The sequence below is a fragment of the Alkalihalobacillus sp. MEB130 genome, assembly GCF_032335535.1.
Lineage (GTDB): Bacteria > Bacillota > Bacilli > Bacillales > Bacillaceae_D > Halalkalibacter.
Genome location: NZ_JAOANA010000005.1, coordinates 57672 through 173014, shown reverse-complemented (window position 1 = coordinate 173014; position 115343 = coordinate 57672). Strand labels below are relative to the sequence as shown.

At 38.3% G+C, this 115343-nt stretch carries 120 protein-coding genes and 1 riboswitch (2 of these 121 cut by a window edge); of the genes, 103 read left to right on the top strand and 17 right to left on the bottom strand.

The window, feature by feature from the left end; translation table 11 throughout:
* From N0O92_RS07425 to N0O92_RS07410, 4 genes are all read left to right on the top strand, one after another.
* Positions 1 to 506, top strand: partial view of a peptidoglycan DD-metalloendopeptidase family protein gene (locus tag N0O92_RS07425; RefSeq protein ID WP_315614033.1) — the 3' portion only. 415 nt of this gene lie to the left of the window's left edge; only the last 506 of its 921 coding nucleotides appear in the window; its start codon lies beyond the left edge, outside the window; its stop codon occupies positions 504 to 506.
* Positions 507 to 581: 75 nt separating this feature from the next.
* Positions 582 to 971, top strand: a complete 390-nt coding sequence (locus N0O92_RS07420; protein ID WP_315614032.1) for a hypothetical protein — start codon at positions 582 to 584, stop codon at positions 969 to 971.
* Positions 972 to 1249: 278 nt separating this feature from the next.
* Positions 1250 to 2305 (top strand): M14 family zinc carboxypeptidase, encoded by a 1056-nt coding sequence (locus N0O92_RS07415; RefSeq protein ID WP_315614031.1) that lies wholly within the window; start codon positions 1250 to 1252, stop codon positions 2303 to 2305.
* Between the two features lie 158 nt (positions 2306 to 2463).
* Entirely contained in the window at positions 2464 to 3198 is a 735-nt protein-coding gene (locus N0O92_RS07410) for a FadR/GntR family transcriptional regulator (RefSeq protein ID WP_315614029.1), read from the top strand.
* 62 nt (positions 3199 to 3260) lie between these two features.
* On the opposite strand, the gene N0O92_RS07405 is transcribed toward N0O92_RS07410, so the two are convergent.
* Positions 3261 to 3509 carry a ferredoxin gene (locus N0O92_RS07405; protein ID WP_315614028.1) on the bottom strand — a complete coding sequence of 83 codons (249 nt, stop codon included), beginning with the start codon at positions 3507 to 3509 and terminating at the stop codon, positions 3261 to 3263.
* A gap of 241 nt (positions 3510 to 3750) precedes the next feature.
* On the opposite strand from N0O92_RS07405, the gene N0O92_RS07400 reads away from it, so the two are divergent.
* From N0O92_RS07400 to N0O92_RS07380, 5 genes are all read left to right on the top strand, one after another.
* Complete coding sequence (locus N0O92_RS07400; protein WP_315614027.1) at positions 3751 to 4815, top strand: YpbB family protein; 1065 nt, start codon at positions 3751 to 3753, stop codon at positions 4813 to 4815.
* The gene (locus N0O92_RS07395; protein ID WP_315614026.1) at positions 4805 to 6331 is read left to right on the top strand and encodes a RecQ family ATP-dependent DNA helicase; all 1527 of its coding nucleotides are present in this window, start codon (positions 4805 to 4807) and stop codon (positions 6329 to 6331) included. Before N0O92_RS07400 ends, N0O92_RS07395 begins: the two co-directional genes overlap by 11 nt.
* Entirely contained in the window at positions 6315 to 6923 is a 609-nt protein-coding gene (locus N0O92_RS07390) for a CPBP family intramembrane glutamic endopeptidase (RefSeq protein WP_315614025.1), read from the top strand. The genes N0O92_RS07395 and N0O92_RS07390 overlap by 17 nt, the downstream gene beginning before the upstream one ends.
* On the top strand, positions 6916 to 7146 hold the full coding sequence (locus N0O92_RS07385) for a hypothetical protein (protein WP_315614024.1): 231 nt from the start codon (positions 6916 to 6918) through the stop codon (positions 7144 to 7146). Before N0O92_RS07390 ends, N0O92_RS07385 begins: the two co-directional genes overlap by 8 nt.
* Positions 7147 to 7215: 69 nt before the next feature.
* Positions 7216 to 7674 (top strand): DUF2663 family protein, encoded by a 459-nt coding sequence (locus tag N0O92_RS07380; RefSeq protein WP_315614023.1) that lies wholly within the window; start codon positions 7216 to 7218, stop codon positions 7672 to 7674.
* Between the two features lie 127 nt (positions 7675 to 7801).
* On the opposite strand, the gene N0O92_RS07375 is transcribed toward N0O92_RS07380, so the two are convergent.
* On the bottom strand, positions 7802 to 8029 hold the full coding sequence (locus tag N0O92_RS07375; RefSeq protein ID WP_315614022.1) for a hypothetical protein: 228 nt from the start codon (positions 8027 to 8029) through the stop codon (positions 7802 to 7804).
* Between the two features lie 539 nt (positions 8030 to 8568).
* Between N0O92_RS07375 and N0O92_RS07370 the strand changes: the two genes are divergently transcribed.
* The 7 genes from N0O92_RS07370 (at position 8569) to N0O92_RS07340 (ending at position 15442) form a co-directional block, all read left to right on the top strand.
* Entirely contained in the window at positions 8569 to 9780 is a 1212-nt protein-coding gene (locus N0O92_RS07370; protein WP_315614021.1) for a M20 family metallopeptidase, read from the top strand.
* Positions 9781 to 9916: 136 nt separating this feature from the next.
* A complete protein-coding gene (locus tag N0O92_RS07365) occupies positions 9917 to 10300 on the top strand; it encodes a hypothetical protein (protein ID WP_315614020.1) in 384 nt (127 codons plus the stop codon).
* A 59-nt stretch (positions 10301 to 10359) separates the two neighbouring features.
* A complete protein-coding gene (locus tag N0O92_RS07360; RefSeq protein ID WP_315614019.1) occupies positions 10360 to 11124 on the top strand; it encodes a metallophosphoesterase in 765 nt (254 codons plus the stop codon).
* Positions 11125 to 11309: 185 nt separating this feature from the next.
* Positions 11310 to 12218 carry a MerR family transcriptional regulator gene (locus tag N0O92_RS07355; RefSeq protein WP_315614018.1) on the top strand — a complete coding sequence of 303 codons (909 nt, stop codon included), beginning with the start codon at positions 11310 to 11312 and terminating at the stop codon, positions 12216 to 12218.
* A gap of 111 nt (positions 12219 to 12329) precedes the next feature.
* Positions 12330 to 12929, top strand: a complete 600-nt coding sequence (locus tag N0O92_RS07350) for a genetic competence negative regulator (protein ID WP_315614017.1) — start codon at positions 12330 to 12332, stop codon at positions 12927 to 12929.
* A gap of 166 nt (positions 12930 to 13095) precedes the next feature.
* Positions 13096 to 14358: a Glu/Leu/Phe/Val family dehydrogenase gene (locus N0O92_RS07345; RefSeq protein ID WP_315614016.1), complete on the top strand. Its 1263-nt coding sequence runs from the start codon at positions 13096 to 13098 to the stop codon at positions 14356 to 14358.
* Positions 14359 to 14479: 121 nt separating this feature from the next.
* Positions 14480 to 15442, top strand: a complete 963-nt coding sequence (locus tag N0O92_RS07340; RefSeq protein WP_315614015.1) for a YpdA family putative bacillithiol disulfide reductase — start codon at positions 14480 to 14482, stop codon at positions 15440 to 15442.
* Between the two features lie 68 nt (positions 15443 to 15510).
* Here N0O92_RS07340 and N0O92_RS07335 read toward each other — a convergent pair whose 3' ends face one another.
* Complete coding sequence (locus N0O92_RS07335; protein WP_315614014.1) at positions 15511 to 16479, bottom strand: asparaginase; 969 nt, start codon at positions 16477 to 16479, stop codon at positions 15511 to 15513.
* A gap of 95 nt (positions 16480 to 16574) precedes the next feature.
* On the opposite strand from N0O92_RS07335, the gene prsW reads away from it, so the two are divergent.
* The 11 genes from prsW (at position 16575) to rpsA (ending at position 30353) form a co-directional block, all read left to right on the top strand.
* The gene (gene prsW / locus N0O92_RS07330; RefSeq protein ID WP_315614013.1) at positions 16575 to 17222 is read left to right on the top strand and encodes a glutamic-type intramembrane protease PrsW; all 648 of its coding nucleotides are present in this window, start codon (positions 16575 to 16577) and stop codon (positions 17220 to 17222) included.
* Between the two features lie 43 nt (positions 17223 to 17265).
* The gene (locus N0O92_RS07325; RefSeq protein ID WP_315614012.1) at positions 17266 to 17427 is read left to right on the top strand and encodes a hypothetical protein; all 162 of its coding nucleotides are present in this window, start codon (positions 17266 to 17268) and stop codon (positions 17425 to 17427) included.
* Between the two features lie 126 nt (positions 17428 to 17553).
* A riboswitch (SAM riboswitch) is annotated at positions 17554 to 17656 on the top strand.
* Positions 17657 to 17742: 86 nt separating this feature from the next.
* The gene (locus tag N0O92_RS07320; protein WP_315614011.1) at positions 17743 to 18861 is read left to right on the top strand and encodes a methionine biosynthesis PLP-dependent protein; all 1119 of its coding nucleotides are present in this window, start codon (positions 17743 to 17745) and stop codon (positions 18859 to 18861) included.
* Positions 18858 to 20699: a bifunctional homocysteine S-methyltransferase/methylenetetrahydrofolate reductase gene (locus N0O92_RS07315; RefSeq protein WP_315614010.1), complete on the top strand. Its 1842-nt coding sequence runs from the start codon at positions 18858 to 18860 to the stop codon at positions 20697 to 20699. The genes N0O92_RS07320 and N0O92_RS07315 overlap by 4 nt, the downstream gene beginning before the upstream one ends.
* 33 nt (positions 20700 to 20732) lie before the next feature.
* Positions 20733 to 24185, top strand: a complete 3453-nt coding sequence (gene metH, locus N0O92_RS07310; RefSeq protein WP_315614009.1) for a methionine synthase — start codon at positions 20733 to 20735, stop codon at positions 24183 to 24185.
* Positions 24186 to 24452: 267 nt separating this feature from the next.
* A complete protein-coding gene (locus tag N0O92_RS07305) occupies positions 24453 to 25523 on the top strand; it encodes a cell wall hydrolase (RefSeq protein ID WP_396334476.1) in 1071 nt (356 codons plus the stop codon).
* A gap of 20 nt (positions 25524 to 25543) precedes the next feature.
* A complete protein-coding gene (ypeB, locus tag N0O92_RS07300; RefSeq protein ID WP_315614008.1) occupies positions 25544 to 26893 on the top strand; it encodes a germination protein YpeB in 1350 nt (449 codons plus the stop codon).
* Positions 26894 to 26982: 89 nt separating this feature from the next.
* Positions 26983 to 27654 carry a flagellar brake protein gene (locus tag N0O92_RS07295; RefSeq protein WP_315614007.1) on the top strand — a complete coding sequence of 224 codons (672 nt, stop codon included), beginning with the start codon at positions 26983 to 26985 and terminating at the stop codon, positions 27652 to 27654.
* 183 nt (positions 27655 to 27837) lie between these two features.
* Positions 27838 to 28512 (top strand): (d)CMP kinase, encoded by a 675-nt coding sequence (cmk, locus tag N0O92_RS07290; protein ID WP_315614006.1) that lies wholly within the window; start codon positions 27838 to 27840, stop codon positions 28510 to 28512.
* 1 nt (position 28513) lies between these two features.
* Positions 28514 to 29104, top strand: coding sequence for a lysophospholipid acyltransferase family protein (locus N0O92_RS07285; protein WP_315614005.1), 591 nt, complete (start codon positions 28514 to 28516; stop codon positions 29102 to 29104).
* Between the two features lie 91 nt (positions 29105 to 29195).
* A complete protein-coding gene (gene rpsA / locus N0O92_RS07280) occupies positions 29196 to 30353 on the top strand; it encodes a 30S ribosomal protein S1 (RefSeq protein ID WP_315614004.1) in 1158 nt (385 codons plus the stop codon).
* 59 nt (positions 30354 to 30412) lie between these two features.
* Here the strand turns inward: rpsA and N0O92_RS07275 are convergent, their stop codons facing one another.
* Positions 30413 to 30547, bottom strand: a complete 135-nt coding sequence (locus N0O92_RS07275; protein WP_315614003.1) for a YpzI family protein — start codon at positions 30545 to 30547, stop codon at positions 30413 to 30415.
* 127 nt (positions 30548 to 30674) lie between these two features.
* Between N0O92_RS07275 and N0O92_RS07270 the strand changes: the two genes are divergently transcribed.
* From N0O92_RS07270 to N0O92_RS07085, 38 genes are all read left to right on the top strand, one after another.
* Positions 30675 to 31289, top strand: coding sequence for a YphA family membrane protein (locus N0O92_RS07270; RefSeq protein ID WP_315614002.1), 615 nt, complete (start codon positions 30675 to 30677; stop codon positions 31287 to 31289).
* Between the two features lie 98 nt (positions 31290 to 31387).
* Positions 31388 to 32701 (top strand): ribosome biogenesis GTPase Der, encoded by a 1314-nt coding sequence (der, locus tag N0O92_RS07265; protein WP_315614001.1) that lies wholly within the window; start codon positions 31388 to 31390, stop codon positions 32699 to 32701.
* Positions 32702 to 32843: 142 nt separating this feature from the next.
* Positions 32844 to 33461 carry a glycerol-3-phosphate 1-O-acyltransferase PlsY gene (gene plsY / locus N0O92_RS07260; RefSeq protein ID WP_315614000.1) on the top strand — a complete coding sequence of 206 codons (618 nt, stop codon included), beginning with the start codon at positions 32844 to 32846 and terminating at the stop codon, positions 33459 to 33461.
* A gap of 21 nt (positions 33462 to 33482) precedes the next feature.
* Positions 33483 to 34511, top strand: coding sequence for an NAD(P)H-dependent glycerol-3-phosphate dehydrogenase (locus tag N0O92_RS07255; RefSeq protein ID WP_315613999.1), 1029 nt, complete (start codon positions 33483 to 33485; stop codon positions 34509 to 34511).
* Positions 34512 to 34603: 92 nt separating this feature from the next.
* Positions 34604 to 34870 (top strand): stage VI sporulation protein F, encoded by a 267-nt coding sequence (locus N0O92_RS07250; RefSeq protein ID WP_315613998.1) that lies wholly within the window; start codon positions 34604 to 34606, stop codon positions 34868 to 34870.
* A gap of 253 nt (positions 34871 to 35123) precedes the next feature.
* Positions 35124 to 35327, top strand: coding sequence for a DUF2768 domain-containing protein (locus tag N0O92_RS07245; protein WP_315613997.1), 204 nt, complete (start codon positions 35124 to 35126; stop codon positions 35325 to 35327).
* Positions 35328 to 35345: 18 nt separating this feature from the next.
* A complete protein-coding gene (locus N0O92_RS07240; protein ID WP_315613996.1) occupies positions 35346 to 36065 on the top strand; it encodes a hypothetical protein in 720 nt (239 codons plus the stop codon).
* A 232-nt stretch (positions 36066 to 36297) separates the two neighbouring features.
* Entirely contained in the window at positions 36298 to 37776 is a 1479-nt protein-coding gene (gene spoIVA, locus N0O92_RS07235) for a stage IV sporulation protein A (RefSeq protein WP_315613995.1), read from the top strand.
* A gap of 237 nt (positions 37777 to 38013) precedes the next feature.
* A complete protein-coding gene (mtrB, locus tag N0O92_RS07230; protein WP_315613994.1) occupies positions 38014 to 38235 on the top strand; it encodes a trp RNA-binding attenuation protein MtrB in 222 nt (73 codons plus the stop codon).
* Positions 38236 to 38340: 105 nt separating this feature from the next.
* On the top strand, positions 38341 to 39129 hold the full coding sequence (locus N0O92_RS07225) for a heptaprenyl diphosphate synthase component 1 (RefSeq protein WP_315613993.1): 789 nt from the start codon (positions 38341 to 38343) through the stop codon (positions 39127 to 39129).
* A gap of 5 nt (positions 39130 to 39134) precedes the next feature.
* Complete coding sequence (gene menG / locus N0O92_RS07220) at positions 39135 to 39848, top strand: demethylmenaquinone methyltransferase (protein WP_315613992.1); 714 nt, start codon at positions 39135 to 39137, stop codon at positions 39846 to 39848.
* 21 nt (positions 39849 to 39869) lie between these two features.
* Positions 39870 to 40733 (top strand): UbiA-like polyprenyltransferase, encoded by an 864-nt coding sequence (locus tag N0O92_RS07215; protein ID WP_315613991.1) that lies wholly within the window; start codon positions 39870 to 39872, stop codon positions 40731 to 40733.
* Between the two features lie 106 nt (positions 40734 to 40839).
* A complete protein-coding gene (locus N0O92_RS07210) occupies positions 40840 to 41688 on the top strand; it encodes a menaquinone biosynthetic enzyme MqnA/MqnD family protein (RefSeq protein WP_315613990.1) in 849 nt (282 codons plus the stop codon).
* Between the two features lie 51 nt (positions 41689 to 41739).
* On the top strand, positions 41740 to 42711 hold the full coding sequence (gene hepT, locus N0O92_RS07205) for a heptaprenyl diphosphate synthase component II (protein ID WP_315613989.1): 972 nt from the start codon (positions 41740 to 41742) through the stop codon (positions 42709 to 42711).
* A 189-nt stretch (positions 42712 to 42900) separates the two neighbouring features.
* On the top strand, positions 42901 to 43344 hold the full coding sequence (ndk, locus tag N0O92_RS07200) for a nucleoside-diphosphate kinase (protein WP_315613988.1): 444 nt from the start codon (positions 42901 to 42903) through the stop codon (positions 43342 to 43344).
* Positions 43345 to 43540: 196 nt separating this feature from the next.
* Positions 43541 to 44314: a CheR family methyltransferase gene (locus N0O92_RS07195; RefSeq protein ID WP_315613987.1), complete on the top strand. Its 774-nt coding sequence runs from the start codon at positions 43541 to 43543 to the stop codon at positions 44312 to 44314.
* Positions 44315 to 44487: 173 nt separating this feature from the next.
* Positions 44488 to 45660 carry a chorismate synthase gene (gene aroC / locus N0O92_RS07190; protein WP_315613986.1) on the top strand — a complete coding sequence of 391 codons (1173 nt, stop codon included), beginning with the start codon at positions 44488 to 44490 and terminating at the stop codon, positions 45658 to 45660.
* The gene (gene aroB, locus N0O92_RS07185; RefSeq protein ID WP_315613985.1) at positions 45660 to 46757 is read left to right on the top strand and encodes a 3-dehydroquinate synthase; all 1098 of its coding nucleotides are present in this window, start codon (positions 45660 to 45662) and stop codon (positions 46755 to 46757) included. The genes aroC and aroB overlap by 1 nt, the downstream gene beginning before the upstream one ends.
* Positions 46750 to 47121, top strand: a complete 372-nt coding sequence (gene aroH, locus N0O92_RS07180) for a chorismate mutase (RefSeq protein WP_315613984.1) — start codon at positions 46750 to 46752, stop codon at positions 47119 to 47121. The genes aroB and aroH overlap by 8 nt, the downstream gene beginning before the upstream one ends.
* A 293-nt stretch (positions 47122 to 47414) precedes the next feature.
* A complete protein-coding gene (gene trpE / locus N0O92_RS07175; protein WP_315613983.1) occupies positions 47415 to 48926 on the top strand; it encodes an anthranilate synthase component I in 1512 nt (503 codons plus the stop codon).
* Positions 48919 to 49938 (top strand): anthranilate phosphoribosyltransferase, encoded by a 1020-nt coding sequence (gene trpD / locus N0O92_RS07170; RefSeq protein ID WP_315613982.1) that lies wholly within the window; start codon positions 48919 to 48921, stop codon positions 49936 to 49938. Before trpE ends, trpD begins: the two co-directional genes overlap by 8 nt.
* A complete protein-coding gene (gene trpC / locus N0O92_RS07165) occupies positions 49931 to 50704 on the top strand; it encodes an indole-3-glycerol phosphate synthase TrpC (RefSeq protein WP_315613981.1) in 774 nt (257 codons plus the stop codon). Before trpD ends, trpC begins: the two co-directional genes overlap by 8 nt.
* Entirely contained in the window at positions 50688 to 51344 is a 657-nt protein-coding gene (locus N0O92_RS07160) for a phosphoribosylanthranilate isomerase (RefSeq protein WP_315613980.1), read from the top strand. The genes trpC and N0O92_RS07160 overlap by 17 nt, the downstream gene beginning before the upstream one ends.
* Positions 51322 to 52518, top strand: a complete 1197-nt coding sequence (gene trpB / locus N0O92_RS07155; protein ID WP_315613979.1) for a tryptophan synthase subunit beta — start codon at positions 51322 to 51324, stop codon at positions 52516 to 52518. The genes N0O92_RS07160 and trpB overlap by 23 nt, the downstream gene beginning before the upstream one ends.
* Positions 52515 to 53318 carry a tryptophan synthase subunit alpha gene (gene trpA, locus N0O92_RS07150; RefSeq protein ID WP_315613978.1) on the top strand — a complete coding sequence of 268 codons (804 nt, stop codon included), beginning with the start codon at positions 52515 to 52517 and terminating at the stop codon, positions 53316 to 53318. Before trpB ends, trpA begins: the two co-directional genes overlap by 4 nt.
* 44 nt (positions 53319 to 53362) lie before the next feature.
* The gene (gene hisC, locus N0O92_RS07145) at positions 53363 to 54463 is read left to right on the top strand and encodes a histidinol-phosphate transaminase (protein WP_315613977.1); all 1101 of its coding nucleotides are present in this window, start codon (positions 53363 to 53365) and stop codon (positions 54461 to 54463) included.
* A 183-nt stretch (positions 54464 to 54646) separates the two neighbouring features.
* Positions 54647 to 55744 (top strand): prephenate dehydrogenase, encoded by a 1098-nt coding sequence (locus N0O92_RS07140; protein WP_315613976.1) that lies wholly within the window; start codon positions 54647 to 54649, stop codon positions 55742 to 55744.
* A 228-nt stretch (positions 55745 to 55972) separates the two neighbouring features.
* Positions 55973 to 57265, top strand: a complete 1293-nt coding sequence (gene aroA, locus N0O92_RS07135) for a 3-phosphoshikimate 1-carboxyvinyltransferase (RefSeq protein WP_315613975.1) — start codon at positions 55973 to 55975, stop codon at positions 57263 to 57265.
* 316 nt (positions 57266 to 57581) lie between these two features.
* On the top strand, positions 57582 to 58535 hold the full coding sequence (locus N0O92_RS07130; RefSeq protein ID WP_315613974.1) for a hypothetical protein: 954 nt from the start codon (positions 57582 to 57584) through the stop codon (positions 58533 to 58535).
* Between the two features lie 118 nt (positions 58536 to 58653).
* Positions 58654 to 59907, top strand: coding sequence for a tetratricopeptide repeat protein (locus N0O92_RS07125; protein ID WP_315613973.1), 1254 nt, complete (start codon positions 58654 to 58656; stop codon positions 59905 to 59907).
* A gap of 105 nt (positions 59908 to 60012) precedes the next feature.
* On the top strand, positions 60013 to 60558 hold the full coding sequence (locus N0O92_RS07120) for a ReoY family proteolytic degradation factor (RefSeq protein WP_315613972.1): 546 nt from the start codon (positions 60013 to 60015) through the stop codon (positions 60556 to 60558).
* Between the two features lie 138 nt (positions 60559 to 60696).
* Complete coding sequence (locus N0O92_RS07115; RefSeq protein ID WP_315613971.1) at positions 60697 to 61158, top strand: YpiF family protein; 462 nt, start codon at positions 60697 to 60699, stop codon at positions 61156 to 61158.
* 294 nt (positions 61159 to 61452) lie between these two features.
* Positions 61453 to 61947 (top strand): Rieske (2Fe-2S) protein, encoded by a 495-nt coding sequence (locus N0O92_RS07110; protein WP_315613970.1) that lies wholly within the window; start codon positions 61453 to 61455, stop codon positions 61945 to 61947.
* Between the two features lie 15 nt (positions 61948 to 61962).
* Positions 61963 to 62634: a menaquinol-cytochrome c reductase cytochrome b subunit gene (gene qcrB, locus N0O92_RS07105; RefSeq protein ID WP_034628475.1), complete on the top strand. Its 672-nt coding sequence runs from the start codon at positions 61963 to 61965 to the stop codon at positions 62632 to 62634.
* Positions 62635 to 62689: 55 nt separating this feature from the next.
* Positions 62690 to 63472: a menaquinol-cytochrome c reductase cytochrome b/c subunit gene (locus N0O92_RS07100; protein WP_315613969.1), complete on the top strand. Its 783-nt coding sequence runs from the start codon at positions 62690 to 62692 to the stop codon at positions 63470 to 63472.
* Between the two features lie 70 nt (positions 63473 to 63542).
* Entirely contained in the window at positions 63543 to 64142 is a 600-nt protein-coding gene (lhaT, locus tag N0O92_RS07095; protein ID WP_315613968.1) for a lipoprotein heptaprenylglyceryl N-acetyltransferase LhaT, read from the top strand.
* Between the two features lie 73 nt (positions 64143 to 64215).
* Entirely contained in the window at positions 64216 to 65004 is a 789-nt protein-coding gene (gene ypjB / locus N0O92_RS07090; RefSeq protein WP_315613967.1) for a sporulation protein YpjB, read from the top strand.
* Between the two features lie 125 nt (positions 65005 to 65129).
* Positions 65130 to 65807 (top strand): zinc metallopeptidase, encoded by a 678-nt coding sequence (locus N0O92_RS07085; protein ID WP_315613966.1) that lies wholly within the window; start codon positions 65130 to 65132, stop codon positions 65805 to 65807.
* A 28-nt stretch (positions 65808 to 65835) separates the two neighbouring features.
* Here the strand turns inward: N0O92_RS07085 and N0O92_RS07080 are convergent, their stop codons facing one another.
* Positions 65836 to 66708 (bottom strand): YitT family protein, encoded by an 873-nt coding sequence (locus N0O92_RS07080; RefSeq protein WP_315613965.1) that lies wholly within the window; start codon positions 66706 to 66708, stop codon positions 65836 to 65838.
* A 255-nt stretch (positions 66709 to 66963) separates the two neighbouring features.
* On the opposite strand from N0O92_RS07080, the gene N0O92_RS07075 reads away from it, so the two are divergent.
* The 13 genes from N0O92_RS07075 to N0O92_RS07015 all read left to right on the top strand — a co-directional run bounded on the left by N0O92_RS07075 (position 66964) and on the right by N0O92_RS07015 (position 79644).
* Entirely contained in the window at positions 66964 to 67296 is a 333-nt protein-coding gene (locus N0O92_RS07075; protein ID WP_396334480.1) for a nucleotide pyrophosphohydrolase, read from the top strand.
* Positions 67289 to 68089: a 4-hydroxy-tetrahydrodipicolinate reductase gene (dapB, locus tag N0O92_RS07070; protein ID WP_315613963.1), complete on the top strand. Its 801-nt coding sequence runs from the start codon at positions 67289 to 67291 to the stop codon at positions 68087 to 68089. Before N0O92_RS07075 ends, dapB begins: the two co-directional genes overlap by 8 nt.
* 32 nt (positions 68090 to 68121) lie before the next feature.
* Positions 68122 to 68532, top strand: coding sequence for a methylglyoxal synthase (locus N0O92_RS07065; RefSeq protein WP_315613962.1), 411 nt, complete (start codon positions 68122 to 68124; stop codon positions 68530 to 68532).
* The gene (gene bshB1 / locus N0O92_RS07060) at positions 68525 to 69244 is read left to right on the top strand and encodes a bacillithiol biosynthesis deacetylase BshB1 (RefSeq protein ID WP_315613961.1); all 720 of its coding nucleotides are present in this window, start codon (positions 68525 to 68527) and stop codon (positions 69242 to 69244) included. The genes N0O92_RS07065 and bshB1 overlap by 8 nt, the downstream gene beginning before the upstream one ends.
* Positions 69241 to 70371 (top strand): N-acetyl-alpha-D-glucosaminyl L-malate synthase BshA, encoded by a 1131-nt coding sequence (bshA, locus tag N0O92_RS07055; protein ID WP_315613960.1) that lies wholly within the window; start codon positions 69241 to 69243, stop codon positions 70369 to 70371. Before bshB1 ends, bshA begins: the two co-directional genes overlap by 4 nt.
* A 20-nt stretch (positions 70372 to 70391) precedes the next feature.
* Complete coding sequence (locus N0O92_RS07050; protein ID WP_315613959.1) at positions 70392 to 71531, top strand: CCA tRNA nucleotidyltransferase; 1140 nt, start codon at positions 70392 to 70394, stop codon at positions 71529 to 71531.
* Positions 71528 to 72508 carry a biotin--[acetyl-CoA-carboxylase] ligase gene (locus tag N0O92_RS07045; RefSeq protein WP_315613958.1) on the top strand — a complete coding sequence of 327 codons (981 nt, stop codon included), beginning with the start codon at positions 71528 to 71530 and terminating at the stop codon, positions 72506 to 72508. Before N0O92_RS07050 ends, N0O92_RS07045 begins: the two co-directional genes overlap by 4 nt.
* A 272-nt stretch (positions 72509 to 72780) precedes the next feature.
* The gene (panB, locus tag N0O92_RS07040; RefSeq protein ID WP_315613957.1) at positions 72781 to 73620 is read left to right on the top strand and encodes a 3-methyl-2-oxobutanoate hydroxymethyltransferase; all 840 of its coding nucleotides are present in this window, start codon (positions 72781 to 72783) and stop codon (positions 73618 to 73620) included.
* Positions 73617 to 74471, top strand: coding sequence for a pantoate--beta-alanine ligase (gene panC, locus N0O92_RS07035; RefSeq protein ID WP_315613956.1), 855 nt, complete (start codon positions 73617 to 73619; stop codon positions 74469 to 74471). Before panB ends, panC begins: the two co-directional genes overlap by 4 nt.
* Entirely contained in the window at positions 74472 to 74855 is a 384-nt protein-coding gene (panD, locus tag N0O92_RS07030) for an aspartate 1-decarboxylase (RefSeq protein ID WP_315613955.1), read from the top strand.
* 61 nt (positions 74856 to 74916) lie between these two features.
* Positions 74917 to 75909 (top strand): tetratricopeptide repeat protein, encoded by a 993-nt coding sequence (locus tag N0O92_RS07025; RefSeq protein ID WP_315613954.1) that lies wholly within the window; start codon positions 74917 to 74919, stop codon positions 75907 to 75909.
* An 8-nt stretch (positions 75910 to 75917) separates the two neighbouring features.
* Positions 75918 to 78734, top strand: coding sequence for an ATP-dependent DNA helicase DinG (dinG, locus tag N0O92_RS07020; RefSeq protein ID WP_315613953.1), 2817 nt, complete (start codon positions 75918 to 75920; stop codon positions 78732 to 78734).
* 49 nt (positions 78735 to 78783) lie between these two features.
* Positions 78784 to 79644 carry a ComEC/Rec2 family competence protein gene (locus N0O92_RS07015; RefSeq protein ID WP_315613952.1) on the top strand — a complete coding sequence of 287 codons (861 nt, stop codon included), beginning with the start codon at positions 78784 to 78786 and terminating at the stop codon, positions 79642 to 79644.
* 164 nt (positions 79645 to 79808) lie between these two features.
* Here the strand turns inward: N0O92_RS07015 and N0O92_RS07010 are convergent, their stop codons facing one another.
* Positions 79809 to 79961 (bottom strand): hypothetical protein, encoded by a 153-nt coding sequence (locus N0O92_RS07010; RefSeq protein WP_315613951.1) that lies wholly within the window; start codon positions 79959 to 79961, stop codon positions 79809 to 79811.
* Between the two features lie 114 nt (positions 79962 to 80075).
* Between N0O92_RS07010 and N0O92_RS07005 the strand changes: the two genes are divergently transcribed.
* The 8 genes from N0O92_RS07005 (at position 80076) to N0O92_RS06970 (ending at position 89130) form a co-directional block, all read left to right on the top strand.
* A complete protein-coding gene (locus tag N0O92_RS07005; protein ID WP_315613950.1) occupies positions 80076 to 80246 on the top strand; it encodes a YpmA family protein in 171 nt (56 codons plus the stop codon).
* A gap of 9 nt (positions 80247 to 80255) precedes the next feature.
* Positions 80256 to 80738 (top strand): cell wall elongation regulator TseB-like domain-containing protein, encoded by a 483-nt coding sequence (locus N0O92_RS07000; protein ID WP_315613949.1) that lies wholly within the window; start codon positions 80256 to 80258, stop codon positions 80736 to 80738.
* Between the two features lie 72 nt (positions 80739 to 80810).
* Positions 80811 to 81995 carry a pyridoxal phosphate-dependent aminotransferase gene (locus N0O92_RS06995; RefSeq protein ID WP_315613948.1) on the top strand — a complete coding sequence of 395 codons (1185 nt, stop codon included), beginning with the start codon at positions 80811 to 80813 and terminating at the stop codon, positions 81993 to 81995.
* Positions 81996 to 82124: 129 nt separating this feature from the next.
* A complete protein-coding gene (asnS, locus tag N0O92_RS06990) occupies positions 82125 to 83417 on the top strand; it encodes an asparagine--tRNA ligase (protein ID WP_315613947.1) in 1293 nt (430 codons plus the stop codon).
* A gap of 139 nt (positions 83418 to 83556) precedes the next feature.
* Entirely contained in the window at positions 83557 to 84264 is a 708-nt protein-coding gene (locus N0O92_RS06985) for a DnaD domain-containing protein (protein WP_315613946.1), read from the top strand.
* 27 nt (positions 84265 to 84291) lie between these two features.
* Entirely contained in the window at positions 84292 to 84948 is a 657-nt protein-coding gene (gene nth / locus N0O92_RS06980; protein ID WP_315613945.1) for an endonuclease III, read from the top strand.
* Entirely contained in the window at positions 84945 to 85451 is a 507-nt protein-coding gene (locus N0O92_RS06975; RefSeq protein ID WP_315613944.1) for a YpoC family protein, read from the top strand. Before nth ends, N0O92_RS06975 begins: the two co-directional genes overlap by 4 nt.
* Positions 85452 to 85551: 100 nt before the next feature.
* Complete coding sequence (locus tag N0O92_RS06970; RefSeq protein WP_315613943.1) at positions 85552 to 89130, top strand: dynamin family protein; 3579 nt, start codon at positions 85552 to 85554, stop codon at positions 89128 to 89130.
* Positions 89131 to 89179: 49 nt separating this feature from the next.
* Here N0O92_RS06970 and N0O92_RS06965 read toward each other — a convergent pair whose 3' ends face one another.
* A complete protein-coding gene (locus N0O92_RS06965; protein WP_315613942.1) occupies positions 89180 to 91756 on the bottom strand; it encodes a PBP1A family penicillin-binding protein in 2577 nt (858 codons plus the stop codon).
* Between the two features lie 16 nt (positions 91757 to 91772).
* Positions 91773 to 92390 carry a Holliday junction resolvase RecU gene (gene recU / locus N0O92_RS06960; RefSeq protein ID WP_315613941.1) on the bottom strand — a complete coding sequence of 206 codons (618 nt, stop codon included), beginning with the start codon at positions 92388 to 92390 and terminating at the stop codon, positions 91773 to 91775.
* A 155-nt stretch (positions 92391 to 92545) separates the two neighbouring features.
* Here recU and N0O92_RS06955 point away from each other — a divergent pair, with 155 nt between their 5' ends.
* The gene (locus N0O92_RS06955; RefSeq protein ID WP_315613940.1) at positions 92546 to 93493 is read left to right on the top strand and encodes a DUF2515 family protein; all 948 of its coding nucleotides are present in this window, start codon (positions 92546 to 92548) and stop codon (positions 93491 to 93493) included.
* 137 nt (positions 93494 to 93630) lie between these two features.
* Here N0O92_RS06955 and N0O92_RS06950 read toward each other — a convergent pair whose 3' ends face one another.
* Positions 93631 to 93750 (bottom strand): spore protein, encoded by a 120-nt coding sequence (locus tag N0O92_RS06950; RefSeq protein ID WP_315613939.1) that lies wholly within the window; start codon positions 93748 to 93750, stop codon positions 93631 to 93633.
* A 227-nt stretch (positions 93751 to 93977) separates the two neighbouring features.
* Here N0O92_RS06950 and racA point away from each other — a divergent pair, with 227 nt between their 5' ends.
* Both racA and N0O92_RS06940 read left to right on the top strand, forming a co-directional pair.
* The gene (gene racA / locus N0O92_RS06945) at positions 93978 to 94523 is read left to right on the top strand and encodes a chromosome-anchoring protein RacA (protein WP_315613938.1); all 546 of its coding nucleotides are present in this window, start codon (positions 93978 to 93980) and stop codon (positions 94521 to 94523) included.
* Positions 94524 to 94609: 86 nt separating this feature from the next.
* The gene (locus N0O92_RS06940) at positions 94610 to 94987 is read left to right on the top strand and encodes a YppE family protein (RefSeq protein ID WP_315613937.1); all 378 of its coding nucleotides are present in this window, start codon (positions 94610 to 94612) and stop codon (positions 94985 to 94987) included.
* Positions 94988 to 95126: 139 nt separating this feature from the next.
* Here the strand turns inward: N0O92_RS06940 and N0O92_RS06935 are convergent, their stop codons facing one another.
* The gene (locus tag N0O92_RS06935; RefSeq protein ID WP_315613936.1) at positions 95127 to 95753 is read right to left on the bottom strand and encodes a trimeric intracellular cation channel family protein; all 627 of its coding nucleotides are present in this window, start codon (positions 95751 to 95753) and stop codon (positions 95127 to 95129) included.
* Between the two features lie 164 nt (positions 95754 to 95917).
* Positions 95918 to 96115 (bottom strand): hypothetical protein, encoded by a 198-nt coding sequence (locus N0O92_RS06930; protein ID WP_315613935.1) that lies wholly within the window; start codon positions 96113 to 96115, stop codon positions 95918 to 95920.
* Positions 96116 to 96367: 252 nt separating this feature from the next.
* On the opposite strand from N0O92_RS06930, the gene ilvA reads away from it, so the two are divergent.
* The 3 genes from ilvA to N0O92_RS06915 all read left to right on the top strand — a co-directional run bounded on the left by ilvA (position 96368) and on the right by N0O92_RS06915 (position 99443).
* Positions 96368 to 97615, top strand: coding sequence for a threonine ammonia-lyase IlvA (gene ilvA, locus N0O92_RS06925; RefSeq protein WP_315613934.1), 1248 nt, complete (start codon positions 96368 to 96370; stop codon positions 97613 to 97615).
* Positions 97616 to 97638: 23 nt separating this feature from the next.
* A complete protein-coding gene (locus tag N0O92_RS06920) occupies positions 97639 to 98550 on the top strand; it encodes a chemotaxis protein (protein ID WP_315613933.1) in 912 nt (303 codons plus the stop codon).
* A 260-nt stretch (positions 98551 to 98810) separates the two neighbouring features.
* A complete protein-coding gene (locus N0O92_RS06915) occupies positions 98811 to 99443 on the top strand; it encodes a YitT family protein (protein WP_315613932.1) in 633 nt (210 codons plus the stop codon).
* A 49-nt stretch (positions 99444 to 99492) separates the two neighbouring features.
* Here the strand turns inward: N0O92_RS06915 and N0O92_RS06910 are convergent, their stop codons facing one another.
* Positions 99493 to 100578 (bottom strand): C40 family peptidase, encoded by a 1086-nt coding sequence (locus N0O92_RS06910; protein ID WP_315613931.1) that lies wholly within the window; start codon positions 100576 to 100578, stop codon positions 99493 to 99495.
* A gap of 149 nt (positions 100579 to 100727) precedes the next feature.
* On the opposite strand from N0O92_RS06910, the gene N0O92_RS06905 reads away from it, so the two are divergent.
* From N0O92_RS06905 to N0O92_RS06880, 6 genes are all read left to right on the top strand, one after another.
* Positions 100728 to 101249 (top strand): type 1 glutamine amidotransferase domain-containing protein, encoded by a 522-nt coding sequence (locus N0O92_RS06905; protein ID WP_315613930.1) that lies wholly within the window; start codon positions 100728 to 100730, stop codon positions 101247 to 101249.
* A 20-nt stretch (positions 101250 to 101269) separates the two neighbouring features.
* Positions 101270 to 102193 carry a ribonuclease Z gene (gene rnz, locus N0O92_RS06900; protein WP_315613929.1) on the top strand — a complete coding sequence of 308 codons (924 nt, stop codon included), beginning with the start codon at positions 101270 to 101272 and terminating at the stop codon, positions 102191 to 102193.
* A gap of 52 nt (positions 102194 to 102245) precedes the next feature.
* Complete coding sequence (locus N0O92_RS06895) at positions 102246 to 102506, top strand: DUF2524 family protein (RefSeq protein ID WP_315613928.1); 261 nt, start codon at positions 102246 to 102248, stop codon at positions 102504 to 102506.
* 169 nt (positions 102507 to 102675) lie between these two features.
* Positions 102676 to 103020: a thioredoxin family protein gene (locus N0O92_RS06890; protein WP_315613927.1), complete on the top strand. Its 345-nt coding sequence runs from the start codon at positions 102676 to 102678 to the stop codon at positions 103018 to 103020.
* 16 nt (positions 103021 to 103036) lie between these two features.
* Positions 103037 to 103474 carry a BrxA/BrxB family bacilliredoxin gene (locus N0O92_RS06885; protein ID WP_315613926.1) on the top strand — a complete coding sequence of 146 codons (438 nt, stop codon included), beginning with the start codon at positions 103037 to 103039 and terminating at the stop codon, positions 103472 to 103474.
* A gap of 139 nt (positions 103475 to 103613) precedes the next feature.
* Positions 103614 to 104030 carry a TlpA disulfide reductase family protein gene (locus N0O92_RS06880; protein ID WP_315613925.1) on the top strand — a complete coding sequence of 139 codons (417 nt, stop codon included), beginning with the start codon at positions 103614 to 103616 and terminating at the stop codon, positions 104028 to 104030.
* Between the two features lie 11 nt (positions 104031 to 104041).
* Here the strand turns inward: N0O92_RS06880 and N0O92_RS06875 are convergent, their stop codons facing one another.
* Positions 104042 to 104764, bottom strand: coding sequence for a metallophosphoesterase family protein (locus N0O92_RS06875; protein WP_315613924.1), 723 nt, complete (start codon positions 104762 to 104764; stop codon positions 104042 to 104044).
* A 175-nt stretch (positions 104765 to 104939) separates the two neighbouring features.
* Between N0O92_RS06875 and N0O92_RS06870 the strand changes: the two genes are divergently transcribed.
* Genes N0O92_RS06870 through N0O92_RS06855 form a run of 4 tightly spaced genes read left to right on the top strand, consistent with a single transcriptional unit; the run spans position 104940 to position 108247 of the window.
* Entirely contained in the window at positions 104940 to 106067 is a 1128-nt protein-coding gene (locus N0O92_RS06870) for a conserved virulence factor C family protein (RefSeq protein ID WP_315613923.1), read from the top strand.
* A 12-nt stretch (positions 106068 to 106079) separates the two neighbouring features.
* The gene (locus tag N0O92_RS06865) at positions 106080 to 106298 is read left to right on the top strand and encodes a hypothetical protein (RefSeq protein WP_315613922.1); all 219 of its coding nucleotides are present in this window, start codon (positions 106080 to 106082) and stop codon (positions 106296 to 106298) included.
* Between the two features lie 25 nt (positions 106299 to 106323).
* Entirely contained in the window at positions 106324 to 106800 is a 477-nt protein-coding gene (locus N0O92_RS06860; RefSeq protein ID WP_315613921.1) for a PH domain-containing protein, read from the top strand.
* The gene (locus tag N0O92_RS06855; protein ID WP_315613920.1) at positions 106793 to 108247 is read left to right on the top strand and encodes a PH domain-containing protein; all 1455 of its coding nucleotides are present in this window, start codon (positions 106793 to 106795) and stop codon (positions 108245 to 108247) included. The genes N0O92_RS06860 and N0O92_RS06855 overlap by 8 nt, the downstream gene beginning before the upstream one ends.
* Before the next feature lie 80 nt (positions 108248 to 108327).
* On the opposite strand, the gene N0O92_RS06850 is transcribed toward N0O92_RS06855, so the two are convergent.
* The 4 genes from N0O92_RS06850 to N0O92_RS06835 form a co-directional block, all read right to left on the bottom strand.
* Complete coding sequence (locus N0O92_RS06850) at positions 108328 to 109314, bottom strand: DUF2777 family protein (RefSeq protein ID WP_315613919.1); 987 nt, start codon at positions 109312 to 109314, stop codon at positions 108328 to 108330.
* 161 nt (positions 109315 to 109475) lie between these two features.
* Positions 109476 to 110420: an MBL fold metallo-hydrolase gene (locus tag N0O92_RS06845; protein WP_315613918.1), complete on the bottom strand. Its 945-nt coding sequence runs from the start codon at positions 110418 to 110420 to the stop codon at positions 109476 to 109478.
* A gap of 103 nt (positions 110421 to 110523) precedes the next feature.
* Entirely contained in the window at positions 110524 to 111423 is a 900-nt protein-coding gene (locus tag N0O92_RS06840) for a hypothetical protein (RefSeq protein ID WP_315613917.1), read from the bottom strand.
* A gap of 18 nt (positions 111424 to 111441) precedes the next feature.
* Complete coding sequence (locus N0O92_RS06835; protein ID WP_315613916.1) at positions 111442 to 112440, bottom strand: toxic anion resistance protein; 999 nt, start codon at positions 112438 to 112440, stop codon at positions 111442 to 111444.
* Between the two features lie 718 nt (positions 112441 to 113158).
* Between N0O92_RS06835 and gltB the strand changes: the two genes are divergently transcribed.
* Positions 113159 to 115343, top strand: partial view of a glutamate synthase large subunit gene (gltB, locus tag N0O92_RS06830; protein ID WP_315614093.1) — the start only. 2411 nt of this gene lie beyond the right edge of the window; only the first 2185 of its 4596 coding nucleotides appear in the window; it begins with the start codon at positions 113159 to 113161; its stop codon lies beyond the right edge, outside the window.

Sequence of the window (115343 nt, the reverse complement as noted above, 5' to 3'; positions counted from 1 at the left end):
CGGGAAATCACCTTCATTTTGAAGTACATAACGGCAATTGGAATATCGAAAAATCAGAATCCATAGATCCATTTTTAGTGCTGTCACAAGAACCAGAGTATATGTATGCCTCTTTAGGTGAGGATTCTCCGTATGGACAAGATTGGAAACAGAGGGAAATTGTATCTGTTATGAGTCCTGAACGAGACGAAACTTTAATTCATAATCGGAGTAACGGAGAAACAATCGAAGTCACTGTTCAGGCAGGAGATACGTTATGGAGTCTAGCCTCAAAACTCGGTGTCTCGGTAAATGAGTTAAAAGAATGGAATGGCTTAACAGGTGATGTAATAAAAGTAGACGACGTTCTTGTAGTCGTTCAAATGGAAAACGTTCATATCATTCAGTCAGGTGAAACGTTAACATCCATTGCCACTAATTATGGAATAACGGCAAAAGAAATAATTGAGCAAAATCAATTAGAGTCTGACATGATTGTACCTGGACAAACAATCGTAATAAATTAGAGGACAAGTGTGTGAAAACCTTGTCGAATATGGTAAAATTAAGTCAAGTTATCATTGGTAAGGATGAAGAATGAAATGGGACTGCAACAAGTACGAGTCGACACAGAGCTATTTCAATGGCTTAACAAACAAACGGATTTAACTAGCTATCAAGTAGATCTAATTGATGGTTTTATCTTTATGCTAAAAAAGATAAATCAGCACGGTTCGATCCGGATGGTGAATGAAAAAGAACTCCATCCGCGTTTTTGGAAATGTCATGATCGGACTTTTGGGTATGGTTTAATGAGTCCAAAAAAGAAACAGAAGGTCGCACATCTTTATCAATTTTATGTTGATGTTGCATTTACAGAAGGCTTAGTAAAGCGGGAGAATGACCGGATAGTAATTACAGAAAAGGGTCTGTTTTATTTAGGAAAGAATGTAGATGAACAATTAGATCTTTTGTTCACCTATTTTTGGTAATATGAAAAATAATAGGGTGTCCTAGAGGAGAGTTTTTCCTTTTGGGACACCCTATTTTTAGCACTCAATACTATCTACAAAATGAATTCCATCATCTTGTTGCAAATAAATCATTTACATGATCGTCCATTAGTTAGCAGTCTAACTTTCGCCCACGACTGTTGAGTGAGTAGAATGGTCTTACTGGCAATAGTAGATAAGGAAGAGAGAAAAATAAATTCTTGTTGTATGGATGGTGCCTTCCACTCATATATATGAACAGAGGAGGGTGAGGAGACATGAAGCATATTATACAAAAAGGTGAAACATTGAATAAACTAGCTCATCAATATAAACTAAGGCCGTTTGATTTGCTTTTATTTAATCCCCATATTTATTCTTCAAATAGTTATTTAACCCCTGGAATGAAACTGCATATCCCCACCATTCAAAGAGAAGCGGAAATGATGAATGTTGATTACATTACTCATACGGAATTCTCTCAGAACGATGTAGAGAAGATGATACCGTTTGTAAAAGAACTAGGTGTAAAAGTGGATATTATCGGGTATTCTGTTTTGAATCAGCCTATTTATTCTTTTAAAATAGGTACCGGTCCTAAAGAAGTTTTCTATTCTGGAGGTTGGCATGCAAATGAATGGCATACGAGTAAATTTTTGATGCATTACATAAGGGAATTAGCTATATGTCACAAACAAGGAAAAAAGTGGCACGGTTATGAAGTGAAAGATATCTTATCAGAAGTCACTCTTTTTGTTGTTCCATTAGTAAACCCTGATGGAGTTGATTTAGTACTTCAAGGAGTTTATCGTGATCATCCGTTTGAAAAAGAAGTTCTAGAGATTAATAAAGGAATGAGACGATTTGAGCATTGGTCGAGTAATATACGTGGAGTTGACCTTAATCATCAATGGCCAGCGAGGTGGGAGGAAGAGGCTAAAGGAAGTCCACAAATCCCTTGGGCACGCCATTATAGTGGGAGCGGTCCATTAACAGAACCTGAAGCTCAAGCGATTCATCGCTTAACAGTACGTCATTCCTTTTCCTATGTCCTAGCTTTTCACTCCCAAGGTCAGGTGATTTATTGGGGCTATCGAGGACTTGAACCGAAAGAGAGTGAAGAAATGGTCAAACGCCTATCTCTTGTTAGCTCCTATACGCCGGTTCATACTGCTGAAAGTGATGGAGGGTATAAGGATTGGTTCATTCAAGAAACAGGTCGTGCAGGTTTTACTATTGAGGTTGGTGTCGGAACAAACCCGTTGCCACCGGAAGCTTTTTCTGAAATCTGGTCTAACAATTGTTTACTTGCACTTGAAGGACTCATTCTCTAACGTATATGTTTATTGCCAAACCCTCAAAAGGACGGTACAATTTGTCTAAAGAGACAATGGGAGCGCTTTACAGTGACCGTTAATGATTTAATTTAGATACGAAAAGGATCATCTTAATTATTTTATGTAAATAAGAATGATGTTTTGGGGGTAGAACGATGGCAATTGAACAAGTGCGACCTAAAAAAATATATGAAATTGTTGCAGAACAATTAACAGAAATGATCCGAAGTGGGGAAGTTATGCCCGGAGAGCGATTATCTTCTGTGCAGCAACTTGCAGAAGACTTTAATGTAGGCCGTTCAGCTATTCGTGAAGCACTAAGTGCATTAAAAGCAGTTGGACTTGTCGAGATTAAACAAGGCGAAGGGACGTTTGTAAAAAAAATAGATCATGATTTGGTTAGCAATGTAATTCCATCTGTTGAATTTATGAAACAGGAAGATATACAGCAACTATTTGAAATTAGAAAGATCGTTGAAACGGGAGCGGCTTCTTTGGCAGCAAAGAACCGGAGTCAAGAAGACCTACAAAAGATGAAGCTTATTCTTGAAGAAATGCTACGTGCTGAAGGGGATGGAGAAATTGGTGAAAAAGCCGATGTTGAATTTCATATGGCCATTGTCCGATCAACGAAAAATGATATGCTACTTAAATTATTAGAAACGGTATCTGATACGATGCAAGTCTTAATGCGTGAAGCTCGAAGATTATTTTTGTTTTCGGAAAGCGAAAAAATGAAGCAACTATATGATGAGCATATCATTATTTTTGAAGCAATTCAGAATAACGATTCCCAACAAGCATATGAAGCGATGATGACACATATTGTTGGTGTAGAGAAAGCAGTATTCCAAAAGGTGACAACGAAAACTAAATCAGATCATTTATAGACGAAAAGCCTGCTAAGAGTGATCTCTTTGCAGGCTTCATTTCAAACCAAACTTCCCTTTTACTATTCAAACTTTAGGGCATCTCCATCGAACGATTCGTCTGCAACTTTAATGGAGTCTGTTGGGCACCCTTCTTGTGCGTCAATCATATCTTCTTCTAGTTCCTCAGGAATTACAGCAGTCCCTTTGTTATCATCTAGAATTACAAATGCAATTCCCTCATCATCATAATCATAAATATCTGGAGCAGCGGCGCCACAAGCTCCGCATGCAATACAGGTATCTTTATCAACAATTGTGTACTTTGCCATCTTAAAACCCTCCAATTTATTACCATTCGATCATTATTACGAACAGAATTTTAACAAAAAAATGTGATTTTCTACTGATTTATTGTAAAACGGATTGCCAAACTTTTCAACCAATTTTGTTTCAAATTATTTTTCTCTTTCAATATGCTCGTCTTATTTATTTGCTCATTCGATACTTTTCAGCCGCTTTGTTCACTGGAATTTGTTACAATAACTATATAGTGCAAGGTGGTGGATTAACATGGAAACATTAACAATTAGACAAGCAATTATAGCAACAGTTATAGCAACTATCCAAACAGATAGAACGATATACGGTATTTACCATTTATTAAAAGGGAAAAAATCAGCACAAACGATCCAAGATGGCGCTTTTTTTGGAGTTTTTTCTTATTTTGGACTTTTTCCTAAATTAGAACGTAGTGACTTTGAGAACGATATATCACATCTTATTTCAAACCATTTGGCAATAAAAATAGAAGAAGATCGGGTGAAGTTAACTGATTATGGTCAAAAAGAGTTACATCACTTTCAAACTAGAAACCATTATGTTAATGATTTACGCGGATGGGAGTACCAGTCATATGCAGAAGAAGTTTGGTTACGTCTATCCTTGTTTATTCAAGTTATAAGTAATCTTTCAGTAGGAGAAAGGAGTTTTTTTCCTATTACTCACCAAACAAAGATTCAACAATGGGTAAAACAGCATCTTCCGAAGGTAGAGGATATGAATAAGGTAAGCAAACAAATCCATGTTGAATTAGAACGTTTTTTGTCTACATGTTCAAACGTACAAGCTGCGATTTTTGTTCATCAGTTAAGCGGAAGAGGAAAAATTGGGTTAACGAGACAACAAATTGCGGAACAATTACATAGTACCGTTGAAGCGGTTACGGTTATTCAACTTTCAACAATTCATCGTTTTATTTTAACAATGGAGAGAACAGAGGCATTCCCATACTTATCCATATTTGTAGAAGGTCTGAAACCTGCATTTGTATTAACGGAATCAGCTAAACAAACATTTCTTCTCTTGGAAAAAGGGCATACGATTGAAGAGATAAGTGACATGAGAAAATTAAAAAAGAATACGATTGAAGACCATGTAGTAGAGGTAGCAATTCAGAACCCTAATTTTTCAATCCGCCCTTTTGTAAGTGAGGAGGAAGAGAACTTAATATTACACCTTGCAGAAACTCTTCAAACATCTCGTTTACGAACGATAAAAGAACAAATTCCAAAAGAAGTTGAATATTTTATGATTCGATTAGTGTTAGCGAGAAAGAAGGTAGAGAATGGAACTTGAATATGAATTACAAAAGCACTTTGGGTATCCTGAATTTCGAACTGGGCAAAAAGAAGTCATTACAGCTTTAGTAGCTGGGCAAGATGTAGTAGCAATGCTCCCAACAGGAACGGGGAAATCCATTTGTTATCAACTTCCAGCTCTCCTGTCAGAAGGTACAGCTCTAATAGTATCTCCACTATTGTCATTAATGGAAGACCAAGTACAACAACTTCGAAGTGAAGGAATTAAGTCAGTAGTTGCGATTAATAGTTTTATGCAAAAAAACGAACGAAGAAACGTGTTCCGTGATTTGCATAAGTATAAATTAATTTATATTTCACCCGAAATGTTACAAATTCCATTCGTTCAAGAACGTTTATCCAAAATGAAAATTTCTTATTTTATCGTTGATGAAGCTCACTGTATTTCTCAATGGGGGCACGATTTTAGACCGGATTATTTACGGTTAGGCAACGTAAAGCAAGTGCTTGGAAACCCACCTTGCTTGGCTATTACAGCAACAGCCACGAAATCAGTTCAGAAGGACATAAGCAATCGCTTAGTAATGGATCAGCCTCGTTATCTAATCTATTCAGTTGATCGTCCTTCGATCTCATATAGAGTGGAAATATGTGAGACACATGGACAAAAAATGGAACGTGTCGAACAGATTGTTCAATCAATAGCGGGTCCAGGGATGATTTATTTTTCAAGCCGGATGTGGGCAGAAAATGTTGCAGCCTGGTTAAAACAAAAGGATGTAGGAAGAGTCGCTTTTTATCACGGAGGACTTACGACAGAAGATCGACTGTTAATTCAACAACAATTTATGAATGGACAAATTGATGTCATTTGTTGTACTAGTGCGTTTGGAATGGGCATTAATAAAAAGGATATACGATTTGTTCTTCATTTTCATTACCCCGTGGATATGGAGTCCTATGTACAAGAAATTGGTCGAGCAGCAAGAGACGGAAAGCCAAGTGTAGCCATTTTATTGTATTGTGAAGAAGATAGTGGATTAAATAGGCTGCTATTAGAAGGAGACCGATTGACGGATGAGCAATTAAGAGAGTTGTTACAACAAGTAAGACATGTACCAAAATGGACAAATGAAGTGGAAAGAAAGTTGCAGCTACGTATTGGCTGTAGCGACATATCTTGGAGAACAATACGCTATCAATTAGACATAAGAGGAATTCTTGAAGGGGAGCGAGTTAGATCTTTTTCAGTAGACTCTCTTTTTGCGAGTATAAGGGATGAGGAAGACGTTAGGTTGCAAAGCAAAAGAATTAAACTAGAGATGTTTCTACGGTGGATACGAACGACTTCTTGTCGGAGAGAATTGCTTTTAGATTATTTTTCAGAAAAAGTAGAAAAAACTCCAGAAAGTTGCTGTGACAATTGTGGGTCTTCACTTGAGTTATTTGAAAAGAAAGACTATAGGACGTTATCCGCAAATGTACAATCATGGAAAGAGATACTAGAAGATATACTTGGACAGGGTGTAAGCAACGATGAAAAAACAGAGTGAAGTTGTAGCTGAATTAACAGATCATGAACTAAAGCTAAATGTGTATGGAACTCAAGGAATCATGATTATTTTAGCGGGAGTTTTTGGCTTTTTCGTCTTTGACCGTTGGGAAGAGTTCACAGCGCTATTTCAATTTAACATTAACGTAATTCTGCTATTAGGTGGTACAGTTGCCATTTTCATCGTACTTATTGATTTGGTTCTAGAAAAAATGTTGCCACCATCATGGTTGGATGATGGTGGAATTAATGAGCGAGTTTTTAGGGAATTATCTTTACTTGAGTTAACGGTTCTCTGTTTTGTTGTCGCTGTTGCAGAAGAATTGTTATTTCGTGCTGTTTTACAAACGGCCTTTGGTTTAGTGATTGCCAGTACTATTTTTGCCGTTATACATTTTCGGTATCTGCATAAGCCTATCCTTTTTATCAATGTATGGTTAGTTAGTTTTCTTTTGGGTGCTTTATTTTATTGGACTGGCAATGTATTAGTAACTATTTTTGCTCATTTTATGATTGATTTTTTATTAGGTTTAGTGATAAGACATCGATACGTAACGAAAAATAGCGGACGGGAGAGTAATATGTATGACTAAAGATGGGAGAAAATATGATCAAGCAGATCAATTACGTGAGCAGATGGAAACGTTAGAGCCAGAAAATCAAATACAGAAATCATTACCTCCTAGAAGTCAAATTCATCGAAGAACTAGAAAAAAGAAAAAAGTAATACCTTTTTCGTTCCCTCTTATACGTGTGTTACTCTTATTGTTTTTTGTAATAATTATTGCTGCATTAACTTCGCCGTACTGGCTTTAACGACTTGTATATTTTCATTCTAAAACATGTCCTACCTTCATATAGTTCTACTATGGAGGAGGTGGTTGAATGAAGCTGTTTAAAGAATGGAATGTACACAAATATTATGGACCAGAAATAGTGAAAATAATGCTCGAGGAATTGGTTTCAAGGAAAGAAAAATTTGAGAAAATGGAAAAAGCAAAGATGCGTTGGTCTTTCTTTGCTATGGGGTGTGCTGCGTTGTTTCTATTGTTTGGCTCAAGAGCAATTACGAGTCAACAAGTATCTCTTAATACGAATATATTAAGTGCGGTAATTGGACATCCTGCGGTTTTTCTTCTAATGATCCTCCTTTCCATTGGCTTTATTCAATTACGGTATTTTGTGAAAAAAGCAAAGAAAGCAGAAAAGGAATTCGATGAATTGAGAGAAGAAATGATTGATCGGAGCTCTGAGTTATGGGAGAAGGATTCTGATTGGAAAGCACGAGAAGCCCTATATTCTTATATAAAAAAAGAGCATGATATTAATCTTTATCATAAATAAAAGGGGGTTCCAATTTCGAATTTTCCCTTTTGGAACCCCCCTAAAGATATGAGCGAAATGGCAAACTTTAGATTTGAAAGCCGTTTTAAAGTGAATTCTCATATTTCATTTTATTTACTCCGTTCCACTATGCTTCTAAAGGCAAGGCAGGCTTTCCGAAAAATAAGTAAGTTGTTCGGCAAAACTCATAATCGCGAATTTGAATTCTTTCTTCATCAAACCCTTTTATTTGACCAAATGCAAGGGTTTTTCCTTGTTTTGAACAGAAGACTTCTACAGGAATTCCCAGACGGTGATTCAGTTCAAGGTCTTGGTTGGTAACGAGCGATTTGTTTGTTAACTTCGTTAAAATCAAGATGATCACTCCTAGTTGATAATTTTATTTTAAAATGTAAGCGTTTCCTTTTTGCTCTTTCTTTCAGTATAGGGTAAATTTATGTAATTTTCAATTAATTTGTATGTTTTTCTAACAGTTTATAAAGGGGAAAATAAACGGTAGAAGAACGACGATCCAAGTCAAGTTTAAAAGCTTTTACATTTTAAATTGTCTTGATTTTGTCACATTGTTGTTTTTCACCTTTTTCAAATTTATGCTACTATTTATATAGTGTAAATGTGAGAAATGTACTTGAAAATGAGGAGTGGAGCGTAATGACAGCAGTACAATTAGTGGCAATTTTAAGTATTGGTTTATTGGCAATGGCTTCCGCTGTAGCTATGGCAATTTATATGTTGAAAGTATCGGAGCATTCTGAATAAGTTTACCTGTGGGAGACTCATTTGAGTCTCTTTTTTTGTGAAGAAATAGTAAGAATATTTCTAACAAACTTCTATGTAACTATTTTCTTTTAGGGGGACGAAAGGTACAATATAACAATAAAGGAGGGGTGTTCGTTGATAGATAAAATGTTAACTAGATTAGAAGCGTTATATCCAGAGATGGTTGAACTGCGACGAACGTTACATGCGGAACCTGAATTATCTTTTGAAGAGGTCAAAACCCCCACTATGATAGCCGATTATTTAGAACAATTAGGGGTTATGGTGAAACGAAACGTAGGTGGGCGTGGAGTTGTAGGCTACATACAAGGTGGAAAACCTGGGAAAACCGTTGCATTACGTGCAGACTTTGACGCACTTCCAATTCAAGAAGAAACAGGTCTCCCTTTTTCATCCAATCATCCAGGCATCATGCATGCTTGTGGTCATGATGGTCATACTGCAACGTTGCTTGTTCTTGCAAAAGTATTAATGGAGTATCGTGATCAGCTTGAAGGGACTGTAGTACTCATTCATCAATTTGCAGAAGAGTTGGCGCCAGGCGGAGCAATTGAGATGATTAAAGACGGTTGTTTAGATGGGATCGATGCTATTTATGGTACTCATTTATGGTCAACGATGCCACTTGGGCAAGTTGGCTATCGTCAAGGTCCCATTATGGCTGCGGCTGATCGTTTTGAAATAGAGGTTGCTGGTCGTGGGGGGCACGGGGCAAGCCCCCATGAAACAGTCGATTCAATTGCTGTGGCAGCCAGTATTGTGACTCAACTTCAGCACATTGTCAGTCGCAATGTTGATCCATTGAAATCAGCGGTTGTAAGTGTCGGGTCGTTCCATGCGGGAGGGGCATTTAATGTAATAGCCGATAAAGCAACGATTGTCGGCACAGTGAGAACGTTTGATCCGGTTGTTCAGGAATTCATTATAGAACGAATGGAACAAGTGGTTAAAGGTATGTGTGAAGCAATGGGAGCTTCCTATTCTTTCAATTATAAGAAAGGCTATCCAGCTGTAATAAATGATTCAAAAGAGACGAATTACTTTGTTCAGGCCGCAAGAGAAGTGGAAGATGAGATCGAATTATTTGAAATGGAACCTGTTATGGGTGGGGAAGACTTTGCATACTATCTGCAACAAGTACCAGGAACATTCTTTTTTACTGGAGCAGGAAACGAGGAAGAAGGAATCGTTTATCCGCATCATCACCCTAAATTTGATTTTGATGAAAGAGCGATGCTTGTTGCAGCTAAATGTCTAGGTAAGGCAGCACTTGAATTCTTAAATAGAAATAAAAAATTGATGCAAAAAGAAGAACAACCATCCTAATGATGCAATCGTTCATGAATCTTTCATACAGATTCATGAACTTTTTTTAAGTTGAAAGCTTAGTGCAAATTTAAATTAGAAACCGAGTATTCTCTTTTCACTCTGGAGCATAGAGTGTAAAGAGGAGGTGACAGGCTTGCTGTCTATGTGGATTTACAAACGGTTTTTGCTTTTATTACTGGCATATGGTGGAGTCTTAACGGCTATGAATTTATTTCCCAAAGTACCGGTATGGGCTTTTTCTTCCTTTCTTGGAGAAGTGATATTTTCACCACTTAAACTATTAATTGCTATCATTCTTTTTGTCATAGGGTTTCTAGCTTATTCTCTTTTTGTGAGGGATGTAGTAATTATGTGGAAAACAAATTATTCTGTCCCTTTTCACAATCCTAGGCTCATTTCTATTATCATTGCCTGTGTTTCCTGGATTCATTTGTTTATTATAAGTCGTATGTATGCGTTTGTCGTTCTAGCCTTAGCTTTATGGTATGGTATTAAGGATGTTAGATTCAATCGTTAATATTTCATTCTTCTTTAAATTCTTATACAGGAAGGATGAGTTAGAAAGAAGGGTCCGAAATGATTTATTTATTATTGTCATCCATTTTGGCTTTGCTCCTACTACATATGATAATCGAAGCTCGAAGAAACAGAGTGAAGGAGCAAACGTTAGCTTTTGAGTCCTTGCCTACTAGTTTTGATGGTTATCGTATCTTTTTTATTAGTGACATTCATCGAAGAGAGCTTTCGATGTCGATTGTAAATAAAATAAAAGATAAAGCTGATTTGATCATCATAGGCGGGGATATATGTGAAAAAGGGGTGCCATTAAAGCGAGTGGAAATGAATCTTAAACATTTATCATCTGTTGCACCATGTTTATTTATTTGGGGCAACAATGATCATGAGATCGGTGTTGAACATTTACGTTTTCTGTTCAAAAAATATAAAATTACCGAATTGAGTAATGGAATATGGCCCATTCAAAAAGAAGAAGAACAACTGATCGTTGCTAGTGTAGATGATGTAGAAAATGATATTCAGCTTGATTATGAACAAATACCTCATCATAAATTCGCTATCTTGGTTTGTCACTTTCCTGATGTCATAGATGTACTTAAGGCAGATCATCCTTTCTCATTAATATTAAGCGGCCATACGCATGGGGGGCAAATCAGGATTTTTGGATTCGGTATTGCTAAGAAAGGACAATGGATCCATGCGAACTCGTTCATTCAACTTATTAGTAACGGATATGGTACAACGGGTATTCCTTTACGATTAGGCGCTCCTGCGGAAACTCATTTACTTACATTAACGAAAGCAAAAAGAACAGGTGAATAGACACCAGAAACACGCTTACGTACTTTTCCTATGCAAAGGATGTACAAAAAGGGAAGAATCCTTTTTTACATCCTTGTTTCGTTTTACACAAAAGTTTGTTTTCGCTATACTAAATGCTAGATCAAATTGTATCAATAGAAGTTCATGACAGGATGGAATGTCTTTTGAAATTAGGAGGACCGAATATGGCTTTAAAAGAAGGGAAATATAACATAAAGGCGATCTCGAAGATGCTAGGTATTCAAGCAGGAACGTTACGTGCTTGGGAGAGACGTTATCATATCATTGAGCCTGTTCGAAATGCAGCTGGACATAGACTCTATTCTGATGAACATGTTGCCGTATTAAAGTGGTTAATCGATAAAGTGAACAAAGGTTTTACAATAGGACAAGCAGTTGATTTGTTTGAAAAAGGCAATGTAATGATGGAGCAGGCAGAAAATGTTCAATATGAAGATTATTCGATTCAGCTTGCTGATGAACTGTTACGTGCGCTTCTGTCATTCCAAGAAAATAAAGCAAATCAAATATTAAATCAAGCATTTAGTTTGTTTAGCGTAGATAAAGTCACAATTGATATACTAGGTGCATTACTTGTTAAGGTAGGGGCAATGTGGGAAAACAACGAAATTACGGTAGCGCACGAACACTTTGTCACGTCTTTTCTTCGTACGAAAATTGGAACGATCTTTCACGGGTTACCAGTAGATGGTTTTAAACAAAGTGTATTAGCTGTATGTGGACCGAATGAGAATCATGAATTAGGGCTATTAATTTTCACCTTATTTTTAAGAAGAAAAGGCTATGAAGTTGTGTATCTCGGTGCAGGAATTCCTAAATCAGACCTAGAAGTAGTGATACGTGAAATCAACGCAGAAATGTTTTTTACATCTTGTACTATGAGTTCAAATCTAGAAGCTACTTTAACGTTAATTAATGAATTGCAAGCCCTTTTTCCTGAACTAACAATAGGAACAGGTGGATCTGCATTTGAATACTTAAATACGGATCAAACATCTACATATGGAAAATACCTTGTAGGAAATACACGACAAGATTGGGATAATTGGTTAAAAAGGAACCTAAATTTGTAAATAATGGTTGTGTGTATTGAACCTTCTTTTCCGTTCTCTCATATTGTGTAGTAAGACCGTTTTGACGGAACGAACAACCGGAACTGGTGTTCGTATAAAGGAGGGTTTACAATGCGTCTTGAACGTTTAAATACAAACAAATTTAAAGCATTCTTAACCTTTGATGATATGCGTGAAAGAGGATTAACAAAAGAAGATCTTTGGCAAGACTTACCCAAAGTTCATGATTTGTTTCGTGATATGATTCTTGAAGCGGATGATGAACTAGGGTTTAAAGTAGATGGTCCAATTGCAGTAGAAGTGTATGCTATGCCGGCTCAAGGAATGGTGATCATTGTTTCTAAGAATGCTCCTGATGAAGAGTTTGACGAAGAGGGCTTTGAGGAAGGCTATATAGAAATGCAAGTTACGCTTGATGAAACAGAAGATATTTTTTATGAATTTGCCGATATAGAAGATGTAATTGCTCTTTCTTCTCGACTTATTCCTTTCGGCATTCAAGGAGGATCGCTTTATTCATACAATGATCAATACTTTATCAAGTTTGAAGAATTTGATGTGGATTTAGTCGATCAAGCAACTTTTGTCGCACTGCTTGCTGAGTTTGGGAGTCCGTCAACTGTCTCTTCCTATGTTGTAGAAGAGTATGGAAAAAAGCTTATCAAATATGATAGTATTCTTGAGTTGTACCGTACATTTGTTCATAAATAAGAACTGATGATTTCATTGTCAGTTCTTTTTTTCTTTAATAGTTCTCGTTTGTTTTTTTTTGAAATCTTTAATGAAAAGTTATGATTTAAGGTGGAAAAGTGAAGTTTGTTTCATTATAGTAAGAAGTGATTATAGCTTTAATTACCATTATTGAGGTGAAAAGGGAATGGCAGAAAATAACCAGCAAGCAGAACAATTAGATGTGCTTGCATCGACACAAAGTGTCATTAAACAAGCTTTGGACAAGCTTGGCTATCCAGAAGAAATGTATGAATTAATGAAAGAGCCAATTCGTATGTTAACGGTTCGAATACCGGTTCGAATGGATGATGGATCAACGAGAATTTTTACAGGTTATAGAGCTCAGCACAATGACTCTGTTGGTCCTACAAAAGGCGGAGTAAGGTTCCACCCAAATGTGACTGAAAAAGAGGTGAAAGCTCTCTCAATATGGATGAGCTTAAAAGCTGGTATAGTAGACCTTCCTTATGGTGGTGGGAAAGGAGGGATCGTATGTGACCCTCGTGAGATGTCTTTTCGAGAATTGGAACGTGTGAGTCGTGGTTATGTAAGGGCAATCAGTCAAATTGTCGGTCCAACTAAGGATATTCCGGCACCTGATGTTTTTACGAACTCTCAAATCATGGCTTGGATGTTAGATGAATATAGTAGAATTCGTGAGTTTGATTCTCCTGGCTTTATTACAGGGAAACCTCTTGTTCTCGGTGGTTCGCACGGAAGAGAGTCCGCAACAGCAAAAGGGGTTACGATTTGTATCCGTGAAGCTGCAAAGAAAAAAGGAATTGATCTTGATGGAGCGCGAGTAGTGATCCAAGGGTTTGGAAACGCAGGTAGCTTCTTAGCGAAATTTATGCATGATGCAGGCGCTTTAGTCGTGGGGATCTCAGACGCTTATGGGGGACTCTATGATCCAGAAGGATTAGATATTGATTATTTATTAGACCGTCGTGATAGTTTTGGTACGGTTACGAAATTGTTTAGAGAAACGATTTCAAACGAAGAGCTATTGGAATTAGATTGCGATATTCTTGTACCGGCTGCCATAGAAAATCAAATTACAGAGCGAAATGCTCATAATATTAAAGCTTCGATTGTAGTAGAAGCGGCAAATGGGCCAACAAGTATGACGGCAACTAGAATATTAAGCGAACGTGATATCCTTCTTGTTCCAGATGTACTTGCCAGTGCTGGTGGAGTGACGGTTTCTTACTTTGAGTGGGTCCAAAATAACCAGGGCTATTATTGGACGGAGGAAGAAGTAGAAGGGAAACTGGAGAATGTAATGGTCGGTTCTTTTGAAAATATTTATAATTTAGCAAGAACCCGTAAAGTCGATATGCGTTTAGCGGCGTATATGGTCGGTGTGAGAAAGATGGCTGAAGCTTCTAGATTTAGAGGTTGGGTGTAAGGAAAGAGTGGAAGGGAAACTGAAGAACATGGAACCTAACGTACATGAATTTGTTAGGCCAACAGGTGGAATGTAGATTTCTTTCGTTTCCCCTCTTTGATTTAGAAAAGAAGGTGAACATGTGAGGAAAGAAGAAGTTGTGATTGTAGGTGGTGGACCTTGTGGACTTGCAGCTGCTATAGCTTGCATGGATCAAGGGTTAAGTCCGCTTGTTATTGAAAAAGACAATGTTGTAAGTGCGATTCATCGTTACCCAACACACCAAACGTTTTTTAGTACGAGTGAAAAATTGGAAATAGGTGGGGTTCCTTTCGTTATAGAAGAAAGAAAACCAAAGAGAAACCAAGCCCTGGTCTATTATCGTGAAGTTGTAAAGCGAAAGAAAATTCGGGTTCAAGCCTATGAGCAAGTAACAACCGTGCAAAAGCAACTAGAAGGTTCATTTTACATATCAACAACGAAGGCTGAATATGTAGCTGATCATGTTATTATTGCTACAGGGTATTATGATTCCCCTAACTTGATGGGTGTCGCTGGAGAGGGCCAAAGTCATGTACTTCATTATTTTAAAGAGGCACACCCCTATTTCGATATGGATGTAGTGGTTATTGGTGGAAAAAACTCAGCGGTCGATGCGGTACTAGAGCTCGAAAAAGCGGGTGCTCGTGTTACGAATTTATATCGGGGAGGGGAATACTCTAGCAGTGTCAAACCTTGGATTTTACCAGAATTTGATTCTCTTGTTCGTCATGAGAAAATAAAAATGGAATTTAACGCTGAAGTGTTAGAAATAACAGAAAATGAAGTTGTTTATCGAGTTGGTGAAGAAGTTAAAAAAGCTTCAGCTCATTTTGTGTTTGCCATGACAGGATATCATCCTGATCACTCATTTCTAAGGAAAATGGGTGTGCTTGTTGACTCTACAAGCGGCCGTCCTATGTTTGATCCTGAGACGATGGAAACGAATGTAAAAGGACTTTATATTGCGGGGGTTATTGCTGCTGGGAATAATGCAAATGAAATTTTCATAGAAAATGGCAGGTTTCATGGTCAACAAATAGCGAGTTCTATTAAAAACAGCTAATAACAAAAAGTCTGACGCCTAACGTACATGTTAGGGTCAGACTTTTTTATAGGGAAAAACATAATTGCTTACTTGTAGAACAGTTCTTGGATCTTAGCATGGCTTGATGATTTCTCTAAAACAGCCATTAACTTAAGTCGTGCTTTTTGGCCATTTAAACCGTTTGTGAAGATAACCCCGATTTCTTTTAATGTCCGACCTCCGCCTTCATAAGCATACGTGTCTTGAACAACTCCGTTAAAGCAACGTGATACAAGTACAACTGGAATCTCTTGTTCAATAAGACTTTTTAATGCGGGCATAATAATAGGAGGGACATTTCCTTGTCCGAAAGCTTCAATAACTAATCCATCAATTTTTGTTGTAGCAATTGCTTCAACAATCGTTTCGTCCATACCCGCATATACTTTTAATAACGCAACTTTCTTTGTCAATTGATCAACTGGGTGGCAGTCGCGTTTCGTTAATGTGTGATGGAAAAATACTCCTCGCTTTGTCACAATCCCAATAGGACCATATTGGGGACTTTGGAAGGTAGCGATGTTACTCGAATGCGTTTTTGTCACATTTTTTGCTGTGTGAATCTCATCATTGAGTACAACCAATACCCCTTTTCCTTTAGCATCTTCGCTAGCGGCTACTTTAACAGCTGCAATTAGATTATGGGGGCCGTCTGCTCCAAGCTCATTGCTTGATCTCATCGCGCCTGTAAGGATAACTGGGGTGTCCCAATCAAGGATTAAATCTAATAAATAAGCCGTTTCCTCTAGAGTATCGGTTCCGTGAGTAACTACAATTCCATCTAATTGATCTTCTTGTGCGCGTTCTTTTAAACGTTTTGCTAAGTTGACCATTAAGCTAGGAGTCATATGCGGTGATGGTATATTTAAATAATCATCGACAATAACAGACGCAATGGTTGATAGCGATTCAATAGTGGAATATAATGGATTTATTAAGTTTGGTTGAACAGCTCCATGTTCATTTTCTTGCATGGCAATGGTTCCGCCGGTATGTAAAACGAGAATTTTTTTCAAAGAATTCACCCCACTGTCTAACATAATTATTTTATATTATCATATAAGCTTAAGTTTGAGTAATAAATTGTAAAGCAGAGGAAAGGATTGGCAAATTGTTTGCACTAGTGACAGCAGCAGTCGCACCGGGGATGGCATTATTATCTTATTTTTATTTGCGGAACCACTATAGCACGAACGCCGTTTCGCTTGTTTTTAGAACATTTTTAATAGGTGTTTTGCTTGTTTTTCCAGTTATGGTATTGCAGTATGCATTCACGGCAGAAGGATATTTAACACATCCGGTTGCTAAAGCTTTTATTCTATATGGATTTGTGGAAGAGTTTTTTAAATGGTTGCTTCTTTGGTTATTTGCGTATCAACATGCTACATTTGCGAGACGCTATGATGGTATTGTCTATGGGGTTTCTTTATCCTTAGGTTTTGCCACATTAGAGAATGTCATTTATTTAATAGCAAATGGATTAGAGACAGCTTTCGGACGTGCGTTATTACCTGTATCTAGTCATGCTCTTTACGGAGTAATCATGGGGTATTATATGGGTAGGGCGAAAGTAGAAGTAGAAAAACGGCGACAACATTTGACGATGTCATTATTGTTGCCAATTCTTTTACATGGAGTATATGATTTTATTTTGTTGTTTTTCGGAATGTATTTTTTAATTGGGCTAATTCCGTTTATGTTTTTTCTATGGTGGGTAGCGTTAAAAAAGGTGAAACGAGCTCATCAATTAGATTGGTAAATGATGCGTTTTGGAAATTTAATTTAGTAAAGGTGTGATAAGCATGGCAGAACAACGTTATCGAATTGTGATTCGTTGTCCCGTATGTAGTGAAAAATATATTCTTCGTGGAAGAAGAAATGAAAAAGGTGAGTATGAAACAGGATTCAAACGTTGCATATGTGGCAACGAAGAAAATTTAAATGTGGATGCTACATTAGAGTAATAGTTGATAGGAGCGTTGCAATGAATGGATTTAGCTTCGCTTTGCTGTCTTGTGTGAAAAATTACTCTTGCAAAAGTATGAAATTTGGTGTAATTTTGACTATATGAAAAATATGAATAATTCATTTTCTTATCAAGAGAGACGGAGGGACTGGCCCGACGATGTCTCAGCAACCAGCCGAGTCGGTCAGGTGCTAAATCCATCAAGTCATAGACTTGAAAGATAAGAAGAGGCGATTGAAACGACAACCACCTTCTTCTTATCATGTAGAAGGTGGTTTTTCTCTATATTTAATAGAATTTTGGAGGGTATAAAATGAACCGTGAGAAACTAGAAACGTTATTAGTACAAATTGGAAACCGTTCCGATGATCCATCTGGGACGATTAATACACCTGTGTATTTTTCAACTGCCTATAGGCACACGGGAATTGGTGAATCAACAGGATATGATTATGCAAGAACAGGGAACCCAACGAGAGAGGTTGTAGAAAAAGCAATTGCAGCACTTGAAGAAGGGGACAGAGGCTTTGCGTGTAGTTCTGGAATGGCGGCCATTCAAACCGTGCTTTCTCTTTTTGAACAAGGGGATGAAATTTTAGCATCTCAAGATCTGTACGGAGGGACATACCGATTATTTGAACAAGGGTGGAATCGCTGGGGGCTAACTTTTTCTTTTGAAGACCCACGTAATTTAGAGCTATTTGAAAGTCGAATTACGGATAAAACGAAAGCATTATTTATTGAGACACCTACCAATCCGTTGATGCAAGAAGCTTCCGTGCCTGACCTTGCAAAAATAGCGAAGAAACATGGGTTACTTTTGATTGTTGATAACACGTTCTATACACCACTTTTGCAACAACCATTAGTGGATGGGGCAGATATTGTTATACATAGCGCTTCAAAATATCTAGGTGGTCATAATGATGTCATTGCTGGGCTAATCGCAGCAAAAGGACAAGAGTTGTGTGAACGAATTGGTTATTACCACAATGGTATTGGTGCAATTCTGTCCGCTTTTGATTCTTATCAATTAATTAGAGGAATGAAAACTCTTGCTCTTCGTATGGATAAACATGAAGAAAACGCTAAAGCAATTGTTCGTTATTTAGAGAAACAAGAAGGCGTTACGGACGTCCTTTATCCAGGAAAAGGTGGAATGATCTCATTTCGTATTTTGAAAGAGGAATGGGTGAATCCATTTTTACAACAATTGAAATTGGTCTCATTTGCTGAAAGCTTAGGTGGGGTTGAGAGCTTAATGACGTACCCAGCTACACAAACTCATATGGATATACCTGAAGACATTCGAATTGCCAATGGGGTGTGTAACCGTTTGTTGCGTTTTTCTGTTGGGATTGAGCGTGCAAAAGATTTAATTGAAGACCTTGATCAGGCGTTCCGCTATGTGGAAGAGAGGAAAAGTGAATGAGTTTTTTAGATAGATTAGCATCAAGAGTATTAATTGGGGACGGAGCTATGGGAACATTGCTTTATGAACAAGGTGTAGATCAATGCTTTGAAGAAGTCAATATAACGACACCGGAGAAAATTTTACACGCTCACAAAAGCTATGTAGAAGCGGGAGCCGATGTTCTACAAACAAATACGTATGCAGCAAACAGACTAAAGCTAGAGAAATATGGATTAGAAAAACAAGTTGCTTCCATAAATCGTGCTGGTGTTCAATTAGCCAAAGAAGCAGGTGGAAAACAGGCATTTGTGTTAGGAACTGTTGGAGGGATCAGACGTTTTCAACTAGAAGAGTGGTCTCTTGAAGAAATAGAATGTGCTTTTCAGGAACAAATGCATGAGCTTTTATCTGAAGGAATGGATGGTTTACTTTTAGAAACGTTTTATGATTTGGAAGAAGCAAAAATGGCAGTATCTGTTGCGCGGAAATTAACGGAATTACCAATTGTTGTAAACTTGTCACTTGGAGAAATAGGTGTGATGAACGGGGGGATAGCGGTCTCTCAAGCTTTTAATCAATTAACAGCATTAGGGGCTAACGTAGTCGGACTAAACTGTCGTACAGGTCCGTTTCATATGCTGCAATCTTTTGAGACAATTCCGTTGCAAAAGGATGCTTTTCTATCAGCATACCCAAATGCAAGTTTACCGGATTATCGTGATGGGCGCTTCTTTTATCAATCAAATGCAGACTATTTCCAAGATATGGGTATTAAGTTTATTCAGCAAGGTGTCCGTTTATTAGGAGGGTGTTGTGGAACAACGCCAGAACATATTAAGGCTTTTGCTAAAGTTAGAGAAATAACGGAACCAATTAAGACTAAAACTATTCGCCCTTCTGTTAGTTTTACTCGTGAGTCCATTGTCGTTCCTAGAAAAGACAAGCCTCTCCCGGATATCGTTAAGGAGCGCAAGTCTGTTATTGTGGAATTAGACCCGCCTAAAAAGTTGAGTACAAAGAGATTTATGCAAGGAGCACATGCTCTGCAAGAGGTCGGTGTTGATGCTATTACTATGGCAGATAATTCGTTAGCTTCTCCGCGAGTTGATAATTTAGCACTTGGTGCAATGATTAAAGAACAAGTAGGGGCAAGGCCACTCGTTCATGTTACTTGTCGTGATCGAAATTTAATTGGGCTTCAATCTCATTTAATGGGTCTTCATGCGTTAGGGATTGACGACGTATTAGCTATAACAGGCGATCCAACAAAAATAGGCGATTTTCCAGGTGCGACTTCTGTCTATGACGTTAGTTCTTTTCAACTCATATCTTTTCTGAAACAGTTGAATGAAGGGATATCATTTTCTGGGAAAGAACTTGGACAAAAAGCGAACTTTTCAGTAGGGGCAGCCTTCAATCCGAACGTCAGACATTTGGATAAGGCCGTAAAACGGATGGAAAAGAAAATTGAAAGTGGCGCAGATTATTTTATGACACAACCGATCTATAGTATAGATCAAATTGAATCATTAGCAAATGAAACAAAACATATACAGGAGCCGATTTATATTGGGATCATGCCATTGACAGGGACGCGAAATGCAGAGTTTCTCCATAATGAAGTTCCTGGGATTAAATTAACAGATGACATTCGTGCAACAATGGCCGCTTGTGGTGAAGATAAAGAAGCGTCTACAGAAGAAGGAATTAAGATTGCCAAATCATTAATTGATGCAGCTCTTCAGTATTTTAATGGAATTTATTTAATTACTCCGTTTATGCGTTATGAGATGACAGTTGAGTTAACAAAATATATTGAAGCGAAAAAACCGGTCACTCAAGGAGTCAATAAGTAAAAGAAGAATGCGGGAAGTAGAAAGGAAGAACATATGGCTAAGTCTTTATTTGAACAACAGCTAGAAAAGAAGATTCTAATCCTAGATGGCGCAATGGGGACAATGTTGCAACAAGCTAATTTAACAGCAGAGGATTTTGGTGGAGAAGAGTTTGAGGGGTGTAATGAATATTTAAATGAAACAGCGCCACATGTCATTGAAGACATTCATCGAGCTTATTTAGAAGCAGGTGCGGATATTATTGAAACAAATACGTTTGGTTCGAGTGATATAGTATTGGATGACTATGATCTTGGATACAAAGCGGAAGAATTAAGCCGTCTGGCAACGGCTATAGCGAAAAAAGTAGCAGATGAATTCTCTACGCCAGAATGGCCCCGGTTTGTAGCAGGTGCAATGGGACCTACAACAAAATCTCTTTCTGTTACTGGTGGTGTAACGTTTGAGAAGCTCGTTGAGTCGTACCATGAGCAAGCACGTGGAATTATTCGAGGTGGCGCTGATATTTTGCTGCTAGAAACAAGCCAAGACATGCGAAATGTTAAGGCTGGTTACTTGGGGATTGAACGAGCGTTTGAAGAGTTAAATGTCAAATTGCCAATCTTTATCTCGGGAACAATAGAACCAATGGGCACAACATTAGCAGGACAAAACATCGAAGCATTTTATTTGTCTTTAGAACACATGGAACCAGTAGTCGTCGGATTGAATTGTGCGACAGGACCTGAATTTATGCGTGACCATATTCGTTCACTATCTGAACTGGCAACAACGTATGTAAGCTGTTATCCCAATGCTGGATTGCCGGATGAAGAAGGTCATTACCATGAATCTCCAGAATCGCTCGCGACGAAATTACGTGGATTTGCAGAAAAAGGGTGGCTAAATATTGTTGGTGGTTGCTGTGGTACGACGCCGGATCATATTCGTGCGATGGTAGAAGCAACAAAAGACTTTGAGCCACGTACATTTCAGAAGTCACATCCTCATGCTGTGTCTGGGATAGAACCACTTATTTATGACGAGAGTATGCGTCCGTTATTTGTTGGAGAAAGAACCAATGTTATTGGGTCAAGAAAATTCAAACGTTTAATTGCGGAAGGAAAGTTTGAAGAAGCATCTGAAATTGCTAGGGCTCAAGTAAAAAAAGGAGCGCATGTTATTGACGCTTGTTTAGCCGATCCGGATCGTGACGAAATGGAAGATATGGAGAACTTCTTACAATTTCTTGTTAACAAAGTGAAAGTTCCATTAATGATTGATTCAACAGACGAAAAGGTAATCGAGAAAGCACTTACGTATTCTCAAGGGAAAGCAATTATTAATTCGATCAACTTAGAGGATGGGGAAGAGCGCTTTGAAGCCGTGATTCCGATTGTGAAAAAATACGGCGCTGCTGTTGTTGTAGGAACAATTGATGAAGAAGGAATGGCTGTTACAGCTGAGAAGAAGCTAGAAGTGGCTAAACGGTCTCATGATTTACTCGTTCATAAATATGGATTAAAACCAGAAGATATTATTTTTGATCCGCTTGTCTTTCCGGTTGGAACAGGAGATGAGCAGTATATTGGTTCAGCCAATGCTACAGTAGAAGGAATTAAACTTATTAAAGAGGCACTCCCTAAATGTTTGACGATTCTTGGAGTGAGTAATGTGTCCTTTGGATTACCACCTGTAGGTCGTGAAGTATTAAATGCTGTTTATTTATATCACTGTACACAAGCGGGACTTGATTATGCAATTGTGAATACAGAGAAGCTTGAACGTTATGCGTCGATTGCAGATGAAGAGAAAGAAATGGCAAGTAAATTGTTGTTTGATACAACAGATGAAACCCTTGCTGAGTTTACTGCATTTTATCGTGGAAAAAAAGCAGAGAAAAAAGTAGATACATCAAACTTAACATTGGAAGAACGACTGGCTTCCTATATTGTAGAAGGTACAAAAGAAGGGCTTATTGAGGACCTGGATCAAGCATTATCAACGTATTCGGATCCTTTAGATATCATTAACGGTCCTTTGATGACCGGGATGGACGAAGTAGGTAGATTGTTCAATAATAATGAACTTATTGTGGCGGAGGTACTTCAGAGTGCAGAAGTGATGAAAGCATCTGTTGCTCACCTAGAGCCTCATATGGAGCAGAAAGAAAATGACAACGGTAAAGGAAAAATTCTTCTTGCTACAGTAAAAGGTGACGTTCATGATATTGGTAAAAATCTAGTTGAAATTATTCTAGGGAATAACGGATTTAAGATTGTGAACCTTGGAATAAAAGTAACTTCGAATGAATTAATTGAGGCTATAAGAAGGGAAAATCCGGATGCAATAGGTTTATCTGGGTTATTAGTAAAGTCAGCGCAACAAATGGTCTTAACGGCGCAGGATTTGCGCCAACAGGAAATCTCAATCCCTATTTTAGTAGGGGGAGCAGCGCTTACTCGGAAGTTTACGGATACAAAAATAGCAGCTGAATATGATGGACTTGTGCTTTATGCCAAAGATGCAATGAATGGGCTTGAGATAGCGAATCGTTTGGCGAAACCTGAAGAACGCGAAGCTCTTGCTTCAGAATTAGCAGAAGCTCGCGCTAAGAAAGACGCAGTTAGACGTCCGGAACGTCAACCAAATCTAGAACAAGTAGTGGATGGCCCTGTTCATTCGGATGTGAAAAGAGACGGTCCTATCTTTGTACCGACTGATCTTGATGTTCACATCATGCGTGATTATAAACTTTCACATTTAGAGCCATATATTAACATGCAAATGCTGCTCGGTCGCCACCTTGGGTTGCAAGGGAAAGTGAGCCGACTTCTTGAAGAAAAAAATGAAAGAGCTGTAGAGCTAAAAGAAAAAGTTGATGAGTTTTTAGTTAAAGCGAAGAAAACCGAGGTCATTCAAGCGCATGGAATGTATCAATTTTTCCCTGCACAAGCTGATGGAAATGATATTATCATTTATGATCCGAACGATCAAAAAACAGAAATAGAGCGATTTACGTTTCCTCGTCAAAATCATAAACCGTTTCTTTGTTTAGCTGATTATATACGACCTGTCTCTAGCGGTGAAATGGATTATGTCGGGTTCCTCGCTGTTACAGCTGGCCACGGGGTTCGAGAGCTTGCCGATCAAGCGAAGCGTGATGGAGATTATTTATACAGTCATCTAATTCAGGCTGCTGCATTAGAAATAGCCGAGGGTTTTGCGGAGAGGCTTCATCAGCAAATGCGTGATCGAATGGGATTCCCTGATTCTGCTGATATGACAATGGATGAACGCTTTGCAGCTAAATATCAAGGAGTACGTGTTTCGTTTGGGTATCCGGCTTGTCCGAACTTAGAAGATCAAGAAAAGTTATTTAAGTTGTTACATCCTGAGAAAATAGGCATTGAATTAACAGAAGGTCATATGATGGAACCGGAAGCTTCTGTTACAGCGATGGTCTTCGCTCATCCAGAAGGTCGTTACTTTAATGTTTTAGGATAGAGAAGAGAGCTTGTTCAAAAGACAAAATATTTTCGTAATGGCTCCCCGTTTCGGTGGTGTGCAAGAAGGGTAAATAACCTTTTTGTACACCACCTTTTTTTAGTTGAAATGCTGTCTTTTCAAGGCTTGAAAGGGATGATTAGGAAGAAGATTGGTAAGGATTTGATAAGAAATTGTATAAAACTAGGTTGAAAACAAACACTATCCATATCAATCATGACCATGTCATGAAACAGATACCACGAACTCAAGGAGGTTTACAACAACATGAAACGTAATCTGTTTTCATTTAAGATTCCACTAGTCATGACAATCTTTTGTATTGGGTTACTTGTAAACACATCACCAACTCACGCATTTACTGATCAAGTCATTCAAAGAGGTGCAACCGGCGATGATGTTGTTGAACTTCAAGCAAGGTTACAGTACAACGGATTTTACACGGGAACTATTGATGGAGTGTATGATTGGGGAACCTACTGGGCCGTTCGCAACTTCCAAGAAGAATTCGGTTTAGACGTGGATGGGTTAGTTGGTCCAAAGATGAAAGACATGTTAGAGAGAGCAACTAATTACAACGAAGAATTTGTGAAAAAAGCATTAAATGAGGGTCGTAAATTTACACATTACGGCGGTACGCCAAAAGATATTCAAAAAGGTCCAAAAGGAAGCAGAGATGGTGCGCAGCAGCCAGGAGCAGGTGAAGCACAGCCGCAACAACCGCAGCAGCCAGGAGCAGGCGAAGCACAGCCGCAGCAACCGCAGCCAGGAGCAGGTGAAGCACAGCCGCAGCAACCGCAGCCGGGAGCAGGCGAAGCACAGCCGCAGCAACCGCAGCCAGGAGCAGACGAAGCGCAGCCACAGCCAGGAGCAGAACAACCAGCCCCTGCACCGGCAGAAGAACCAGTTCCTTATGCTGAACAACCAGAGCAACAGGATAATGATGTGAATATTGAAAAAGCAACAAATGTACCAGCAGGGTACTCAGAAAATGATATTCAAATTATGGCACAAGCAGTCTACGGTGAAGCGCGTGGTGAGCCATATGTAGGTCAAGTGGCGGTAGCAGCTGTCATCATTAACCGCATAAATAGTCCAACGTTTCCGAATACGGCTTCAGGGGTAATTTTTGAACCGCGTGCGTTTACAGCTGTTGCGGATGGACAGATTTATATGCAACCAAATGAAACCGCACGTAGAGCTGTACTTGATGCAATAAATGGGCAAGATCCGTCAGGGAATGCACTTTACTATTTTAATCCGGATACAGCTACATCAGGTTGGATTTGGACTAGACCACAAATTAAGCGTATTGGAAAGCACATTTTCTGTCATTAATTTCTGGAGGTGATTTTGTTATGGTACGTAATTTTGTTATTGGTCTATTAGCAGTAGCGGTTGTTGCAACGGGAATTTGGGGCTTTCAAGAACGTGAAGAAAAGCAGGTACTGAAAGTTACTGCAGAAAACAATTATCAACGAGCATTTCACGAATTGGCTTTTCATATTGATCAAATTGAAGATCAATTAGGGGCAACGCTAGCCATGAATTCAAGACGCCAATTAACTCCAGCATTAGCAGATGTATGGCGTGTTGTTAGTTTGGCTCAAGAGAATATCGGCCAGCTACCATTAAGCTCTGTAGACCTAGGTAAAACAGAAGAATTTCTATTTAAATTAGGAAGATTTAGTTACAGGACATCTATACGTGATCTTGATAAAGAACCGCTAACGGATAAAGAATACGAAACGTTAGAAAAGTTATATGAGTATTCACAAGATATCCGAGAAGAAGTTCGTAGATCTCAAGCAATGATGCTTGCAAATGGAGATCAGTGGGTTGATATAGAGGCAGAAATGCGCGCGTCCCAAGAACCACTAGATAATATGGTTGTGAATAATTTAGAAGTGATGAATAAATCCATTCAAAGTTACAGCGAGACAGAATGGGGTGCAGGCCTTGCTTCTATTGACGATTTAAATGGAGAATTAAAAGAAGCATTAGACGGCGATCCAGTTACAAAAGAAGAAGCAGAAAAAATCGCAAGAGACTATTTACAAGTTGATGAGGACACTCCAGTACATGTTGCTGAAACAGGAAATGGACTTGAATATCCAGCCTACACAATCGTTGCTGATGATCCAAATCATGAAACTAATTATTATATGGATATGAGTGAAAATGGTGGAGAGCCAATTTGGTTCTTGCAAGACCGCCAAATTGAAGAGCAAAATATTAGTTTGAATGAAGCAGTTGAAATTGCAGAGGATTATTTAAAAGAACATGGGAAAGAAAACATGCAACTAGTGGATAGTAGACAGTATGACTCCATTGCGATGTTAGAATTTGTTCATTTAGAAGATAACGTTCGAGTTTACACGGATTTAATTCGCTTAGAAGTGGCATTAGATGATGGCGATGTTCTCGGTTATGAAGCAAAGAGTTATTTAATTCATCATAAAGAACGTGATATTCCTGATCCTGAAATAACAAATGAGGAAGCTAGAGAAAACTTAAATCTACGTTTAGAGATCATGGAAGATCACCTAGCTGTCATTGAGAATGATTTGGGGAAAGAAGTCCTTTGTTACGAATTCTACGGTGTAATTGAAGATGAGACGTATCGTCTATTCATTAACGCTGAAGATGGAGAAGAAGAAAAAGTGGATCGTCTTAATCAGTCTGAACCGGTATATGATTTCAGTTAAAGGGAAAAGAAGAAGCATCTTCATGCTTCTTCTTTTTGATTATTCATGAGATAATAAAAAAAGAGAGCATTGGGAGGAGTAAGGCATTGATGAAAATTGGTTTAACTATCTTCTTAGAGTTACAAGAAAGAAAAGATTCGGAAAAAGGAGTCCAGCGTTTTAAATGCCGACTAGTTGATATTAAGGACGCTATCTATGTCATTGATTATCCTATTAATGAAGAAACGGGCAAACCTAGTTTCTTTTTTGATGGAACGGAATTTCGTGCATCATTTATTACCGAGGATGAATCAGCCATGTATGCTTTTGATACAGAAATAGTAGGGAGGATGAAAGGGAATATCCCTGTTTTGTTTTTGAAAGATCCTGGTAAAGAGAAATACATTCGCATTCAACGTAGAAATTATGTTCGAGTTGAAACGGCAGTTGATGTAGCTATCCATCCAATCAATAGCGAATTCAGTCCTTTTACAACGGTAACGTTAGATTTAAGTGGAGGTGGCTGTGCCATTTTACTTCCGCAAAATCAGTCTTTTTTAGAACAAGGACAAACCACAATTCATCTTGTATTGCATATGCAAACAGGAGATATTGTCTACGTTAAGGCACTGTGTAAAGTTGTTCGGGTTTTCACCCCGCGTAAAGAAGCAAGAAGACGAGCTTCTCTTCAATTTCTCGATATTGACGAACGAGATCAACAGAAGATTATCCGGTATTGTTTTGAAAGACAATTAGCATTGCGAAGAAAAGAAGGAAAATAAAAGAATTCTGTCGTATAAGTCGTATAAAATGAACGTACAAAACGAAGTTTAATATAGATCAATTAAACCTTTAGTTAGACCAACATGTTAGAATATGATAAAATGAGACAGAGAACAATTTGGAAAAAGAGTAAGTGTAAACACTTTCAATTTGTTTGGATTGTATATGAGGTGTAATCGTTGATGAACAAGAAGATGAATATTGCTATTGATGGACCTGCAGGTGCAGGAAAGAGTACAGTCGCTAAATTAGTCGCTGAGCAACTGTCTTTTCTTTATATTGACACAGGGGCGATGTATAGAGCGCTGACTTTAGCTGCTTTACGAGAGGGACTAAATCTTGAAAATGGACAGGTGTTGACTGACCTGTTAGGGAAGACATCCATCCATCTCCAACATGAACAAGACGGGGTCCGTGTTCTTTTAAATAACGAAGATGTAACAGAAGCTATTCGAATGAAGGATGTAACATCAAATGTATCACTCGTATCGAGTCATGAAGGCGTTCGAATAGAGATGGTTGAGAGACAACGTAAGTTAGCTGAGAAAGGCCAAGCTGTCTTAGATGGCAGGGATATTGGGACGTATGTTCTTCCGAATGCTGATGTGAAAGTATTTTTGACTGCGTCCGTTGAAGAACGCGCAAGACGTCGTTTTGAAGAACAACAACAAAAAGGAATGTCTGCTGATTTTGAACAATTGAAGCAAGACATTGCTCGACGAGATCAATTGGATTCAACACGTGCTTTTGCTCCTTTAAAAAAAGCCGACGATGCTGTGGAAATTGATTCAACCTCGCTGACCATTCCAGAGGTCGCCAAAGCCATCATCGAACTGGCAAAAGAAAGGGCAAGATAAGATGGGAATTTATCAATTTGGTCAAGGTGTAAGTAGAATGGTCCTGTCAACTTCTTATAAAGTTGAAATTATAGGAAAAGAGAATATTCCTGAACAAGGAGCAACTCTTTTATGTTGCAATCATATTCATAATTTTGACCCTCCATTACTTGGAGCTTATATTAAAAGACAGTTGCACTATATGGCCAAACAAGAGTTGTTTGAAAAACCTATTTTAAAAGGGTTATTGCCTAAATTAGGTGCATTTCCTGTTCGAAGAGGAATGAGTGATAAGCAAGCCATTCGGACTGCTATGAAGTTATTAAAAGAAGGCAAGATGATAGGCTTATTTCCTGAAGGAACAAGAAGCAAAGATGGTCAATTAGGGAAAGGGCTTTCAGGAGCAGGATTCTTTGCGTTGCGAACAGATGCTGTCGTTGTCCCTTGTGCAATTATTGGTCCCTATAAAGCTTTCAATACACTAAAGTTGGTTTATGGCAAACCAATAGACTTTTCTGATTTGCGCGAACAAAAGGCATCGGCAGAAGAAGCTACAGAGCTAATTATGTCTGAAATAAAAAAGCTCATTGATGAACATAAGAGATCGTATTAGTTATCACTTTTCTTTCGCTAGCGTGAAAGATAGTTAAAATAATAGTCACATACCGCTACTAGACTGCGGGGATTGAAGGAGGCAAAAGTCAATGGTCGAAGAAATGAACAGTGAAGTATCAGAAATGAAGTCTTTTTCTGTAGGGGATGTTGTATCAGGAAAAGTTACGAAAGTCGAAGATAAACAAGCGTTTGTTGATGTGGGCTTCAAAGTTGACGGTATCGTACCTATAAGTGAATTGTCAAGTTTACATGTAGAAAAAGTTAGCGATGTCCTTTCAGTGGACGATGAGCTCGAATTAAAAGTTCTTAAATTAGAGGATGATGAGCTGATCCTTTCAAAGCGAGCTGTTCAAGCAGAGAAAGCATGGGACGAGCTCCAAGCTGCCTATGAGTCTGGTCAAATTCTCGAGGTTGAGGTAGCGGATGTTGTAAAGGGAGGCCTCGTTGTCGATGTAGGGGTGAGAGGATTCATTCCTGCCTCACTTGTTGAGAGGCATTTTGTAGAGGACTTCTCTGACTACAAAGGTAAAACGTTACGTCTAAAGGTAGCTGAACTTGACAAAGAAAACAATAAATTAATTCTTTCGCAACGTGCTGTTTTAGATCAAGAAGTAGAAGAAAATAAGCGTAACGTTCTTCAAACATTAAAAGCTGGTGATGTTGTTGAAGGTAAAGTACAGCGTTTAACGGATTTTGGTGCCTTTGTAGATATAGGTGGCGTTGATGGTTTGGTGCACATTTCTCAACTTGCTCACCATCGTGTCGAAAAACCTTCTGATGTTATTAGTGAAGGAGAAAGTGTGAATGTTAAAATTCTATCTGTAGATGAAGATAGTGAACGTGTTTCTCTTTCCATTAAGGATACATTGCCAGGACCTTGGGAGAAATTTTCTGGTGAAGTGTCAACAGGTGATGTTCTTGAAGGTACCGTTCGACGTCTAGTTTCATTCGGTGCATTCATCGAGCTTGCTCCTGGGGTAGAAGGACTTGTCCATATTTCACAAATTGCAAATCGTCATATTGGGACTCCGTCTGAAGTACTAACAGAAGGTGAAAAAGTAGAAGTAAAAGTACTTGATGTGAATATAGGTGAAAAGCGAATTTCACTAAGTATTCGCGAGCTTTTAGAAGATGAAGAGTCTACAGATGCTGATTTTCAAGCATATGAAGCAGCCAAAGGAGAAGAATCGGCGGGATTCTCTTTAGGTGACATGATTGGTGATCAATTAAAAAAGTATAAAAACTAAAAGCGTGAATAAGAAATCGGCGAACGTTAGAGTTTGCCGATTTTTTGCTCTTTATACTGTTACGGGCGTTGTGCTTCTCTTGCTTGTTCAGGACTTTGCATTTTGGCAGAGCCTGCATATTTCAAACTTTGGTCTCGGTCGGCTTCAACTTGACCTGATTTTCTTAGCTTTTTTTCTTGACGATCTTTCCCCATCTTTCCCTCTCCTTTCGTGTAAAATAATCCAACGTCTATTATTGTCCCGCTTACTCACTTTTCTATGTATTCCTATGGTTAGAACCGTTGCAGTTCGTCGATACTGATAGGTGAAGGAGGTGGAAAGATGGACGGTGTATTTATTTACTGGTTTGGTTGGATTTTATGGGTAATCATTACCTTTTTCTGCAATAAAACGAAAACAAGATTTTGGAATGCGCTCTTATTGCTATTGTTATTTATTCTTTTACCGAGAACGTTGCACATTTCCGATACTTCTATTCATGTTGTGTATATTATAGGCACCATTTATTTGTTTAGGTTGATAGCGAAGGAACCTTCATACAATCTTGGCCATTCATTTGTTGGAGCGATTACGATTGCAGCTGCTTATGGAGGTTTTCAAATGATGCTTATCTTTGATCCAGTTGTTGAATATATGGATAGCCGCTGGATGACTGGACTAGTCGTTTCTGTCGTTTCCTTTTTTCTAACGACAACGTTCAAACATCGTCTGCTTATTGCACTAATAGGGCTTAGTCAAGGAGAGCTCTTAACTGGAATTGTGAATCAACATCACCTTTATATGGATTACAGTATTGGAAGTTTTTACTTTTTTGATATTGTTGCTATAGTATGTTTTTTATATAGTGTTGTCTGGACATTATCGCAACTTTCTGCCCAACTTGGCAAATTCGTAATGAGGGAGCCGAAAACCAATGAGTTAAAACAAAGTTCTTAACAAGAACAAGTCGACAACGTTAAGGAAATCAAGTAAAATAAATAAGTTGCAAGAAAAAATGGATGAATTTACATAGTAAATAGAAAGGTTGTGACGTTATGACAAAGCCTGTTGTAGCAATAGTCGGACGTCCTAATGTAGGGAAGTCAACGATTTTTAATCGAATTGTAGGAGAGCGAGTGGCCATTGTTGAAGATATGCCAGGTGTGACTCGTGATCGTATCTATAGCAAAGGCGAATGGTTAAATCGGGAGTTTAATTTAATCGATACGGGTGGAATTGAACTTGGTGATGAACCATTGCTTATTCAAATGCGTGCCCAAGCAGAACTAGCTATCAAAGAAGCCGATGTTATTATTTTTATTGTAAATGGACGAGAAGGTATTACGAGTGCCGATCAAGAAGTAGCAAAGATACTATTTAGATCAGACAAGCCTGTGGTTCTAGGGGTAAATAAAATTGATAACCCAGACATGCAAGAAGAGTTATATGAATTTTATTCATTAGGAATGGATACACCTTATCCCATTTCTGGCTCTCACGGTTTAGGGCTTGGAGACTTACTAGATCAAGTCATTAAACATTTTCCAGAGGAAGAAGAAGATCCGTATGATGAAGATACGATTCGCATATCATTAATTGGACGACCTAACGTAGGGAAATCTTCCATTGTTAATGCTATGCTTGGGGAGGAACGTGTAATTGTTAGTAACATTCCTGGGACAACACGAGATGCAATTGATACACCATTCACTCGTGATGAACAAGATTATGTTTTAATTGATACGGCAGGAATGAGAAAACGCGGTAAAGTATATGAAGCAACAGAGAAATACAGTGTACTTCGATCTTTAAAAGCAATTGAACGCTCCAATGTTGTTCTTGTCGTGATTAATGCAGAAGAGGGATTAATCGAACAAGATAAAAAAATTGCAGGTTATGCTCATGAAGCAGGTCGCGCGGTTATCATTGTTGTCAACAAATGGGATGCTGTGGCTAAAGATGATAAAACAATGAAGAATTTTGAAACAAAATTAAGAGAGGAATTGTTGTTTTTAACATATGCCCCAATTCTTTTTGTTTCAGCGAAAACAAAGCAGAGGTTACATACTGTTTTGCCGATGGTGAAGAAAGTATCTGAAAATCATCATTTACGTGTCCCAACCAACGTCTTAAATGACATGATTATGGATGCAGTTGCGATGAATCCGACGCCTACAGATAAAGGGAAAAGGCTTAAGATTAATTACGTAACACAAGTTGCAGTTGAGCCACCGACATTTGTCTTCTTTGTTAATGAACCTGAATTAATGCACTTTTCTTATGAACGATTTTTAGAAAATCGTCTTCGTGCAACTTTTGATTTTGAAGGGACCCCCATTAAAATATTCGCAAGAAAGAAAAATGTGTAGGTAAACTGTAAAAAAGGTTGTTCTTTTTGCTTAGATCACCGTAATGGGAATTAGGGAGCTTGGCAGATGTACATGACTGAAAGTAAGCTTTCAATCATGTACATCTTTAAAGAAGGAGAGCGCTAGAGATGGGGGATGTTTCATGTTTGTTTTTGGACTTATAGTCGTTATTTTAATTGGTTACCTTTTAGGTTCGTTGAGCTTTAGTTACATAATTGCAAAAAAAGTAAAAAAAGTGGATATCCGTCAACATGGGAGCGGAAACGCAGGGGCAACGAATACATTGCGAGTTCTAGGACTGGGTCCGGCCTTATGTGTGTTAGGATTGGATGTTTTAAAAGGGATTGTCGCTGTATGGATTGGACTTGCCTTTGCACCTGGTGAAACGGGGCTCTATCCGGCTTTAGCGGGTTTTGCTGCTATACTAGGTCATAACTGGCCAGTTTATTATGGGTTTCGAGGAGGAAAAGGTGTTGCAACTACAATAGGAGTATTAGCTACCCTTGTATTCTTCCCTGCTTTATTTGCAGGAATTATTGCAATTGGAAGTATTGTTTTTACGAGATTTGTATCTTTAGGATCGATCTTATTTGCGGTTCTAACCCCAATCTTTACCTTCCTCTTCCTTGACTATTATCAGTATCCTGTCATTTATGGATATTTGGCAATTGTTGTTGCTCTTTTATCAATTTGGAGACATCGGACGAATATTAAACGCTTACTTTCAGGCACGGAAAGTAAGATAGGACAGAAATCGTAACAAGGGAAAGGAGTGGGTCAATTGACTAAGGTTGCTGTTATTGGAGCAGGTAGTTGGGGAACGGCCTTAGCTATGGTGTTAGCTGACAATGACGTGGATGTGAAGATTTGGGCTAGAAGAAAAGAACAGATTGATGAAATTAATGAAAAGCATACGAATTCTAAATATTTGCCGGATGTTGTTCTGTCTGAACGAATTGTCGGATATGAAAATTTGGCAACAACAGTTAAAGGAGTCGACATTGTCCTATTAGTCGTTCCAACAAAAGCGATACGCGAAACGGTTCAAGAAATGCTAAAAGAATTGAAACAACCAGTTACCGTCATTCATGCGAGTAAAGGCATTGAACCTGGGACTCATAAACGAATTTCTGAGATGATCGAAGAAGAGTTCCAAGATTCAGAGCTTTTAACGAATGTTGTTGTTTTATCTGGACCGAGTCATGCCGAAGAAGTTAGTCAAAGGCAACCAACAACTGTCACTGTTTCTTCAAAGAGTTCCGAAGCGTCTGAATTAGCTCAAGACTTATTCATCAATCAACATTTCAGAGTATATACAAATCCAGATCTTGTAGGAGTTGAAATAGGGGGAGCGTTAAAAAACACAATAGCTCTTGTTTGTGGTTTGACGAACGGACTTGGGATGGGAGATAACACGAAAGCAGCTATTATGACTCGTGGTCTAGCTGAGATGGCGAGAATAGGTGTAAAATTAGGAGCGAATCCACTAACATTTGCGGGTCTTTCGGGATTGGGTGACCTTATAGTAACATGTACAAGTGTTCATTCACGAAATTTCCGAGCGGGATTAATGATTGGTCAAGGTAAATCGTTAGACGAGGTATTAAACTCTATGGGAATGGTCGTTGAGGGAATTCGTACGACTAAGGCTGCTCATGAATTAGCAAAGATTGAAAAGGTTGACATGCCAATCACATCAGCTCTATACGCTGTGTTATTTGAAGGGTTGCACCCAGAGCAAGCAACCGAACGTCTAATGGGGCGTGTGAAAAAGCATGAAGTAGAACAGTTAAACATCGATTTAGAATAAACGACGGCATTTGCTCTTTTTTAGGTAATGATGCACCTTCTTCTTCTCATTGCATATGATATCGTGATATTACGGAAGAGGGAGGGCACATCATGTTTCAAAATAATGACTCATCTTTCATGGACCAAATTCAAAAGAAGACAAATGTAAAGCCTGACGATTTAATGAAGTTAGCTAATTCGGTTAGCAATACAAATCTTCAAGATGAAAAAGCTGTAAGACAGCTTATTGCACAAGTGGCTAGGCTAGCTGGAAAACCAGTTTCAAAAGAGAAAGAAGATCAAATCGTTAAAGCTATTACTAATAATGACATGCCAATGGACTTTGCTTCACTTGCCAAAATGTTCAATAAAAAATAATGCGTGATTAGGCAAAAGCCACAAGCAAAATAGCGGTTCATGCATATACTTGTAAAGAACGAACATTACTATAGGGCTGTGTTTTAGACGAAGGGTTTCGTCAAGTTGGAGAAGTGTGCCCCCACTTCTCCAACTTTTTTTACTAGGAAAAATGAATCGAAAATGGCAAGATTGACTTTAGTCTGTCACGAACATTTTGGACAAGCTGTGTTATAATATTATGGGCAAATAGGAATATGGAGGATGATAGATCGTGTCACAAGCGATGATGAATATGTGGATATCGTTTTTTGCTCTTGCACTTATGTTTATATCTGCAGGAACAGCTATTTTTAGTCGGGCAAAATTAAAAGGATGGCTTCAAAAGGTAGTCTTAACTTTTTCATTTTTATGCCTACTCGTTTCCGGGTGGATTGTCTTTCTTATTGTAATCATTGGACCTACAGCAGCGATGTAATAAGAAAGGAGTAGGGTTATGAATAGAGTTTGTTTTATTATAATAACGTCACTTGTACTATTCTTAAGTGGGTGTTTATTTCCTGATGATCAGCGAGCCGAAAATCGTATAGCGTACCCAGATCAACTTCAATCTGTTCAGCATGCAGTTGAACAATTTCAAAACGATACTGGAGTGTTACCTATTCGTACTTTCGATGAGTCAACTTCTCTGTATCAACGATATGTTATTGATTTTAATCAATTAGTTCCGCGTTATTTACAGCAACCGCCAGGAACGGCTTTTGAAAATGGAGGAGTTTTTCAATATGTTCTTGTCAATGTAGAGGAAGGTCCGGAAATTAAAGTAATTGATTTAACATCTCAACGTGAAATACAGCAATTACAGCAAAGGTTAAATGATTACATGAGACAGCATCGATTTGCTCCAATAGAAGAAATGCTCGATGTTGGACTTTTTAAGCTCGATTATGAAGCATTAAATTACAAAGAAGCTCCTCATGTACGAAGCCCTTATCATGATACGTACTTACCATTATTATTAACAAATGATGGTGAAATTATTATTGACTATCGGATTGATATAAATATGATGCTTCAAGATGGAGAGTCTACATTTGAGCCGGGTCAGGATATACGACCAATTCTTTACGAGAATACGCCATTTGTACCTTTGCGAAGTGTACCTTATGTAGTAGATGAAAACGGCGAACCAACGTATGCTATGGATCTTCGGTAAAAAATAATAGATTATATAATATTTTTGGTATAATGCCCCTTCTGTGCTGATATATATATCAGAGGAAGGGGCATTTTTGTATTTCCCCTTCTCGGTAGCCCAAAAACGAGAATCAATATACTTTCTAGTAAAGTTTGTCATAAACCTTGTACAACATCATAGATATGATAGTGTCCAAGGTTTACGGAAAGTAGATGAGACTCAAATTTTTACTCGATCGGGAGGGGATCACGTGGAAAAGGTTGATATTTTTAAGGATATTGCTGAACGAACTGGCGGCGATATTTATCTCGGAGTAGTTGGTGCAGTTCGGACAGGGAAATCGACATTCATTAAAAAATTTATGGAACTAGTCGTTCTCCCGAATATTGAAAATGAATCCGAAAAAGCAAGAGCGCAAGATGAATTGCCGCAAAGTGCTGCAGGTAAAACAATTATGACAACGGAACCGAAATTTGTTCCTAATCAAGCAATCTCTATTCATGTTGATGATGGGCTTGATGTGAATATCCGGTTAGTTGATTGTGTTGGGTATGCAGTTCCAGGTGCGAAGGGGTATGAAGATGACCACGGACCAAGAATGATTAATACACCATGGTACGAGGAACCGATTCCTTTTCAAGAAGCAGCTGAAATTGGAACTAGAAAAGTAATCCAAGAGCATTCAACATTAGGAGTTGTCGTAACAACAGATGGTACGATTGGTGAAATTCCGCGTCAAGATTATTTGGAATCAGAAGCGCGTGTCGTAGAAGAGTTAAAGGAAGTTGGAAAACCATTTATCATGGTGGTCAACAGTGTTAGACCACATCACCCTGATACAGAACAACTTCGTGCTCAACTAGCTGAAAAGTATGATATTCCTTGTCTTGCAATGAGTATTGAAAGCATGACAGATCAGGACATTAATAATGTCCTTCGTGAAGTACTATATGAGTTCCCTGTTCATGAAGTAAATGTTAACCTTCCAAGCTGGGTTATGGTACTTAGAGAAGATCATTGGTTGCGTCAAAGTTACGAAGAATCTGTCCGCGAGACAGTTAAGGATATTAAACGGCTTCGAGATGTAGATCGTGTTGTCGGTCAATTTACGGAATATGAGTTTATAGACGATGCCAGATTAGCTGGAATTGAAATGGGGCAAGGGATTGCTGAAATTGATTTATATGCTCCAGATGACTTATATGACCAAGTGTTAAAAGAAGTAGTTGGGGTGGAGATTCGAGGGAAGGATCATCTCCTTCAGTTAATGCAAGACTTTGCACATGCAAAAGAAGAGTACGACCAAGTGGCAGATGCTCTTCGAATGGTGAAGCAAACAGGATATGGGATTGCTGCACCAGCCTTATCCGATATGAGCCTTGATGAACCTGAAATTATCCGACAAGGTTCTAGATTTGGGGTAAGATTAAAGGCTGTTGCTCCATCTATTCACATGATTAAAGTGGATGTAGAGTCTGAATTTGCTCCAATTATCGGAACAGAAAAGCAAAGTGAAGAGCTCGTTCGTTACTTAATGCAAGACTTTGAAGAAAATCCACTATCAATTTGGAATTCAGATATCTTCGGTCGTTCACTAAATTCCATCGTTCGTGAAGGGATTTCAGCGAAGTTATCATTAATGCCTGAAAATGCACGTTACAAATTGAAAGAAACATTAGAGCGTATTATCAATGAAGGGTCTGGTGGACTCATTGCCATTATCCTTTAATATGGAAGCAAGAAAGAACTCCTAGAAAGGAGTTCTTTTTGCTTTCTCCTTTCTTTTTATGCTAAGATTTATATAATTGCGTTGTTTATACATATGGGGAGTACATACATATATACATATGCATGCCATGTATTTTGCGACTGTGCAAAAGGTAGGAAGCGAAAACTTTTGATTCATGATAAAATAAGATCATGTTAAACTATGTATTGATGAACTACAGAGAAGAGGAGAGTTGAGATGAGTAATCAAAATGAGTTTTTCGTTATAAAAGCAAAGGAAAATGGCGTAAATGTGATCGGGTTAACACGCGGGTCTGATACACGTTTTCATCATTCAGAAAAACTAGATAAAGGCGAAGTAATGATCGCTCAATTTACAGAGCATACATCAGCTGTGAAAATTAGAGGGAAAGCGATTATCCAGACAAGTCATGGCACAATGGATACAGACGAGTCATAACAATTTCACGTTATGGTCTTTGCATGGGCATAACTATGATATAATAGATGCGAATTTTATGTGCGCAACGACAACAATGAAGGACGGAATTTGGGGGATTTTAATATGGTGACGAAAAGTCAGTTTAATGAGAAAGTAAAAGAAATCAAGAGAAGCTTCTATAGCTTAACAGAGCATCTATATTTGCAATCGTATGTTCCTGAACCAAAAATAGATGATGATAAGGTTCGGTTTTTATTTGCGATGATGTACAAACGATTTTCAAATACAGAAGCGAAAATGTTTACGATTTCAGCTTTGTTACTTCAAGCTGCTTTAGATATACATGATGAGGTCTCCCTCCATCCAGTTACTTCTGATAAGTTGCGAAAAAATAGACAGTTAACTGTACTTGCTGGTGATTATTACTTAGGACTTCATTATTTTTTGCTTGCAGAAAAGAATCATGTTTCTATGATAAGGATGTTTAGTCAATCGATTCAAGAGGTCAATGAATCAAAAATTCATTTATATGATACGACGGACCTTACGTTTGAAGACATTGAACATACAGCATCTCAAGTTGAGTCAGCGCTTATGCAGAACATGGCTCAGTTCTTTGACTTGCCAAGTTGGAAGAAAGTCATAAAAGATTACTTTTACTTAAAAAAGCTCGTTCAAGAAAAATCAATGTGGCTTGAAGGAAAAGAAAGTATTCTCATTAACTCTATCCTTCGTAACCGAGTACCTGGGGAAGACAAGCTACAAAGTATCGAGAAGAAACTTGAAGATGTTAAAGATCAATTATTAACGAACAGCGAAAGGCTTGAGACGTTTAATCATTTTGTTATTGAACATGTTGATAGCTTATTAGGACATTCGTCATTTCAAGAGATTGCAGCAGAAGAAGGGTGAGCAAGATGACACAAACGAAAGAAGAACGCGTTCATCAAGTATTCGAATCCATTTACAAAAAGTACGATGTGATGAATTCGGTTATTAGTTTTCAACGCCATAAAGCATGGCGAAAAGATACGATGAAAAAAATGAACGTTCAAAAAGGAAATAAGGCACTCGATGTTTGTTGCGGTACAGCAGATTGGGCGATTGCATTGGGAGAAGCTGTTGGTACAACAGGTCATGTAGAAGGCCTAGATTTCAGTAAAAACATGCTGAAGATTGGACAAGAAAAGATCGAAGAGAAAAAACTGACCCAAGTTCATTTACGTCACGGGAATGCGATGGAACTTCCTTATGAAGACAATCAGTTCGATTATGTAACAATTGGGTTTGGTCTTCGAAACGTTCCTGATTATATGCAGGTATTACGAGAAATGTATCGCGTTGTAAAGCCCGGGGGAATGGTTGTATGTTTAGAAACTTCACAACCAACTATTCCTGTGTTTAAACAACTATACTTCTTTTATTTTCGCCAAGTCATGCCGGTGTTTGGTAAGCTCTTTGCGAAAAGTTATAAAGAATACTCTTGGCTACAAGAATCAACGATGTCTTTCCCAGACCGAGAAAAATTAGCAGGGATGTTTAAAGAAGCTGGTTTTGTAGATATTGAAGTCAAGCCTTATTCTGGTGGGGTTGCTGCGATGCACCTAGGGAAGAAAGTAGTAGCAAAATAGGAGAATTGGAGCAGATATTTCGTGATTAGAAAGTTAAAAATCATCTTAGAAATGATTAAGTTTGAACACACTGTCTTTGCCTTACCGTTTGCCTTTTTCGGGGCGATGATGGGGGCATATATTGTTAACGGAACAACACCAACTTTGTCCCAGTGGATATGGATTACTGTGGCGATGGTCGGAGCAAGGAGCGCGGCAATGTCTCTTAATCGAGTCATTGATGAGCAAATAGATAAACATAATCCAAGGACGGCAACTAGAGCCATCCCAGCAGGGTTAGTTTCTAAAGTAGAAGTATTATTATTTATCATTATTTCTTTTGCACTATTATTTTATGCAGCATTTCAGTTAAACATGTTGGCTGTTTATTTATTACCGATTGCTGTGTTTTTTCTAGTTATCTATTCTTATACGAAACGATTTACTTGGATGTGCCATATAATTCTTGGCGTTACAATTGGATTAGCTCCTCTTGGAGGCTGGGTTGGTGCTACGGGGACTTTAACATGGGAAGCATTCTTATTGTTTGTAGCTGTCGCTCTATGGACAGCTGGATTTGATGTCATTTATGCAACACAAGATGCAGACTATGACAGAGAACATGGGTTGTTCTCGATTCCGAGTCGTTTTGGTATTGGACGAGCATTGAAGATTGCTCGTTTTCTGCATGTTATAAGTTTTTTAAGTTTTGTTAGTTTATTCCTTTTTACAGGCTTTGGGTGGATCTATTTTATTGGAGTATTGATTGCAGGTGCCATTATGATCTACGAACATTCTCTTGTATCTGAGAATGATTTATCAAAGCTGGATGTAGCCTTCTTCACCATGAATGGTATATTAAGTCTCGTATTGTTCGTTTTTGCGTTGGGGGATATCCTTCTATGATTGAAGTTTTATTTGCTAATGTGGATTCAGAGGACAGACTTTGTTATTTGTATTGTCCATTTCAAACTAAAACTGAACATGAGCTGACAAGGTAGGGGGAAGAAAGATGAGTGTCGTAATCGGTGAAATTTCATATACAAATATTATGCCTTTCTTTTATCATTTAGACAGGAAAATGTTAGGTGAACATCATTGCCAGTTTGTTCCTCAAGTTCCAGCTCAACTAAATAACGAAATGGCTTTAGGGCGTATTGATATTGGTGGGATCTCGTCTTTTGCGTATGCACAGCATGCACAAGCCTTTACATTATTGCCTAATCTTTCCGTTACGTCATATGGTGCCGTTAATTCGATTTTCCTATTTTCTAAAGTTCCGATTTCAGAGCTTAATGAAAAGAAGGTAGCACTTACTTGGAGTTCTGCATCGTCTGTACATTTATTAAAAATTATTTTAGAGCATTTTCATTCATTATCCATTTCCTATACGACAATGAACCCTAATGTGAAAAGTATGTTAAGGGAGCATGAGGCTTGTCTATTAATTGGAGATGATGCTATTGTAGCAAAACGTGAATATGGACAATCACTGTACCATTACGACCTAGGTGAACTATGGTATGAACAAACAGGGTTGCCTATGACATTTGCTGTTTTTGCGGTGAGAAATGAAACATTACGTGATCATCCAAGCTTAGTTGGACTGATTTATCGTTCTTTTCTAGAAAGCAAACGAGAAAGTGAATTAAAACATTATCAACCAATGATTGATGCTATTCTTAAAACTCATGGCGGAAAAAGGTCATTTTGGGAACACTACTTCCAAAAGCTATGCAATGACTTTGGTGAAGAGGAACAAAAAGGGTTAAGCTATTATTTTGATCTTCTTTATAAAATGAATTATCTATCTCAACCAATTAACAAACTTCATATTTGGGATGGGGCTATGAGTAAGTAAAAGAATACTAAGCTGACGATGAAATCGGCGTGATGATATAAGGTGGACGACATGAAACTAGCGGAAATATATATGCAATTTCAATCTGATATTAATATAATCGAAAATGAACTAGAAAAAACAGTACAGGCTAAAAATAATGTTTTGCAAGAAGCTTCAACTCAACTACTAAAGGCTGGTGGAAAAAGAATCCGCCCAGTTTTTGTTTTGTTAGCTGCAAGGTTTGGGGATTATGACATTAACAAACTTAAACATATAGCAGTTCCACTTGAATTGATTCATATGGGTTCACTTGTTCATGATGATGTCATTGATGATGCAGAACTAAGACGGGGAAAGAAAACGATTAAGTCACAATGGGATAATAGAGTTGCCATGTATACTGGTGATTTTATTTTCGGTAAAGCTTTAGAAACATCAACATTTTTCGCGAATCCGAAAATCCATCAAATCCTCGCAAATGCGATGTTAGAGATGTGTCTAGGAGAGATTGAACAAATTCGAGATCAATACAATTGGGGTCAAAACTTTCGAATTTATCTACGGCGAATAAAACGAAAAACAGCATTGTTAATTGCTGTTAGTTGTGAATTAGGAGCGCTTGCTGCCAATGCCGATCCAAAAGTTCAAAGAAACTTGTTCCAATTTGGCTATAATGTCGGAATGTCTTTCCAAATTACAGATGATGTACTGGACTTTGTAGGAACAGAGGAGCAGTTGGGGAAACCAGCAGGTGGAGATTTGAGGCAAGGAAATGTAACATTACCAGCCCTTTATGCCATGCACCATGATCCAGAAATCAAACAACTGATTGAAGAGGTTCTAGAAACCAATTATCCTGAAAATGTTGATATTTCCTCGGTTCTACAAGCAATAAAGAAATCTGGTGGAATTGAGTACGCTATTTCCATAAGTGATCAATACTTAGAGAAAGCATATGACGCATTGGAAAAATTGCCTGATACGAAAGAAAAGAATTATTTACGTGAGATTGCTGCCTATATAGGAAAGCGGAAATTTTAATGTTTTAATATGTGTTCGTTGATATATATAAAAGTTGACTACTCTTGTAGTCAGCTTTTTTTAAACTGTTAAATTTGGAAATGATAGTGTTTTATTTGAAATATTTCACAACTATTATTGTTCCTATTCTGAATGTTTGCTATACTAATAGTTGTTTACTACATACTACATAATAGGAGCGATCAGCAAATGGAACGTACATATTTAATGGTTAAGCCCGATGGTGTGCAACGTAATTTAATTGGTGAAATTGTATCACGTTTTGAAAAGAAAGGATTTACTCTAGTAGGTGCTAAGTTAATGACGATTTCAAAGGAATTAGCTGAGACTCATTATGGTGAACATAAAGAACGTCCTTTCTTTGGAGAGTTAGTGAGCTTTATTACATCAGGACCTGTATTTGCGATGGTATGGGAAGGAAACAATGTCATCTCAACAGCTCGTACAATGATGGGGTCAACAAATCCAGCTGAGGCAGCGCCAGGTACGATCCGTGGCGATTATGGTGTGCAAGTGTCAATGAATGTTATTCACGGTTCTGATTCACCAGCTAGTGCTGAGAGAGAAATCTCACTCTTTTTCAATGAAAACGAACTAAATAACTATGAAAAAGCGGCAAATCAGTGGGTTTAGTGTAAGCGCTTTTAGGAGAGTTTGTCCTTTTGGACGAGCTCTTTTTTTTGGGGTGAAACATAAGAATGATTGCAGGAGAAATGGAAGAGTTAACCTGAGTTGTCGCTAGACAGTTTTCATTGCCTATGAATTAGTCATAGCAATTTTTGATTTTTCATCGTATGATTAATCCATTACATAGTGTGAGGGAACATATATGAGTCAAGATTACGAGCAATTTGTTGTAAATGTTAAAAAGAAAACGGCTATTGATTTATCTCTATATAAAGAAGCACAAATGAAACGCCGATTGGAATCGTTACGAAACAAAAGAGGATATCAAGACTTTCAATCTTATTTTCAAGCAATGGTGAATAATGATGAAATGTTTAATGAATTTCTTGAAAGAATGACCATTAATGTATCCGAGTTTTATCGGAATGCAAAAAGGTGGGAGGTATTAGAAAAGAGAATTTTACCGAGGTTGTTCGTTGAAAGGCCAAAATTAAAGCTTTGGAGTGCAGCTTGCTCTACAGGTGAGGAACCATATACGTTAGCCATGATTATGGCTAAGTTTATGCCGCTTGCCGATGTATCGATTTTGGCAACAGATTTGGACCGAGCTATATTAGAACGTGCGAAGTTAGGCTTATATACAGACCGTTCGTTAAAAGAGGTCCCATCGGACATGCTCGATGCGCATTTTACAAAAGAGGGCATGGGGTATTATGTTAATGAGAATATTAAGCGTACTGTTCATTTTAAACAACAGAACTTACTAGCAGATCGATTTGATCAACAATTTGACTTGATTATTTGTCGTAATGTTATGATTTATTTTACAGAAGAAGCGAAACATGAACTCTATCAAAAATTTAGCAATGCGTTACGTCCTGGTGGAGTATTATTTGTTGGAAGTACAGAACAAATTTTTAATCCCCAATTGTATCAATTTGAATCAGAGGATACGTTTTTTTATAAAAAAGTATAGAAAATAAAGGATTGATTGAAAATTTACTTAGACGAATATTCGTTAGTTTGATAAAATGTCTAATTAATAACGAAATTGTCTAAATTTTCGAGACAACGTCAGTTAAGTTGTGTTATAATTTAACGCATAAAAGCGATAAAGAGAAAAGTGTTGTGGAAATTGGAGGAGTCGAGATGAGATATTTAACAGCTGGTGAGTCACATGGCCCGCAATTAACGACGATTATTGAAGGAGTGCCAGCTCAACTTGAGTTGGTCGCTAGTGACATAAATCATGATTTAGCCCGTCGTCAAGGTGGATATGGTCGTGGAAGAAGGATGCAAATTGAAAAAGATCAAGTCCAAATTCTAAGTGGTGTACGACACGGGAAAACAACAGGAGCTCCAATTGCTCTCGTTGTAGAAAATAAAGATTGGACACACTGGACAAAAGTAATGGGAGCAGAACCCATTGGAGAAGAAGAAGAAAAAGAAGTAAAACGTAAATTAACACGTCCACGTCCTGGACATGCTGATTTAAATGGAGCGATTAAATACGGTCATAGAGATATGCGTAATGTTTTGGAGCGTTCATCAGCTCGCGAAACAACGGTTCGAGTAGCGGCTGGGGCAGTAGCCAAGAAGATCTTAGCTGCATTTGGCATTAAAGTAGGTGGACACGTGCTTGAAATCGGGGGTGTGAAAGCAGAAAACGTACACTATGATTCTGTTGAAGATCTTCAAGAACGATCTGAAGCTTCACAAGTTCGATGCTTAGATGAAGTGGCTAGTGTGAAAATGATGGAAGCAATTGATGCAGCGAAAAAAGACGGCGATTCTATCGGTGGAATTGTCGAAGTCGTTGTAGAAAATGTTCCTGTTGGATTAGGTAGTCATGTGCACTATGATCGTAAATTAGATGGAAAGCTTGCTGCAGCTATTATGAGTATTAATGCCTTTAAAGGTGTGGAGATTGGCATTGGGTTTGAGGCGGCGCATATCCCTGGAAGTCAAGTTCATGATGAAATCATCTGGGACGAAGAGAATGGCTATACTCGTAAAACTAATCGATTAGGTGGATTAGAAGGCGGTATGACAACAGGTATGCCTATTGTTGTACGTGGTGTGATGAAACCTATTCCAACTCTTTATAAGCCACTTCAAAGTGTGGATATTGATACGAAGGAACCTTTTGAAGCGAGTATTGAACGATCTGATAGTTGTGCAGTTCCTGCTGCCTCTGTTGTTGCTGAATCTGTTATCGCGTGGGAGATAGCGAATGCTCTGCTTGAAACATTTGGTCAAGATCAAATTAGTACAATCCAAGAAAATGTTGAGCGTCATAAGGAAAAAGCGAGGGAGTTTTAATGAACCAAGTTACCATTGAAGCAAAGTCAAAAACATACCATGTCTTTATTAATGCGGGTATGCGTCATGAAATTGGTTCATTGCTGGAGTCGGTTTGTACAGAGAATGTTTCCTCTGTTCTTGTTATCTCGGATTCTTCTGTTGCACCGCTTTACTTAGAGGATGTCGTAGGAAGCTTTCAAAAAAAGCTTCCTACGTACACAGAAGTAATTCAAAGTGGAGAAGCCTCCAAATCTTTTGGTGTGTATGAACAAGTAATGACAAAAGCACTTGAATACGGACTTGATCGAAAGTCTGTCATCATAGCATTAGGTGGTGGCGTTGTAGGAGATTTAGCTGGGTTCGTAGCATCTACATACATGAGAGGAATTCGTTTTGTTCAAGTACCGACTACTTTGCTTGCTCATGATAGTAGTGTTGGAGGGAAAGTAGCAATTAATCACCCATTAGGGAAAAATATGGTTGGGAGCTTTCATCAACCGGAAGCTGTCATTTACGATACAGAAACTCTTTTTTCTTTACCTGAGAAAGAATGGCGTTCAGGGTTTGCTGAAGTAATTAAGCACGGGTTTATTCGCAATAATAAACTGTTAAGCTATTTACAGCAAGAAGTGAACTCCTTTGAGCAATTGCCAGTACCGTTAGTGAATCAAATATTAGAACAATCACTTGCGGTTAAAGCTGAGATTGTTGCAGAAGATGAAACGGAATCGGGTGTTCGTGCTTACTTGAATTTTGGTCATACTCTTGCTCATGCTATTGAATCTGAATCTGGTTATGGTGTTGTAACTCACGGAGAAGCGGTAGCAACGGGAATGATTTTCGCTCTAAAACTTAGCGAAAAAATGTTTGACGTTGAATTAGACGTAACTAGATATGAAGATTGGTTTGAGAAATTAGGGTATGCTACAAAGATTTCAAATCAATTACAAGTTGATAAACTAATTTCCAAAATGCAAAAAGATAAAAAAGCGGAAGCTGGAACGATTCGAATGGTTCTCTTACAAAAGCTCGAAGAACCAACATTAATAGAGGTTCCACCTAATATCATAAAACAAGTATTATTAGAGCAGATGGAGGTGGAGAACAATGGTTAGAGGGATTCGTGGGGCTATTACAATTCAATCGAATACGGAAGAGGAAATTTTAGAAGCATCAAAGGAACTCGTTCAAGTATTAATTAAAAATAACGAGATTGAACCGGATCGTGTTGCACAAGTGCTCTTTACGGTAACGGAAGATGTGACGGCAGCGTTTCCTGCGAAGATTCTTAGGGAATTTGATGGATGGTCATACGTTCCAGTCGTCTGCGCACAAGAAATTCCAGTTCCGGGCAGTTTGCCGCTTTGCATTAGAGTATTAATGACTGTAAATACAGATGTGGACCAAAAAGATATTGCGCATGCTTATTTACGAGACGCCAAAAAATTACGACCTGATTTATCCTTGACGAATAAGTAAGAAAGCGATAGACTGTAAGCAGATGAGATGAAGAAATTAAGTTTCTTCGAGACTAGGTAAGTTTAATTATAGAGTAAATAGTATGAATATTGAGATTAGTAGAGAATGAGATTGAGTTTGAGGAGAGCTGAGTTTAGTTGAGGGATACTTGTCATTATATCCTCCTAAACAGTAACGTTTAGGGGGTTTTTATATCCAAATAAAGAACATGATCCTAAAGGGAAACCATAGGTTCATTCACTATACCATCCCCTCCCACTCATTTCGTTCATTCCAATAAGGAGTGACTGTAAATGATAACCCCAACTTTTTTAGAATTCCAAAAAGCAGCCGAAACGTATCAAACGATCCCTGTTTTTCAACGTTTTTTTGCAGATGGGTTAACACCTGTCCAGATTGTTCATCTATTGGGTGATCAAGTGTCATTTTTACTTGAAAGTAAGGATGAGCAATCATCTTGGTCTAGATATTCATTCATTGGGTTAAATCCTATGTTTGAACTAATTGAAGAAAACGGAAAATACCGTACCTATTCAAAGCATGGTGAGCTGATCATTGAAAAAGAATCTTTTCAGAAAGCATTTGATGAGACGATGACATTTATGAATGTTCAACCTCTTGACATTCCTATCCCCTTCCGTGGTGGCGCGGTAGGATATATGAGTTATGACGCTATTGAAACAATTGAACCTTCACTAGCAACTAGCAGCGAATATAGGGTGGCTCATTATCAATTTTTATTTTGTCAAACGTTAATTGCTTATGATCATCAAAACAAAGAACTATCTGTGCTTGTTCACGTTAGGCCGAATGAAGAGGAAGAGTTAGTAAATACGTATCATAACGCAAGAGCTGAAATTAAACGAATCTCTTCTTTATTAGAACAACCAGCAAATGGGTTAATGTTAAAACACATCCCAGATACGAATCAAGAAGTTTCTTTTGAACATGTAACGTCAAACTATGAAAAAGAAGCGTTTTTATCTGATGTAAATAAAATTAAAGAATATATTCTAGCTGGAGATGTTTTTCAAACAGTTTTATCCCAACGATTTGAAATGGAAGTATCTGCATCGGCTCTTGAAGTATATCGTGTGCTACGGATGGTCAATCCTTCACCTTATTTGTTCTATCTGAAATTTGATCAAATGGAAGTGGTCGGAAGTTCTCCTGAGAGACTTGTCCAAGTTCAAGATGGTCATGTGGAGATTCATCCAATTGCTGGTACTAGAAAACGAGGGCAAACGGAAAAAGAAGACCAACAATTAGCAGAAGACTTACTTGCTGACGAAAAAGAGCGTGCTGAACACTATATGCTAGTTGATTTAGCGAGAAATGATGTTGGGCGAATTGCTGAATACGGATCGGTTAAAACTCCCACTATGCTTTCAATCGAAAAATTTTCTCATGTGATGCATATTGTTTCAAAAGTAACAGGAAGACTCAGACAAGGAACGGAGCCACTTGAAGCTCTTATGGCATCTTTTCCGGCAGGAACGGTTTCTGGTGCTCCAAAAATTCGGGCAATGGAAATTTTACAAGAGCTAGAACCGACGAAAAGAGGAGTATACGCAGGAGCAATCGGCTACCTTGGATATGACGGAAATATTGACTCTTGTATTGCCATCCGTACGATGGTTATCCAAAACGGAAAGGCCTATATTCAAGCAGGAGCAGGAATTGTGGCAGACTCTGTTCCTGAAAAGGAATATGAGGAAACGCAAAATAAGGCAAAAGCGTTAATACGGGCTGTTCAAATGGCTGAAACGATGTTTGGGGAAAAGGGGGCAACTACACATGCTTAAAGAGATTTTACGTTCATGTATGGAAGGGCAAACGATGTCAGAAGTCCAAGCAGAAGAGACGATGAATGAAATAATGAAAGGTGAGGCAACGCCGAGCCAAATCGCAAGTCTGTTAACATTAATGCGTTTTCGAGGAGAAACGGTAGAAGAGATGACGGGATTTGCTCGAGCAATGCGAGCGCACTCCTTACGAATGGAAACGGATGACATTCCTGTAGTTGATACGTGTGGAACAGGGGGCGATGATTTAAGTACATTTAATATTTCAACGGCTTCCGCTATTGTTCTCTCTGCCATAGGAGTACCTGTTGCCAAACATGGAAACCGTGCAGTCTCATCCAAAAGTGGGAGTGCGGATGTGTTAGAAGAATTAAACATCCCGACCCAACACACAAAAGAAGAAGCAAGACAATCATTACTTAATTCTCATTTGTGTTTCTTGTTTGCTCCTCTTTATCATCAATCTATGAAGCATGCAGTTACGCCTAGAAAAGAAATCGGATTTCGTACCATATTTAATTTATTAGGGCCGATTACGAATCCTGCTGGCGCAAAGTACCAACTTATTGGCGTGTATAATCATGAATTCGCCAAAAAATTAGCAGATACGTTAGTAAGGTTAGGGACGACGAGAACCTTGTTTGTTACAGGTGGCGAAGGTCTTGATGAATTATCAATAACAACAGAGTCAAAAGTCATTGAAGTAAATGGCACCGATCAAAAAATTTATACAGTTGCACCTGAGGATGTTGGTTTAAAAAGAGGATCGTTAGAGGATATTCAAGTACGAACTCCGAAGGAAAGTGCAGCCTTAATTAAACAAATTTTAAATGGTGAGGCAAATGAATCAGCGGCGGGAATTGTCACACTTAATGCTGCAGCTGCCCTATATGCTGCCAAGCGTGTAGCTTCTATTCGTGAAGGCGTAAATGAAGTTGAATCGGCTATCAACTCAGGAATTGTTCTTGAACACTATCATTCTTTGCAAAAGGAGAAACAACAATATGCTTGAGAAAATTTTAGATACAAAGCGTGAGGAAATAGAAAAGTTAGTTATACCAAAACAAGAAAGTGTTTCACACTTTTCCCTTTTTACAGCCTTAAGTAATCCAAATCGTTCTATCGGGCTCATTGCGGAGGTGAAAAAAGCATCTCCGTCCAAAGGACTCATTTCTGAGAACTTTGAGCCAGTTTCCATTGCGAAAGGATACGAAAAAGGGGGAGCGGATGCTATCTCTGTTTTAACGGATGTTGTTTACTTTCAAGGGCATCGAGACTATTTGACGGCGATTAAGAAAGAAGTCGGGCTTCCTGTTATGCGTAAAGACTTTATTATTGATAAAAAACAAGTAGAGGAAACACGCTGTATCGGTGCTGATGCGATGCTTTTAATCGTTGGTACGGTTCCTATTCAAGAGTTGAAAGAGCTCTATGATTATGCTTATAGCCTTGGACTTGAATGCTTAGTGGAAGTTCATGCGAAAGAAGAATTAGAAGAGTTACTCTCATGCTTTACACCAAAAATTATTGGTGTGAATAATCGTAATTTAAAAACATTCGAAACATCATTAACACAAACAGAGGATATGGCATCACTTGTTCCTGAAGGAAGTTTGTTTGTAAGTGAAAGTGGAATTCATTTCGAAAAAGACATAGAAAGAGTCAAATTAGCGGGAGCTGCTGGAGTATTAGTTGGTGAATCGTTAATGAGAGCAGAAACTCCCGAAGTCGGAATTGACACGTTGTTTGGAGGAGAAGCCATTGCAACCTCTTCTTAAATTATGTGGCAACCACTCGGAACATGATACGAACGTAACCTTATCAAGCAACGCAGACTATATTGGCTTTGTGTTTGCTAAAAGCAAAAGGCAGGTCGTTAGGGAGCAAGTTGAAGCATGGTTAAAGCAGGAAGGAAAGAAAGAAAAAAAGCTTGTTGCTCTTTTTGTAAATGAAAAAATAGAGCAAATTGAAGACGCAATTAAGGGTTTACCTATCGACATCATCCAATGTCATGGTGATGAAACAGCTGAGGAAGTAAAAAAAATAAATGAGCAAATTCAGCTTCCGATATGGAAGGCGATTCACCATCAGCCTGATGCTATTTCTGTTATGAGAAAGTACGAAGGCCTCGTCTCAGGTTATATTGTTGATTGTAAAGTAGGAGATCAGTGGGGCGGGACAGGCGTTTCGTTTGACTGGGAATACATCCCTGCTTACTTAGAAGAAGGAAAAAGGCAAGGTGTTCCAATCTTTATTGCTGGGGGTATACGACCAGATAATGTTGATAAAGTACTAGAATACGGCCCAGATGGGATTGATGTTTCTAGTGGAATAGAAGACAATGGACAAAAATCTAAGGAACTCATTAGTCAGCTAGAAGAGAGGATGAAACGATATGACAACAACGTATCCCGATAAAAATGGACGATTTGGGGATTTTGGTGGTAAGTACGTTCCTGAAACGTTAATGAGTGTCATTGAAGAGTTAGAGCAGGCGTTAGAAGAAGCAAGTAAGGATGAAGCATTTGTTCGTGAATATCTTTCTCATTTACAGGAATATGCAGGAAGGCCAACAGCTTTATCGTATGCAGAGAATGTAACTCAATCCCTTGGTGGAGCCAAGATCTATTTAAAACGAGAGGACCTTCTACATACAGGTGCCCATAAGCTTAATAATGCAATGGGGCAAGCGCTACTAGCAAAAAGAATGGGAAAAACGAAAATCGTTGCCGAGACGGGTGCAGGTCAACATGGAGTAGCATCTGCAACGATTGCAGCGAAATTCGGACTTGAGTGTAAAGTGTTTATGGGGGCCGAAGACATGGAACGCCAAGCTTTGAATGTGTTTCGGATGGAATTATTAGGAGCAGAAGTAATTCCGGCTACTTCAGGTAGCCAAACGCTAAAAGATGCTACGAATGAAGCTATACGTTATTGGGTTGCAAATGCTGAGGATACGTTTTATTTAATCGGATCGGTTGTAGGACCACATCCTTATCCGAAGATGGTGCGAGATTTCCAACGAATTATTGGTGATGAAGCGAAGAAGCAATTTGTTGAACGTGTTGGAGAACTCCCAACTGAAATCATTGCTTGTGTAGGTGGAGGAAGCAACGCAATTGGTATGTTTTATCCATTTCTTGCAGACCCCGTAACATTAATTGGAGTAGAGGCAGCTGGATTAGGTGTAGATTCAGACCAACATGCTGCCACAATGACCCATGGAAGAAAGGGCGTTATTCATGGTTCGTTAACGTATTTATTACAAGATGAAGCGGGTCAGATTACGGAGCCATACTCTATTTCAGCCGGGTTAGATTATCCTGGAGTAGGGCCGGAACATGCGTATTTGGCTAGCAGCGGACGAGTTTCTTATGAAGCAGTGACAGATCAACAAGCTCTTGATGCGTTAAAGCTGCTATCAGAAAAAGAAGGAATCATTCCAGCCATAGAATCTGCGCATGCTTTGGCAAAAGCCTTTGAGCGTGCGAAGCAACTAACACCTGATGATTCAATTCTTGTTTGTTTATCAGGAAGAGGGGACAAAGATGTTCACACTTTAATGAAACATTTTAGGGGGGATTCAAAATGACAAATAAACGAATGGAAGTAGCAACAAAGACGGATCAACCATTGTTTATCCCCTTCATTACAGCAGGAGACCCATCGGCTGATGCGACAATCGACATAGCGCTCACATTAGAGGAAGCAGGAGCAAGTATTCTAGAATTGGGTATTCCGTATTCTGACCCTCTAGCAGATGGCCCTACCATACAAGCAGCATCAAAGCGTGCCTTGCAAGGCGGTATGTCACTAGAGAAGGCTCTGCAACTTGTACCAGAGATGAGAAAACGTGGACTTACGATCCCTGTTATTATTTTTACGTATTTTAATCCATTATTACAATACGGCGAAGAACGATTTGTCAATGAAGCCTCTGAGCTTGGAATTGATGGACTTTTAGTTCCGGATCTTCCTTATGAAGAGAGTGAACAGTTAGATCAGATGTGCGAACAGAATGGCTTATCTCTTATATCGCTTGTTGCTCCTACGTCACAACAGCGTATGGTCAAAATTGCTGAACGAGCAAAAGGGTTTTTATACTGTGTTTCTTCTTTAGGCGTGACAGGTGTGAGAAATGAACTTGATCCAAGAGTGTATGAGTTTTTAAAAACGGTTCGCGAAGCCAGCTCTATTCCTACTGCTGTCGGATTTGGAATTTCATCTGCTGAACAAGTAAAGATCATGCAAGAGCATGCTGACGGAGTTGTGGTCGGAAGCGCGCTTGTAAACGTAATTGGCGAGCAAAAAGAAGCGTTAAATAATGAAAAAACAAGGCCAGAAGCACTGGGAATAATAAAAAAGTTTGTTTCTTCGCTCATTTCGTCGTAACATATGATAGAGAAGATATGAATATGAAAAAATGAGGTGCAATAATGAAAGCAAAGGCTCAATTACATGGCTTGCCGTCCTATAAGCCGGGTAAACCGATTGAAGAAGTAAAAAGAGAACTAGGATTAACTAAAGTTGTAAAGCTTGCTTCTAATGAAAATCCTTATGGAGCTTCTCCTAAGGCAGCGAAAGCGATTCAAGACGCGGCATCACAAACGGCGATTTATCCTGATGGATATGCAGCAGATATTAGAGAAAAAGTTGCTAGTAAAATCGGTGTAGACGAAAATCAACTTATTTTTGGAAATGGTTCAGATGAAGTTATTCAATTTTTATGCCGTGCCTTTTTATCACCTGACACAAATACGGTAACAGCTGATCCGACTTTTTCTCAATATAAACTTAACGCAACCATTGAAGGAGCTGAAGTTCGTGAGGTTCCATCTATAGATGGTGTTCATGACTTGGATGCAATGCTAGAGGAGATCGATGACAATACAAGAATTGTGTGGGTATGTAATCCTAATAATCCTTCAGGTACATATGTAAATGAAACGGCATTTTTGAATTTCTTAGAGCGTGTTCCTTCCCATGTCCTTGTTGTTTCAGATGAAGCATACTATGAGTATGTGACGGTCGATGATTATCCAGAAACGTTACCATTGCTTAAAAAGTATGATAACCTTATGATTTTACGCACATTTTCAAAAGCGTATGGACTTGCTGCGTTACGTATCGGCTATGGTGTGGCGAACCCTTCCCTTATTTCGTTAATTGACCCGGTGAGACCGCCATTTAATAACACGACTTTTTCACATGCGGCAGCAGCGGCAGCACTTGAAGATGATGCTTTTATCCAGACATGTGTGGAAAAAAATACAGAAGCTCTGAAACAATTTGAGGAATTTTGTGATAAACATCAATTAAAGTATTATCCTTCACAAACGAATTTCATATTAATTGATTTTAATACTCCTGGTGATGAAATCTTTGATTATTTATTGAAGAAAGGATTCATTGTCAGATCAGGTCAAGCACTTGGTTTCCCTACTTGTGTGCGAATAACTGCTGGAACAGAAGAGGAAAATAAAGAATTGTTTGCTGTCTTAGAAGAAATGCTACTCACTAAAGTAGTAGGGCAATAAGCAAGAGTTAAGATAAATCGTCTTTCATGATTGAGGGCACTGAAAAAAAGGCGCATTCCCTTTTCAGTGCCCTCGAAGCAATGGTTTGAACCAATGCTAGTCTTCGTAGCTAATAAATTGGTTTTATCCTATTATCGCTTCATAAGATGAAGGATATCTTTTTGATCGGGGAAGGGGTACAGCATGAAACGAACGGTTTTTATCGTAGGACTCGGGTTGATTGGTGGCTCTATCGCACTTGCTATTAGGAAAGAGCACGATGTTCATATTCGGGGCTATGATATTTCAGATGAGCAATTACGAGTTGCGTTATCATTAAAGGTGATAGATGAAGCTCCTGTATCATTTGAAGAAGGTGTAAATGGAGCAGATTTAATTATTTTAGCTACTCCTGTTTTAAAAACAGAGCAATTATTAGAAGAGTTGGCTCGTTTTGATTTGAAACGAGGAGCGATCATTACAGATGTTGGAAGTACAAAAGTTAGAATAGTCGAAAAAGCGGCATGCTTAAAAGATAAAAAGGTAACTTTTATAGGTGGTCACCCAATGGCAGGCTCTCATAAAAGTGGAGTTGAAGCCGCAAGAGCACATTTATTTGAAAATGCTTTTTATATTTTAACACCTGTTGAAAATACGGATGTTCGTGCCATTATTCAACTGCAAAATTGGTTAAAAGGTACAAAAGCGACATTTATTGAATTGTCAGCTGAGCAACATGATCGATTGGCAGGAGCTATTAGTCATTTTCCACATGTAATTGCTGCAAGCTTGGTTCATCAAATCTCCAAAATAGAAGGAGAGGAGCCTCTTGTTTCTAGGTTAGCGGCAGGTGGATTTAGGGATATCACTCGTATTGCTTCAGCTAGTCCAACAATGTGGAGAGACATTCTATTGCATAACAAAGAAAGTTTATTGCAATTATTAGACTCTTGGACTCGTGAGATGCAATGTGTAAAAGAATTAATTGAACAAGAAAGCGGCGAGGAAATCTTTACATATTTTCAAGAAGCGAAAGACTTCAGAGACGGGCTTCCTGTTCGAAAAAAAGGAGCCATTCCTTCTTTTTATGATTTATTTGTAGATGTTCCTGACCATCCAGGGGTTATTTCAGATGTGACAGGAATATTGGCACAACATCAAATAAGTTTAACGAATATTCGTATTTTGGAAACAAGAGAAGACATTATGGGTGTTCTTAGACTCAGCTTCCGTTCCGAAGAAGACCGAGAAAGAGCCCAAATCCACCTACAACAAGAAATGTATGACACGTATATACTGTAGATCATAACAAAATGGAGCGATCTTCTCCGTTTTGTTATGATTGATGCAATGAGCGGAGCCGCGGCTGGATTTTAAGGCATGCAGGAATGGGCTTCTCCTGCATGTCGCGCAGCGAGAGGAGCCATTGCAACAACTATAATTGACGAAGTCTCAAAATGGAGCGATCTTCTCCGTTTTGTGATTGAGCTTGCGTTTAGGTAAAGAATGAATAGTAATAGGAGGAAGAAAATGACTACCGCTATTGTGAAACAATCTCATGTAGGGTTAACGGGAAGTATTCGAGTTCCTGGAGACAAATCGATTTCACATCGCGCCGTTATGTTCGGAGCGATTGCAGAAGGAACGACGACTGTAGAAGGGTTTTTACCAGGTGAGGATTGCTTAAGTACCATTTCATGCTTTCAGAAATTAGGTGTTTCCATTCAACAAGAAGGGGACAAGGTGACCATCAATGGACAAGGATGGGATGGGTTACAAGAACCTAGTGACATTCTCGATGTAGGGAATTCAGGTACAACGACTCGGCTTATGCTAGGAATTTTAGCGACTCGTCCTTTCCATTCGGTGATTATTGGGGATGATTCAATCGCCAAACGCCCAATGGCTCGCGTGACAGATCCTCTGCGCGAAATGGGGTCGATCATAGATGGACGTGATACCGGAAACTATACACCACTTTCCATTCGCGGAGGAGCAACGAAAGGGATTCAGTATCAATCCAAAGTAGCAAGTGCACAAGTAAAATCGGCAATTTTGCTCGCGGGATTACAAAGTGAGGGAAGTACATCTGTCTCCGAACCAGCTCTATCTAGGGACCATACCGAAAGAATGCTTGAGGCGTATGGCGTTCACGTAAAAAGAGAGGGATTAACCGTTTCGGTAGAAGGTGGTCAAACATTAAAGGCTCAACATATTGTTGTACCAGGAGATATTTCTTCTGCAGCCTTTTTCTTAGTTGCAGCTGCTATTGTTCCAAATAGCATGATCACCATTCAAGGAGTAGGGATGAATCCAACTCGTTCAGGAATTGTAGATGTGTTAGAAAAAATGGGTGCCACAATGTCTATACAAAATGAAAAGCTTGTTGGAGGAGAACCAATCGCAGATATTACGATACAAACTTCAGAGTTACAAGGTATCGAAATTGGAGGGGATCTCATTCCACGACTTATTGATGAGATTCCTGTTATTGCTGTTTTGGCAACACAAGCAAAAGGGAAAACGATTATTCGTGATGCCGAAGAGTTAAAAGTCAAAGAAACAAACCGAATTGATACAGTTGTAAGTGAGTTAACAAAATTAGGAGCCTCTATTCAAGCAACAGACGATGGAATGATTATCGAAGGCCGAACATCCCTTCAGGGAGCTGAAGTTAGTAGCTTTGGTGATCATCGAATTGGAATGGCTATGGCTGTTGCTGGGTTAATTACAGATGGAGATGTTGAAATTAATCGAAGCGATGCGATTGCTGTATCCTATCCAAACTTCTTCCAACATATTAAAGAGCTTCAACAAGATTAGTTTATAAATAAAAGAGATCGTTCAAAAAAAGAGAGTAGTGGAATGTTTTTTATTCCATTGCTCTTTTCTTTATTCATAAAAAAAATCCCTCATCGAAAACGTAAGCGTTTTCAAATGAGGTCTTAGCAAAAGCTAAAATGTTGTATGGATAGGAGTGGAGAGAAACCATACGCTTACTTTTATTATAAACTGATTAAAGGAAAAGTCAAGACAAAAAAGAAAAAATTCTGATTATAAAAAGAACTTAATTAGTGTTCTCTTTTTTCTTTTTCAATCATAGCTTGTCTATAACTCACCATTGTAGGAGGGAACCGTGATGTATTTATTGGACAAAGCTACGAAAATTGATGAAGAGCGAAATGAGATGCGGTCTTACTTAATTGATGATGGTCAAATTAATTATGTCACAAACTCTTTTGGAAAATGGAATAAACAGCGCGTTGATATGTCAGGAACGTTGATGACAAATGGAAGAATTATGTATGACAATGAACTTATTAATTGTGAAGATTTTCAAGCCTTTCAAGATAGGCAAAGTTATCTCATAAAAAAAGGATGTACGGGAGTTGCCGTTGCTCCAGAAGTAAAGTACGAATGTGACATGGAAGCAGTGATAAAAAGAGCAAAACATGCTATGGCAAGCAGTACATTAGATTATGTAGTCGGTTTAACGTTTTCTGCTACATTGTTACGACCGGAAGTGCTACGTAAGTGTCAAAATCTACGTATTCCCTTTGTTAGAGTCGTTATTCAATCTTTTGAACAGATTAGAACTCTTCCGTGGACGCATCTTTCACAAGCTCTATTAACCTATCCAACCGTATTAATTCCTGAAATTGCGCCTGATTCCAAAAGGCTTGAAGCAGTGCTGTTAAAAGAATGGGTGAAAAACTGTTCTGAATTTCAAATTCATACTTCAGAACCGTTAGACATTCTTGTTAGTTGGAAAAAGTCATTATTACAAAAGGTAGGGTTGTATCCATTAAAAGGAGTGTTGTTATCGGGAAGTGATGCAGATTACCTTCTTTTTACGGACGATAGGAATGAAAGAGTACACGCAATTGATCAAAAGGTTGCACCAAAAGAGACTATTGTTTATCATGAAAGAGAGCCGGTTATTGTTGTTATAAAAGGAGAAATCGTCAAGGCGAATGAAACGATTTCACTTAAACCTGGCTATGGTCGATTAATAGATATCAATCGTCCAGGAAGGTTCTTGTCTTTGTCAGATCTATCTGACAGTACGGAGCAACAGGTGAGCTTAATGTAATGGGACTATTTTTTGCCGTCATTCTGTTGAATGATGGTTTCTTCTTTTTTTGAAAGGGGAAAAATCATTCGTGTCGAAAGTAGTATTTATGTTGGGAAAGAATTTGGAGGATGTATAAATGAATGTACTAAAGCAAGTATTGCATGATATAGAAAGTGGCCATGTAAAAGAAGGTCTTGAACAGTTATCTCGTTTAGAGAAACAGGCTGATCATCAAATGAAACATGAAATTGCGGAATTGTATCATGAACTAGGGCATGTTGAAAAAGCGAAGAAAATAGTAGATGATTTACTAGCTCTTTATCCTGATGAAGGGGGATTATACACGTTTGCAGCTGAACTTTTAATTGATATGGATGAAGAAGATGAAGCGATAGAAATGCTTCAGGAAATAAAAAAAGAAGATCCGGCTTTTTTACAAGCTCAATTACTTCTTGCTGACCTTTATCAGATGCAATCGCTTGATGAGGTTGCTGAACAAAAGTTACTTTTAGCTGCGAAAGTAGCGCCGGATGAGGTGATTATTTCTTATGGGCTTGGGGAATTTTATTTAGAGCGGGGAGATTATTTAAAGAGCATTCCTTTTCTAAAAAAAGCAGTTCATGCTAAAGAGAGTATACCGAATGTACATATAGAATTATTGCTTGCTGATGCTTATAGTGCAAGCGGTCAATTTGAAGAAGCTTTGCAGTACTATGCGAAAGGGTTGAAAAATCACCTTGATCCGAATGCGTTGTTTGGTTATGGGTTTACGGCTTATCAAGTGGGGGATATGATCTTAGCGATTGAGCAGTTAGAAGCACTGAGAGCTCTTGACCCTGATTACTCAAGTCTTTATCCTTATTTGGCAAAAGCGTTAGAAGCTGAAGGAAGACTTGATGATGCATTTGAAACGCTAGAAAAAGGCTTGAAGGTAGATGAATATAATGAAACACTTTACATCCATGCAGCAAAATTAAGTTTTAAAAGACAGAATCCTGAAGATGGAGAAGCATTATTAAGAAAAGTCATTGCACTGAATCCATCGAATGTTGAAGCAGTTCAGACACTAGCTGCATACCTTAAGCACAGTGAATCGTTTGATGAGCTATCTGAATTAATGGATCATATGCGTGAATATGGGGAGGAAGACTCCATGTATACGTGGTATGAAGCAACGGCGCTCAAGGAGCTAGATGATTATGAAAAAGCATATGAGCGATATAAAGAAATTGAACAGACATTTGAAGAAGATCACGATTTTTTAGAGGAATATGGATATTTTCTACTTGAGTACGGAATGCGCGATCAAGCTATTAAATATTTTCAAAAGCTTCGCGCATTACAGCCAGAGAGAATGGATATAGTCCAATTACTTGAAAATTTACAGTGAAATCATCTTTTTTAAAGGAAATGAAAAGAATTTAGCGAATACTAACATCATACAATCCATCAAGTGAATAGTCATGAATGGAGAAGGATGATAGGAGGGGTGAGCGTGGGCAACATCATTCCAGTTGTTGATAAAAAGGAGTTTCTTAAAACCTTTTTACAACAGTTTGAATTGAAAAGACGTGAATGTGCATGGTTATTAAATTATTTGATGAGTGATGATGAGTTAATGGAAAGAGTACACTTTGTTGAACAGGCAGCGCATACTCCAAAAGCGTTAATAATTTCAGCCAAAGGCGTAGATAGCATTCCGTTTTCATTTCACAAAGAAAAGCACATTACGACTGATGCAGAAAAAGCTTTTCATGATATTCGTTTAAATCAGACGGAGGACATCTATATTGAACTTCATTTCACTGGAGCAAGACAATACCCACCGTATCTTGTTGTCCTTGAAGACAACCCGCATATTCCTGAAAACCTAGAGCTTGCTGTGGCATTTCAACAAGAAACGGAATGGTTATTAGATCGTTCATTAAAATCGTTTAAGAAGGAACGTCTTATTAAAGAGATTGATCAGGCATTAGATGAACAAGATGAATGCCGTTTCCACCAATTAGTGTGGGAATTAAAACAAATAGACGAAAATTAAAGATAAATAGGGGGTGACTCTTTTCCTTTCTAATTCAGTCATGTATGATGTACTGTAAATTGATCGTTAAAGGGTCATCCTCTTACCGTTGCTTAACATAATTAAGAACGGATTTACTAATGTGAAAGGTGTGTACGAATGAAGTGGCAAGCGACTGAAATGGATACATATTTACAGGCAAAAGAGTACGTTGATACAGCAATGGTTCCGCTAATCCCAATTTCGTGGAAAAACGAAATCAAGCATACGGTTGCTATGGGTGAATTTATTTTTATAATGGCTAATGAAATTGAAAAGCAGTTTCATGGGAGAGTTGTCCAGTTTCCTGCCTTTAGTTATCTTAAATCGGAATCAATCCCAGGTAGAATTGAGCGTATCAAGTTGTGGGAAGAGGAATTACGAGCTGGAGGAATTAATCATATTATCTATGTAACATCAGATGGAGAGTGGAAGGCTGTAGAAGGCGAATTAGATGATATGTTGCTATGGTTACCCACTATTCCTTTGGAACATATGGATAACAATTACAAAAAAGATGTCATTGGCGATCAAATGAAACAACTAATTCCGATCATGACAAGTCTTTGGCAAAGCAAGTAGCACGTTTTGAAAATGATGGAAGCTTCACTTAGGTATTCATAACCCCTAATGAAGCTTTTTTTATGTTGAAAGGGTGCTCACTCTTTCTAATTTTGATTAAAGAGCAAATTCTGTTATGATAGTCAATGACCTTTTTATAAACTTACTCATGAATTTATGCCAATTTTGTGCCAGAATGCGGAAAATGTTGCTTATTCATTCGTGTTGTATTATCATGGGTATGTCCTAGTATTATATGTGCTTATTTTGTGCCCATTTTTGGGTTTACCTTATTGAGTAAGGGGGGGAAAACAAGTGAGTGAAAAAGACCACAGAGTTTCACGACGACAATTTTTAACGTACACACTTACAGGTGTTGGTGGCTTTATGGCAGCAGGTATGTTAATGCCTATGGCCAGGTTTGCACTTGATCCTGCGCTTAAGGCTGGTGCGGAATCAGACCTGGTTTATGTATGTGATGTGGATGAACTAACAGAAGAGCCACAGGTATTCAGATTTTCATTTGAACAAACAGATGCATGGTATGAATCTGAAGTAACTCGTGAAGCGTATATCTACATACGAGATAACACGGTAACAGCATTATCACCAACATGTACACATCTAGGCTGTACGGTAGCTTATGGAACTCAAGAACCTAATGAATTCTTCTGTCCATGTCATTTCGGAAGGTTTGATAGGGATGGTATTAACGTTCCGGGTACACCTCCACAACGTCCATTGGACGTTTATGAAGTCGTAGTGGAAGATGGAAGAGTAAAATTAGGTTCAATTAATCAACGAACATAAGGAGGGGCGTAATCGATGCTTCAAAAAATTTACGACTACGTTGATGAGCGTCTTGATATTACGCCAATGTGGCGCGATATTGCCGATCATGAAGTACCAGAGCATGTTAATCCGGCTCACCACTTCTCTGCGTTCGTTTACTGTTTTGGAGGACTAACATTCTTTATTACAGTTATTCAGATTTTATCTGGAATGTTTTTAACAATGTATTATGTGCCAGATATTGTCAACGCTTATCAATCCGTAGCATACTTACAAAATGAAGTCGCTTTTGGTGTAATCGTACGTGGTATGCACCACTGGGGCGCGAGTTTGGTTATTGTTATGATGTTTTTACACACATTGCGTGTCTTCTTTACAGGATCGTACAAGAAGCCTCGTGAATTAAACTGGGTAGTTGGTGTCCTTATTTTCTTTGTTATGCTTGCATTAGGAGTAACGGGTTACTTATTACCTTGGGATATGAAGGCATACTTCGCAACAGCGGTTGTACTTCAAATTGCTGAAAGTGTACCGATTGTTGGTGGATTTACAAAGACATTGCTTGCCGGTGGAGAAATTATTGGTGCAGCAACATTAGCTCGTTTCTTTGCTATCCACGTATTCTTCTTACCAGCAGCGCTACTTGGCCTGCTAGCGGCTCACTTCTACATGATCCGTAAACAAGGTATTTCTGGTCCGTTGTAAGATTTTAATTAACTCAAGATGCTTTCAAGCTGACAATTGAAAAGGAGGGAACGAGATGGAACGTGGTAAAGGGATGAAGTTTGTCGGTGACTCTCGTGTCAAGGCAAATAATCGCAAACCCAATATTCCTAAAGACTACTCGGAATATCCAGGTAAAACAGAAGCGTTCTGGCCGAACTTCCTCTTAAAAGAGTGGATGGTTGGTGCAGTTTTCTTAATGGGTTACCTTCTTATCACAGTGGCTCATCCTGCGCCGCTTGAGCGTATGGCTGATCCTACTGATGCTGGATATATTCCATTACCAGACTGGTACTTCTTATTCTTGTATCAGTTACTTAAATATCAATATGCTTCTGGTGACTTTAACGTTATCGGGACAATCGTTATGCCAGGTCTAGCTTTTGGTGCACTTTTACTTGCGCCGTGGTTAGATACAGGTAAAGAACGTCGACCATTTAGACGTCCAATTGCATCTAGTATGATGATGCTTGGTTTCATTTCAATCTTCTACTTAACTTGGGAATCAGTAGACCAACATGACTGGGAAGCTGCTGCTGAACAAGGTGCGATCGTAGAAGAAGCAGATATTAATACAGAAGCTCATGGATATGAGATCTATTCTGCACATGCGTCATGTATTGGCTGTCACGGTGATACAATGACGGGTGGTGCTGGTGGTCCTTCGCTGCTAGATACAGAAAAGACTGCTGAAGAAATTATGGATGTTATTACTAACGGTATTGGCTCTATGCCTGCTGGTTTATTTGAAGGTACAGACGAAGAACTTGAAGTTCTTGCTGAATACATTGCAGCACATGGTCAACCTGAAGATGAATAATAGAAAAAGCTGACTATTCTAGTCAGCTTTTTTCATATCAAAATATAGTTAAAAAAGGTTGGAAAGAAAAATGGGAAAACAACTGCTCGAATGGTTTGGTCAGAAATGGGTGATTGTCTTATTGTTACTAATTAATATACCTGGTACGATTTACGGGTATATTTGGTATCAGCGGCAACTAGAGGTAACGCCGTCACATTTTTTATTATTTGTTCCTGATAGTCCAACGGCTAGTCTGTTTTTTGTGTTTGTGTTGGTTGCTTTTTTTCTCAAGAGAAACTGGCCGATTATTGAGGCGTTAGCTGCTGTAACATTAATAAAGTATGGAATTTGGGCTGTGGTCATGAACCTTGCTGCTGGGTATGCTGGTGATACGTTAACGTGGGTGAACTGGATGTTAATTGCCTCACATGCCGGGATGGCACTGCAAGCTGTTTTGTACTCTCCTTACTTTCGAATAAAGCCATGGCATTTACTTGTTGCAGCTGTCTGGACTCTACATAATGATATCATTGACTATGTATTTATGATGCACCCGTGGGTCTCACCACGGCTGGTTCCAGAAATCCAAACAATTGGATACTTTACGTTCTGGTTAAGTATGTTCTCTATTGCTGTCGTTTATTGGTTAGGAGTAAGAAGAAATAGATTGAAATTAGAAATATCTTAAAGGTTGTCTCTCTTTCTTGGTCTACTCTTGTCCATTTCTTCATAGGATGTTATGAGAAGAAGGAGGGACAAACATGCGTCAAGTAATCATGGCAGTGGTAGCCGTTCTCGTTTTTAGTTTTCCAATAAGTATAAAAGCGGATGAGACGACTTCGCTACATACATGGAAAGAATTGAATCATACATCCGACCAAATCCTTCAGTTAGTCAAACAAGAACAATATGAAGAAGCTAAGCAATTGTTGGATTATTTTTCTGTATCTTTTTTAGACATTGATTTTCAACAAGAGGGGATTACGATGACTTCGTTACGGACAGTAACAGGATCATTTGAAGGGGCAGTGGAAGCTGTGACATCTATAGATATGCCTTTAGATAAACGAATTTATCAAGTAACCGCTTTTCGTCTTGCTGTTGATGCTCTTTCTAGTGAACACCATCCTCTTTGGTTGCATACAGAAAAATCTGTTATGCAGTCGCTAGAGACTATGAAAAGCTCTATGACAGAAGGAGATAACCAAGCGTACCAACATCGTTTTAATGAATTTCTTAGGCATTATAATATGATACGTCCAGCCCTATTAATTAACATTGAACCCCAAGAATTGCAGAGAATTGATTCGCAAGTAACTTATTTAGAGCGTATGAGATCGGAAAATCTTGATCAAGATAATGTGGTCAGCCATATTGAAGTAATGGAGGCTGAATGGACGAATTTGTACAACCGAGTAAAAGAAGATAGTGCTGATCCGTCTCTGTGGTGGGTGATGTTTACAATCGGAGGAATGATCACCATGTCATTATCATATGTTGGGTACAAAAAATACAAAGCCGAAAAGCAAAAAGTTCGTGTGAAGGAATAATGATGTGACAAAATTGTGAGAAATGCTTGAAAACACTGTTCGAATAGGGTTTTTGTTTGACTTTGTTTGATGTTCTATTTTAAAATATGTAATAGAAAGAACTAACAACAGAGGTGGTACATTCAATGGGTTTTATTGTTTATTTTATCCTCCTTCTCATCATTCCAATTTGGGCACAGATGAGAGTGAAGGGCGCTTACAAGAAGTATTCACAAGTGCATACCTCTTCTGGTATGACAGGGGCACAAGTTGCCAGGAAAATTCTTGATGACAATGGTTTATATGACGTTCGAATCGAAGAAACTCGGGGTACGTTAACAGACCATTATGATCCTCGTTCGAAAGTGGTTCGACTATCGACGGACAACTATTACGGAACATCAGTAGCTGGTGCGGCTGTTGCTGCTCACGAAGTCGGGCATGCGATGCAAGATGCTGAAAACTATGCATTCTTACGTTTCCGTCACGCGCTCGTTCCTGTTGCTAGTTTTGGATCAAACGCGTCATTCTTCTTAATTTTAGCAGGTATTTTAATGGGAGCATCTGGTTTCATTTTGCTAGGTATCTTTGCTATGGCAGCTGCGGTGTTATTCCAACTCGTGACATTGCCAGTGGAATTTAATGCTTCTAGCCGAGCGATGGAGCAAATTGTTTCAACAGGTGTGATTCGTAATGACGAAGAGCGTGATACACGAAAAGTGTTAAATGCAGCTGCGTTAACATATGTAGCTGGTGCACTAGTTGCATTACTTGAACTGGTTCGATTTATTCTAATGTATATCGGAATGAATAGTGATGACTAAAAAGCTTGGAGCCTAGGCTCCAAGCTTTTTACATGTGTAACGGTTTTTTGTTTTCATCGAGCGTGAAGCCTTCTCCAATCACATCTTGTACATCATTCACAGTAACAAATGCATGAGGATCGATACGTTCGACTAATGTTTTTAAACGAATTAATTCATTTCGTCCGACAACACAATAAAGAATCTCTTTGTCGCTACCTGTAAAGCTCCCTTTTCCTTTTAAAATAGTTGCACCACGATCCATCTCTTTCATAATCGCATCAGCAATTTCAGGGACTTTATCAGAAATAATATGGGAAGCTTTAGCAGAATAGGCTCCTTGTTGAATGAAATCGATAACTTTTGCCGCGACAAAGACAGCTAATAGCGTATACATTGCTTCACGGTAATTTAAATAAATCAGGGAAGTGGCGATCACGAGTGCATCAAACATGAACATGGTTTTTCCCATACTCCACCCTAAATATTTAAAGCCTAACTTGGCAATAATGTCTACACCACCTGTTGTACCCCCATACTTAAAAACAATTCCAAGACCAACACCAATAAATACACCAGCAAATAAAGCAGCGAGTGTCATATCATCATGTAACGGAATGCTAAAAATAGGAAAACGTTGAAAAATTTCAAGAAAAACAGATACCCCTACAGTTCCTATAATAGTATAAATAAATGTGACCTTACCTAAAATTTTCCACCCAATAAAGAAGAGAGGAATGTTTAAGACAAGATTGGATATAGCTGGATTAATAGAGAACATAAAAAAGAGAATAAGAGTAATCCCTGTAAAGCCTCCATCTGCTAAATTGTTCTCCATATTAAAATACACAAGTCCAAATGAAAGAATAGCAGAGCCAAGTAAGATAAAAAGAATATTTTTGAAGTGAACCTTGTAAGCCATTTTGCCCCTCCTTATGATAAAATACAAATGACGTGTTCGATCTAAAATACATTTATAGATTCATGTAGCAACAAGTGGAATCATACATACATTATTGAACTACGAGCGAGAAAAAGGAGAATCGACACGATAAGCCCTATTATATAAAAAAATTCCATATAACGGCAAATGTTACTTATAATTTGTCAAAGTGGAAACATTTCGCTAACATGGATTTTGGAGGATGTGAGGTGAGCATAAGTGAGTGATAAGTCGATGAAAGAAATGCAGGAGAAAGTCGATCAATATATTGGACAATTTAAAGAAGGCTATTTTAGTCCGTTAGCGATGCTCGCTAGGATGAGCGAAGAGGTTGGTGAATTAGCTCGCGAAGTAAACCATTATTACGGAGAAAAGCCAAAGAAATCATCAGAAGAAGTTAGAACAATGGAACAGGAAATGGGCGATATTTTGTTTGTTTTGATATGTTTCGCCAATTCTCTTGATATTGATTTAGAAGAAGCATTCGATCTTGTCATGGATAAATTTGAATCACGTGACAAAGATCGTTGGACAAGAATAGAAAAAGAAGGTGCATCAAATGAGTAAAGTGAAGATTGTCGTTGCTGGTCCACGTGGCAACATGGGAAAAGAAGCAGTAAAGATGGTAACTACTACAGATGAATTTGAACTAGTTGCTGTAGTTGATTCAAAGCATGAAGGAATGAAATTGAGCGATTTGGAAGGATTTCATCATATTGAGGTTCCAATTTATACAAATATGCAGCGTTGTTTTGAAGAGAATAAGGTCGATGTTTTAATTGATTTGACAGCTCCAGCTTTTGGAAAAAATCATATGGAAATTGCTTTTGCAAACGGTGTTCGTCCTGTCGTTGGAACAACAGGATTTACAGAAGAAGATATTACCGAATTACGTGCTAAAGCTGAAGAAAAGGGAATAGGGGCAATCATTGCACCGAATTTTGCCGTTGGAGCCATTTTAATGATGAAATTTTCCCAAATGGCTGCAAAGTATTTACCTGATGTTGAGATTATAGAACGTCATCATGACCGTAAGTTAGATGCCCCATCAGGAACAGCGTTAAAAACGGCTCAACTCATTTCAGAGGTAAGGGAACAAAAACAACAAGGGCATCCAAAAGAAACAGAAGAGCTTGATGGTGCTAGAGGTGCAGATTTTGAAGGGATGAGAATACATAGTGTCAGGTTGCCTGGACTTGTTGCCCATCAGGAAGTGATTTTTGGTGGAGTAGGTCAAACGCTAACAATCCGCCATGATTCAATTGACCGAAGTTCATTTATGCCAGGAGTCAAGTTAGCAGTAGACTCTGTGCTCCGCATTGATACGTTAATTTATGGATTAGAACATATCATTGAATAACTACAGATAAACACGTAAAGGGGAGAAACTGGATGAGGATTGCACTAATTGCACATGACAAGAAAAAAGAGGAAATGGTTCAGTTTGCTACAGCGTATGAGAAGATCTTATCGAAGCATGAATTGTTTGGAACGGGTACAACAGGCACTAGAATCATGGAAGCAACCGAGCTTGCTGTTACTCGTTTTAAATCTGGCCCTCTAGGTGGAGACCAACAAATTGGTGCTCTTGTTGCTGAGAATAAGTTTGATTTAATTTTGTTTTTCCGTGATCCTTTAACCGCGCAACCACATGAACCGGATGTAACAGCTTTAATTCGACTATGTGATGTGAGAAACGTTCCACTCGCAACGAATATTGGTACAGCTGAAGTTCTAATTAAAGGCTTAGATCGTGGTGATTTTGCTTGGCGTGAAGCTGATAAGGATGAATACAATGACTAAGTTAGATATTCTTGCTTTTGGTGCGCATCCCGATGATGTTGAAATCGGGATGGGTGCCACTTTAGCTAAATATGCAAAAGCGGGTTATCACGTTGGTATATGTGACCTTACAAAAGCGGAATATTCATCAAATGGAACGGTTGAACAGAGGCAAGAAGAGGCACGTCATGCAGGTGAAATAGTTGGTTTGGCCACACGGATTCAGCTTACTTTACCAGATCGCGGTTTGAAACATATATCTGCCGAGCAACTAGCTGAAGTTGTTTCGGTTATTCGTAAATATAAACCTTCCATCTTGTTTACACCTTATCAAGTAGATCGCCATCCAGACCACTCAGCTTGTACAGAAATTATTAAAGAAGCTTATTTTAATGCGGGTATTAAACGTTATGAATGTGCAGACCAATTAGAAGCTTTTCGACCAGAGGAGCTGTTTTATTATTTCATTAACGGGTATGAACATCCAGATTTTGTTGTTGATGTTTCAGACTTTTATGATATAAAAATTAAAGCACTTCAAGCTTACGAAAGTCAGTTTTTAAAAACGTCTCACTCGATAGAAACTCCACTTACAAATGGTTACATAAATGTTGTGGAAGCGAGAGAACGTCTATTTGGAAAGGAAGTTGGAGTAACATATGCGGAAGGGTTTAAAACGACGAAACCAATCGTAATGACGAACTTGCTTGATGGAAAGGAATCGCACTTATGAAATTGAAAATAGGAATCAGTTGCTATCCGACAGTTGGAGGGTCAGGTGTGATTGCAACTGAGCTTGGAAAATTATTAGCAGAACGAGGACATGAAGTTCACTTTATCACTTCGAGTGTTCCTTTTCGGCTAGATCGTGTGTACCCAAACATCTATTATCATGAAGTAGAAGTAAATCAATATTCGGTCTTTCAATACCCTCCGTATGACTTAACACTTGCTAGCAAAATGGCTGAAGTTGTCAAGCGACAAAAATTGGACTTGATTCACGTTCATTATGCTGTTCCACATGCCATTTGTGCCATTTTAGCAAAACAAATGGTAGAACATGACGTGAAGATTATGACGACGTTACACGGAACCGATATAACGGTACTTGGTTATGATCCATCTTTAAAAGATATTATCAAGTTTGGGATTGAACAATCTGATTTCGTTACAGCTGTTTCGGATGATCTTGTGCTACAGACACGTGACCTCGTTTCAACGAATAAACCAATTGAGTCGGTCTATAATTTTATCGATGAAAGAGTCTATACTAAACGTGAAGTAGCCGAGTTGAAAAAGCATTATGATTTAAAGGAAGACGAACGGGTATTAATACATATTTCTAACTTTCGGCCAGTTAAACGTATACCAGATGTTATTCGAAGTTTTGCTAAAGTTTCAGCGCAGATGAAAGCAAAGTTATTGCTAATAGGTAATGGTCCTGAGTTGGCTGTGGCGAGACAAATGACAAAGCAATTACATATTGAAGAGAATGTGTTGTTTTTAGGAAATCAAAAACACATTGCTGAACTCCTATCTATGAGTGATTTAATGCTCTTAGTTAGTGAAAAGGAAAGTTTTGGCCTTGTAGCGTTAGAAGCCATGGCTTGTGGTGTTCCTGTAATAGGAACACGTACAGGTGGAATTCCTGAAGTAGTAGTCGATGGTGAAACTGGTTATCTTTGTGATGTAGGGGATATTGATTGTATTGCCGATAAAGCTTTAACATTATTACAAGACCAAGCGACTTATGAAGCCTTCTCTAGAAATGGAATAGAGAGAGTAGAATCTACTTTTCATTCACAGATTATTGTTTCACAGTATGAGAAACTTTATCAACAGATGTTACAAAATGGATAAGGTAGAAAAGAGGTTGGATTTTGTCGGACGTATGGATGAAAGCAAAAGAAGTGATACATCTTTTACAAAAGTCAGGATATGACTCTTTCATTGTTGGAGGGGCTGTCCGAGATGTTTTGTTAGAGAGGAATATAGCCGATGTTGATTTAGTTACATCAGCTACTCCCGATCAAGTTACGGATCTTTTTCCAAAGACGTTTAGAATGAATACGGAGCATGACACAATCATTGTCCGTCATGAAAGTGAGCATTTTGAATTGACGACTATGAAAAATTTGTCATTGCTTGAAGATGTAAAGAGGCGTGATCTTACCATTAATAGCTTACTAATGGATCATGAAGGACATATCGTTGATTTAGTGGGTGGGCAAGACGACTTGGAACGAGCAATCCTTCGATCTACAGATCCATTCAATCGTATGACAGAGGACCCATTACGGATGGTACGCGTTGCTCGGTTTGTGAGTGAGCTAGGATTTACTGTTGATCAACAGCTGCTTACTATTTTAGAAACAGAGCATGATCGAATTCGTCATGTTGCTCAAGAACGAATTATTAAAGAATGGTTGAAAGTAATAAAAGGACCTTATCGTAATCAAGCGCTAGAAATACTCATACAAACAAATCTATATAAGTCTCTTCCTAATCTCGCCTTAACGAAACAAATATTAGAACGCTTAATAGGTTTGAAGCCTTTAACGAATCATTCAGAAACCGTCTGTTTAACAGCGTTCGCTTTATGTATAGATCACGAAGCTGATGCGTTTTTGAAGAACCTCACTCTTTCAAAAGCTCAAATAAAAGAAGTAAAAGATCGTTTGACGTACTTTGATTACCGAAAGAACAATCAATGGGATGAACTGAATCTTTACTACGCTTCTTTGCCTGTTGCTAGAGACGTTGAAATCCTTCGATTAGTTTTAGGAGAAAAATACGAACCGATTAGTGAAGTGAATGAATTGTGGGACTCTTTACCGATTCACCGCAAATCGGAGTTGTCTATTACAGGTCGAGACTTAGTTCATTATTTTAACCGTGAGCAAGGGCCGTGGTTGAAGGAGACAATCACACTAGCAGAGCAACTTGTCTTAACTCGTACATGTACGAACGAGAAAGGTGAGCTTCTTGAAACATTACGCACGAGGAGGGAGGAACTATGAAAGAGAAACTACTTAAAATTTTTGCCGATCATCCAGGGCAATTTGTTTCAGGAGAAATGATTAGTCAGCAAGTAGGTTGTTCAAGAACAGCTGTTTGGAAACATATTGATGAACTGCGGAAAAATGGCTATGAGCTAGAATCTGCTCCTAGAAAAGGCTATCGGTTAGTTAGTAAAGGCGATGGCATTCATCCACATGAAGTGAAAGTCGGTTTAACAACGTCGCGAATAGGGCGAGAGATTACGTATTTTGACGCTACCGACTCGACTCAATTCACTGCACATAAATTAGCACAAGATGGTGTAGGTGAAGGACATGTTGTGATAGCAAACGAACAAACATCTGGAAAAGGGAGACTCGGACGGAACTGGTTTTCGCGAAAGGGCACAAGTATATCAATGAGTATTATTTTACGCCCAAAACTTCCGCCGCAAAAGACCCCTCAATTGACTTTGTTAACGGCAGTTGCCGTAGTACGCGCAATAAAAAAGCTAACTCAAATTAATTGTGATATAAAGTGGCCAAACGATGTTCTGTTAGATGGGAAAAAGTTAGTTGGAATTTTAACTGAGATGCAAGCCGATCCTGATCAAGTACATTCCGTTATTATTGGAATTGGGATCAATGTGAATCAACAAAAGGAAGACTTTGACCCAACAATTCAAGAGCTAGCAACATCTCTAGCGATCGTTAAAGGTGAAACAGTTGAGCGCGCTCAAGTTATTTCCGCCGTACTCAATGAATTCGAAGAGCTTTACGATTTGTATGTGAAAGAGGGGTTTGGAATGATTCGTACACTATGGGAAGCCAATTCCATTAGTGTTGGAACGTATCTTTACGCGCGGACCATGCGCGACGTTATTTATGGGTTTGCTAAAGGAATAACAAATGATGGTGTTTTAATTGTGGAAGATCAAGAAGGGCAGGAACATTATATTTACTCAGCAGATATTGAAATTGCTTCCCAATCTGAATAGAAATCTGTTATACTTCTTGTGAAATGGGCTGTATCCACGGAACGGCACCAAGAAAAGATAGTAAACGAATATCGGATCTGCCTTGATCCATAAGGACTAGGACAGAGGGATTCATAACCGTCAACATACATCTTTGCATGAAACGCAAAGCTTTCTTTCGTATGCCGAAAGACTACCCTCTTGTCATAAAACACATCCATTATGTGTGACTGATTGGGTAGTCTTTTTCTTTTGACGTATGAAGCTCTCCTCGTAAAAGGGAGGAAAAAAGAATGAAAACAACAGCAAGTTTTATGAAAATGAAAGAAACAGATGAAAAAATTACGATGATGACAGCTTATGATGCACCAACTGCAAGGCTGGTAGAACAATCTGGCATGGATATGATTTTAGTGGGAGATTCACTTGGAATGGTTGTTCTTGGCTACGATTCTACCGTTCCTGTGACGATGGACGATATGATTCTTCATACGAAAGCGGCAAGAAGAGGTGCTCGTAATACGTTTATCGTTGCTGATATGCCATTTCTCACTTATCATTCTTCACTTGAGGAAACGTTTACGCATGCGAGACGGTTATTGCAGGAAGGTGGAGCAAGTGCTGTGAAATTAGAAGGAGCAGGGTCGGTTGTTGGCACGATTCAAAAGCTTACAGAAGCTGGAGTACCTGTTATGGGTCACTTAGGCCTCACTCCTCAATCGGTAGGGGTGTTAGGTGGATATCGTGTTCAAGGAAAGGATCCAGAATCAGCAAGAAAACTTTTAGCTGATGCAAAAGCAATAGAAGAGGCAGGTGCGTTTGCGATTGTAATCGAGTGTGTTCCTGAGCAAGTAGGAGCGATGCTAGCGGAGAAGTGTGGTATCCCAATTATTGGTATTGGAGCTGGTGTCGATACTGATGGTCAAGTTCTTGTTTATCATGATATTGTAGGATACGGAGATGTTCATGTGCCTAAGTTTGTAAAAAGTTACGCAAACCTCTCACCCATTATTGATGATGCTCTGAAAAGCTATGTACAAGAAGTAAAAGAGCGTAAATTTCCAGCAAAAGAGCATTCTTTTACCATGAGTGAAGAAGCGTTGTCCGGACTATATGGAGGAGTAAGTAAGTGAAAGTAGTTGAAACGATAGAAGGCATTAGAAAAGAAATAGAAATAGCAAAATCAACGGGACAGTCCATCGGTTTCGTACCGACAATGGGTTATTTACATGAAGGCCATCTTAGTCTGATAAATGCTGCCAAAAAAGATCACCAATTTGTGGTTGTAAGTATATTTGTTAATCCATTGCAATTTGGTCCAAATGAAGATCTTGACCGCTATCCACGAGATTTTGAAAGAGATGAAAAAATGGCAAGAGAAGCGGGAGCAGATGTTGTGTTTTACCCTTCCGCAAATGAAATGTACCCTACAAATATGCCCATGATGATACACGTAACGAGTGGAGTCCATGTTCTTTGCGGAACGAGTAGACCTGGTCATTTTGATGGGGTTGCAACTGTAGTCATGAAGCTATTACAAATCGTTCAACCACATGCTGCTTATTTTGGTCAAAAAGACGCGCAGCAACTTGCGATTATTATGAATATGGTGGATGCATTTAATATTCCTGTGACGATTAAAGGATGCCCGACGATTCGAGAAGAAGATGGGTTAGCAAAAAGCTCACGAAATGTCTATTTATCAAAACAAGAACGAAGTGAAGCCCCTTTTTTATACGAAGCGTTATGTTATGGTGCAGACTTAATTCGAAGCGGAATGACAAGTCGTTCTAAAATTGTTGATGAGCTTAAACAACGTCTATCTCAAGGATCAGGGTCCATTGATTATATTGACGTACTTGCCTATCCAAGCCTCGAACGAGTTGAACAACTGAATGGTAAAGTAATTCTTGCCCTAGCGTATGCTTATGATAAGGCTCGCTTAATAGATAATTATATTGTAGAAGTACAGGGGGAAAAGTAAATGTACCGTACGATGATGAAATCAAAAATCCATCGAGCTCGTGTAACGGAGTCAAATTTAAACTATGTTGGAAGCATTACGATAGATGAAGATATTATGGATGCTGTTAATATTTTAGAAAATGAAAAGGTTCAAATTGTCAATAATAACAACGGACAACGATTTGAAACATATGTCATAAAAGGACCGCGTGGAAGCAATGTGTTTTGTTTGAATGGTGCAGCTGCAAGGCTTGTCCACGAAGGTGATGTTATCATTGTGATTGCTTATGCACTTGTAGCAGAAGAGAGTGTAAGGGATCATCATCCGAAAGTGGCAATCATGAATGAACAGAACCAAATTATTGAAATGTTAGACAAAGAGCCAGCTTCTACCGTCTTATAATTCGAATATTCCCGTCCTCTTCGATAAACACTTTATATAAGGATCGAGAGGAGGGGTTTTTTTGAATGATTGGATTAATTCTTGGAATGCCATTTATGAAAATATAGAAAAAAAATGGGCATTCATGTCAGAGGTAGAACAAGAAAAGCAAGTAGCCTATTTGGAAGAAACAGCTGGCATGCTGTTAGATAAATGGACAGAATTAGATGAAAAGATACATGAGTTGAAAGATCCTAAACATGATAATATAACGTTCTCATATTTTTCCAAAGGGACGACCTTTTATGAATTAGAGATGTTTGAACAAGCGGCCCGTACGTTAAAGAAAGAAAAAATAAAGGGTCCAAACGATGAATTACGTAGACTATATTTAGGATTTGCTTATCTTTTTTCTGAACAATTGTCGGATGCAAAAGAGACATTTTTATTTGTCATTCAAGTAAGTCAATACCCGTCCTTAAAGCACTTTGCTCACGTTGGATTAGGGTGTGTTTTAACGAGAGAAGAAAGGCTTGATGAGGCAATTGTTTCGTTTGAACATGCAAATGAACTTACTTCATCACTAGATGTCGTGTATAATTTAGGGATCTGCTATTATTTTAATGAAGTTTTTCATATAGCAAAACAATATTTGTCAACGTATATTCAACAAGTTCCTGATGATGGAGAAGCATATTTTTTCTTAGGATGTTGTCATTGGCAAGAAGGAAATACGAATGAGGCATGGACCTCATGGACAACAAGTATTTCTCTTCTTGATTCAAAAGAATCTTTGCTTGCCTTAGCTTATGTTTGCGAATGGCATGGGTATCATCAAGCTGCCATTCATTGTTATAAAAGAGTTCAAGAAAAACATACACGATCGGTACAAACATTGCACGGTTTAGCGTGGAATTATGCTTTATTAGATGACAAGGAAAATGCACTGAGTATGTTTCATGAAGCATTGCAAATGGAACCTGATAATGAAAGCATTCGTTTTTCACTCATATGGCTGAAAAAAAGCTGGCCTGAGATATTGGAACTGCAACTTGTTGATGAAAGTTGTAATTGAGGTGGACTATGAAGGAACGTTACATTGTGGTCGATGTGGAAACAACAGGTCATTCCGTATCAAAGGGTGATCGTGTGATTCAAATCGGTGCTGTAATTATAGAAGATGGAGAAATGGTTGAAACGTTTGCTTCCTTTGTGAATCCCGGACAAACCATACCGCCATTTATAGAGGAATTGACGGGCATTTCGGATGTGACAGTAGCAAATGCCCCTTCTTTTCGTGAGATCATTCCTGAGTTAATGCCCTTATTAACAGGAAGTTATTTTGTGGCACATAATGTTGATTTTGATCGCGCATTCTTAAAAAATCAATTGGAGTTAGAAGGATATACTCTACCTGAAATGCCCGTATATGACACAGTTGAACTAGCTAGAGTGCTGTTACCAAAACAAGAAAGCTATAAGCTCGGTCAGTTAGCCGAACAGCTTGGTTTTTCACATGAAAGACCGCACCAAGCTGATAGCGATGCAGAAGTAACAGCGACTCTGTTTTTGTCTTTATTACATAAATTACAGCAATTGCCTTTGTTGACACTTCAACATTTGGTTTCCATTTCAAGAAAGTTCAAAAGTGATTTAGAGCCACTGTTGCAATCGTTCATTCAGGAGAAGCTCATAAAAGGACATTCGGATGAGGAACAATATGATTGTTATCGCCAAATAGCTTTGAAAAAGCTGGTGGAAGATTCAGATGATGTGACTATTCCAGACGAGCAAGAAACGTTTAGCGACTATTGTGAATCATTATTTTCCGAAGATGGAAAAATGCACTCAGCTTTTTCAAACTATGAGTTAAGACCAGGACAACAAAAAATGATGAACGAAGTAGATGAGTCGTTTAGACAAAATGAACATAAAATGATAGAAGCCGGAACAGGTACAGGAAAATCATTAGCCTATTTACTACCAGCTGCTTATTTTTCCTACTCTAATAAAGAGCCTGTCATTATTAGTACACAAACGATTCCGTTGCAAGAACAGTTATTATCTCGAGATTTGCCATTATTGCATCATCTTTTACCATTTAAGGTAAAAGCAACATTACTAAAAGGAAGAAGCCATTATCTATGTTTACGTAAATTTGAACAGTCATTAGCAAGTATCCATGAAGACAGTTATGATGTCCTGCTTACCAAAGCATTATTGTTAATATGGCTGACAGAAACAGAACACGGAGATATAGAGGAATTGAATCTTCCTTCAGGTGGGAAGGGATTTTGGTATGAAGTTCAAAGCGACGCAGCTTCAGATTTAGGGCGTTACAGTCCATGGTTTTCAAGGTGTTTTTATCACCGAGCAAGAAAAAGGGCCCAGAAGTCCGACATCGTTATTACCAATCATGCCCTTTTATGTACCGATCTTGTTCATGATCAAAGGCTTTTACCGACTTATTCGTATGCCGTTTTAGATGAGGCCCATCATTTAGAAGAAACAGCTAGTGATCACTTAGGAGCAAAAGCTGACTTTTTGACGTTTTCATACCTGTTTCAACGATTAGGACTGACAGAAGAGGAAGGAATCGTTAACCGACTTGACCAGCTCCTAGAGGAATATCAAGTCTCCGTACCTTTCGAACATATGTCTGTTCAACTTATTAGTTTGAAGGAAGAGCTTGATGAACTGTTTAGAATGCTTCATGGGTATGTTTTATCAAAAAATAAAACAAGTGCAACCGATGTTGGGCGCCTGCGGTATCGTTATGAGAGTTATACTGAATCAAGTTCGATGTGGCAAGCTATTTTAGAGTGTGCGATGCGGGTGCATATGCAAATGAAAGACGCATTAAAGAAATTGCAAAATAGAGTACGTCCACTTATAGAGAAGAAAGAAGATATGGTTTACAAAGATAGAAGCTTTCTTGCCAATGTTGAAGGGATACTTGACCAGCTATATGTCGAGGAGCAAACTCTTTATGAATTGTTACTTGAACATGACCCAAATTTAGTTTATTGGTTAGAAGTTGAGCCAAGAGGAGCTAAAAATGCCACCTATTTGTATAGCAAGCCGATTGATGTATCAGACATACTTGCTGATCAATTTTTTGCAAAAAAGAAAAGTGTCATTCTTACTTCAGCTACACTTTCGGTCAATGGCTCTTTTAATTATCAAGAGAGACGATTGGGACTGACGGATTTCGGAGTGAAAAAAAGTGTGATCCCATCTCCTTTTTCATATATGGAGCAAGTTAAGCTCCTTTTACCTAGTGATATTCCAGCTATCAAGGAAGTATCTGATGAAGAATTTGCTACAGAAGTATCAATCAAACTTTGGAGAATGATGGAATCGTCAAGTGGAAAAATGCTCGTTCTTTTTACTTCATATGAGATGTTAAAGCAGGTCTATTATCATGTCAAAAAATTTAATGAGTTCGGCTCGTTTCAATTGATTGGTCAAGGAGTTACGAGCGGAAGCAGGGCAAAGTTAATGAAGATGTTCAAACAAACAAATCAGGCTATTTTGTTTGGAACAAGTAGCTTTTGGGAAGGGATAGACTTACCAGGTGATGAATTGCGCAATTTGGTTATAGTGAGACTGCCCTTCTCCCCACCTGATCAACCTTTGTTACAAGCTCAGTATGAAAAGGCAAAGGAAGAAGGAAAAAATCCGTTTATGGAAATTTCCTTGCCTCAAGCTATTATCCGGTTTAAACAAGGTTTTGGACGATTAATTCGGACAACAACAGACCGTGGTTGTGTTTTTATTCTAGACAGGCGTATTTCTACAACACGCTATGGCAAACAGTTTATAAAGTCTCTACCTGAAGTTCCTGTACATGAAGGCAAACTTGAAGATTTAATGGAACAGTTTAAAGAGTATATGTAAAGCCGTACAGCTGACCATCAATTCATAAGCAATGGAGGGATTTGACGCTATGCGCAATCTTCTTTACGGACTGTTAACTTTTGTCCTTTTAGGGCTAATGTTAGGATTAGAAGTCAGAATGGTCATCACTTCAAACGGTCAAGAAGAGGAAGTTGAATTAGATTTGCAACTTGAAGAAGAAGACATTGGTTTTGTTTTCTTGGACCTTCCTGACGGAGAATCCACTTATATAGAATTGCCAAATGAAGAGTCCGTGTTAATTGGAACTGGGGCAGCAGATTCAAAAGAGTCTTTGTTCTTTCGGTTAAATAAGTTAAGTGTATCGTCTGTTGAAACGGTAATCCTACCTAGGTTTGAACGAGAATATAGCGGGAATGTAGAGGAAGTTATTGCTCGTTTTAATACGAAAACATTAATCGTACCAGAAGCAGGCATTAATCAAGCAAAAACACAGTACGAGAAATTAGGAGTTACTATTGTTGGCTGGTCTGATCAATCAGATGAAGAGTTAGCTGATCATGTGTCCGTTAAAATTTTGCCAAGTGATTCATCGATTATGCCGATGTTATCCTTTATTATTTCAGTTCATGATCAACATCAATTTTTCTTTTCATCTGAAGCAAACGAGGAGATAGAAAAGAAATGGATAAAAGAAGGTTTAACTCCGGTTGCGGTGTTAAAGGTAGCTGAATTTGGGACGAATAATGGAACTTCACAACGATTTCTAAATGAAATTGATCCACAAGTGGCGATCTTATTTACGAGGGAAAATGGTGAAATAAGTGGTCAATTATTAGAACGATTGCAAGAAACGTGGATTGATACGTATCGAACAAAACAAAATGGCTCTGTTATCGTAAAAGTGAATCGAGCAGATTATGAACTTGTAACGGTCCATTTTCAAGGGTAAGGACGATGGGTTTTCGTTGGCGACGGCAAATGGTATAATTGGGTAAATGAAGAAGAAGACATAAAAATGTTCTGCACGAGGCATTGGTGCAGAACATTTTGAGGTGTGAGCAGGCAGTTGTTTTTTATTTCTTTCAGACTTCTGAGTATTGTACACTCTTTTTGTTAATGCTCTTTTTGAAAGATAGAAGGAAAGATCGTTTGACGGATTGAAATAGGAAATACTTGATGCCACTTTAACCCGTCACGACGTAACAAAGCAACTTTTTCTTTATCTTGTTGATATCGCTCTGCTGTCGATTGAAATTGGTTAGACAAAGTTACGCCCCCCTTTGTTTGGCGTACTTTTAGTATCACCTGATTTCTGGTCACTATGATTAGCAAAACTTGTGCAACGAGGAAGGAATATTTTTTTTAGTTGGAGGAGTAATCATGGAACATAATATGGTCGTGTTATCAACGACTCGTGTAAGAAAGGCATCAGATACATATAAAATAGTTGATGCACTAAATCGAACACTGAAACATCAAGACCTTATATTCGGTTTATCCCTTGATAAAAAGGATGAAGACACGATGGTGTTCACGATTTATCGTGCGTAGGAGCAAAATATGAAAAAATGGATGATTTTACTCGCATTCATCATCGTTTTATCAGTAACAGGACTATCTGTATACGCGTATCAGACGATTCGGGAACCTTTGTACCATCATTATGAGCAAGCTGAAAGGTATGTAATTGGACAATCTCTTTTGTCAACCATTTATCACGTAGATTATTATCACGGAACAGATGCTTATTATGTGTTTACTGGGTTGGATGAAGAAGAAACAGAAACGATTGTTTGGGTATCGGCTCAATATGATTCTCACCATATTGAAAAAGCTAGTGATGGCATAACGAAAGAAGAAGCCATTGCTATTGTTACCAATGAAAATGCAGTTGAGCGAATACAAACAGCGAAGCTCGGTCTTGAACGAGGGTTACCTGTGTATGAAATTACCTTTTTAAATAATGAAAATAGAAAAGGGTATTATTACATTACGTTTGAAGATGGTACGTTTATGAAAAGGTATTTGTTGCGGACAAATTAATGAATTATTACTTGAATGATGAGCGATAAAAATTTATAGTGTATAGTATATCCACATGGGAGGGACTTACATATGAGATTAGCAAAAAGAGTTTCAACATTAACGCCTTCAACAACACTTGCGATTACAGCAAAAGCAAAGGAATTAAAAGAACAGGGGAATGACGTTATAGGGCTTGGAGCAGGTGAACCTGATTTTAATACACCTCAATACATAATTGATGCTGCAGTAAAGTCAATGGAAGAAGGTCACACGAAGTATACACCTTCTGCAGGGCTACCAAAATTAAAAGAAGCGATTATTGGCAAGTTTGAAGCTGATCAACAAATTACGTATTCACCTGCTGAAGTTTTAGTTGGCTCTGGTGCCAAACATGTCTTATATACATTGTTCCAGGCGATCTTGGATGAGGGAGATGAAGTTATTATCCCTACACCTTATTGGGTAAGCTACCCAGAACAAGTGAAGCTTGCAGGTGGAAACCCTGTTTATATCGAAGGGTTAGAAACGAATGAATTTAAAGTGACGGTTGAACAATTAGAAGGTGCGATTACGAGTAAAACGAAAGCATTTATATTAAATTCACCGAGCAACCCTACAGGTTCAATGTATTCTGAAGATGAACTTCGTAAACTTGGAGAAATATGCATCAAGCATAATGTGTTAATCGTATCTGATGAGATATATGAAAAACTTGTATATGATGGTGCAATTCACACTTCAATTGCTCAACTTTCGAAGGAATTAAAAGATCAAACGATCGTTGTAAATGGTGTCTCGAAATCTCATTCGATGACAGGCTGGAGAATTGGATATGCTGCAGGAAATGCCGAAATCATTAAAGCGATGACGAATCTTGCAAGCCATAGTACTTCCAATCCAACGACGAATGCACAATATGGAACGATTGCTGCTTATACACAGGACGATGGTTCAGTTGAAACGATGAGACAAGCGTTTGAAGAACGTCTAAATGGTGTATATGAAAAACTAGTAAAAATTCCTGGTGTAACATGCGTAAAACCAAAAGGAGCTTTCTACTTATTTCCAAATGTAAGTGAAGCTGCCAAAACAAACGGCTTTGACGATGTTGATTCGTGGGTTGCAGCTATTCTAGAGGAAGAAAAAGTGGCGTTAGTTCCAGGATCTGGATTTGGAGCTCCTGAAAATGTGAGACTATCTTATGCTACATCATTTGATGCTTTAGAAGAAGCGCTAACCCGAATTGAACGTTTTGTACGCACCCATACAAAATAAGAAAAAAGGCGAATGAGATAAATTCATTCGCCTTTTTTACGGATGAGACATGATTCGACAATGTTTCGTTGACTTAAAAAAATACGCAAGGGTATAATGGATAGTGTTTACATAGTAGGAGGTATGAAAGTGAAGACAACAATTGCAAAAGTGGGTCAATTTGTAGAGCAAGAAGTGACAATTGGCGCTTGGTTAGCAGGTAAGCGCTCAAGTGGCAAAATTGCTTTTTTACAATTACGAGATGGAACAGGCTTTATCCAAGGTGTCGTCGTTAAAGCAGAAGTGGAAGAAGAGATGTTCCAAAAAGCGAAAAATCTAACACAAGAAAGTTCTTTATATGTTACCGGTGTAGTACGAGCTGATGATAGAGCTCCTTCAGGGTATGAATTAACAGTGACAAAAGTGGAAGTTTTGCACGAAGCGACAGATTATCCTATTACTCCAAAAGAGCATGGAACAGAGTTTTTAATGGACAACCGTCATTTGTGGTTACGTTCTAAACGTCAACATGCTGTTATGAAAATTAGAAATGAAATCATCCGTTCTACGTATGAGTTCTTTAACAAAAATGATTTTGTGAAAATTGATCCTCCTATCTTAACAGGAAGTGCACCAGAAGGTACATCTGAATTATTTGCAACGAAATATTTTGACGAAGACGCGTATCTTTCTCAAAGTGGTCAATTATACATGGAGGCTGCGGCCATGGCAATGGGACGTGTTTTTTCTTTTGGACCGACATTTCGTGCAGAGAAATCAAAAACGCGTCGTCATTTAATTGAATTTTGGATGATTGAACCAGAGATGGCATTTGTTGAGTTTGATGAAAACTTAGAAATACAGGAACAATACGTATCATACGTCGTACAATCTGTGCTACAGACATGTCAATTAGAATTGAAAACACTTGGAAGAGACCTGTCTAAACTTGAGCAGATCCAAGCACCATTTCCGCGAATTACGTACGATGAAGCTCTTGAATTTCTAAAAGAAAAAGGATTTGACGATATTACGTGGGGAGATGATTTTGGATCTCCACATGAAACAGCTATTGCTGAACATTATGACAAGCCTGTTTTTATTACTCATTACCCAACATCGTTAAAGCCATTCTACATGCAACCAGATCCTAATCGAGATGATGTCGTTCTTTGTGCTGATTTAATTGCTCCAGAAGGCTATGGTGAAATTATTGGTGGATCTGAACGAATACACGATTACGACCTTTTAAAGCGTAATCTAGATGAGCATAACTTATCACTTGATGCGTACCAATGGTATCTTGATTTACGTAAGTACGGTTCTGTACCACATTCAGGCTTCGGCTTAGGGCTTGAGCGGACTGTTGCTTGGATTTCTGGGGTAGAACATGTTCGTGAGACTATTCCGTTCCCTCGGCTTTTAAACCGTTTGTATCCATAAGAAAGAATAAGTTTAGGCTTAGCAGGTTTCTGCTAAGCCTAAACTTGCCAATCTGATTAAAACGTCCGTTAAGGGGAAGGAAAAGGAAACGACTACTTCGTTCTCTCATGTTATAATAATGGATAGAGGTGTTTTAGAAATGGATCATAATTTACTTATACAATGGACAACTCAAAGACAGCTATCCATTCCTACTTTGCTTTTAAAACATTACAAACAACTAGGGTTAAAAGAAGATGAACTTGTTGCATTGTTACATGTGCAATCGTTTATTGATGATGGTGATGGCTTTCCAACACCTGAGCTTTTAGGTGAGCGCATGACACTTTCCATGAATGAATGCGCCGAAATGCTAGGACGATTAATTCGTAAGGGGTTTTTAACGTTAGAAAAGAAGTGGGATGAACAAGGGATACTTTTTGAATTTTATACACTAGAGCCATTATGGGTTCGTTTATTACAGTTGATAAAAGGTCAACAAAGACAAGAGCAAGACCAACAAAAAGAAAGTCAGGAAGGATTATTGTATAAACGTTTTGAAGAAGAGTTTTGTAGACCGCTCTCGCCAATTGAAGCCGAAACGCTTGGAATGTGGTTAGATCAAGATAAACATACGCCAGAACTAATCACAGCCGCATTACGTGAAGCTGTCGTATCAGCTAAGCTTAACTTCAGATACATTGATCGAATCCTTTTTGAGTGGAAACGAAATGGTGTAAAAACAGTTGAACAGGCTCGTGCTCATGGTGAAAAATTTCGAAAGTATCAACATACATCACCAAAGCAAGAACAAAAGCGAGCAAAGGCTGAATCCTATCCCGGTTTTAGTTGGCTCGATCAGTCCTAATTGAAAGAGGGAGAGGGAAAAAGGAGAATGTTATCAAAGAAACAAACAATCGAGGTTCTAGATGTTATAGCAGACATGTATCCTGATGCAGAATGTGAGTTAACTCATTCGAATCCATTTGAATTAGTCATTGCTGTGTTGCTATCTGCTCAATGTACGGATGCCCTCGTGAACAAAGTTACACCTAGTTTATTTGCAAAGTACAAAGAACCAGAAGATTATTTATCTGTTCCTTTAGAAGAGCTTGAACAGGATATTCGGTCTATTGGATTATTTCGAAGCAAAGCTAAAAATATTAAAAAACTTTCGCAATCTTTGATTGAAGAATATAACGGGGAAGTACCAAAGGATCGAGATGAACTTGTGAAATTGGCAGGTGTTGGAAGGAAAACAGCGAATGTCGTTGCCTCAGTGGCTTTTGGTGTTCCAGCTATTGCTGTTGATACGCATGTAGAACGTGTATCGAAGCGATTAGCGGTCTGTCGTTGGAAAGATAATGTTCGTCAAGTTGAAGAGACATTAATGAAGAAAATACCGATGGAGCGCTGGTCAGACTCTCACCATCAAATGATCTTTTTTGGACGCTATCATTGTAAAGCTCAATCTCCTCAATGTGAGATGTGTCCTTTATTAGACCGCTGTCGAGAAGGACAGAAGCGAATGAAAGCCAGAGGAAAGCAATGAAAATTGACATTCCAATCCGTTTTCAAATTCCACCTTTTTATAATCAATCCTTTGTTCATCTAGAACAGTCAGTTACTTCTTGTAAAGAAATTTTGCAAGCTGTTCCGTTCTATTATGATATAACGATGGATCAATGCCCATGGGAAGATAAACATAGTATATTGCCACAATTATTTGAATGGTGGAAGAAAGAACAAGAAATTCTTGAGTGCTTTTATAAGCAACGACAATCAAGTGAGGCAAAAGAAATAATGGTAGTCATGATTGCTGTATTTATTGATGCCTTATTTTGGTTAAATGGAAGGCAAGTTCGTAGAATCGATTGCCTTGGTGATGATGTGAAATCATTGTTATATAAGCCGGTTAATTGTGAAGAAAGACTTGAGTTTATTTTGAATGCCCCAATCAAGTACCCTAGTTTTGTTCAGCTAAAATCAATGTACCAAGAGCTGAACAAAAAGTATGCCAAAGTAAAAGTACTGGAACAACATAAGAGCAGGTAACGTACATTGTAAAAGGGACTTTTTAGTATAAGTCCCTTTGCCTCTTTTATTATCAGAATACATAGAAAGATATATACATATTGGAGGAGCAGGTGATCATATGAGTAAGGCTGTTAATATAGAAACACCTATAAAGGTTGTAGAAATAACGGAAAAAGAGATGGAACGACAACAGATTATTGAAAAAAAGAAAAAAGAAGGGTTCTTCCAAGTTTCTTTTTGCGGGCACTTCTCAGCAGGAAAATCGACCATTTTAAATTATTTACTTGGTGCAGATATGTTACCAACAAGTCCGATCCCAACAAGTGCAAATGTTATTGGTATTAAAAACGGGGAATTAGCGCTAACCGTTGATTCATTGAACGGAGATAAAAAACAATGGAATGGGGAAATCCCGTGGCAACGAGTACGTGAATGGGGAATGAATGGAAGAGAGATCGCTTCTTTGACGATAGAGGCTCCTTTACCGTTTTTAGGAAATCATAGTATTATTTACGATACTCCGGGTGTAGATTCAACAGATCCGACTCATCAGGCGGTCACATTAGAAGCATTATATTCAACTGATTTTATCGTTTATGTAATGGACTATAACCATGTTCAGTCAGAAACGAATTTAACGTTTTTAAAACAGCTTTCAGATGAAAAAAAACCTCTCTATTTAATCGTAAATCAAATTGATAAGCACGATGAGAAGGAGTTGTCATATGAGACGTTCGATCGGTCCGTGCGTGATACGTTTCAAGCTTGGGGTATTAACATATTGAAACTACTATATACGAGTATGAAAGATCGAACTCACCCTTTAAATCAGTTGGCTCAATTTGAACGAGATATGAAAGCGATTTTATATTATGGTGGTGAACTGCTACCTTATGCAAAACAACGCTTACAGCAAGGACTTTATTTAAGTATGATCACTCGTCTACAAGAGGAGAAAGAAGATGAATTGGATCAAGTAAAAGACAGCTTAAAACAAGAGGGCTTTTCCATCGACCAATTAGAAAAAAGACATGAAGTAGCACAACTTTATGAGGCAACGTTTCATAAAAAGAAACAGTTTGAAGAAGGATTTGAAAAGAAATGGCAAGATCTTGTGAAAGATGTCACCATTTTTCCATATACCACTACAGAACTTGTTCGCAGTTGGTTTGAAAGCATTGAACCAGGGTTTAAAGTTGGTTTTTTATTTTCAAAAAAGAAAACGGAAGAAGAACAAGAGACTAGGTTAAATAGATTAATCGAGGAAACACAGGATAAAGTAAAAAGTCAATTAGTATTCCATCTCCATCATATCTTTCAATCGTATGATTTTACAAAGTTATCAAACCGAGATGAAGTGGAACGTGAACTTGAACAGCTTTTTGTCACAATCGACCGAACGTTCTTCGAAGAGTCCGTTCAAACGGGCCCTAAAAATAGGGAGTATGTATATACTTATACGAAGGAACGTACACAAGCAGTCATTAAACAGCTTAGACAAAAAGCAGCGTCGGTCATCGATTTATTTATTAGAGGAATGGAAGAACATTGGGAAAAAGAACAAACGGAATTGGAATATGAACTTGAAAAACTACACGAGTTGGACGCATATGTAATGCAATTATCCAAAATAGAAGATCGTTATCAAGAATGCATTAATGAAAAAACAGAAAAAGTAAGCCACTATCAAGATGCAGGTGCCTATGAGCGAGTCATTAATGAAGCAATGGAAAAAGAGCTACCAGAATTTCCAACAATGGCTTCGTTTGATAATATTACTTTGCCTGAAGCAACCGTCATTGATACAGAGTGGGACCGAAGTTCTGAGCTTCAACTTACTGAATTTGATGAAGAAGCGGCTTCAAATTGGGTGCGATTAATTGAAAATACGATTGAACCATATTTAGATGATGAACGCATGAGTTATGAACGATTAGCACTTCAAAAACGAATTCGTCGATTTAAAGATCAAACATTTACCATTTCCTTATTTGGTGCCTTTAGCGCTGGAAAGTCTAGTTTTGCTAATGCCTTACTTGGAGAGACTGTCTTGCCTGTTTCACCACATCCAACAACAGCAACTGTTAATATGGTAAAGCGGTCTGAACAGGGCCACGCTTCTCGCACTGCAGTTGTTCAAGTGAAAACAAAAGAGCAGTTAGCAAAAGAAATAGAATCTGTTACCACGCAACTAGATCGAAAGGTGACACTTGAATCGATTCAATCTTGGAAAGAAGACAAAACGGCTACAACGAGTTGGCAAAAAACCTATCAAGCTTACTTAACGACGTTAAAAAATAGTCTAGCAGATCGAAAATGGGAATTGGGAAGTTCATTTGAGGTAACATTAGAAGCTCTTCAGCCATTTGTTGCCAATGAACATGATGCTTGCTTAATTGAACAAGTAACGCTTTATTATGATTGTCCATTAACAGAAAAAGGGATTATATTAGTGGATACACCTGGAGTGAATTCGATCCATGGAAGACATACAAATGTGGCCTTCAAACAGCTAAGAGATTCAGACGCCATCTTTTATTTAACGTATTACAATCATGCCTTTTCTAAAGCAGATCAACAATTTTTGCAGCAGATGGCAAAAGTGAATGAAGGCTTCCGTACAGATAAACTTTATTTCATCTTAAATGCGGCCGACTTAGCAAGTAGTCCATATGAGTTAAATGGAGTGAAAAAGCACGTCTATGATCAGCTAGTGCAAAATGGGGTACAACAACCGCGATTATATCCACTTTCTAGTAAACAAGGATTGATAGCAAAACAGGCTGGTCGGTCTGAAGATGATTTATTCTCGACATTTGAAAAAGCGTTTTATCAAAACACCATTACGGAGTTAAAGAGGTTAAGTTTTGAACTTGTAAAAGAAGAGGTTGGACGTTATCAAGCGACACTAGAAAAAGGATTGGAATATGCAACCGGCAAAGAGCAAGATAGAGAAAGAAAAAGATCAGAGATTCAGGCTTTGATTGCGAACTGGAGCGAGAAGATTCGTTCATATACGCCTTTAACTGCAGAGCAAATGAGTAAACAAGAAGTAAGCCAACTATTTTTATATTTACGCGATAGGATTCGTTATGTATTAGGAGATCAGTTTGGAGAATCCATTAATGTTTCAACCATTGTTGGTAACAGTAAGAAAGCTCAGCAACTAGCACTTGACTCTTCGTTAAAAGAGTGGAGAAGTGAAGGGGAACATTTTATAAAGCAAGAATTACAAGCTACTTTCGTTCGAATTGAATTAGCTCTAAATAAAGCTATCGAAGAATGGATAAGAGAGATGACAGCAGAAATACGTAAGGAATTTCACTCTTATTCCATTACATTTGAGTTGGAGAAATTGGATGTAAGCTCTGCACCAGAAGATAGATTTATTCCAATCGAGTTAGAACCATATAGTCGATATTTTCAATCATTAAAGTCGTTCTTTGAACAAGGAAAAGTGAAACAACTAAAAGAAGATATAGTCGAAGAAGGAACGAAGAAGACAGGAGAGGTATTACGTTTATTAGAACGTAATACACAAGAACTTGTCCAAGTTACATTTGAAAAACTCGTTATAGAAGCGAAAAAATCAATGACCGATGGATTGAATCGTGAGATCGAACGCTTTGACTCTTTAACAGATCCAAAACATCTTGTATCATTGCAAAAAGAATTACATGAGTTAAAAAAATGTTAGGAAACTAGGAAAGAAGCCCCGAAACTTTTTCGGGGCTTCTTTTCGTATCTTATTCTGTTTCTACATCATCATCTTCTTCTTCATTTGTGGATTGATCTCCATCAGCTGGAGTATCCTCTTCATCCTCATCGTCATCCTCGACTTCATCGAGTGGGTCAGGAATCGATATCTCTTCTTCTTCCTCGACTTCTTCTTCCTCTTCTATTACTTCTTCCTCTTCTTCTTCTTCTTCAATCTTAACTTCAACAGAGGCTGGATCACTTCTCAAGTTTCCATCTTCATCTGAGATAGCAATAATGCTAAATACATAACTTGATCCTGGTTGTGGGTCACCAAATATGTATTGCATTTCCTTCTTACGGTCTAATGTTTGAGTACTACCACCATCAATGGATACTTGAATTTCAAATGTGACCTTATCTGCGTGTTCATCTGGGTAATCCCATGTAACGATAATCTGATTTGAGCTTTCTTCAAAACTTGCCATCACATTTGTTGGAGCGTCTAGTTCTCTAAACTGTTCAGATACGCGAGTTGGCTCATTGCCGCGAACGAACAATTCATAAATGATCTCACTTTGTGGTGTAAAGTCACTAGGTAGCAACCCAGTTGAACGTTCTACACCTACACGCACAACAGAGTTTGGCATGGTGAAATCTTCTGTCGTAACATCTGCTGAGACATTCTCCATAATCGCTTTAAAGATTTGTTGTGCAGCTTGTCTTTGATTGGAACCACTAGGAAAGTAGTTATTACTAATGTCTACTGGTTGACGTGAGAATCCTGTCCATACAGAGATTGTATAATTGGTTGTATAACCAGAAAACCAAATGTCGGGAGCTGCTCCTTCAGGGTATCCTCGTGCTTGACGAGTTTCTGGAGCAAAGTTTGTTGTTCCTGTTTTACCAGCCATTGGAAGTCCAGAGATATTGGCTACTCCACCAGTTCCATTTGTAACAGCGGTTTTTAACATATCTGTAACCATATAGGCTGTATAATCACTCATGGCTTGAGATGTTTCAGGCTGCATGTTAATGATTCGACCATCAGGGAACTCTACTTTTCTCACTGTATAAGGTTCTGTATACATACCGTTATTTCCTAGTGCTGCATAAGCTCCAGCTAACTCTTTCGTTGTAACACCTGTATGAAAGCCTCCAAGCGCATACGCTTCATCAATTTGAGTTTGATTTTCCGGCAATTCAAATGTAATCCCAATCCCTTCAGCAAAACTTTGTGCACGACTGATACCTACTTCCTGTAGTGCTTTTACGGCTGGTACATTTCGTGAACGAGCTAAAGCTGTACGCATGGACATTGGGCCTTGAAATTGCCGATCAAAGTTACGGATCGGATCACCGGTTGAATAGGAGTGAGCCTCATCAACAATCCTATGTGCTGTAGACCATTGTAAGTACTCGATCGCAGGAGCATAATCAAGGATTGGCTTAATCGTTGACCCTGGTTGTCTACGATCATCCGTTGCTAAATTAAAGCCCATTTGATAACCAGTATCTTCACGGCCACTTCCAAGAGCTTTAATTTGCCCCGTTTGCGTGTCAAGAAGGGTAACGGCTGCTGTGAAATCTTCATTGTCAGGGTAGACATTAACGAAATCATCTGTTTGAAGTACGTTTTCTACATGTTCCTGTGCATCAACATCAAGTGTTGTATAAATTTTTAGTCCCGCATTATAAATATCATTAATCGAGATACCTTCCATGTCCTCGAGTTCAGCTAGCACTTGGTTGTAAAACGCCTCATAAGCATAAGCTTCACGTTCTGTGAGTACTAACTGATCTGATAGAGGAATGGCCATAGCTTCTTGAGCTTCTTCACTCGTGATTTTTCCGTGCTGCTCCATAAGTGAGAGGACAAGATTTCGTCTACTTTCAGCAGCTTCAGGATTTTTCGTTGGGTCATAAAAACTTGGACGTCTTGGAATACCAGCAAGTAAAGCCGCATCTGCCAAAGATAATTCGCTAACAGATTTGTTAAAGTATGTTTGAGATGCAAGCTCAACACCGTATACACCTGAACCAAGGTAAATTTGATTTAAATACATTTCTAAAATTTGATCTTTGGAAAATTGTTGCTCTAATCGAATAGCTAAATATTGTTCTTGGATCTTTCTTGTTAATTGTTTCTCGTTATTAAGAAATAGGTTTTTAACAAGCTGTTGTGTAATGGTACTAGCACCTTCTGCACCAAACCCACCTGTAATATTAGCCCTTACAGCACCAAAAAGTCTTCGAATGTCAATCCCAAAATGATCCCGGAAACGAATGTCTTCAACGGAAATAAAAGCATCTTCAACAACGGGTGGTACGTCTTGGATACTGACATTTTGTCTTCGTTCAGATGATTCTAGCTGTGAAACAAATACATCGTTTTGATCGTACAGTTGTGAACCTTGCGTAAGCATAAGTCTGTCTTCATCAAGAGGAGGTGCTCCTTGGATAATGGCAAATACACCAATTCCACCTGCGATGACAGCGATGGAGCCTAATGCAACCAGAGTTATTAGTATTTTTTTCCATAAACCCTTTTTACTTGATTTTGTTTTTTTGTTTGTTTTTTCACGGGCTTGGCGACGCCCTTGTCGTGTATTATTCTCATTTGACATCGTATTTCTTCCTTTCTTACCGAGTAGACTCTTCTTGGAAATAGACAGAGTCAATGACTTGTAAATAATCAATACGTGGATGATATCCTATTTTAATCAAAAAACCGAATTTTTCAATATCTATCTTTCGAATGGACTTTCTAGACATTTCTTTTTGTTCATAAAATTGAATCAGATGCTCGGCATCGAGCAAGTAGACTTCATCTGTTACCGTAAATCGTAAAATGACAAAAGCAATACCATTTTGCTGTTTTACTTGTTTCATATGTTCAATTTGATGTTCATGAAAATTTTGCAATGGAAACGATGTTTTGTTTTTTGTTTCTTTCGCTTCAAAATCAAGATAATGTCCTTTGTAAACACCGTTGTAATCTGTCGTCGATGCTTGTTTAAAATAAGCTTCCTTTATGACAGCGGCACTTCGTTTTGGATAGTCTACTTGTACAATTTGTACAGGTGTTGGTTTCTTATGAATGACGGCTAATGATTGTTCTAGATAGTATTGATTAGTTACGTTTAAGTCTTCTTCTAACGTCATTCCACGGTTGCTGTACGTCGGTTGTTTGTTGGGTACTTGTTTATTTGTGGAACCCTGCTTCGTAAAGCGTCGTCCATTTGGATAACGTATGACCATGTACTCTCACAAACCTTTCAAAACAAAATCATTTTACGAATGGAATCTCGCTAAACTAGAGAAAGTAAAGGGAGACTCCATCACATAATCTTACCATATATAGTCAAGATACAGGTATAGAATTTCGTGTGAATTTATGAGGAGACGTGAAAACAATGAAAGTAAATCAATTTATTAAGGAAATCAATGAAAAAACAAAACGTGCAAACGCAGATAATATTTCACGTACCATAATGTATGAACGTTTTTATAAAAATAACCCTGAAATTAAATGGTCTTTATTAGCTGGACTAGTGTCAAGAAATGCTGGTTGGAATATGACGGATTTAAAAAGCAAATGGTTTCAACAAATGTTAACAGATAACTATTGTGAGTTATTGTTTCAAACATATGAACGTGCAAATTGGACCATTTTTGCTGATGCTTATCCACAATTGCTTTGGTATGAGTGGGCTAAAAAGCAAAACTCACCTCATTTATTTCTTTTGGAGACATTAGGAGTGTCAAGGTTTATGCAGGAAGAATGGAGGCATTTTTGGCACGGTGGGGACCAGGAAAGACTTTGCACAGCATTAATAATAAATGAGCAATATATGATTGAGGAAACCGTAATGAATCACCCGCTTTATAGCAAAAAAGTTTTTTCTTCATTGCTATATATATTAGAAGAACATGCTCATATGAGTTATGTCATTTTTCCTACTATTAGTGGTGAACTTTATGGTCTGTATGTACGTAATTTTAAAAAGGTTGATTCGCGTATTTGGTTAGGAAAGCAGTTGCAACAATTACTATTTCACCCTGATATTCATCATGATATTTACTTATTTATCTTACGAACACCACCTACTGGGTCACGCTTGGATTATCAACAATATTTGAATTGGTCGACAGGAAATACGAGCCCTGTATTAAGGAAGGTTTATCCGCTTGTTTCCCATCACTGGAAGGAAAAGAAAGATTGGTCTAAAACAGTATGGAATACAGAACGTTATTTTAAAAAGATAAAAACTGTTCGACCAAAAGAGCGAACGGATTGGTTACAGAAAAAATGGGTTGAGCTTTTCTTGGTCCAAAAAATGTCAAAATTAGTTGGGAAATAAAAAAGATTGGCTCAAAAAAGTCTGATAGGACCTTTTGAACCAATCTTAAGAGGATGTGCGATTAACGCCATGACCGTAAAAAAAGAAGTTTCGTTCAACTTTCCAGATCCAGGTCACATCCTCCTTTCTTTTTGATCTTATTCAGCTGGACGGTTTGGTCCACCTAACTTTTTATCACCTGTGTAACTATTTTTTCTTTGTTCTTTCGTTTGATCAACAGTGTTTTGTTCACTATTTCGCTTGCGATCTTTGTTCATGTAGGACGCCTCCTTTCATAAGTAGTATGCGAGCTCGGAACCTTCGACATTCACGTCAACGTCGAACAAAAACTAACAAGTTTTGTCAAAAAATGAAAAGGGTTGTGCGTTTGAGTGAGTATTCACGCTTTCTTTGCCGAATCCGTTCTAGTTTTGTCAATAGTGAAGGGGATCTTCTTTTTAAGGCGAATTCGTTTTGCAAGATCAAAAAATAGGAGGTACGTCTAATGGAAATGACAATGAAAACAAAAGAGGTATCTGAACAATTAGGAGTAAACCCAACAACCATCCAACGCTGGGCAAAATATTTTGGTTTGGAATGTGAGACGAATGAACATGGCCACTATTTATATACAGCAACACACCTTGAAATCTTCCGTAACGTACAGGATCAATTAAAAGAAGGAAAACGGATGAAAGACATACAATTTGAAGGTGGAGAAAGGCACAAACAAGAAAAAACTGAATTTATCGAGACATCAGTATACGAGGAAAAATTAGAAGCGGTTTTAAGTCGGGTTAACGAATTAGATGAAAAGGTATCACAGAAGGCAGATGAAGTAGTCAGTTACCAATTGTTAAAACACCGTACGGAATTAGAAGACATGATGAAAATGATAAAAAAACTCGAAACTCGTTTAAGTGAGATGGAGCATAAAGTCCATCAATCCAGTCATTCTAATGGAGATGAACAAGAATTGCCGATGGTTGTTGGAGGGAATTCGGTGAAAACCAAAAAATGGCGTTCGTTTAAGCAACTATTTTCTTTCTAAGGAGTGTGGGACAGAAGGATTTATAAAAAGCGTTACACTTTGTGAGGTGACTCGATTCTGCTAAGATGGGAGCGGAGGTGCAAAAAATGAATGAAGAAAACCGTTCCCGGTTGCTAGAAAGTACAGAGCAGTTGCGTACTTTAAATAAAGAGGCTGAAAAGATGTACGTTGAGAAGGTCAGAAGTGATCAGGACTACGAAGCTGACTTTTTTGGAGTGGTAAAACCATTTGCAGATAAAGTTGATGCAATAAGGAAAGAATGGCTTCCGTTAGCCCAACAATTTGTTCAAGAAGAAAAACCGTTGCATTTACATCCGAACCAATTGCAGCAAACAGAAGAGAATTTAGAAATTGTTGCGATAAAATCCTTCTTTAAAGAAACCGGCAAGAAACGTCAAATGGAAACATTTAAATCAGTGGAGTATGTGTTGCAACAATTGTATACAGCTTTACATGACAAATAAAAAAAGGCTGTTTCAAATGGGTCGGAGTTCTATGTGCTTCTTAACAGTATGCTCATAAGAACTTTGAACCAATTTGAATCCAGCCTTTTTTGTTTATAGAAACGGATTCATTAACGAAAGGAAACTTACATAATTCAATTTACATGCTTTTATTTATCTCCTGAACTCGTTTTCCTAGTTGGCGACTAGGTAAATGCCACTGAAAATGAACGGATAACATTCTAAGTATAATAACGGATAAAAACAAAATGGTATACCCTAAAGGTGTATGAATGAGTCCTAAACCAATTAATAAGCCTGCTCCCATTGTCCAAACAATATAAATTTCTTTTTGTAGAAACAAAGGTTTTCTACCTGCCAACACATCACGAATCATTCCGCCACCTGTTCCTGTTAAAGCTGCAGCAACAATAACTGCAGAAAGGGGATGCCCCATCTCAGTAGCATAAATCGCACCTTGGATAGCAAAGGCAGAAAGGCCGATTGCGTCAAATAATAGTCCGAATTTTACCCATTGTTGAAGCAGGGGAATAGGAAACAAAAAGGCAATCGTTACTACCATAATGGCGATCAAAAACAAAGATCCTTGATCCCATAGAGCGGATACTGGAACTCCAATTAAAAGATTGCGAATCGCCCCACCTCCAAAAGCGGTGACTAGGCCTAATATATAAACACCTAATAAGTCATACTTCTCTTCCATCGCGACAAAAGCTCCACTTAAAGCAAACGCTATCGTTCCAATAATTGTTAGTACTTCCCACATGTTGTTCATCTCCTAAAGTCATTTACATAGGCTGTTTTCGTCCGTTTTGTTTGTGTTCAAGATCGGGTCCGTTTCATTCCGTTATAGTCTTAGAATGTAATAACAATCCTTGCGAAAACAGCCTTTACATATAAAAAACGTGGACAATTTGTCCACGTTTCACATTAACCATTATCTCGGAAAGAAAAGACCATCATAACAATCAATGTCAGAAGTGACATTACTGTTAGAGCAAGGACAAGCATACCTGATGGTTCGCTTGCTGCTTCTTCAGCTCCGCCGCCCCCTGCAGCTAATATTTGTGTTGGTAGAAAGAACAAAAGAAACGTAATCGCTGTTATAATTGAAACCTTTTTCTTCATGATCAACCCTCCTTGATAGAACAAACCATGTTTTGTGTTACATATGTACTTGTTAGATTATTTGAAGTATCTTCTCTATTATAGATAGGACTGTTTAAATAATCAATCATCAATATTAGAAAACAAAAATACGTTACTAAGATTGCAAGGATAGCATTGCATCTAGAGGGGTTACGCAATGAGAATGGGTATGATAAGATAAACATATTGTTAAATCAGAAAGTTCTAATGTGAAAGGATAACGATAAGCTAATGGGAACCGTACATATTGAAGATATTATCATTGCCAATCAACGTTTAAAAGACGTAGTAACACATACACCATTACAAAGAAATGAAGTATTGTCAGAGCGCTATGGATGCAATGTGTATTTAAAGAGAGAAGATTTACAAGTTGTTCGCTCATTCAAAATTAGAGGGGCTTTTCATCAGATCTCAAGTCTTACGAGAGAAGAATTAAACAACGGGGTTGTTTGCGCGAGTGCTGGTAATCACGCACAAGGTGTTGCGTATTCATGTCGTACCCTCCAAATTAAAGGCCGGATTTTCATGCCTTCTACTACACCAAGGCAAAAAGTAGATCAAGTAAAGTTTTTTGGTAAAGAATATGTTGATGTAGTTCTTTCAGGAGATACATTTGACGATTCATTTAATGAAGCTATGGCTTATTGTACTGAGCATGAGATGGCATTTATTCACCCATTTGACCAGGAGAAGATTGTTGCTGGGCAAGGCACCGTTGGAATGGAGATCATGAATGACATTGATGAAAATATAGACTATTTGTTTAGCTCTATTGGTGGTGGTGGCTTAATAAGTGGAGTAGGAACATACATCAAAAGCATAAGTCCACATACAAAAATAATCGGCTGCGAACCATTGGGTGCACCAGCTATGAAGGAATCCCTAAAGCAAGGACAAGTTGTTGAACTTGATAAGATTGACAAATTTGTTGACGGGGCAGCAGTGAAAAAAGTGGGGCAAATTCCTTATGACATTTGTAAAAGTATCATTGACGACATTGTATTAGTTCCAGAAGGGAAAATCTGTACTACGATACTAGAACTGTATAACCAAAATGCGATCGTAGCAGAACCAGCAGGAGCAATGTCTATTACCGCATTAGATTTCTATAAAGAAGAAATAAAAGGAAAAACAGTCGTGTGTGTTGTGAGCGGCGGAAATAATGACATTGGGAGAATGCAGGAAATGAGAGAACGATCTTTAATATATGAAGGTCTTCAATATTATTTTATTGTACAATTTCCACAACGAGCAGGGGCATTAAGGGAATTTATTACAGATGTTCTTGGGCCTAATGATGATATTACTCGCTTTGAATATACAAAGAAAAATAATAAATCGAATGGACCTGTTTTACTCGGAATTGAACTAAAATGTCGAGATGATTATGCAGGCTTAATTGATCGCCTTGTGAAAAAGGGATTCGATTATCAAGAAATCAATAAAGATGAGAGCTTGTTTCATTTACTTATTTAAGCTCACCCTAAGGAGGAACGACATTGTTTGAACAACATAAAGGGATTTTGCTTGAAAGTGGAACCAATGAACTAGAAGTTATTGCGTTTCAAGTTGGAACAAGTACATTTGGAATCAATGTAATGAAAGTGCGAGAAATCGTCCAAGTATCTCCAGTCACACCAATGCCTAATAGTCATCCGTATATTGAAGGGATTATTAGACTTAGAGATGAAGTATTAACGGTAGTGAATCTTGCTAATGTACTTGGGATTGAACCATCTCGGTCTCCCGATCAAGATAAATTTATTATTTCAGAATTAAATCAAATAAAAGTCGCATTTCGTGTTAAGAATGTTTCTAGAATTCACCGGATTTCTTGGGGACAAATTGAAAAGCCAGCGGAGCTCTCGCAAGGATTGGAAAGTGCCTGTACAGGAGTTGTCAAAATGGAGGATCAGATGATTCTTTTGTTGGATTTCGAGAAGATTGTTGTTGATATCAACCCTGAGAAAGGCATTAACGTAAACCAAGTGAAAGTAGTTGAAAAACGAAATAGAAGTGGCAAGAAGATTATCGTAGTGGAAGATTCAGCTATATTACGTAAGTTAATTGATGAAACGCTGGCGGAAGCAGGGTATGAGCAAGTTATGTTTTTTGAACATGGTAAGTCTGCTTGGGATTACTTAGCATTTGAAAAACAAGACAAGCATCAAGGGATTCTAGATGAAGTCCATCTAATTATTACAGATATAGAAATGCCACAAATGGATGGACATCATTTAACAAAAAAAATTAAGAGCGATGAAATTCTCTCAAACGTCCCTGTTGTCATTTTCTCATCTCTTATTACAAAGGACCTTTATCATAAAGGAAAAGGCGTAGGGGCTGACGCCCAAATTAGTAAACCTGAAATTGTTAGACTAATCGAAACGGTTGACCAATTCATTCTATAGGTAAAACGAGAACAAGATAGAACAGGAGAATTTCTCACTTATGTAATGGTGGAAATCCCACTTGGATTCTATGCTGGTTCTCGTTTTTTTATACAAAAAAATGTATAAAAAACTGCATATTAATCGACAGGAAATCTAACAAGGGTCTGCTCGGTCCTTTTATTCAGATTATTCTGATGAATAAAAATTCAACTTTATACATTGACCAATCACTATTTTTCTCGTATGGTAGATAGTATAGTAGAGTGGAGGTGAGTTGTTTGATCGAACGATTAAAAATGGTTTCTCTCGTTATTTTAGGGTTGTTTCTTACAGCTATCGGATTAAAGTTTTTAGCTTTACATGAACTTACTTTTGGAGGAACAGCAGGACTTGCGACAGTGTTAACGTTTCTAAGTCCGTGGTCGTGGGGTGTGCTGTTTTTCTTAGTTAATCTGCCGTTTTTTTGGATGTCGTTAAAAAAACTAGGGAAATGGTTTACGATTTCTAGTTTTATGTCCATTATAGGAATTTCAATATTGCGAGATGGGCTCGATTTGTTACCGTTTTTCTCCGTTCCAATGTGGCTCACGACTGTTTTGGCTGGGTTATGTATCGGGTTTGGAGTAACACTTGTATTAAACAATGGATCTTCTCTAGGAGGAATTCATATTTTGGCTTTATATCTCGACCAAAAGTGGCAGATCAATCGAGGAATTTCTATTTTTATTTGTGATTTATCGATTATCGTACTCGCCGGTTTATTAGTTGGATGGGGTAGCGCATTGTTATCTGTCCTTGTTATCTTTATAGCAAGTACCATTATTGGTCGATACAAAAAATCACCAATTAAAGTACCGGAACAACAACCAGTTTTTGAAAAAGCTCGTTCTCAATCGATGAATGAATCGTAAAAAAAGGGTATGACAAGAGGTCAGTTTTGACCTTTTGCATACCCTTATTTTAATATCGTTTTGCCCCTAAATACCTTTGTGCCCAATAAGATTGATCTAAAGACGCGGTTGCTACTCCTGTAGAAGAACCAACATGGATAAATTGACGGTCTCCTAAATAAATACCAACATGAGATGGACCGCTCCTATAAGTTGAAAAGAAGACGAGGTCTCCAGCGTGTAAATTAGACACTGACTGTCCTTGCTTGTAAAGGTCACTTGTTGTCCGGGGTACATTTTTGCCATTTTGTTTAAACACATATTGAATGAAACCACTACAATCAAAACCAGATGGAGAAGTGCCTCCCCACAAATAAGGAGTACCTTTTAATGAGGAAGCTGTTTGAATCACGTTTGTATGAGACGTTGCAGTTTCTTTCGTTTCTATCTCGGTCTGTTCTTTCTTAACGGTACTTAATTCAGGTGCTGATTTAATCTGATCTTCCTTTTCTAACATTGCTTTCGTCTCTGCTCCAATGAGCCCATCAACTTGTAAATCATGGACTTGTTGAAATTGTTTGACCGCAGCAGTTGTTTTGGGCCCATAAATTCCGTCTACTCCGTCGTAATATCCATAAGAAGCAAGTTTTTGTTGAAGTTCACTAACTCTCTCTCCACGGTCCCCTTGTTTAAAAACTTTAATCGATTCCCCTTTTATGCTAGTTGTTGCTCTTTCTGTTGTTATAACTAGATCAGGGTTATTCGATGTTTCTGTAACATTTGTATTTGTATAATCATGACCGTTGAGTTGAATATCATTCGAGTGCAACATGTGACCGATTGTTTCAGGTCCGGCAATGCCATCTACTTTTAATTGGTTCTTTTGTTGATATGTACTGATTGCTTGTTTTGTAAGGGGACCGAATATCCCATCATGGCTTCCTTTGTAATAGTCAAAAGCTTTTAAATAACTTTGTAATTGGTAAATATGAGGTCCTGTTGCACCAAACGATAGAAGTTGGTCACCTCCTAACTTTTTTTCGGTTGGTACAGACTTAGAAGAAGCATGGGCTCTGTCGGTTTCAAGCGGCAAGCATAAAGCAGTTCCAAACATTGCAGTTGACAGTAGAAGCGTCCCTTTTGTTTTCGCATTCATGAGCAAAACCTCCTGCGTTCCATTCTAGTTGTTCGGTAATCTATCACTCATTTTATGACGACTTGAAGCAGGTAGAACTACCTTCCTTTTTCGATAAGAAGTAGACATGTTATACTTAAGTAGTACATATGTGAATAGGAGTGATGACAGTGCGATTATCAGGAAAGAAAATAATGGCCATATTAGATGAAGAATTTGAGGATCTAGAACTTTGGTATCCTGTTATGCGGTTACGCGAAGAAGGGGCAACGGTCCACTTTATCGGGAAAGAAAAAGGAAAAACGTATACAGGAAAGTACGGTGTGCCAGCTACTTCGGATTACGCATATAAGGATGTTACGTCAAAAGAGTATGATGGTATTCTCGTTCCAGGAGGATGGGCACCAGATAAATTAAGACGTTTTGAGGAAGTGTTAACCTTTGTTAAAGAAATGGATCAAGATAAAAAGCCGATCGGTCAAATCTGCCATGCGGGATGGGTTTTAATATCTGCCAAGATTTTATCAGGTAGAAAAGTAACAAGCACACCAGGAATACGTGATGATATGGAAAACGCGGGGGCAGAGTGGTTTGATGAGGCAGTAGTAGTAGATGGACATCTAATTTCAAGTCGACGTCCACCAGATTTGCCTCCATATGCAAAAGCTTTTGCTGATGCGTTAGCAAAGTAGAAAAAAGAATAGGTGAAAATATGGAGTTTCATTTTTTAGGAACAGGCTCAGGTGTACCTTCTACGTCTCGGAATGTAAGTGGTTTAGTCGTCCGATTTTTACAAAGAAAAAGTACGCAATGGCTCTTTGATTGTGGAGAAGCGACTCAGCATCAAATTTTGCAATGTCCGATTACATTAACGAAAATTGATCGTATATTTATTAGTCATTTGCACGGAGATCATTTGTTCGGTCTCCCTGGACTGCTTTGTTCCCGTTCAGCACAAGGTGCGAAAACACCTATAACGATTTATGGTCCTGATGGTGTCGAACAATTTGTCCGAACCTCGTTAACCGTTTCAAAGTCATTTTTGTCGTATGATCTGCAGTTTATCACGATAGAAGAAGGGATTTTGTACGAAGATGATTCGATAAAAGTCGAGACATTGCTTTTAGATCATGTTATGCCAAGCTATGCTTTTAAGCTAACAGAAGCAGAACAACCAGGGTCGTTAAAAGTGAAGGAATTACAAGTAATAGGAATTGAGCCAGGTCCCATTTATCAGAGAATCAAAGCAGGAGAGAAGGTGGAGCTTGCTGATGGACGACTGATAGATGGAGCCAACTATATAGAACCAAACAAAAAAGGAAGAACAGTCGTAATTGCAGGAGATACACGACCAATTGAAGCAATGGTTTCTTTTGCAGCAGAAGCAAATCTTCTTATTCATGAGGGAACGTTTCGTCATGAAAAAAAAGATCATGCAGACCAATTTGGTCATTCTACCATATCTGAAGTAACTGAACTTGCGAAGCGGGCAAATGTGTCTCAATTAATTTTAACGCATATAAGTTCACGGTATGCAGGAGAGGAAGAAACACTAGAAGCCGACGCACATGCAGTTTTACCAGGAACCATTATAGCTTCTGATTTTATGGTTTATAAGTTGATGAATAACGCTTGATTTTGTTGCGCAAAGTAAGATCAGGAATTCAACATTATTAGGAGGACTGATTATGGCAGAACGCACTCATCTTGAACATTTTTTAGAAAGAGCCGAAGCTACGCTTGAAATTGCGCAACAAACTTTTAATGATTCACAACGTGTACAACCAGGAGATCCTGATGAGTACACACAGGCGCAAAGAGATTTGCAAGACTTAAACGACGAACTTGATACGTTGATGCACGCGGCTACTCCAGAACAACGAGATCAATTGCACCGTACACAAATTCAAGTGAATCAATTACAGAATCATTTTATTCTAAAGCGCTAATAAAAAAGTAAACATGGTTTAGTGTAGGGGTGTTTTAAAAAGTTGGATTCCCGGCTTTTTGAAACACCTTTTCTGTTAGGAAAATGGGTCTAGTTGCCTTGATTCACATATGTATACATCATTTATCTTTTTCTGCTAAAATAGGTAGTGATGAAACGAGGGGAAGGATATGCAGGACATTTCACATCATACGTTGGAAAAGATGTTAGCGAATCGAGATCCAGTAACAGCTGTCTTTGTTTATACTCCGTTATGTGGAACATGCAAGTTAGCAAGTAAGATGATGACAGTTGTTGAATCTGCACTCGAGCCTTTTCCGATATTTTCGTTAAACATTAATCATTCACCAGCATTTGCGCAAAATTGGAAAATTAAAAGTGTTCCATGTCTGCTATTGTTTCAAAAAGGACTAGGTGTTGAACGAATTTATGCGTTCCATTCCATTGGCTATCTTCATAGCATGTTGAAGCCATATGCAGCAGTGAGGGCTCTAATGGAGAAAAAAACAAATTGAAAGGGGACATAACATTATGTCAATGGCTTACGAAGAATACATGCGTCAAGTGGTTCTGCCAATGAGAGCAGAATTAACAGAGAACGGTTTTAAAGAATTAACAACAGCAGAAGAGGTTGATCAGTATATGGCGCAAGCGGAGGGCACAACGCTCGTGGTAATTAATTCGGTCTGCGGTTGTGCTGCTGGATTAGCACGTCCTGCTGCAGTGACGTCGCTTCAACATGACAACACTCCAGATCATCTTGTTACAGTGTTTGCTGGGCAGGATAAAGAAGCAACGGCACAAATGAGGTCTTATTTTTCTGAAATTCCACCATCCTCTCCATCGATGGCGATTTTAAAGGGACGTGAAGTTGTTCATTTTATTCCTCGTGAACAAATCGAGGGAGCTGCTCCTGAGGATGTTATTCGTAATTTAGCCCTTGCTTATAATGAGCATTGCGCCAAATAAAACTATAGTAAGGTTGTCTTCAAAGACGTTCTTCCAGAGGTAGATAGTATGTGCATGGAAAAAGTGCAGACTATAGTACTGTCTCATTAGGTAGATGTTAATGAGACGACCTTATTTTTTTGGAAAAGGAGAGATATGTATGAAACAAGCACCTTCATTCTCTTTGCCTTTGTTTAACTCAACTGACGAATGGTCGCTAGAAGATGCAACGAAAAAAGTGACGATGCTTTCATTTTGGACATCGTGGTGTCCAGATTCACAGCGTGACTTGCAAGCCAAACAGGCTTTGTATCAATCGATGGAAACGGACCAGCTTGATATGATTATGATTCATGTAACAGGCCGAGACCCAGATGTCGATTTGCAATCATTTTTAAAACAACATGAATTTACGTTCCCGGTTTTACAAGACAATGGGACAAAAGTGTATGATTCTTATCAATGTATGGGTGTTCCGACCACGATTCTGATAAATGAAAAAAAAGAGGTTGCCTTCATGTATCATGACAAGGCAACCATAATGGATATTATGAAAGGAGTAGCATCCTTACTCTAATCTTATTGAAATTATGGACGAACACCATAGAATATGACTCGACCCATCGTTTCAATGTTTGGATATCCACCTTGTTTGTAAATTTCAACAACGTGTTCACGGTTATAAGGAACACGATTGAGGTGAAGTCGATGTCTACCTTCTTCAATTTCAGCTACTAGGTAGGACGCAAGCGGATGTCCATCAAATGGCATCCCAACACTGCCTGTATTGACAACGTTTTTTCCGTGAAGAGAACGGATATAAGGATGATGAATATGTCCATAAACGTAAAGATCAGCATCATCTCGTTGCATAATCGTATTTTCTATTTCGGCCGTTTGATCAGGTAAAACAACATCAAACAAACTATCTGGAGTTGCATGAAAAGCATGAACGATGGAATCAAGCCCGTCTTCTAAAACCAACTCAGTTGGAAGCTCCTTTAAATAAGTAAGGTCTTCTTCACTTAATCGTTGAAGAGTCCAATCGCGTTCTTGTTGCATAATCGTAAGTGCACTATCAGGTACTTCGCCTTGCTGAATACCGCGAACGAGCCATTCATCCGCATTTCCTTTAATGACAGCAGCATCGAGGCTACGTACAATATCTAGAACGCGCTTTGGCTCTGGGCCACGGAAACATAAATCTCCGAGGAAGCAAATCTTATCGACACGCTGCGATTGAATATCACGCAACACAGCTTCTAAAGCGGTAGCGTTTCCATGTATATCAGATAAAAAAGCTATTCTCATTGATAAAACCCTCCCTTTTTCTCTATTATAACAGACGAGCTATATTTTTCATGTTTTGATTGATTTTTTTTAATTGTTTTTATAAAAAAGACCGAGAGTCATCTCATTGGCACGTTTTTTAGCGCTATGATAAGATCAAAGGGAACAGATAACAAAGCTTTGGAGGTTTTTAATCATGAACATAACATCAATTGAACCAACACCAAGTCCGAATACGATGAAGTTAACATTAAGTGAGAGTCTTGGTGAAAGTGCAAGAAATAGTTATACCGAAAAAAATAAGCTTGAAGCCCCGTCTTACATACAATCATTGTTTGAAATTGAAGGAGTTAAAGGGGTGTATCATGTAGCAGATTTCATCGCTATTGACAGACACCCGAAAGTGGATTGGAAAGCGATTCTTCCGCAAGTTCGAGCGGTGTTCGGTGAAGATGTAGACTCTCAGTCTGAACAAAATCAAATGAACGAACATTTCGGTGAAGTAAATGTGTATGTTCAAACGTTTAAAGGAATACCTATGCAAATCAAATTAACTGATGGAGAGAAAGAAAAACGCGAAGGCTTACCAGAGCGTTTTGCAGTTGCAATTGCCAAAGCTCAAAAAACCGATGACAATGTTGTTATGGAACGGAAGTGGGTTGAAAAAGGAGTACGTTATGGTGAATTAGATGAAGTCGCAAAAGAAGTGTCAGATGAATTGGCAGCGGCCTATTCTGAGGAACGACTAAACGGGTTAGTGGCTATGGCAAACGGTGCAAAAGACATTCAAGCTGCACAGCGTGAACGATTTATTGATGTCACATTAGAGATGCTTGATCAAGAAGATTGGCGAGATCGTTATGCTGCGTTAGAAAGAATGGATCCGAAAGAAAAAGACATCCCGGTTCTTGAAAAAGCACTACATGACGAAAAAGCATCAATCCGAAGATTAGCTACCGTATATTTTGGAATGATTGAAACGAAAGAGGTATTACCATTTCTATTTGAAGCGTTAAAAGATCAATCGGTTACTGTTCGTAGGACTGCGGGAGATTGTTTGTCTGATTTAGGTATGGAAGAGGCCATTCCGGCGATGATTGAGGCATTAAAGGATAAAAATAAATTAGTTCGTTGGCGCGCAGCCATGTTTTTATTTGAAGTGGGCGATGAAAGTGCCATTGAAGCTTTAAAAGAAGCAGAATCAGACTCGGAATTTGAAGTTGCTTTACAAGTTAAAATGGCTCTGGCGAGAATTGAAGGTGGAGAAGAAGCAAAAGGCTCTGTATGGAAACAAATGACAGAATCTCGAAAAAACAATGATTAGAGGTGAAAATGGATGACTAAAGAAGAAGTGTTATCTGTTTTAAAGAGTCGTGGCATGGACGATATGGTCGAGTTGGTTGAAGATGCAGAAGCAGGGTATTTAGAGGAATTAGAGTTAGTAGAGTCGATTGGACTGGTGTACGATCGCGATCTAAACGAAGCTCTTCTTCGTGTGTTAACCGAACTTGGAGTACAATTAATTTTTGTAACAGATGAGGAAGAAGGCTCGTAGACTGTATTTGCTAAGGAGGTTTAATATGCGCCTCGAACCATCCCAATCTTTATCGAAAAAAGCTTTGCCAGTTTGGCGACTTCGAGCATTTTTTGAGAGCTTTTTTGTTGCGCTTGTTCCAATTGGCTATGGTGTATTTGTTTATTTTTTTGAGTTACCTTTATGGATTTTATGGATTTTAATTAGTGGGTATATGGCATATTTAGTGATTACCGTTTTCATTATTCCTCCAATTCGTTGGAAGAAATGGCGCTACGATGTATTAGCGGATGAAATAGATTTACAACGCGGTGTTTTTGTTGTCAAACGAACCTTAATCCCAATGTCCCGTGTTCAACATGTAGATACAGAACAAGGGCCATTATTACGCAAATATAAGCTAGCAGCTGTATCGATTTCTACAGCAGCTACAGTTCATCAAATTCCATCTCTTACGATGGAAGTCGCGGATGAGTTACGAGACCGAATTGCGGAACTAGCGGCGGTGGCAGAAGATGAGTGATCTGAAAAGGTTGCACATAGCAGGCATATTTGTCTCTTTTTTAACTACTTTAAGAGGTTTCTTACTTCCTTTTATTTTGACGTTTTTTTTAGGTAGTACGAGTGAACCAGTAGGATATTTTCGATTTGAATTTATTTGGATAGGCATTCTCTTCTTTGTTTTCATAAGTGGAATGATTCATTGGCTGACATTTCAGTATCGAATCATGGAAGGGGAGTTGTACATCCAAAGAGGCTTTTTCGTGAAAAAAAAGCGTTATATTCAGCAAAAACGAGTTCAAAGTATTGATATTACAGCAGGGCTATTTCAACGCATGTTCGGCTTAGTAAAAGTCAAAATTGAAACTGCCGGTGGTGGTGCGGAACCAGAAGTGAGTTTAATAGCTGTAAGTCGTGAGGAAGCAGAAGCAATCCGGTCTGAATTGCTAAAAAAGAAAGTAGAAGTAACAGAAGAAGAGCAAGTTTTAGAGGATGAGCCAAAAGAAGAGGAAGCTGATTTCACTTGGACGTTAAGTAAGCGAGACTTGATTATTTCGGCTCTAACCTCCAGTGGACTAGGATTAACGATTTCTGCAGTGGCTGCGTTATTTACTCAAATGGAACAGTTTTTACCAGAAGCAATCTATGAACAAGTATTTGGCTTTTTTGTTGGGTCAGGCTGGGCGATTGTCCTGCCGATTATCGTTTTTATTATCTTTCTATCATGGTGTATTTCATTTCTGAGCACTCTCATTAAATATGGGGGATTTAAAGTCGAAAAATTTGGAAATGAACTGGTGATAACAAGAGGTCTAATTGAAAGAAGGCAACTAACCATTCATACTCACAGAGTGACGGCTGTCCGTATTGTTCGTAATTTGTTGCGTCAGCCGTTTCAATATGGTTCTGTTTATGTAGAAAGTGCTGGGGGCGGGACAAACGATGAACAGTTGTCCACGGTGTTACTTCCTATCAGTAAAGATGAGAGAGTGGTAGATATATTAGCGGAAATTTTACCAAAGTACGCTTTCCTATATCAAGTGAGTCCTGTACCTAAAAGATCACTCATTCGTTTTTTGAACCGTTCTACGACTCTTCCCTTGCTTGCAACAGTCCTGATTGGGTGGTTTATAAATCCTATAGCCTATTATGGATTCATTGTTGTTGCAATCTGTTTTTTGTTTGGTATTTGGCAATATAAAGATACAGGTTCAGGAATAAATCAGACCCACCTCTGGATACGATACCGGAAAATAAGTCAAACGCTCGTTATTTCAGAAAAGCCTAAAATACAGGCAGCTGAAATAAGAACGTCTTTCTTTCAAAGGAGAAGGAAGGTAGCAAGCTTTCGCTTTTCTGTTTTATCTAGTGTAGTCGGAAAATCATTTACTGTGATGGACCTAGATAAAAACGAAGCTGAGCAACTGTTGATGTGGTATTCTAACCGGCTAGATTCCAAAAGGGATTAGCCATGTTTGAAAGTGCCAGAGAACCCAAGGGGGTGTGCTAAAAGGTTTAAATGAAACCCTTTGGCACACCCTTTTGTCAGTTATAACGAATATTCATTTGTATACGTAGCGATCGCGCGTTTTCCGTGTTCGGTCGTAAATTCAAACCGATCGTATATTTTATCATTTTTGTAATGAAGTAATGTTCGTTCGTAATGGTGTTGAACGAGAATGATCCCATTGGATCCTTTGTACGTAAGGAAATTCACACCTTTGAATGACTTTTCTGTTTCGGCAAGAAGCAATTGTGAAAGTAAGGAGTTATGACATTCAATTAAGTCATAGTGCGAAACACCAAAGTGGTCTAAATTCTTCTCTAAAGAGTGTAAGGCAGCTGGCTCTAATTCATTCCGAAGAATATAGTATGGGTCAAATTGTTCCTTATCTATTTTAAACATCTCACCATCTTTTGGATGAAACCTACTACCTTCATCCGATACGAAGACACCATTTCCTTCATATGTACCAGACCTCGTCTTGTTTTGAACTTCCCATGTTACAGTAAAAGGACAATCCTCTAAATCAAGTCGATTTTCTTCTTCATCGATTAATATAAAGCGATCTCCATCATGATGGAATGTATATGTAACCGCATCGCTAAACGTCTTTTTAGGAGTGCTGAACATCGTTAGGTCATAACCAGAACTTGATAAAAAGTGGATTAAGAGGGCTTGCTTCGTTTTCAACGCCTCAATTTCATAATCCCACTCTTCATGCCGTTTTTTTGATGCTTGGATGACACTTTCTTCAAAAGTGGAAGGGATGTCATCGTTTAAAAGAGCTGTTAATTTACCACCATCGAATTCTACTGTTTCTCCTTTTTCATAACTAAATTGTTCAATGATAGAGTCGCTCTCGTCTTCGGTAAGAATAGGGAGGCTTACTATACCTTGAATGGAAACAATTCCTTTCCAGGGTGTTCGCGGTTCGGCAATGATTTGCTGTAATATCCCGTAATACGCTCCAGCATCTCCTTTTTCTATCATGACATATTTCCCAATCATGGATTGTGCTTGTTTTCGGTCCATAGTACCCCTCGCTTTTTGAAGCACTGAAAAAGGAAATCTAGCTTTTTCAATGCCTACCTTATTCAGTAATATCCTCGTGTGAAATTTTTAATAGTATCAACATTATAATCAGGTGTTCCATTATTAAGCAAGTAGAGTGATGTGCAATCTTGAGTGATTGTTCACAGTTTTGAATTGTTCTTTTGTAAATAATCAATGATTCCTAATGAGCAAATGTGCAAATCTAGATTAATATGCTCGTAAACAGGATGATTTCTTGGAATGTTGTGATCATCAAGGTCTTTTTGAACAAGATGAAGTAAGGACTCTCTTAATTTTTTAGTGTTATTTTGATGTTCAAACACGGACTCACCAGTACTAACAAATACAGGAAGCCACTGCCTTAGTTGAGAGAAAACCAAACTAGGTTGAAAAGAAGCACCGTAGTGACCAAAGTAAATCGCTTGCACATCAAGTTGTTCAATCCTATTTATAGATTGTAGCATGGCATCTGGATCGAATTGACTAGGTGACGTAGATGGGAGAACGAGATGATATCCTTCTTTTTCAAGAAGTTTGTAATGCACCCCTAACGTATCACCAGAGAAAATCCCTTTTGTGTTCTCATCATATATACAAAAGTGATGCGCGGAGTGTCCAGGAGTATCGAAAAAGGAAAGAGTTGAATGAGAGCCTATCTTTAACGTTTCTTGATCTTTTTTTATAAGAATTCTTTCTTCTGATACAGGAATGATTGGGTGGAAAAACTCGTCAAACTGTTCGTTGTAAACCGCTTTTGCACCAATAATTAAGCGAGAAGGATCAATCAAATGTCTAGCCCCTCTAGGATGGACAACCAATGTTGCATTTGGACAATGTTCTAACAACAGGCCCGCACCACCGGCATGATCTAAATGTATATGAGTCACAATGATATAGGCCACATCTTTAGGATCGATCTGTAGCTCACGAAGCCCATTTAACACATGAGGAACGGAAGGAGAAGGTCCGCTCTCAAGCAATGTTACTTTCTCTTCGTGCAACACGTATGTACCTGTTCTGTACTCAAGCCCGGAATCGAAGCCATCAATTAAAGAGATGTTCGGTGAAATTTTTACAATAGACATATTATCCCTCCAGCGTAATGAAAGCATTTACATTAATTGTAAAGTCGCAAAAAGGGGATGACAAGAATTAAATGTAAAATAAAATAAAAAAGCAGATCGACGATTATTTATCGTACCGAATCTGCTGTAATTTCAAAAGATGATTCATGCGTTGAACTCGTAATTGTTCTAATCGTTCTACATAACCAATTAACGTTAACTCCATCTTAGATAAAGCAACATAAAGGTCTTCTTTATGTTCTAACTGATGCTTTAATGATAACGATAAGTATGTATGCACAATAGTAGGGACATCTTCTTTAAACATACGCCGAACAACATGACGTTCCTCAAAATCTAATAATGAAAAATCATCTTGTAATTTTTCACCTTGCTGAATAAGTCGTTGCATTCGACTTTCAATTAGGGGATCAACAGAAAACTGTTGCACTGTTTGAACATAGCGCTTTGCTTCCTCTAACAAATACAATAAATCAGTTGATTTTGTATCTTGTAATTGAGTTTGCTGATTTGTTAATAGCTCTTTTGATGTTTGTTCATAAGTAATTGAATCATTCGAAAAAGCAGCATCTACTTGATGAATTCGATAAAAAGTACTTTGAAAAAGAGAGGAATCTCGAATTGATCGAATCTGAGCTCGACCGTCTTTCATATAACGGATGCTTGCTTCTTTACACACGCCAATGCCATTTTTCGCCTTCATATATTTTCGATAACAGACAATGACAATTCGTTTTTTCACAGCAGATGTTGATTGCTTTTGATCAAGCATAATGACAGAAATCCACTTATGAGTGACTTTTACTTTGATCGTCCATTCCTTTTGTTTTCGTCGAACCGATTTCTTTTGATTGGATGGGGGAGCGTTTTTCGCCATCCTCATCAATAATTCTTCTGCATCTTCGACCATTTTCCGTGTTACTGTATCTCTAATAATATGATCTTCAACCGGCTTTTTATGGGCCGGTGTAAACATGAGCTTCATTTTATCAAGCCATTCCATAAAACCAGCCCTTTCTAGTTAATTTAATAGTTTGGTTCTCATTTCTTTATTCAAAGAGTCAAGCTCAGAGATAAACTCTTGACCTGTTTGGACAATTCGTTCATTTGATTTTTCTGTTAGCTCGATTGCTTCAAAGACGTTATTATAAGCTTTTCTAAATGATTCAATAGCAATTGCTGGTTCTTCCAGTGTTTTTAACGTTTCCTCAGTATTTTGCTTTAATAATTCTGAGTTTGATAACAGCATGGATTCCGTAGCTTCATTAACATGCTTAACCGCTTTTATGACTTTCTGTTGATTTGATAATGCCAATTGAATGGAAGCAGATACTGTAATGACATTTTTAGTCATTGTAATTGCATTGAAGATCGCTTCCTCAAGCTTGTCATTATTTTCAACGATTAAGTCAACAGAAGCCAGTGACTGTTGTAACACCATCACCGCTTGATTCATATTTTTCACACGAGAGATGACTTTAAGTTGACCTTTTTTTAACTCATTTGGGTTATCTTTCCATTCTTCTTTCAGCATTTCATCTTCCAACATTTTATTTAGTTGATTTCCTAATTCAATTTGTTCATTTAAATTCGCGATTCGCTCCTTTGCGACATCCTTTAATTGATGGAGCATAAGAGTATCTTCTTGTAGTTTATCTTTGCCACTAAGCAGACCTTCAACAATATCATCAACTTGCGCTTCAACCGTTTGGTATTTCCGTGCATATTGTTCAATAGGGTTTCTGCGTAAAAATTTGTTTAGCCATTTTTTCGTCTGACTCGATTTTAAATGAGTTGGTTCAAGTTGACTGACCGTTTCTTTTAATTGATGAAGTTGTGTAGGCAATTGATTCGATTGGTCTTGCATCATTTCTTTTACTGGGCGTTTTAGCGCTTCTAGCGATTCGCCAGCTTCTCGTTGTTCTTCTTCACCTAATGTATCTAAAGAGCGAAGGAGCTTAGAAAGATCTTCGTCTTTTTTGTATTGGTCTAGTACATTGTTATTCATTTGCTTACTCATAACACATTCCTCCTCGTGCTTCTCAATTACTTTCTGTATTTTAACGTACGAAATAAAGAAAGATCTAGTTTCAACTTTCAAGATATGTAATATTATGATGGATTTTAGGGAGTAATACAATCATCCTCTAAATGGATCGTCAATGGCAAGAATTATGAATAGAAAAGATAGAAAGAATGCTTTATCATTTTTAATAGGAATACGTCTAAAAGATACGAATTTCCATATTTGCTGGAGCAAAAATTTTATATGTTCCAGTGAGATTTTTTTAGAAGTGTTACGTTTGTCTACTAAACAATCGTCATATCTGTACTGATTTCGGGGAAGACCGATGAACAAATGTCTCAAAGCGGCCTATATAATAGAAAGGGGACGATAAGAATTTGTTGCTAAGCTGTAGTCCTTATCGGCTAAATTTAGAAAAAGTAGACACCTGTTATAAAAGAGTAAAAAAAGTAGAAACAGTTTATGAATATAGCATTCCGGTTTGAATTTTTATACATCTAAAAGCTGTAATTATACAAAGTGGGGACGGTATAAAAAAGTAATTTCAAAAAAAAAAATGTGAAACCACCCCTCGGGAAGCGCTTTCATTACACATTTCAGCAAATTTCAATTTGCCGAAATGTCAGAAAAATGATATGATCCTGTATATTAGCTCATAGTTTTTGGGGAGAGTTGATTGATATTTACTTTTTTGGAGAAAGGGTTGATGCCAATGCGGTACGCACAATTACCGAAAAAACAAGGCCTATATGATCCACAATTTGAGCATGATAATTGCGGTATCGGCTTTTTAGCCCATATGAAAGGTAAGAAGTCGCATCAAGTTGTTGAAGATGCACTTCAAATTCTGCGGAATTTAGAACATCGTGGTGGGCAAGGTGACGAAGTAAACACAGGAGATGGTGCAGGGATCCTTTTACAAATTCCCCATCGTTTCTTTGAAAAAGTCTGTTTAGCAGATAGTATTGCTCTTCCTGAAGCAGGCGACTACGGAGTAGGGATGCTATTTTTGCCACAGGATGAAGAAGCACGGGAAAAATGCGAAACAGGGCTAGAAGCCATTATAGAGAAAGAAAATATGGAGCTTCTTGGCTGGCGCGATGTTCCTGTTGATGATTCTATGCTTGGTAATGCGGCAAAAGCAGCTATGCCATTTATTCGTCAATTGTTTATTAAAAGAAATCCAGAACTGAAAACAGAATTAGATTTTGAGCGTAAAATTTACGTTATCCGTAAACGCGCTGAATTAGAACTGTCTGAGTACGTTCCGGCAGATGAATCTTTCTATTTTGCAAGTTTTTCAAGTCGTACAATCGTCTACAAAGGAATGTTGACAACAGAACAAGTTGATCAATTCTTCCTAGATATTCCTGATCATGACTTTGAAACAGCTATTGCCCTTGTGCATTCAAGATTTAGTACGAATACATTCCCTAGCTGGGAGCGAGCACATCCAAACCGTTACATGATTCATAACGGTGAAATCAATACCGTTAAAGGGAATGTAAACTGGATGCATGCACGTGAAGCAATGTTTAAGTCGGATGCATTTGGTGAGGATATTGAAAAAGTTTCACCTGTTGTAGACAGCAGTGGATCTGACTCGTCAATGTTTGATAATACAATTGAGTTTTTATCACTTGCAGGCAGATCGATGGCTCACTCAGCTATGATGATGATCCCAGAACCTTGGCAAAATGATGAGCAAATGAGTGCTGAAAAGAAAGCATTCTATCAGTTCCATAGTACTTTAATGGAGCCTTGGGATGGTCCTACTGCCATTGTATTTACAGATGGGAAACAAATCGGGGCATGTCTAGACCGTAATGGTTTACGTCCTTCTCGTTATTATGTAACGAAAGATGACTATATTGTTATGTCTTCTGAAGTAGGGGTACTTGATATTGATCCAGAAAATGTCCTTTACAAAGAACGTCTTCACCCAGGACATATGCTATTAGTCGATACCGAGGAAGGTCGCATTATCCCAGATGAAGAGATTAAGCATCAAATTGCAAGTGAGCACCCGTATGAAGAGTGGGTGAAAGATCACTTAATTCAACTTGAGGATGTGTTAGAAACAGCTCATGTTGAAAATACAGATTTTAAAAACCTTGGTACACGCCAATTAGCTTTTGGATATACGTATGAAGAATTGTCGAAAGTGATCCAACCGATGGTCAAAGATGGAGTAGATCCAGTAGGGTCTATGGGGTACGACTCGCCTCTTGCTGTCTTGTCAAAACGACCTCAACTTTTGTACAACTACTTCAAACAGTTGTTTGCTCAAGTAACGAATCCGGCAATTGATGCTATTCGTGAAGAAGTTGTAACAGCAACTGGTACGACGATTGGCGCAGAGCGTAACTTACTAAATCCAGAGCCATTAAGCTGTCGTCATATTCATCTTCCTTATCCAATTTTGGACAATGAAGAGTTAGCGAAGCTTCGTCATAATAAAATGGAAGGCTTCAAATCTATTACGCTACCAATCTTATTTGATGTATCAAAGAAAGAAAATCAATTAGAAGAAGCGTTAGATTCTCTATTTGCACGTGCAGATGCAGCGATCAAAGCTGGACACACGTTAATCATTTTAAGTGATCGTGGTATTAGCGAAACACAAGCAGCCATTCCTGCATTACTTGCTGTTTCTGGATTGCACCATCATCTTATTCGTCAAGGCACAAGAACACAAGTAAGCTTGCTTGTAGAATCTGGTGAACCAAGAGAAGTTCATCACTTTGCATGTTTACTAGGATATGGTGCAGAGGCGATTAATCCATATCTTGTGTTTGATTCTATTGATGGATTAATTCAAGATGGACTTCTCGAAGATATCTCTTACGTTGAAGCTGTTAATCAGTATGTTAAAGCTGCTGCAAAAGGGATCATGA

What these genes read in the sequence shown, in the direction of transcription:
- N0O92_RS07210 (WP_315613990.1), top strand. Translation starts at nt 40,840, where the DNA reads ATGAGTGTCGTAATCGGTGAAATTTCATATACAAATATTATGCCTTTC.
- N0O92_RS07000 (WP_315613949.1), top strand. Translation starts at nt 80,256, where the DNA reads ATGAAAAAATGGATGATTTTACTCGCATTCATCATCGTTTTATCAGTA.
- racA (WP_315613938.1), top strand. Translation starts at nt 93,978, where the DNA reads ATGGAAATGACAATGAAAACAAAAGAGGTATCTGAACAATTAGGAGTA.
- N0O92_RS07385 (WP_315614024.1), top strand. Translation starts at nt 6,916, where the DNA reads ATGACTAAAGATGGGAGAAAATATGATCAAGCAGATCAATTACGTGAG.
- N0O92_RS07285 (WP_315614005.1), top strand. Translation starts at nt 28,514, where the DNA reads ATGGGAATTTATCAATTTGGTCAAGGTGTAAGTAGAATGGTCCTGTCA.
- N0O92_RS07345 (WP_315614016.1), top strand. Translation starts at nt 13,096, where the DNA reads ATGGCAGAAAATAACCAGCAAGCAGAACAATTAGATGTGCTTGCATCG.
- N0O92_RS07350 (WP_315614017.1), top strand. Translation starts at nt 12,330, where the DNA reads ATGCGTCTTGAACGTTTAAATACAAACAAATTTAAAGCATTCTTAACC.
- dapB (WP_315613963.1), top strand. Translation starts at nt 67,289, where the DNA reads ATGAGTAAAGTGAAGATTGTCGTTGCTGGTCCACGTGGCAACATGGGA.
- N0O92_RS06895 (WP_315613928.1), top strand. Translation starts at nt 102,246, where the DNA reads ATGGCAGAACGCACTCATCTTGAACATTTTTTAGAAAGAGCCGAAGCT.
- N0O92_RS06995 (WP_315613948.1), top strand. Translation starts at nt 80,811, where the DNA reads ATGAGATTAGCAAAAAGAGTTTCAACATTAACGCCTTCAACAACACTT.
- N0O92_RS07225 (WP_315613993.1), top strand. Translation starts at nt 38,341, where the DNA reads ATGGTGACGAAAAGTCAGTTTAATGAGAAAGTAAAAGAAATCAAGAGA.
- N0O92_RS07005 (WP_315613950.1), top strand. Translation starts at nt 80,076, where the DNA reads ATGGAACATAATATGGTCGTGTTATCAACGACTCGTGTAAGAAAGGCA.
- N0O92_RS07045 (WP_315613958.1), top strand. Translation starts at nt 71,528, where the DNA reads ATGAAAGAGAAACTACTTAAAATTTTTGCCGATCATCCAGGGCAATTT.
- N0O92_RS06890 (WP_315613927.1), top strand. Translation starts at nt 102,676, where the DNA reads ATGCAGGACATTTCACATCATACGTTGGAAAAGATGTTAGCGAATCGA.
- N0O92_RS06880 (WP_315613925.1), top strand. Translation starts at nt 103,614, where the DNA reads ATGAAACAAGCACCTTCATTCTCTTTGCCTTTGTTTAACTCAACTGAC.
- N0O92_RS07305 (WP_396334476.1), top strand. Translation starts at nt 24,453, where the DNA reads ATGAAACGTAATCTGTTTTCATTTAAGATTCCACTAGTCATGACAATC.
- N0O92_RS06840 (WP_315613917.1), bottom strand. Translation starts at nt 111,423, where the DNA reads ATGGAATGGCTTGATAAAATGAAGCTCATGTTTACACCGGCCCATAAA.
- trpA (WP_315613978.1), top strand. Translation starts at nt 52,515, where the DNA reads ATGACAAATAAACGAATGGAAGTAGCAACAAAGACGGATCAACCATTG.
- N0O92_RS06845 (WP_315613918.1), bottom strand. Translation starts at nt 110,420, where the DNA reads ATGTCTATTGTAAAAATTTCACCGAACATCTCTTTAATTGATGGCTTC.
- trpB (WP_315613979.1), top strand. Translation starts at nt 51,322, where the DNA reads ATGACAACAACGTATCCCGATAAAAATGGACGATTTGGGGATTTTGGT.
- N0O92_RS07410 (WP_315614029.1), top strand. Translation starts at nt 2,464, where the DNA reads ATGGCAATTGAACAAGTGCGACCTAAAAAAATATATGAAATTGTTGCA.
- metH (WP_315614009.1), top strand. Translation starts at nt 20,733, where the DNA reads ATGGCTAAGTCTTTATTTGAACAACAGCTAGAAAAGAAGATTCTAATC.
- qcrB (WP_034628475.1), top strand. Translation starts at nt 61,963, where the DNA reads ATGCTTCAAAAAATTTACGACTACGTTGATGAGCGTCTTGATATTACG.
- N0O92_RS06965 (WP_315613942.1), bottom strand. Translation starts at nt 91,756, where the DNA reads ATGTCAAATGAGAATAATACACGACAAGGGCGTCGCCAAGCCCGTGAA.
- N0O92_RS07125 (WP_315613973.1), top strand. Translation starts at nt 58,654, where the DNA reads ATGAATGTACTAAAGCAAGTATTGCATGATATAGAAAGTGGCCATGTA.
- N0O92_RS06985 (WP_315613946.1), top strand. Translation starts at nt 83,557, where the DNA reads ATGGATCATAATTTACTTATACAATGGACAACTCAAAGACAGCTATCC.
- N0O92_RS06950 (WP_315613939.1), bottom strand. Translation starts at nt 93,750, where the DNA reads ATGAACAAAGATCGCAAGCGAAATAGTGAACAAAACACTGTTGATCAA.
- recU (WP_315613941.1), bottom strand. Translation starts at nt 92,390, where the DNA reads ATGGTCATACGTTATCCAAATGGACGACGCTTTACGAAGCAGGGTTCC.
- hepT (WP_315613989.1), top strand. Translation starts at nt 41,740, where the DNA reads ATGAAACTAGCGGAAATATATATGCAATTTCAATCTGATATTAATATA.
- N0O92_RS06910 (WP_315613931.1), bottom strand. Translation starts at nt 100,578, where the DNA reads ATGAATGCGAAAACAAAAGGGACGCTTCTACTGTCAACTGCAATGTTT.
- N0O92_RS06955 (WP_315613940.1), top strand. Translation starts at nt 92,546, where the DNA reads ATGAAAGTAAATCAATTTATTAAGGAAATCAATGAAAAAACAAAACGT.
- N0O92_RS07085 (WP_315613966.1), top strand. Translation starts at nt 65,130, where the DNA reads ATGGGTTTTATTGTTTATTTTATCCTCCTTCTCATCATTCCAATTTGG.
- N0O92_RS07360 (WP_315614019.1), top strand. Translation starts at nt 10,360, where the DNA reads ATGATTTATTTATTATTGTCATCCATTTTGGCTTTGCTCCTACTACAT.
- trpC (WP_315613981.1), top strand. Translation starts at nt 49,931, where the DNA reads ATGCTTGAGAAAATTTTAGATACAAAGCGTGAGGAAATAGAAAAGTTA.
- aroB (WP_315613985.1), top strand. Translation starts at nt 45,660, where the DNA reads ATGAACCAAGTTACCATTGAAGCAAAGTCAAAAACATACCATGTCTTT.
- N0O92_RS07355 (WP_315614018.1), top strand. Translation starts at nt 11,310, where the DNA reads ATGGCTTTAAAAGAAGGGAAATATAACATAAAGGCGATCTCGAAGATG.
- N0O92_RS07380 (WP_315614023.1), top strand. Translation starts at nt 7,216, where the DNA reads ATGAAGCTGTTTAAAGAATGGAATGTACACAAATATTATGGACCAGAA.
- rpsA (WP_315614004.1), top strand. Translation starts at nt 29,196, where the DNA reads ATGGTCGAAGAAATGAACAGTGAAGTATCAGAAATGAAGTCTTTTTCT.
- N0O92_RS06870 (WP_315613923.1), top strand. Translation starts at nt 104,940, where the DNA reads ATGAACATAACATCAATTGAACCAACACCAAGTCCGAATACGATGAAG.
- N0O92_RS06860 (WP_315613921.1), top strand. Translation starts at nt 106,324, where the DNA reads ATGCGCCTCGAACCATCCCAATCTTTATCGAAAAAAGCTTTGCCAGTT.
- N0O92_RS07415 (WP_315614031.1), top strand. Translation starts at nt 1,250, where the DNA reads ATGAAGCATATTATACAAAAAGGTGAAACATTGAATAAACTAGCTCAT.
- N0O92_RS07405 (WP_315614028.1), bottom strand. Translation starts at nt 3,509, where the DNA reads ATGGCAAAGTACACAATTGTTGATAAAGATACCTGTATTGCATGCGGA.
- N0O92_RS06835 (WP_315613916.1), bottom strand. Translation starts at nt 112,440, where the DNA reads ATGAGTAAGCAAATGAATAACAATGTACTAGACCAATACAAAAAAGAC.
- menG (WP_315613992.1), top strand. Translation starts at nt 39,135, where the DNA reads ATGACACAAACGAAAGAAGAACGCGTTCATCAAGTATTCGAATCCATT.
- panB (WP_315613957.1), top strand. Translation starts at nt 72,781, where the DNA reads ATGAAAACAACAGCAAGTTTTATGAAAATGAAAGAAACAGATGAAAAA.
- N0O92_RS07080 (WP_315613965.1), bottom strand. Translation starts at nt 66,708, where the DNA reads ATGGCTTACAAGGTTCACTTCAAAAATATTCTTTTTATCTTACTTGGC.
- der (WP_315614001.1), top strand. Translation starts at nt 31,388, where the DNA reads ATGACAAAGCCTGTTGTAGCAATAGTCGGACGTCCTAATGTAGGGAAG.
- N0O92_RS07195 (WP_315613987.1), top strand. Translation starts at nt 43,541, where the DNA reads ATGAGTCAAGATTACGAGCAATTTGTTGTAAATGTTAAAAAGAAAACG.
- N0O92_RS06850 (WP_315613919.1), bottom strand. Translation starts at nt 109,314, where the DNA reads ATGGACCGAAAACAAGCACAATCCATGATTGGGAAATATGTCATGATA.
- N0O92_RS06885 (WP_315613926.1), top strand. Translation starts at nt 103,037, where the DNA reads ATGTCAATGGCTTACGAAGAATACATGCGTCAAGTGGTTCTGCCAATG.
- N0O92_RS07325 (WP_315614012.1), top strand. Translation starts at nt 17,266, where the DNA reads ATGGCAGAACAACGTTATCGAATTGTGATTCGTTGTCCCGTATGTAGT.
- N0O92_RS07390 (WP_315614025.1), top strand. Translation starts at nt 6,315, where the DNA reads ATGAAAAAACAGAGTGAAGTTGTAGCTGAATTAACAGATCATGAACTA.
- ndk (WP_315613988.1), top strand. Translation starts at nt 42,901, where the DNA reads ATGGAACGTACATATTTAATGGTTAAGCCCGATGGTGTGCAACGTAAT.
- N0O92_RS07250 (WP_315613998.1), top strand. Translation starts at nt 34,604, where the DNA reads ATGTTTCAAAATAATGACTCATCTTTCATGGACCAAATTCAAAAGAAG.
- N0O92_RS07115 (WP_315613971.1), top strand. Translation starts at nt 60,697, where the DNA reads ATGAAGTGGCAAGCGACTGAAATGGATACATATTTACAGGCAAAAGAG.
- N0O92_RS07065 (WP_315613962.1), top strand. Translation starts at nt 68,122, where the DNA reads ATGAGGATTGCACTAATTGCACATGACAAGAAAAAAGAGGAAATGGTT.
- N0O92_RS07240 (WP_315613996.1), top strand. Translation starts at nt 35,346, where the DNA reads ATGAATAGAGTTTGTTTTATTATAATAACGTCACTTGTACTATTCTTA.
- N0O92_RS07320 (WP_315614011.1), top strand. Translation starts at nt 17,743, where the DNA reads ATGAACCGTGAGAAACTAGAAACGTTATTAGTACAAATTGGAAACCGT.
- ilvA (WP_315613934.1), top strand. Translation starts at nt 96,368, where the DNA reads ATGGGAACCGTACATATTGAAGATATTATCATTGCCAATCAACGTTTA.
- N0O92_RS07275 (WP_315614003.1), bottom strand. Translation starts at nt 30,547, where the DNA reads ATGGGGAAAGATCGTCAAGAAAAAAAGCTAAGAAAATCAGGTCAAGTT.
- lhaT (WP_315613968.1), top strand. Translation starts at nt 63,543, where the DNA reads ATGGGAAAACAACTGCTCGAATGGTTTGGTCAGAAATGGGTGATTGTC.
- bshA (WP_315613960.1), top strand. Translation starts at nt 69,241, where the DNA reads ATGAAATTGAAAATAGGAATCAGTTGCTATCCGACAGTTGGAGGGTCA.
- N0O92_RS06875 (WP_315613924.1), bottom strand. Translation starts at nt 104,764, where the DNA reads ATGAGAATAGCTTTTTTATCTGATATACATGGAAACGCTACCGCTTTA.
- trpD (WP_315613982.1), top strand. Translation starts at nt 48,919, where the DNA reads ATGCTTAAAGAGATTTTACGTTCATGTATGGAAGGGCAAACGATGTCA.
- hisC (WP_315613977.1), top strand. Translation starts at nt 53,363, where the DNA reads ATGAAAGCAAAGGCTCAATTACATGGCTTGCCGTCCTATAAGCCGGGT.
- ypeB (WP_315614008.1), top strand. Translation starts at nt 25,544, where the DNA reads ATGGTACGTAATTTTGTTATTGGTCTATTAGCAGTAGCGGTTGTTGCA.
- panD (WP_315613955.1), top strand. Translation starts at nt 74,472, where the DNA reads ATGTACCGTACGATGATGAAATCAAAAATCCATCGAGCTCGTGTAACG.
- trpE (WP_315613983.1), top strand. Translation starts at nt 47,415, where the DNA reads ATGATAACCCCAACTTTTTTAGAATTCCAAAAAGCAGCCGAAACGTAT.
- N0O92_RS07420 (WP_315614032.1), top strand. Translation starts at nt 582, where the DNA reads ATGGGACTGCAACAAGTACGAGTCGACACAGAGCTATTTCAATGGCTT.
- bshB1 (WP_315613961.1), top strand. Translation starts at nt 68,525, where the DNA reads ATGACTAAGTTAGATATTCTTGCTTTTGGTGCGCATCCCGATGATGTT.
- N0O92_RS06970 (WP_315613943.1), top strand. Translation starts at nt 85,552, where the DNA reads ATGAGTAAGGCTGTTAATATAGAAACACCTATAAAGGTTGTAGAAATA.
- N0O92_RS07270 (WP_315614002.1), top strand. Translation starts at nt 30,675, where the DNA reads ATGGACGGTGTATTTATTTACTGGTTTGGTTGGATTTTATGGGTAATC.
- N0O92_RS06940 (WP_315613937.1), top strand. Translation starts at nt 94,610, where the DNA reads ATGAATGAAGAAAACCGTTCCCGGTTGCTAGAAAGTACAGAGCAGTTG.
- N0O92_RS06975 (WP_315613944.1), top strand. Translation starts at nt 84,945, where the DNA reads ATGAAAATTGACATTCCAATCCGTTTTCAAATTCCACCTTTTTATAAT.
- aroC (WP_315613986.1), top strand. Translation starts at nt 44,488, where the DNA reads ATGAGATATTTAACAGCTGGTGAGTCACATGGCCCGCAATTAACGACG.
- rnz (WP_315613929.1), top strand. Translation starts at nt 101,270, where the DNA reads ATGGAGTTTCATTTTTTAGGAACAGGCTCAGGTGTACCTTCTACGTCT.
- N0O92_RS07400 (WP_315614027.1), top strand. Translation starts at nt 3,751, where the DNA reads ATGGAAACATTAACAATTAGACAAGCAATTATAGCAACAGTTATAGCA.
- N0O92_RS07015 (WP_315613952.1), top strand. Translation starts at nt 78,784, where the DNA reads ATGCGCAATCTTCTTTACGGACTGTTAACTTTTGTCCTTTTAGGGCTA.
- N0O92_RS07395 (WP_315614026.1), top strand. Translation starts at nt 4,805, where the DNA reads ATGGAACTTGAATATGAATTACAAAAGCACTTTGGGTATCCTGAATTT.
- N0O92_RS07075 (WP_396334480.1), top strand. Translation starts at nt 66,964, where the DNA reads ATGAAAGAAATGCAGGAGAAAGTCGATCAATATATTGGACAATTTAAA.
- N0O92_RS06935 (WP_315613936.1), bottom strand. Translation starts at nt 95,753, where the DNA reads ATGTGGGAAGTACTAACAATTATTGGAACGATAGCGTTTGCTTTAAGT.
- mtrB (WP_315613994.1), top strand. Translation starts at nt 38,014, where the DNA reads ATGAGTAATCAAAATGAGTTTTTCGTTATAAAAGCAAAGGAAAATGGC.
- N0O92_RS06855 (WP_315613920.1), top strand. Translation starts at nt 106,793, where the DNA reads ATGAGTGATCTGAAAAGGTTGCACATAGCAGGCATATTTGTCTCTTTT.
- plsY (WP_315614000.1), top strand. Translation starts at nt 32,844, where the DNA reads ATGTTTGTTTTTGGACTTATAGTCGTTATTTTAATTGGTTACCTTTTA.
- N0O92_RS07130 (WP_315613974.1), top strand. Translation starts at nt 57,582, where the DNA reads ATGTATTTATTGGACAAAGCTACGAAAATTGATGAAGAGCGAAATGAG.
- N0O92_RS06865 (WP_315613922.1), top strand. Translation starts at nt 106,080, where the DNA reads ATGACTAAAGAAGAAGTGTTATCTGTTTTAAAGAGTCGTGGCATGGAC.
- N0O92_RS07315 (WP_315614010.1), top strand. Translation starts at nt 18,858, where the DNA reads ATGAGTTTTTTAGATAGATTAGCATCAAGAGTATTAATTGGGGACGGA.
- N0O92_RS06930 (WP_315613935.1), bottom strand. Translation starts at nt 96,115, where the DNA reads ATGAAGAAAAAGGTTTCAATTATAACAGCGATTACGTTTCTTTTGTTC.
- N0O92_RS07100 (WP_315613969.1), top strand. Translation starts at nt 62,690, where the DNA reads ATGGAACGTGGTAAAGGGATGAAGTTTGTCGGTGACTCTCGTGTCAAG.
- dinG (WP_315613953.1), top strand. Translation starts at nt 75,918, where the DNA reads ATGAAGGAACGTTACATTGTGGTCGATGTGGAAACAACAGGTCATTCC.
- N0O92_RS07140 (WP_315613976.1), top strand. Translation starts at nt 54,647, where the DNA reads ATGAAACGAACGGTTTTTATCGTAGGACTCGGGTTGATTGGTGGCTCT.
- nth (WP_315613945.1), top strand. Translation starts at nt 84,292, where the DNA reads ATGTTATCAAAGAAACAAACAATCGAGGTTCTAGATGTTATAGCAGAC.
- aroH (WP_315613984.1), top strand. Translation starts at nt 46,750, where the DNA reads ATGGTTAGAGGGATTCGTGGGGCTATTACAATTCAATCGAATACGGAA.
- aroA (WP_315613975.1), top strand. Translation starts at nt 55,973, where the DNA reads ATGACTACCGCTATTGTGAAACAATCTCATGTAGGGTTAACGGGAAGT.
- ypjB (WP_315613967.1), top strand. Translation starts at nt 64,216, where the DNA reads ATGCGTCAAGTAATCATGGCAGTGGTAGCCGTTCTCGTTTTTAGTTTT.
- N0O92_RS07295 (WP_315614007.1), top strand. Translation starts at nt 26,983, where the DNA reads ATGAAAATTGGTTTAACTATCTTCTTAGAGTTACAAGAAAGAAAAGAT.
- cmk (WP_315614006.1), top strand. Translation starts at nt 27,838, where the DNA reads ATGAACAAGAAGATGAATATTGCTATTGATGGACCTGCAGGTGCAGGA.